This window comes from Streptomyces sp. NPDC006339 (assembly GCF_040612775.1).
In the GTDB taxonomy this organism is placed as follows: Bacteria; Actinomycetota; Actinomycetes; order Streptomycetales; family Streptomycetaceae; genus Streptomyces.
In genome coordinates this window covers 1-110,205 of sequence record NZ_JBEXQW010000025.1, presented here as the reverse complement: position 1 = coordinate 110,205, position 110,205 = coordinate 1, and the positions used below count along the sequence as shown (strand labels likewise).

Annotated in this window: 108 protein-coding genes and 3 pseudogenes (1 of these 111 only partly in view); 55 read left to right on the top strand and 56 right to left on the bottom strand. The window is 74.2% G+C overall.

Annotation, left to right across the window (positions count from 1 at the left end; all coding sequences use genetic code 11):
• Together ABZ135_RS21455 and ABZ135_RS21450 are read left to right on the top strand one after the other, a co-directional pair.
• Positions 1-98, top strand: the end of a protein-coding gene (locus ABZ135_RS21455; RefSeq protein ID WP_356697814.1) for an alcohol dehydrogenase catalytic domain-containing protein. It extends 1,081 nt beyond the left edge of the window; 98 of the gene's 1,179 nt are visible here — the last part of the coding sequence; its start codon lies beyond the left edge, outside the window; the stop codon is at positions 96-98.
• A 178-nt stretch (positions 99-276) separates the two neighbouring features.
• The gene (locus ABZ135_RS21450; protein ID WP_356697813.1) at positions 277-2,166 is read left to right on the top strand and encodes a transketolase; all 1,890 of its coding nucleotides are present in this window, start codon (positions 277-279) and stop codon (positions 2,164-2,166) included.
• Here ABZ135_RS21450 and ABZ135_RS21445 read toward each other — a convergent pair.
• Positions 2,153-4,351, bottom strand: coding sequence for a SpoIIE family protein phosphatase (locus ABZ135_RS21445; RefSeq protein WP_356697812.1), 2,199 nt, complete (start codon positions 4,349-4,351; stop codon positions 2,153-2,155). The genes ABZ135_RS21450 and ABZ135_RS21445 overlap by 14 nt on opposite strands.
• A 195-nt stretch (positions 4,352-4,546) precedes the next feature.
• Positions 4,547-4,903 carry an MmcQ/YjbR family DNA-binding protein gene (locus ABZ135_RS21440; RefSeq protein ID WP_356697811.1) on the bottom strand — a complete coding sequence of 119 codons (357 nt, stop codon included), beginning with the start codon at positions 4,901-4,903 and terminating at the stop codon, positions 4,547-4,549.
• Positions 4,904-5,008: 105 nt separating this feature from the next.
• Here ABZ135_RS21440 and ABZ135_RS21435 point away from each other — a divergent pair, with 105 nt between their 5' ends.
• The 3 genes from ABZ135_RS21435 (at position 5,009) to katG (ending at position 11,179) form a co-directional block, all read left to right on the top strand.
• Complete coding sequence (locus tag ABZ135_RS21435) at positions 5,009-7,138, top strand: DUF4139 domain-containing protein (protein ID WP_356697810.1); 2,130 nt, start codon at positions 5,009-5,011, stop codon at positions 7,136-7,138.
• A gap of 8 nt (positions 7,139-7,146) precedes the next feature.
• Positions 7,147-8,790: a mucoidy inhibitor MuiA family protein gene (locus ABZ135_RS21430; protein ID WP_356697809.1), complete on the top strand. Its 1,644-nt coding sequence runs from the start codon at positions 7,147-7,149 to the stop codon at positions 8,788-8,790.
• 193 nt (positions 8,791-8,983) lie between these two features.
• Positions 8,984-11,179 (top strand): catalase/peroxidase HPI, encoded by a 2,196-nt coding sequence (gene katG, locus ABZ135_RS21425; protein ID WP_356697808.1) that lies wholly within the window; start codon positions 8,984-8,986, stop codon positions 11,177-11,179.
• Positions 11,180-11,274: 95 nt separating this feature from the next.
• Here katG and ABZ135_RS21420 read toward each other — a convergent pair whose 3' ends face one another.
• Positions 11,275-12,240 carry an LLM class F420-dependent oxidoreductase gene (locus ABZ135_RS21420; protein WP_356697807.1) on the bottom strand — a complete coding sequence of 322 codons (966 nt, stop codon included), beginning with the start codon at positions 12,238-12,240 and terminating at the stop codon, positions 11,275-11,277.
• A gap of 169 nt (positions 12,241-12,409) precedes the next feature.
• Here ABZ135_RS21420 and ABZ135_RS21415 point away from each other — a divergent pair, with 169 nt between their 5' ends.
• Positions 12,410-12,946 (top strand): isochorismatase family cysteine hydrolase, encoded by a 537-nt coding sequence (locus ABZ135_RS21415; RefSeq protein ID WP_356697806.1) that lies wholly within the window; start codon positions 12,410-12,412, stop codon positions 12,944-12,946.
• 24 nt (positions 12,947-12,970) lie between these two features.
• Here ABZ135_RS21415 and ABZ135_RS21410 read toward each other — a convergent pair whose 3' ends face one another.
• Positions 12,971-13,438 carry a hemerythrin domain-containing protein gene (locus ABZ135_RS21410; RefSeq protein ID WP_356697805.1) on the bottom strand — a complete coding sequence of 156 codons (468 nt, stop codon included), beginning with the start codon at positions 13,436-13,438 and terminating at the stop codon, positions 12,971-12,973.
• Between the two features lie 146 nt (positions 13,439-13,584).
• Here ABZ135_RS21410 and ABZ135_RS21405 point away from each other — a divergent pair, with 146 nt between their 5' ends.
• The gene (locus ABZ135_RS21405) at positions 13,585-14,664 is read left to right on the top strand and encodes a DNA topoisomerase IB (RefSeq protein ID WP_356697804.1); all 1,080 of its coding nucleotides are present in this window, start codon (positions 13,585-13,587) and stop codon (positions 14,662-14,664) included.
• Between the two features lie 36 nt (positions 14,665-14,700).
• Here ABZ135_RS21405 and ABZ135_RS21400 read toward each other — a convergent pair whose 3' ends face one another.
• From ABZ135_RS21400 to ABZ135_RS21385, 4 genes are all read right to left on the bottom strand, one after another.
• Positions 14,701-15,408, bottom strand: coding sequence for a DUF6766 family protein (locus ABZ135_RS21400; RefSeq protein ID WP_356697803.1), 708 nt, complete (start codon positions 15,406-15,408; stop codon positions 14,701-14,703).
• 82 nt (positions 15,409-15,490) lie between these two features.
• Complete coding sequence (locus ABZ135_RS21395) at positions 15,491-15,928, bottom strand: hypothetical protein (protein WP_356697802.1); 438 nt, start codon at positions 15,926-15,928, stop codon at positions 15,491-15,493.
• Positions 15,929-16,013: 85 nt separating this feature from the next.
• Positions 16,014-16,607: a hypothetical protein gene (locus tag ABZ135_RS21390; protein WP_356697801.1), complete on the bottom strand. Its 594-nt coding sequence runs from the start codon at positions 16,605-16,607 to the stop codon at positions 16,014-16,016.
• 27 nt (positions 16,608-16,634) lie between these two features.
• Positions 16,635-17,195 (bottom strand): hypothetical protein, encoded by a 561-nt coding sequence (locus tag ABZ135_RS21385; RefSeq protein WP_356697800.1) that lies wholly within the window; start codon positions 17,193-17,195, stop codon positions 16,635-16,637.
• Positions 17,196-17,336: 141 nt separating this feature from the next.
• Between ABZ135_RS21385 and ABZ135_RS21380 the strand changes: the two genes are divergently transcribed.
• On the top strand, positions 17,337-18,200 hold the full coding sequence (locus ABZ135_RS21380) for an SDR family NAD(P)-dependent oxidoreductase (RefSeq protein WP_356697799.1): 864 nt from the start codon (positions 17,337-17,339) through the stop codon (positions 18,198-18,200).
• Positions 18,201-18,210: 10 nt separating this feature from the next.
• The gene (locus ABZ135_RS21375) at positions 18,211-19,191 is read left to right on the top strand and encodes an ADP-ribosylglycohydrolase family protein (protein ID WP_356697798.1); all 981 of its coding nucleotides are present in this window, start codon (positions 18,211-18,213) and stop codon (positions 19,189-19,191) included.
• On the opposite strand, the gene ABZ135_RS21370 is transcribed toward ABZ135_RS21375, so the two are convergent.
• The gene (locus ABZ135_RS21370) at positions 19,140-19,838 is read right to left on the bottom strand and encodes a response regulator transcription factor (protein ID WP_356697797.1); all 699 of its coding nucleotides are present in this window, start codon (positions 19,836-19,838) and stop codon (positions 19,140-19,142) included. The genes ABZ135_RS21375 and ABZ135_RS21370 overlap by 52 nt on opposite strands.
• The gene (locus ABZ135_RS21365) at positions 19,835-21,073 is read right to left on the bottom strand and encodes a sensor histidine kinase (RefSeq protein ID WP_356697796.1); all 1,239 of its coding nucleotides are present in this window, start codon (positions 21,071-21,073) and stop codon (positions 19,835-19,837) included. The genes ABZ135_RS21370 and ABZ135_RS21365 overlap by 4 nt, the downstream gene beginning before the upstream one ends.
• A gap of 204 nt (positions 21,074-21,277) precedes the next feature.
• Between ABZ135_RS21365 and ABZ135_RS21360 the strand changes: the two genes are divergently transcribed.
• The 4 genes from ABZ135_RS21360 (at position 21,278) to ABZ135_RS21345 (ending at position 26,147) form a co-directional block, all read left to right on the top strand.
• Positions 21,278-21,697 carry a DUF2690 domain-containing protein gene (locus ABZ135_RS21360; RefSeq protein WP_356697795.1) on the top strand — a complete coding sequence of 140 codons (420 nt, stop codon included), beginning with the start codon at positions 21,278-21,280 and terminating at the stop codon, positions 21,695-21,697.
• Positions 21,698-22,164: 467 nt separating this feature from the next.
• Entirely contained in the window at positions 22,165-22,626 is a 462-nt protein-coding gene (locus ABZ135_RS21355; RefSeq protein WP_356697794.1) for an NUDIX hydrolase, read from the top strand.
• Positions 22,627-22,859: 233 nt separating this feature from the next.
• Positions 22,860-25,688 (top strand): hypothetical protein, encoded by a 2,829-nt coding sequence (locus ABZ135_RS21350; RefSeq protein ID WP_356697793.1) that lies wholly within the window; start codon positions 22,860-22,862, stop codon positions 25,686-25,688.
• A gap of 207 nt (positions 25,689-25,895) precedes the next feature.
• The gene (locus tag ABZ135_RS21345) at positions 25,896-26,147 is read left to right on the top strand and encodes an EF-hand domain-containing protein (protein WP_356697792.1); all 252 of its coding nucleotides are present in this window, start codon (positions 25,896-25,898) and stop codon (positions 26,145-26,147) included.
• A 61-nt stretch (positions 26,148-26,208) separates the two neighbouring features.
• Here the strand turns inward: ABZ135_RS21345 and ABZ135_RS21340 are convergent, their stop codons facing one another.
• The 3 genes from ABZ135_RS21340 to ABZ135_RS21330 all read right to left on the bottom strand — a co-directional run bounded on the left by ABZ135_RS21340 (position 26,209) and on the right by ABZ135_RS21330 (position 27,703).
• Positions 26,209-26,490 (bottom strand): hypothetical protein, encoded by a 282-nt coding sequence (locus ABZ135_RS21340; RefSeq protein WP_352080840.1) that lies wholly within the window; start codon positions 26,488-26,490, stop codon positions 26,209-26,211.
• Between the two features lie 551 nt (positions 26,491-27,041).
• Entirely contained in the window at positions 27,042-27,515 is a 474-nt protein-coding gene (locus ABZ135_RS21335) for a DUF5709 domain-containing protein (RefSeq protein WP_356697791.1), read from the bottom strand.
• A 2-nt stretch (positions 27,516-27,517) separates the two neighbouring features.
• The gene (locus ABZ135_RS21330) at positions 27,518-27,703 is read right to left on the bottom strand and encodes a hypothetical protein (protein WP_356697790.1); all 186 of its coding nucleotides are present in this window, start codon (positions 27,701-27,703) and stop codon (positions 27,518-27,520) included.
• A 233-nt stretch (positions 27,704-27,936) separates the two neighbouring features.
• Between ABZ135_RS21330 and ABZ135_RS21325 the strand changes: the two genes are divergently transcribed.
• Positions 27,937-28,125 (top strand): hypothetical protein, encoded by a 189-nt coding sequence (locus ABZ135_RS21325; protein WP_356697789.1) that lies wholly within the window; start codon positions 27,937-27,939, stop codon positions 28,123-28,125.
• Between the two features lie 186 nt (positions 28,126-28,311).
• A complete protein-coding gene (locus tag ABZ135_RS21320) occupies positions 28,312-28,548 on the top strand; it encodes a DUF6480 family protein (RefSeq protein WP_356697788.1) in 237 nt (78 codons plus the stop codon).
• A gap of 88 nt (positions 28,549-28,636) precedes the next feature.
• Here the strand turns inward: ABZ135_RS21320 and ABZ135_RS21315 are convergent, their stop codons facing one another.
• The 5 genes from ABZ135_RS21315 to ABZ135_RS21295 form a co-directional block, all read right to left on the bottom strand.
• Positions 28,637-29,443: a metallophosphoesterase gene (locus ABZ135_RS21315; protein WP_356697787.1), complete on the bottom strand. Its 807-nt coding sequence runs from the start codon at positions 29,441-29,443 to the stop codon at positions 28,637-28,639.
• Positions 29,440-29,709, bottom strand: coding sequence for a hypothetical protein (locus ABZ135_RS21310; protein ID WP_356697786.1), 270 nt, complete (start codon positions 29,707-29,709; stop codon positions 29,440-29,442). Before ABZ135_RS21310 ends, ABZ135_RS21315 begins: the two co-directional genes overlap by 4 nt.
• Positions 29,702-30,469 carry a nucleotidyltransferase family protein gene (locus tag ABZ135_RS21305; protein ID WP_356697785.1) on the bottom strand — a complete coding sequence of 256 codons (768 nt, stop codon included), beginning with the start codon at positions 30,467-30,469 and terminating at the stop codon, positions 29,702-29,704. The genes ABZ135_RS21310 and ABZ135_RS21305 overlap by 8 nt, the downstream gene beginning before the upstream one ends.
• Before the next feature lie 140 nt (positions 30,470-30,609).
• The gene (locus ABZ135_RS21300; protein WP_356697784.1) at positions 30,610-31,764 is read right to left on the bottom strand and encodes an iron-containing redox enzyme family protein; all 1,155 of its coding nucleotides are present in this window, start codon (positions 31,762-31,764) and stop codon (positions 30,610-30,612) included.
• 40 nt (positions 31,765-31,804) lie between these two features.
• On the bottom strand, positions 31,805-32,239 hold the full coding sequence (locus ABZ135_RS21295; RefSeq protein ID WP_356697783.1) for a CDGSH iron-sulfur domain-containing protein: 435 nt from the start codon (positions 32,237-32,239) through the stop codon (positions 31,805-31,807).
• A gap of 158 nt (positions 32,240-32,397) precedes the next feature.
• Here ABZ135_RS21295 and ABZ135_RS21290 point away from each other — a divergent pair.
• From ABZ135_RS21290 to ABZ135_RS21280, 3 genes and pseudogenes are all read left to right on the top strand, one after another.
• Positions 32,398-32,856 (top strand): annotated as a pseudogene (locus ABZ135_RS21290) (SRPBCC family protein); the annotation flags it as partial.
• A 161-nt stretch (positions 32,857-33,017) separates the two neighbouring features.
• Positions 33,018-33,191, top strand: a complete 174-nt coding sequence (locus ABZ135_RS21285; RefSeq protein ID WP_356697782.1) for a hypothetical protein — start codon at positions 33,018-33,020, stop codon at positions 33,189-33,191.
• Positions 33,188-33,928, top strand: a complete 741-nt coding sequence (locus tag ABZ135_RS21280) for a UdgX family uracil-DNA binding protein (protein ID WP_356697781.1) — start codon at positions 33,188-33,190, stop codon at positions 33,926-33,928. Before ABZ135_RS21285 ends, ABZ135_RS21280 begins: the two co-directional genes overlap by 4 nt.
• Before the next feature lie 86 nt (positions 33,929-34,014).
• Here the strand turns inward: ABZ135_RS21280 and ABZ135_RS21275 are convergent, their stop codons facing one another.
• Positions 34,015-34,707: an HAD family hydrolase gene (locus ABZ135_RS21275; protein ID WP_356697780.1), complete on the bottom strand. Its 693-nt coding sequence runs from the start codon at positions 34,705-34,707 to the stop codon at positions 34,015-34,017.
• 54 nt (positions 34,708-34,761) lie between these two features.
• Complete coding sequence (locus ABZ135_RS21270) at positions 34,762-35,514, bottom strand: HemK2/MTQ2 family protein methyltransferase (protein ID WP_356697779.1); 753 nt, start codon at positions 35,512-35,514, stop codon at positions 34,762-34,764.
• A gap of 230 nt (positions 35,515-35,744) precedes the next feature.
• On the opposite strand from ABZ135_RS21270, the gene ABZ135_RS21265 reads away from it, so the two are divergent.
• Both ABZ135_RS21265 and ABZ135_RS21260 read left to right on the top strand, forming a co-directional pair.
• Positions 35,745-36,239: an SRPBCC family protein gene (locus ABZ135_RS21265; RefSeq protein ID WP_356697778.1), complete on the top strand. Its 495-nt coding sequence runs from the start codon at positions 35,745-35,747 to the stop codon at positions 36,237-36,239.
• A 39-nt stretch (positions 36,240-36,278) separates the two neighbouring features.
• Positions 36,279-36,434: a hydrophobic protein gene (locus ABZ135_RS21260; RefSeq protein ID WP_356697777.1), complete on the top strand. Its 156-nt coding sequence runs from the start codon at positions 36,279-36,281 to the stop codon at positions 36,432-36,434.
• Between the two features lie 104 nt (positions 36,435-36,538).
• Here the strand turns inward: ABZ135_RS21260 and ABZ135_RS21255 are convergent, their stop codons facing one another.
• A complete protein-coding gene (locus tag ABZ135_RS21255; RefSeq protein WP_356697776.1) occupies positions 36,539-36,910 on the bottom strand; it encodes a DUF3040 domain-containing protein in 372 nt (123 codons plus the stop codon).
• 172 nt (positions 36,911-37,082) lie between these two features.
• Here ABZ135_RS21255 and ABZ135_RS21250 point away from each other — a divergent pair, with 172 nt between their 5' ends.
• Entirely contained in the window at positions 37,083-37,544 is a 462-nt protein-coding gene (locus ABZ135_RS21250; protein WP_356697775.1) for a hypothetical protein, read from the top strand.
• A gap of 5 nt (positions 37,545-37,549) precedes the next feature.
• Complete coding sequence (locus ABZ135_RS21245; RefSeq protein WP_356697774.1) at positions 37,550-38,059, top strand: hypothetical protein; 510 nt, start codon at positions 37,550-37,552, stop codon at positions 38,057-38,059.
• A gap of 45 nt (positions 38,060-38,104) precedes the next feature.
• Here ABZ135_RS21245 and ABZ135_RS21240 read toward each other — a convergent pair whose 3' ends face one another.
• From ABZ135_RS21240 to ABZ135_RS21230, 3 genes are all read right to left on the bottom strand, one after another.
• The gene (locus ABZ135_RS21240) at positions 38,105-39,904 is read right to left on the bottom strand and encodes a thiamine pyrophosphate-requiring protein (RefSeq protein WP_356697773.1); all 1,800 of its coding nucleotides are present in this window, start codon (positions 39,902-39,904) and stop codon (positions 38,105-38,107) included.
• Positions 39,901-40,920, bottom strand: coding sequence for an LLM class F420-dependent oxidoreductase (locus tag ABZ135_RS21235; protein ID WP_356697772.1), 1,020 nt, complete (start codon positions 40,918-40,920; stop codon positions 39,901-39,903). The genes ABZ135_RS21240 and ABZ135_RS21235 overlap by 4 nt, the downstream gene beginning before the upstream one ends.
• A gap of 189 nt (positions 40,921-41,109) precedes the next feature.
• A complete protein-coding gene (locus tag ABZ135_RS21230; RefSeq protein ID WP_356697771.1) occupies positions 41,110-42,003 on the bottom strand; it encodes a SigB/SigF/SigG family RNA polymerase sigma factor in 894 nt (297 codons plus the stop codon).
• A 256-nt stretch (positions 42,004-42,259) separates the two neighbouring features.
• Between ABZ135_RS21230 and ABZ135_RS21225 the strand changes: the two genes are divergently transcribed.
• The 3 genes from ABZ135_RS21225 to ABZ135_RS21215 all read left to right on the top strand — a co-directional run bounded on the left by ABZ135_RS21225 (position 42,260) and on the right by ABZ135_RS21215 (position 43,678).
• A complete protein-coding gene (locus ABZ135_RS21225) occupies positions 42,260-42,583 on the top strand; it encodes a plasmid stabilization protein (RefSeq protein ID WP_356697770.1) in 324 nt (107 codons plus the stop codon).
• Between the two features lie 11 nt (positions 42,584-42,594).
• Positions 42,595-43,164, top strand: coding sequence for a type 1 glutamine amidotransferase domain-containing protein (locus ABZ135_RS21220; RefSeq protein WP_356697829.1), 570 nt, complete (start codon positions 42,595-42,597; stop codon positions 43,162-43,164).
• A 94-nt stretch (positions 43,165-43,258) separates the two neighbouring features.
• The gene (locus tag ABZ135_RS21215; RefSeq protein WP_356697769.1) at positions 43,259-43,678 is read left to right on the top strand and encodes a CBS domain-containing protein; all 420 of its coding nucleotides are present in this window, start codon (positions 43,259-43,261) and stop codon (positions 43,676-43,678) included.
• Between the two features lie 120 nt (positions 43,679-43,798).
• Here the strand turns inward: ABZ135_RS21215 and ABZ135_RS21210 are convergent, their stop codons facing one another.
• Complete coding sequence (locus ABZ135_RS21210) at positions 43,799-43,996, bottom strand: antitoxin (protein ID WP_356697768.1); 198 nt, start codon at positions 43,994-43,996, stop codon at positions 43,799-43,801.
• 167 nt (positions 43,997-44,163) lie between these two features.
• On the opposite strand from ABZ135_RS21210, the gene ABZ135_RS21205 reads away from it, so the two are divergent.
• On the top strand, positions 44,164-45,375 hold the full coding sequence (locus ABZ135_RS21205) for an alpha/beta hydrolase (protein WP_356697767.1): 1,212 nt from the start codon (positions 44,164-44,166) through the stop codon (positions 45,373-45,375).
• 49 nt (positions 45,376-45,424) lie between these two features.
• Here ABZ135_RS21205 and ABZ135_RS21200 read toward each other — a convergent pair whose 3' ends face one another.
• From ABZ135_RS21200 to ABZ135_RS21185, 4 genes are all read right to left on the bottom strand, one after another.
• On the bottom strand, positions 45,425-46,720 hold the full coding sequence (locus ABZ135_RS21200) for a sugar ABC transporter permease (protein ID WP_356697766.1): 1,296 nt from the start codon (positions 46,718-46,720) through the stop codon (positions 45,425-45,427).
• Positions 46,720-47,571: an ATP-binding cassette domain-containing protein gene (locus ABZ135_RS21195; RefSeq protein ID WP_356697765.1), complete on the bottom strand. Its 852-nt coding sequence runs from the start codon at positions 47,569-47,571 to the stop codon at positions 46,720-46,722. Before ABZ135_RS21195 ends, ABZ135_RS21200 begins: the two co-directional genes overlap by 1 nt.
• A 29-nt stretch (positions 47,572-47,600) precedes the next feature.
• Positions 47,601-48,689 carry a substrate-binding domain-containing protein gene (locus ABZ135_RS21190; RefSeq protein WP_356697764.1) on the bottom strand — a complete coding sequence of 363 codons (1,089 nt, stop codon included), beginning with the start codon at positions 48,687-48,689 and terminating at the stop codon, positions 47,601-47,603.
• Between the two features lie 230 nt (positions 48,690-48,919).
• Entirely contained in the window at positions 48,920-50,269 is a 1,350-nt protein-coding gene (locus tag ABZ135_RS21185) for an aminopeptidase P family protein (RefSeq protein WP_356697828.1), read from the bottom strand.
• A 199-nt stretch (positions 50,270-50,468) separates the two neighbouring features.
• Between ABZ135_RS21185 and ABZ135_RS21180 the strand changes: the two genes are divergently transcribed.
• The 5 genes from ABZ135_RS21180 to ABZ135_RS21160 all read left to right on the top strand — a co-directional run bounded on the left by ABZ135_RS21180 (position 50,469) and on the right by ABZ135_RS21160 (position 58,247).
• Positions 50,469-51,452 carry a helix-turn-helix transcriptional regulator gene (locus ABZ135_RS21180; protein ID WP_356697763.1) on the top strand — a complete coding sequence of 328 codons (984 nt, stop codon included), beginning with the start codon at positions 50,469-50,471 and terminating at the stop codon, positions 51,450-51,452.
• 419 nt (positions 51,453-51,871) lie between these two features.
• Positions 51,872-52,123, top strand: coding sequence for a hypothetical protein (locus ABZ135_RS21175; RefSeq protein WP_356697762.1), 252 nt, complete (start codon positions 51,872-51,874; stop codon positions 52,121-52,123).
• 103 nt (positions 52,124-52,226) lie between these two features.
• Entirely contained in the window at positions 52,227-52,997 is a 771-nt protein-coding gene (locus ABZ135_RS21170; protein WP_356697761.1) for an HlyD family efflux transporter periplasmic adaptor subunit, read from the top strand.
• A 92-nt stretch (positions 52,998-53,089) separates the two neighbouring features.
• A complete protein-coding gene (locus tag ABZ135_RS21165; RefSeq protein ID WP_356697827.1) occupies positions 53,090-55,231 on the top strand; it encodes an NHLP family bacteriocin export ABC transporter peptidase/permease/ATPase subunit in 2,142 nt (713 codons plus the stop codon).
• An 82-nt stretch (positions 55,232-55,313) separates the two neighbouring features.
• Entirely contained in the window at positions 55,314-58,247 is a 2,934-nt protein-coding gene (locus ABZ135_RS21160; RefSeq protein ID WP_356697826.1) for an NHLP bacteriocin export ABC transporter permease/ATPase subunit, read from the top strand.
• Between the two features lie 145 nt (positions 58,248-58,392).
• Here the strand turns inward: ABZ135_RS21160 and ABZ135_RS21155 are convergent, their stop codons facing one another.
• From ABZ135_RS21155 to ABZ135_RS21135, 5 genes are all read right to left on the bottom strand, one after another.
• Positions 58,393-59,040 (bottom strand): alpha-ketoglutarate-dependent dioxygenase AlkB, encoded by a 648-nt coding sequence (locus ABZ135_RS21155; RefSeq protein ID WP_356697760.1) that lies wholly within the window; start codon positions 59,038-59,040, stop codon positions 58,393-58,395.
• A 38-nt stretch (positions 59,041-59,078) separates the two neighbouring features.
• Positions 59,079-59,945, bottom strand: a complete 867-nt coding sequence (locus ABZ135_RS21150) for an SDR family oxidoreductase (protein WP_356697759.1) — start codon at positions 59,943-59,945, stop codon at positions 59,079-59,081.
• Between the two features lie 214 nt (positions 59,946-60,159).
• A complete protein-coding gene (locus tag ABZ135_RS21145) occupies positions 60,160-61,737 on the bottom strand; it encodes an NAD(P)/FAD-dependent oxidoreductase (RefSeq protein ID WP_356697758.1) in 1,578 nt (525 codons plus the stop codon).
• Entirely contained in the window at positions 61,724-62,188 is a 465-nt protein-coding gene (locus ABZ135_RS21140) for an SRPBCC family protein (RefSeq protein WP_356697757.1), read from the bottom strand. The genes ABZ135_RS21145 and ABZ135_RS21140 overlap by 14 nt, the downstream gene beginning before the upstream one ends.
• Positions 62,167-63,222, bottom strand: a complete 1,056-nt coding sequence (locus ABZ135_RS21135; protein ID WP_356697756.1) for an SDR family NAD(P)-dependent oxidoreductase — start codon at positions 63,220-63,222, stop codon at positions 62,167-62,169. Before ABZ135_RS21135 ends, ABZ135_RS21140 begins: the two co-directional genes overlap by 22 nt.
• A gap of 166 nt (positions 63,223-63,388) precedes the next feature.
• Here ABZ135_RS21135 and ABZ135_RS21130 point away from each other — a divergent pair, with 166 nt between their 5' ends.
• From ABZ135_RS21130 to ABZ135_RS21110, 5 genes are read left to right on the top strand one after another with little or no spacing between them, the layout of a single operon-like run.
• On the top strand, positions 63,389-65,143 hold the full coding sequence (locus ABZ135_RS21130) for an ABC transporter substrate-binding protein (RefSeq protein ID WP_356697755.1): 1,755 nt from the start codon (positions 63,389-63,391) through the stop codon (positions 65,141-65,143).
• A gap of 8 nt (positions 65,144-65,151) precedes the next feature.
• Positions 65,152-66,117 carry an ABC transporter permease gene (locus ABZ135_RS21125; RefSeq protein WP_356697754.1) on the top strand — a complete coding sequence of 322 codons (966 nt, stop codon included), beginning with the start codon at positions 65,152-65,154 and terminating at the stop codon, positions 66,115-66,117.
• Entirely contained in the window at positions 66,114-67,100 is a 987-nt protein-coding gene (locus ABZ135_RS21120; protein WP_356697753.1) for an ABC transporter permease, read from the top strand. Before ABZ135_RS21125 ends, ABZ135_RS21120 begins: the two co-directional genes overlap by 4 nt.
• Positions 67,100-68,104, top strand: coding sequence for an ABC transporter ATP-binding protein (locus ABZ135_RS21115; RefSeq protein ID WP_356697752.1), 1,005 nt, complete (start codon positions 67,100-67,102; stop codon positions 68,102-68,104). Before ABZ135_RS21120 ends, ABZ135_RS21115 begins: the two co-directional genes overlap by 1 nt.
• On the top strand, positions 68,101-69,093 hold the full coding sequence (locus ABZ135_RS21110) for an ABC transporter ATP-binding protein (protein ID WP_356697751.1): 993 nt from the start codon (positions 68,101-68,103) through the stop codon (positions 69,091-69,093). Before ABZ135_RS21115 ends, ABZ135_RS21110 begins: the two co-directional genes overlap by 4 nt.
• 35 nt (positions 69,094-69,128) lie before the next feature.
• On the opposite strand, the gene ABZ135_RS21105 is transcribed toward ABZ135_RS21110, so the two are convergent.
• Positions 69,129-70,235, bottom strand: a complete 1,107-nt coding sequence (locus tag ABZ135_RS21105; protein WP_356697750.1) for an LCP family protein — start codon at positions 70,233-70,235, stop codon at positions 69,129-69,131.
• 190 nt (positions 70,236-70,425) lie between these two features.
• Positions 70,426-71,088, bottom strand: a complete 663-nt coding sequence (locus ABZ135_RS21100; RefSeq protein WP_356697749.1) for a hypothetical protein — start codon at positions 71,086-71,088, stop codon at positions 70,426-70,428.
• A gap of 632 nt (positions 71,089-71,720) precedes the next feature.
• On the opposite strand from ABZ135_RS21100, the gene ABZ135_RS21095 reads away from it, so the two are divergent.
• From ABZ135_RS21095 to ABZ135_RS21085, 3 genes and pseudogenes are all read left to right on the top strand, one after another.
• Positions 71,721-72,497: an NPP1 family protein gene (locus tag ABZ135_RS21095; RefSeq protein WP_356697748.1), complete on the top strand. Its 777-nt coding sequence runs from the start codon at positions 71,721-71,723 to the stop codon at positions 72,495-72,497.
• A 187-nt stretch (positions 72,498-72,684) separates the two neighbouring features.
• Positions 72,685-75,960, top strand: a complete 3,276-nt coding sequence (locus tag ABZ135_RS21090; RefSeq protein WP_356697747.1) for a transcriptional regulator — start codon at positions 72,685-72,687, stop codon at positions 75,958-75,960.
• Between the two features lie 2 nt (positions 75,961-75,962).
• Positions 75,963-76,611 (top strand): annotated as a pseudogene (locus ABZ135_RS21085) (IS5 family transposase); the annotation flags it as partial.
• 20 nt (positions 76,612-76,631) lie between these two features.
• Here the strand turns inward: ABZ135_RS21085 and ABZ135_RS21080 are convergent.
• Positions 76,632-76,925 (bottom strand): hypothetical protein, encoded by a 294-nt coding sequence (locus tag ABZ135_RS21080; protein WP_356697746.1) that lies wholly within the window; start codon positions 76,923-76,925, stop codon positions 76,632-76,634.
• Positions 76,926-77,450: 525 nt separating this feature from the next.
• On the opposite strand from ABZ135_RS21080, the gene ABZ135_RS21075 reads away from it, so the two are divergent.
• Positions 77,451-78,038, top strand: a complete 588-nt coding sequence (locus ABZ135_RS21075) for a hypothetical protein (RefSeq protein ID WP_356697745.1) — start codon at positions 77,451-77,453, stop codon at positions 78,036-78,038.
• A 20-nt stretch (positions 78,039-78,058) separates the two neighbouring features.
• On the opposite strand, the gene ABZ135_RS21070 is transcribed toward ABZ135_RS21075, so the two are convergent.
• Positions 78,059-79,024, bottom strand: coding sequence for a MerR family transcriptional regulator (locus tag ABZ135_RS21070; protein WP_356697744.1), 966 nt, complete (start codon positions 79,022-79,024; stop codon positions 78,059-78,061).
• Between the two features lie 122 nt (positions 79,025-79,146).
• Here ABZ135_RS21070 and ABZ135_RS21065 point away from each other — a divergent pair, with 122 nt between their 5' ends.
• On the top strand, positions 79,147-80,652 hold the full coding sequence (locus ABZ135_RS21065; protein ID WP_356697743.1) for an alpha/beta hydrolase: 1,506 nt from the start codon (positions 79,147-79,149) through the stop codon (positions 80,650-80,652).
• A gap of 134 nt (positions 80,653-80,786) precedes the next feature.
• Here the strand turns inward: ABZ135_RS21065 and ABZ135_RS21060 are convergent, their stop codons facing one another.
• A complete protein-coding gene (locus tag ABZ135_RS21060; RefSeq protein ID WP_356697742.1) occupies positions 80,787-81,452 on the bottom strand; it encodes a Tat pathway signal sequence domain protein in 666 nt (221 codons plus the stop codon).
• Positions 81,453-81,880: 428 nt separating this feature from the next.
• Here ABZ135_RS21060 and ABZ135_RS21055 point away from each other — a divergent pair, with 428 nt between their 5' ends.
• From ABZ135_RS21055 to ABZ135_RS21045, 3 genes are all read left to right on the top strand, one after another.
• Positions 81,881-82,585 carry a TetR/AcrR family transcriptional regulator gene (locus ABZ135_RS21055; protein ID WP_356697741.1) on the top strand — a complete coding sequence of 235 codons (705 nt, stop codon included), beginning with the start codon at positions 81,881-81,883 and terminating at the stop codon, positions 82,583-82,585.
• Positions 82,586-82,828: 243 nt separating this feature from the next.
• A complete protein-coding gene (locus tag ABZ135_RS21050) occupies positions 82,829-83,482 on the top strand; it encodes a DUF6230 family protein (protein WP_356697740.1) in 654 nt (217 codons plus the stop codon).
• 2 nt (positions 83,483-83,484) lie between these two features.
• On the top strand, positions 83,485-83,940 hold the full coding sequence (locus ABZ135_RS21045) for a DUF6114 domain-containing protein (protein ID WP_356697739.1): 456 nt from the start codon (positions 83,485-83,487) through the stop codon (positions 83,938-83,940).
• Positions 83,941-84,087: 147 nt separating this feature from the next.
• On the opposite strand, the gene ABZ135_RS21040 is transcribed toward ABZ135_RS21045, so the two are convergent.
• Entirely contained in the window at positions 84,088-84,450 is a 363-nt protein-coding gene (locus ABZ135_RS21040; RefSeq protein ID WP_356697738.1) for a helix-turn-helix domain-containing protein, read from the bottom strand.
• A gap of 71 nt (positions 84,451-84,521) precedes the next feature.
• On the opposite strand from ABZ135_RS21040, the gene ABZ135_RS21035 reads away from it, so the two are divergent.
• Positions 84,522-85,418 (top strand): NAD(P)-binding domain-containing protein, encoded by an 897-nt coding sequence (locus tag ABZ135_RS21035; protein ID WP_356697737.1) that lies wholly within the window; start codon positions 84,522-84,524, stop codon positions 85,416-85,418.
• 157 nt (positions 85,419-85,575) lie between these two features.
• Here the strand turns inward: ABZ135_RS21035 and ABZ135_RS21030 are convergent, their stop codons facing one another.
• Both ABZ135_RS21030 and ABZ135_RS21025 read right to left on the bottom strand, forming a co-directional pair.
• The gene (locus ABZ135_RS21030) at positions 85,576-86,745 is read right to left on the bottom strand and encodes a lactate 2-monooxygenase (RefSeq protein ID WP_356697736.1); all 1,170 of its coding nucleotides are present in this window, start codon (positions 86,743-86,745) and stop codon (positions 85,576-85,578) included.
• Between the two features lie 121 nt (positions 86,746-86,866).
• Positions 86,867-87,448, bottom strand: coding sequence for a Type-2Aa cytolytic delta-endotoxin (locus ABZ135_RS21025; protein WP_356697735.1), 582 nt, complete (start codon positions 87,446-87,448; stop codon positions 86,867-86,869).
• A 182-nt stretch (positions 87,449-87,630) separates the two neighbouring features.
• On the opposite strand from ABZ135_RS21025, the gene ABZ135_RS21020 reads away from it, so the two are divergent.
• Both ABZ135_RS21020 and ABZ135_RS21015 read left to right on the top strand, forming a co-directional pair.
• A complete protein-coding gene (locus ABZ135_RS21020; RefSeq protein ID WP_356697825.1) occupies positions 87,631-88,779 on the top strand; it encodes a YncE family protein in 1,149 nt (382 codons plus the stop codon).
• A gap of 127 nt (positions 88,780-88,906) precedes the next feature.
• Positions 88,907-89,470, top strand: coding sequence for an NUDIX hydrolase (locus ABZ135_RS21015; RefSeq protein ID WP_356697734.1), 564 nt, complete (start codon positions 88,907-88,909; stop codon positions 89,468-89,470).
• On the opposite strand, the gene ABZ135_RS21010 is transcribed toward ABZ135_RS21015, so the two are convergent.
• Both ABZ135_RS21010 and ABZ135_RS21005 read right to left on the bottom strand, forming a co-directional pair.
• Positions 89,449-89,790: a VOC family protein gene (locus ABZ135_RS21010; protein WP_356697733.1), complete on the bottom strand. Its 342-nt coding sequence runs from the start codon at positions 89,788-89,790 to the stop codon at positions 89,449-89,451. The two genes, ABZ135_RS21015 and ABZ135_RS21010, sit on opposite strands and share 22 nt — an antisense overlap.
• Positions 89,791-89,803: 13 nt before the next feature.
• Complete coding sequence (locus ABZ135_RS21005; protein ID WP_356697732.1) at positions 89,804-90,574, bottom strand: methyltransferase domain-containing protein; 771 nt, start codon at positions 90,572-90,574, stop codon at positions 89,804-89,806.
• 28 nt (positions 90,575-90,602) lie between these two features.
• Between ABZ135_RS21005 and ABZ135_RS21000 the strand changes: the two are divergent.
• The 4 genes and pseudogenes from ABZ135_RS21000 to ABZ135_RS20985 form a co-directional block, all read left to right on the top strand.
• Positions 90,603-90,833 (top strand): annotated as a pseudogene (locus ABZ135_RS21000) (MerR family transcriptional regulator); the annotation flags it as partial.
• A gap of 361 nt (positions 90,834-91,194) precedes the next feature.
• Complete coding sequence (locus ABZ135_RS20995; protein WP_356697731.1) at positions 91,195-92,058, top strand: DUF6585 family protein; 864 nt, start codon at positions 91,195-91,197, stop codon at positions 92,056-92,058.
• Between the two features lie 183 nt (positions 92,059-92,241).
• Entirely contained in the window at positions 92,242-93,420 is a 1,179-nt protein-coding gene (locus tag ABZ135_RS20990; RefSeq protein WP_356697824.1) for a phosphodiester glycosidase family protein, read from the top strand.
• A 176-nt stretch (positions 93,421-93,596) separates the two neighbouring features.
• A complete protein-coding gene (locus ABZ135_RS20985; RefSeq protein WP_356697730.1) occupies positions 93,597-94,394 on the top strand; it encodes a VOC family protein in 798 nt (265 codons plus the stop codon).
• A 103-nt stretch (positions 94,395-94,497) separates the two neighbouring features.
• Here ABZ135_RS20985 and ABZ135_RS20980 read toward each other — a convergent pair whose 3' ends face one another.
• From ABZ135_RS20980 to ABZ135_RS20925, 12 genes are all read right to left on the bottom strand, one after another.
• Entirely contained in the window at positions 94,498-96,069 is a 1,572-nt protein-coding gene (locus tag ABZ135_RS20980; protein ID WP_356697823.1) for a hypothetical protein, read from the bottom strand.
• 178 nt (positions 96,070-96,247) lie between these two features.
• Positions 96,248-96,442, bottom strand: a complete 195-nt coding sequence (locus tag ABZ135_RS20975) for a hypothetical protein (RefSeq protein WP_356697729.1) — start codon at positions 96,440-96,442, stop codon at positions 96,248-96,250.
• Between the two features lie 125 nt (positions 96,443-96,567).
• Positions 96,568-97,200, bottom strand: a complete 633-nt coding sequence (locus ABZ135_RS20970; RefSeq protein ID WP_356697728.1) for a hypothetical protein — start codon at positions 97,198-97,200, stop codon at positions 96,568-96,570.
• A complete protein-coding gene (locus ABZ135_RS20965) occupies positions 97,197-97,880 on the bottom strand; it encodes an ATP-binding cassette domain-containing protein (RefSeq protein WP_356697727.1) in 684 nt (227 codons plus the stop codon). Before ABZ135_RS20965 ends, ABZ135_RS20970 begins: the two co-directional genes overlap by 4 nt.
• Positions 97,873-99,042 (bottom strand): ABC transporter ATP-binding protein, encoded by a 1,170-nt coding sequence (locus ABZ135_RS20960; protein WP_356697822.1) that lies wholly within the window; start codon positions 99,040-99,042, stop codon positions 97,873-97,875. Before ABZ135_RS20960 ends, ABZ135_RS20965 begins: the two co-directional genes overlap by 8 nt.
• 65 nt (positions 99,043-99,107) lie before the next feature.
• Positions 99,108-99,953: an ABC transporter permease gene (locus ABZ135_RS20955; protein WP_356697726.1), complete on the bottom strand. Its 846-nt coding sequence runs from the start codon at positions 99,951-99,953 to the stop codon at positions 99,108-99,110.
• Entirely contained in the window at positions 99,946-100,938 is a 993-nt protein-coding gene (locus ABZ135_RS20950) for an ABC transporter permease (RefSeq protein ID WP_356697725.1), read from the bottom strand. The genes ABZ135_RS20955 and ABZ135_RS20950 overlap by 8 nt, the downstream gene beginning before the upstream one ends.
• A complete protein-coding gene (locus ABZ135_RS20945; protein WP_356697724.1) occupies positions 100,935-102,551 on the bottom strand; it encodes an ABC transporter substrate-binding protein in 1,617 nt (538 codons plus the stop codon). Before ABZ135_RS20945 ends, ABZ135_RS20950 begins: the two co-directional genes overlap by 4 nt.
• 89 nt (positions 102,552-102,640) lie before the next feature.
• A complete protein-coding gene (locus ABZ135_RS20940) occupies positions 102,641-103,747 on the bottom strand; it encodes an acyl-CoA dehydrogenase family protein (RefSeq protein WP_356697723.1) in 1,107 nt (368 codons plus the stop codon).
• Positions 103,744-104,964, bottom strand: coding sequence for an acyl-CoA dehydrogenase family protein (locus ABZ135_RS20935; RefSeq protein WP_356697722.1), 1,221 nt, complete (start codon positions 104,962-104,964; stop codon positions 103,744-103,746). The genes ABZ135_RS20940 and ABZ135_RS20935 overlap by 4 nt, the downstream gene beginning before the upstream one ends.
• The gene (locus tag ABZ135_RS20930; RefSeq protein ID WP_356697721.1) at positions 104,961-105,965 is read right to left on the bottom strand and encodes an NADPH:quinone oxidoreductase family protein; all 1,005 of its coding nucleotides are present in this window, start codon (positions 105,963-105,965) and stop codon (positions 104,961-104,963) included. Before ABZ135_RS20930 ends, ABZ135_RS20935 begins: the two co-directional genes overlap by 4 nt.
• 103 nt (positions 105,966-106,068) lie before the next feature.
• On the bottom strand, positions 106,069-106,653 hold the full coding sequence (locus ABZ135_RS20925; RefSeq protein WP_356697720.1) for an XRE family transcriptional regulator: 585 nt from the start codon (positions 106,651-106,653) through the stop codon (positions 106,069-106,071).
• Positions 106,654-106,717: 64 nt separating this feature from the next.
• Between ABZ135_RS20925 and ABZ135_RS20920 the strand changes: the two genes are divergently transcribed.
• From ABZ135_RS20920 to ABZ135_RS20905, 4 genes are all read left to right on the top strand, one after another.
• Positions 106,718-107,719 carry an NAD(P)/FAD-dependent oxidoreductase gene (locus ABZ135_RS20920; RefSeq protein WP_356697719.1) on the top strand — a complete coding sequence of 334 codons (1,002 nt, stop codon included), beginning with the start codon at positions 106,718-106,720 and terminating at the stop codon, positions 107,717-107,719.
• 156 nt (positions 107,720-107,875) lie between these two features.
• On the top strand, positions 107,876-108,655 hold the full coding sequence (locus ABZ135_RS20915; protein WP_356697718.1) for a VOC family protein: 780 nt from the start codon (positions 107,876-107,878) through the stop codon (positions 108,653-108,655).
• A gap of 117 nt (positions 108,656-108,772) precedes the next feature.
• Positions 108,773-109,138: a hypothetical protein gene (locus ABZ135_RS20910; protein WP_356697717.1), complete on the top strand. Its 366-nt coding sequence runs from the start codon at positions 108,773-108,775 to the stop codon at positions 109,136-109,138.
• Between the two features lie 2 nt (positions 109,139-109,140).
• The coding region (locus tag ABZ135_RS20905) for a caspase family protein (protein ID WP_356697716.1) at positions 109,141-110,205 on the top strand (1,065 nt) is incomplete at its 3' end.

The following is a 110,205-nucleotide window of genomic DNA, read 5'->3' as shown; positions in this document are numbered from 1 at the left end:
TCGCCACCCACCGCCTGCCGCTGTCCGAGGCGCCGGACGCCTACGCGATGTTCCAGGCGAAGCGCGACGGTGTGGTGAAGGTGCTCTTCCGGCCCTGAGGCCAGCCCTGAGGCCGTTCCCGAGGCCGTCCCCGCGCGCGTAAGGCTGCGCCCGGGGACGCCGCCTCGGGCCTTCCGGTGCGGCGGCGGTGCATGACCGCCGCCGCACCGAGCAGACGCGGAAACGTGGGCGCGTGCGCCGCGTGCCCGCGATTCCCCGTGTGAAAGGACCTTCGTCATGACCGCACCCGCCACCACCACGCTCGGCCCCCGCAGCGACCTGTCCCAGGTCTTCGAGCTCGCCCAGCAGCTACGGGTCGACTCGGTGCGCGCCAGTACGGCGGCGGGCTCCGGGCACCCCACCTCCAGCCTGTCCGCCGCGGACCTGATGGCGGTGCTGATGACCCGCCATCTGCGCTACGACTGGGACGCGCCCGACGACCCGGCGGGCGACCGCCTCGTCTTCTCGAAGGGGCACGCCTCGCCGCTGCTGTACGCGATGTTCAAGGCCGCCGGCGCGATCGACGACGACGAGCTGATGACGACGTACCGCCGCATCGGCCACCGGCTCCAGGGCCACCCCACGCCCGCACTGCCGTGGGTGGACGTGGCCACCGGCTCCCTCGGCCAGGGCATCGGCTACGCCGTCGGCATGGCGCTGGCGATCCGTGACCTGGAGAAGCGGGACGCGCGGGTGTGGGTGCTGTGCGGGGACAGCGAGATGTCCGAGGGATCGGTGTGGGAGGCGCTCGACAAGGCCGGGCACCACCGGCTGGCCAATCTCACCGTCCTCATCGACGTGAACCGCCTCGGCCAGCGCGGCCCCACCGAGCTGGAGTGGGACACCGCCGCGTACGTCCGCCGGGCGGAGGCGTTCGGCTGCCGCGCGATCGAGGTCGACGGCCACGACGTCGAGGCGATCGACCGGGCCCTGACCACGGCCTCCGACGGGCAGGCGCCGACCGTCGTGGTCGCCAGGACGGTCAAGGGCCGGGGCGTGGCGGAGGTGGAGGACAAGGGCGGCTGGCACGGCAAGGCCCTGCCCGAGGACATGGCCGAGCGCGCCGTCGCGGAACTCGGCGGCGTACGCGACCTGCGCGTGCGCGGCCCCCGCCCGTCCGGCGACCGGTCCGCCCCGGCCGGCACCCCCCGGGCCGGGTCCGTGACCGTCGAGCTGCCGCGCTACGAGGTCGGGGACGAGGTCGCCACCCGTGTCGCCTTCGGCGCCGCCCTGGCGGCCCTGGGCGCCCGCCCCGAGGTCGTCGCCCTGGACGCCGAGGTCGGCAACTCGACCCACGCCGAGGACTTCGGCAAGGCCCACCCCGAGCGGTACTTCCAGACGTACATCGCCGAGCAGCAGATGGTCGCCGACGCCGTCGGCATGGCGGTGCGCGGCTTCCGCCCGTACGCCACCACCTTCGCCGCCTTCCTCACCCGCGCCCACGACTTCATCCGCATGGCCGCCGTCTCGCGGATCACGATGGCCCTGTGCGGGACGCACTGCGGCGTCGAGATCGGCGCGGACGGCCCCTCGCAGATGGGCCTGGAGGACCTCGCCATGATGCGCGCGGTCCTCGGCTCCACCGTGCTGTACCCGAGCGACGCCACCTCGGCGGCCGCCCTGACCGCGGCGATGGCCGACCTCGACGGCGTCTCCTACCTGCGCACCACCCGCGGGTCCTACCCCGTCCTGTACGGGGCCGGCGAGTCCTTCCCCGTGGGCGGCTCGAAGACCCTCCGCGAGCACGGCGCGGACGACCGGGTCACCCTGGTCGGCGCCGGTGTCACCCTGCACGAGTGCCTGGCCGCCGCCGACGAGCTGGCCGCGGACGGGGTACGGGCCCGGGTCGTCGACCTCTACTCCGTGAAGCCCGTCGACACCGCGACCCTCGTCCGCGCGGCCCGGGAGACCGGCGCCCTCCTCGTGGTCGAGGACCACCATCCCGAGGGCGGCATCGGCGAAGCCGTCCTGTCGGCCCTGGCCTCGGACGGCGGCGAGCGTCCGGCCTTCGCCCACCTCGCCGTCACGGACCTGCCGGGTTCCGGCACCACAGAGGAGCTGCTCGACGCCTGCGGCATCTCCCGCAACCACATCGCCCGCGCCGCCCGGGAGCTCATCGCCCGCTAGGCCGCCCGGGTGGCGGCTGCTCCCGCCGGACGAGGAGGAGGGCGACGTCGTCGGTGCGGTGCGCGGCGTCCGTGACGTGGTGGATGAGGTCGTCCGCCAGGTCGTCGAGGTCGCGGGCCCGGGACCGGCCGAGGCGGTCGGCGAGGTCGGCCATGGCCGCGCCGATGTCGCCGCCGGGGGACTCGACGAGCCCGTCGGTGTACAGGACGAGGACGGAACCGGGCTCCCAGGGCAGCTCGGTGGTGCGGTAGTCGGCGTCGGCCGGCAGCCCGAGGCCGAGGAGCAGTCCCGGAGCGACGTCGAGGATCTCGGTGTGGCCGTCGGGGTGGCGCAGCAGGGGCGGCGGGTGTCCGGCCGTGGCCAGCCGGATGCGGTCCCGGGCCAGGTCGAACTCGGCGATCAGGCAGCTCGTGAAGCGGTCCGGGTCGAGGTCGGCCATCAGCCGGTTGGTGCGCGCCAGGATGTCGCCGGGCGGTTCGCCGGCCATGGCGTGGGCGTGGACGGCGGTGCGCACCTGCCCCATGAGGGCCGCGGCGGTCGTGTTGTGTCCCTGGACGTCACCGATGACGGCGACGACGGTGGCGGGGGTGGCGTGGACGAGGTCGTAGAAGTCACCGCCGATGTCCATGCCGTGGCCCGCGGGGAGGTAGCGGGCGGCGACGGCGACTCCGGGGAGCGGGGTCAGACCGTGCGGCAGCAGGCCGGTCTGGAGGCTGTGCGCGAGGGAGTGCTTGGCGTCGTAGAGCCGGGCCCGGGCCAGGGCCTGGGCGATCAGCCCGGCCAGGGAGGTGAGCAGGGCCCGCTCGGCCGTCGGGAAGGAGCGCGGCCGGTCGTAGGAGAGGATCAGCGACCCGACGGGCCGGCCGGAGGCGATCAGCGGCAGGAAGGCCCAGGCGTGGCGGCCCTCGTAGCGCGGGGCGTGCGGGTGGGCGCGGCGCAGCTCCTCGTAGGAGGCGAAGAAGGCGGGCACGCCGGTGGCGAGCACCTGGGCGTCGATGACCTCGGCGGTCAGCGGGGTGCCGTCGAAGCGGTCGACGAACTCCTGGTCGTAGCCGCGGTGGCCGATGATCCGCAGGCGGCCCTCGTCGGCGCTCATGAGGACGAGGCCGCGCGGGCCGAAGGAGGGCACGATCTGGTCGGCGACGAGGTCGACGACGTCGTGGACCCCGGCGGCCTCGGCGAGGGACGCCGCCAGGTGCATGAGCCGGTAGACCGCGGTGGCGCCGACGGGCTCGACGGGCCGTGCCGGCGGCGTGTCCTCGGCCACCGGCACGGCGGGCGTCTCGGCCGGCCGGTCCTCGGTGGGGGTGGGCGGGTCCGTGAGCGCGTGGATGTGGACGCTGACGCCCGTGACGTCGGGGTAGAGCTCGAACAGCAGCCGGGCGGCCGGCCGGCGCGTGACGGTGAACGAGGTGGGCCGGCGGGTGACGACCGCCTCGCGGTAGCGGTCCTCGAAGTCCGGGTCGTTCAGCCAGAGCAGCACCTCCCACGGCCGTCTGCCGAGCAGGGCGGCCGCGCCGGCGTTCACCAGTTCCGCCCCGGCGGTGTTGATGAAGGTGATGCGCCCGTCGAGGTCCAGGGCGCAGCACCCCACGGGCAGCCGTTCGGCGAAGTCGACGGCGGCGGCGCCGAGGGCGGGGTCGGACTGGGAGGGGCGGGCCGGATGCACGACGCGCAGTTCCGCGGGCGGCGGCACGGGCGGGTCCTGCTCGGCGGCCCGCCGCAGCAGCCGCGCCGACCGGCGGCCGCAGTCCTCGAGGGCCGTCCGTTCCCGTTCGTCGAGCTCGGGGGCGTGCCAGATCGGCCAGAGCAGGACGATGCCGCCCCACACGGTGTCGGCGTCGGCGAGGGGTGCGGCCGCGAGCATGAAGTCGTACGGCAGCACGATCCCGACCCTCGGATAGCGGCGGGCGATCTCCTGCTGGCCTCCCAGCCACACGATCCTGCGGTCCCGGATGGCGTCGGCGACCGGGATGGGGGCGTCGGCGGGGATCCGCACCCAGGGGGCGGCGATCTCCGGGGAGACGCCCGACACCAGGACGAGCCGCAGCGTGCGCTCGCCCGGCGGCAGGACGTAGAGGAGGCCGATGGATGCCGCGGTCTGCCGCATGACGTCGGCGACGACGGCGTCCAGCCGCCCGTCGCCGAAGACGTCCTCGGTGTCCGCACCGGTCGGGCCGACCACGCCGCTCACCCACGGGCCGGGCGGGCCGGTCGGGCGGCGGCGCGGCGTCGACGGCGGAGCACCACACCCATATGCGGACCTTACGTCGGACGGCAGCCGCCCGCGCGACAAGCCCGCCGCACCGCCGCACCGACGTACCGACGCACCGACGCACCACGCCGCGGCGCCTCCGGCGTCCTGCGACCGGCGGCGGGGTCAGGGCGCGGGCGGCACCAGCTCCGGATGGGCCTTGAGCAGTCGGGGCGGGGCGGCCTGGCACCACGAGTCGACGACGATCGCCCGTAGCTCCTCGGCGTCGTCGAGGGCGCGCAGCCGGACCCGTACCCAGGCGAAGGCCGCCTCGTGGTCCGCGACCCAGAACTTCTCCGGCTCGGCGAGGACCAGCTCGTCGCGGTCCAGCTTCGGGCAGCGGACGGCCATCGACGTCTCGTCGTCGGGCAGCGTGAGGAACATCTTCCCGGCGACCCGGAAGGTGGGCATGGCCCACGCCTCCTTCTCCATGGTCTCCGGCAGCGCGAGGGCGAGTTCACGGACTTCGTCGGCGGTGATCATGCCCCGACCGTACGGCCTTCCACTGACATCGGGACGCGCCGCCGGCGCGTGGGCCGCCCGGGCGTAGGCTTCGCTCGGCACGGACGCGGCAGGGGGGCTGAGGACATGGCGACGGAGCCGGCACACAGGTGGGGGTCGACCCTCGACGCGGTCGTGGTGTACGCGGAGGGCGCGCTGTGCCGCCGGCTCGCCCGGGGTGTCGTGCCGCCGGACGGCAGGGTGCGGGTGACGGGTCTGCCCCGGTCGCTCGACCCGGGCTCGCTGCGGGTGCGGGTGCTCGGCGCGTCCGGGGTGCGGGTCACGGAGGCCCGGGTCGAGGTCGAGGCCGAACCGCCCGCCGCCGGCGCCCCCGAGGGCCTGCGGCGCGAGGTGGAGCGGCTGCGCGAGGCGTACGCGGCGGCGCGGGCGCGCCGCGACCGGCAGGCGGGTCTGATCGAGGAGGTCGGCGGGCTGCGCCCGGTGCCGCCGCCCCGCGAGCGCGAGGACCCGCACCGCCGCACCCCGGTCGACACGTGGCTGGAACTCGCCGACTTCGTGGACGCCCGCCTCACCGGCCTGCACGCCCGCCTGACGGAGCTGGAGGAGGCCGTGGACCGCGCGGGCCATGACCTGGCCGTCGCCGAGGACACCCTCGCCCGCGCCTCCACCGACGCCCCGTCAGGCCACCTGACCACGACGGTCTGCGCGGTCCTCACCCTCGTCACCGCGGATGCCCCGCGCCCGAAGGCCGAGCCGGAGCCGGAGCCGGACCGGGCCCCGGAGTTGGAGTTGGAGCTCGAGTACGGGGTGCCGGGGGCCGTCTGGGTGCCCGCCTACCGGCTCACGCATCGTCAGGGGGACGGCGACGGACGCCTGGTGCTGCGCGCGTCGGTGGCCCAGCGCACCGGTGAGGACTGGACCGGGGTGCGGATCGCCCTGGCCACGGCCGACCTGCGGCGCGGGACGGACCTGCCGCGGCTGCGGTCGATCCGCGTCGGGCGTCGCCAGGCGGCTCCGGCGCCGTCGGGCTGGCGCGAGCCGCCGGCCGGACTCGCCGACCTGTTCGCGGCGTACGACGCCGCCGGTCCGCGTCCCGGCACCGTGCCCGCAGGAGGCGCCGCGGCCCCGTCCGCAGCGGTCCCACCGACGCCCCCGCCCGCGCCCGCGATGCCCGCGCCGGTGGCACCGCCGCCGCCTGCCTTCGCCGGGGCACCCGCGTCCCTGCCCGCCCCGGGCGGCGCGTACGGCAGCGCGTACGGCAGCGCGTACGGCGGCGGATACGGCGGCCCTCCCGAGGCCGTCCGTCATGCCTTCACCGGTGCTCCCGCCGCTCCCCCGTCCGGACCGGCCGCTCCGGGCGCCGCACCTCCCCCACCACCGTCCCCGTCCCCGTCTCCGTCCTCGCCGCCGCCCGCCGGTCCGCCGCGTCCGAGCGGCGCGGAGCTCGACTACGCCTCCCTCGTCCTCGGCGGTCCCGACGCGCCGGACGGCCGGAGGGGGCTGCTGTTCCCCGAGGCCCCGTCCGACCCGGTGGCGGCCGAGCACCGCCGGCGCGCCGAGGCGGTGGCCGGGCTGCCGCTGCCCGGGCACGCCGTGCGGCCCCGCGCGTCGGCGGGTTCCTTCGACCACCGCTTCGACGCGGCCGCCCGCGCCGACATCCCGTCGGACGGCACCTGGCACACCGTCACCGTGGGCGAGATCCCGGTCGGTCTGCGCACCGAGTACCTCTGCGTGCCGTCCGTGGAGCAGACCGTCTACGCCACGCTGGTGCTGTCCAACGCCACCGACCAGGCTCTCCTGGCGGGCCCGGTGGAGGTCGTCGTCGACGACGCGTTCCTGCTGACGGCCGCGCTGCCCACGCTCGCCCCGGGCGGTGTCCGCCGGGTCGGGCTCGGACCGGCCGAGGGCGTGCGGGTCACCCGTCGGACGCGTCTGAGCGAGTCGGCCTCGGGCCTGCGCCACTCCACCACGGTGCTCGACCACCGCGTCCACGTGGAGCTGGCCAACCGGCTGGCCGGTCCGGTCACCGTCGAGGTGCGGGAGCGGGTGCCGGTCGCCTCCGATCCGGACGTCCGGATCGAGGAGCGCGCCGACTGGTCGGTGCCCGAGGAGGGCACGGGGCCGGAGCACCACGCCCCGGGCACCCGCGTCTGGCGGGTGGACCTGCCCGCCGGCGGCACCGCCGCCCTCGACGGCGGCTACGAGATCCGTATCCCGGCCGGCAAGGCCCTGGTCGGCGGCAACCGCAGGAGCTGACACCCACCATGTCCCCCACCTCGCCCCTGCCTCCGGCCGCCGGACCCGTGCCGGCGGACCCGTCCACGCCGATCGCGCGGCCGATCGCGCTGCCCGTCACCGCCGTCACCTGCCTGGAGGACCGCGCGCACATCGAGCGCACCGCCGTGCTCGACCTGGCGGCCGGCGTCCAGCGGCTGCGTCTCGGCCCGGTGAGCGCGCTCGCCGTCGACCGCACCCTCCACGCCGAGCTGCTCGGCGGCCCTCCGGCCGAGGTGCTCGACGTACGGATCGTCCGGGACTGGAGGCCGCGCGGGCCGCGGCCGCCCGCCGACGAGGACTCCGCCCTGCGCCGGCACGCGCACGCCCTCGGGGAGGAGCGACTCGCCCTCGCGCAGCGCCGGGACCGGTTGCGCGCCCGGCTCGACCTGCTCGGCCGGCTGGCCGAGGACCTGCTGCGCGAGATCGGCGAGGGCGCGGGGGCCGGGGAGTTCGAGGGGCCGCGGTGGGCCCGCGAGCTGGACCGGGTGGACGGTGAGCGCGACACGTACGGCGAGGAGCTGCGCGCCGTGGAGGCACGTCTTGCCGCCGTCCTCGCCGAGCTCGACGAGGCCGAGCGGGCCGGGGGACGGTCCGAGGAGGAGCCCGCGGAGCTGGTGGGCCATGTCGAGCTGACCGTGGCGGCCTCGGTCGCCGGGCCGGTCACGCTGCGCCTGGGCCATCTGACGCCGTGCGCGCTGTGGCGGCCGGCCTACCGGGCGGTGCTCGACGGGGACGAGCTGACGCTGGAGACCGACGCCGTGGTGTGGCAGCGCACCGGCGAGGACTGGTCGGACGTACGGCTGACGCTGTCGACGGCCCGGTCGTCACTGGCCACCGAGCCGCCGCGGCTGGTGGAGGACCGGCTGACGCTCCGGGACCGCTCGGCGGCGGAGCGCCGGACCGTCGACGTCGAGCTGCGCGAGGAGGAGATCGGCACGCTCGGCCCGGACGCCGTGCCCGGGCCGCAGGAGCCGGCGGGACCGGCGGGGCTTCCGGGCGTGGACGACGGGGGTGAGGTGCGGGTGATGAGCGCTCCCGCGCCGGTCTCCGTGGCCGGCGACGGCCGCGCCCACCGGGTGCCGCTGTCGGCCTTCACCACGGCCGTGAGCGGCGAGTTCGCCTGTTCGCCGGAGCTGTCGCCGTCGGTGGTCCACCTGGTGCGGTTCGCCAACCGCTCCGGTCACGCCCTGCTCGCCGGGCCGGTGGACCTGGTGCGCGGCGGCGGGTTCACCGGCCGTGCCACGCTGGACTTCACGGCTCCGGGTGCCGCCGCCGAGCTTGCCTTCGGGAGCTCCGACGACTGCCGGGTGGTGCGGTACGCGGAGGAGTCCCGCGAGACCTCCGGGCTGACCCAGCGGACCGTGGTCACCCGTACGGTGCGGCTGCACCTGTCGCGGTTCTCGGCGCCCGGGGAGCGCGGCGACCGGCTGGTCGTGCTGCGGGAGCGGATCCCGGTGTCGGAGGTGGCGGAGGTGGCGGTGCGGGTGCGCGAGGAGCGCTGCTCCCCCGCGCCCGATGCCGTCGACGACGAGGGCGTCGTGCGCTGGGAGGTCGCCCTTCCGCCGGGTGGGCGGCGCACGGTCACCCTGGTCTACGAGGTGGCGGCGAAGGCGAAGGTCGCCGGGCTCTGAGCGGAGTGGCGGCCTCCGAGGCGCGACTCGGCCTGCGAGACGGTCGCGAGGGGTCGATCGGGCGAGGGATAAATCGGGTTTTCCTATCCATTTTCGCGGGGTAGGGGCTCTGCGTGTTCTCACGGCCCCGTGGTCCGCCGTGCGCGACCATACGGACGCCGTACCAGTCACGATGAGCGGAAGAAGGACCGACGTGCCCGGCAGCGAGAGCGAAAACCCGGCGATTCCCTCCCCGACCCCTACGGAGAAGCGGCCCCAGCGGAACCAGGACTGGTGGCCCAATCAGCTTGACCTGCAGGTTCTCCACCAGCATTCGCCCCTGTCCGATCCGATGGGCGCGGAGTTCGACTACGCGAAGGAGTTCGCGAGCCTCGACGTCGAGGCGCTGAAGCGGGACGTCTTCGCGGTGATGACGGACTCCCAGGACTGGTGGCCGGCCGACTACGGCCACTACGGGCCGCTGTTCATCCGGATGAGCTGGCATGCCGCGGGCACGTACCGCATCGCCGACGGCCGGGGCGGTGGCGGCAGCGGCGCCCAGCGGTTCGCCCCGCTGAACAGTTGGCCGGACAACGCGAGCCTGGACAAGGCGCGCCGTCTGCTGTGGCCGGTCAAGCAGAAGTACGGGCGGAAGATCTCCTGGGCCGATCTGCTGGTCTTCGCCGGCAACTGCGCCATGGAGTCGATGGGGTTCAAGACCTTCGGGTTCGGTTTCGGACGCGAGGACATCTGGGAGCCCGAGGAGATCTTCTGGGGTCCCGAGGACACCTGGCTCGGTGACGAGCGCTACAGCGGCGACCGGGAGCTCACCGGTCCCTTCGCCGCCGTGCAGATGGGCCTGATCTACGTCAACCCGGAGGGCCCCAACGGCAATCCGGATCCGCTCGCGGCCGCGCGGGACATCCGCGAGACCTTCGGGCGCATGGCGATGAACGACGAGGAGACGGTCGCGCTCATCGTCGGCGGGCACACCTTCGGCAAGTGCCACGGCGCGGTCGACCCGCAGTACATCGGCCCGGAGCCCGAGGCCGCCCCCATCGAGCAGCAGGGCATGGGGTGGCGGAACACCTACGGCACCGGCAAGGGCGCCGACGCGCTCACCAGCGGGCTCGAAGGGGCGTGGACCACCGAGCCGACCCGCTGGGACAACGGCTACCTGGACAATCTGTTCCGGTACGAGTGGGAGCTGACCCGCAGCCCGGCCGGGGCGCACCAGTGGAAGCCCACGGACCCCGCCGCCCAGGACACGGTGCCCGACGCGCACGACCCGTCGAAGCGGCACGCGCCGATGATGCTGACGACGGACCTGGCGCTCAAGGCGGACCCGGTCTACGCGCCGATCGCGAAGCGCTTCCACGAGAACCCGGACGAGCTCGCCGACGCGTTCGCCAAAGCCTGGTACAAGCTGCTGCACCGCGACATGGGCCCGCTGTCGCGCTACCTCGGCCCGTGGGTCCCGGAACCGCAGTTGTGGCAGGACCCGGTCCCGGAGGTCGACCATCCGCTCGTCGGGGAACAGGAGATCGCCGCGCTGAAGGCCCGGATCCTGGACTCCGGTCTGTCCCTGCCGCAGCTCGTCACGACCGCCTGGGCGTCGGCGGCGAGCTTCCGCGGCACCGACAAGCGCGGCGGGGCCAACGGGGCGCGGATCCGGCTGGCGCCGATGAAGGACTGGGAGGTCAACGACCTGCCCGAGGTGCGCCAGGTGATCGAGACCCTGGATCGGATCCGCGCGGACTTCGACGCCTCGGGCGGCGGGACGAGGATCTCGCTGGCCGACCTGATCGTCCTGGGCGGCTGCGCGGCCGTCGAGCGGGCGGCGCGGAACGCCGGGTACGACATCACCGTCCCGTTCGCGCCGGGCCGCACGGACGCCTCGCAGGAGCAGACGGACACGGACACCTTCGCGGTCCTCGAACCGCGCGCGGACGGGTTCCGCAACTATCTGGCGGCGGGCGAGAAGCTCTCGCCGGAGACGCTGCTCCTCGACCGCGCCAACCTGCTGACGCTGACCGCTCCCGAGATGACGGTGCTGATCGGCGGCATGCGGGCGCTGAACACCGGTTTCAAGGGGTCGCGGCACGGGCTGTTCACCGACCGGCCGGAGGCGCTGACCACCGACTTCTTCGTCGGGCTCCTCGACATGGGCACGGAGTGGAAGGTGTCGGAGGCGGACGAGAACGTCTACGAGGGCCGGGACCGCGCCACGGGCGAGGTGAAGTGGACGGCGACCCCCGTCGACCTGGTCTTCGGCTCGCACTCCCAGTTGCGGGCGCTCGCGGAGGTGTACGCGGCGGCGGACGCGGGCGAGAAGTTCGTCCGTGACTTCGTGGCCGCGTGGGACAAGGTGATGAACCTCGACCGGTTCGACCTGCGCCGGGCCGGCTGACGCTCCCCTTCCGTACGGCAGCCTCGTACGGCGGTGTGCGCCGTGGACGCGTCGCACACCGCCGTACGGGAACGGGGCCGGGGTGTCGCCTGCGGTCAGAGCTCGCGCAGCGCGGGCAGCAGCTTGCTCTCGGCCCACCGGAGGAAGGGGAGTTGGTGCTCTCCGCCGATCTGGACGAGCGCGAGTTCGGTGAAGCCGGCCTCCGCGTAGGGCCGGGCGGCTTCCACGACCGCCTCGACGTCGTCGCCGCATGGGATCTGCTCGGCCACGTCCTCCGGTCGCACGTGCTCGGTCGCCTGCTCGAAGCCGACCGGCAGGGGCAGCTCGGAGTTGAGCCGCCAGCCGCCCACGGACCAGCGGAACTGGTCGTGGGCGCGGGCCACCGCCGCGTCGCGGTCGGTGTCGTAGCAGATGGGGAGCTGCCCGACCCGGGGCTTGCCCGTGCCGCCGTGCCGGTCGAACGCCTCGACGAGTTCACGCTTGGGTTCGGTGGCGACGAGGAGGTCCGCGTGCCGGCCGGCGAGGGCGCAGGACAGCGAGCCGGAGACGGCGATCCCGAGGGGTGGCGGCGTGTCGGGAAGGTCCCAGAGCCGGGCGTCGTCGACCTGGTAGTGCGGCCCGTGGTGGGTCACGTATCCGCCGTCGAACAGGGCGCGGATGATCTCGACGGCCTCCTCCAGCATGTCCAGGCGGACGCGGGCGGAGGGCCAGCCCTCGCCGATGATGTGCTCGTTGAGGTTCTCGCCCGACCCGAGGCCGAGCCGGAAGCGGCCCTCCGAGAGCAGTTGGACGGTCGCCGCCTTCTGGGCGATGACGGCGGGGTGGTAGCGGAAGGTCGGGCAGGTGACGAAGCTCATCAGGGGGATGCGGGAGGTGGCCTGCGCGGCCGCTCCGAGCACGCTCCAGGCGTACGGGGCGTGGCCCTGCGACTCCAGCCAGGGGAAGGAGTGGTCCGAGATCACGGAGAAGTCGAAGCCGGCGCGCTCGGCCTCGACCACGTGCTCGACCAGCTCCCTGGGGCCCGCCTGTTCGGTCATCATCGTGTAGCCGATCTGCATCATGCCCTGGCGGCTTGCCCCGACCGGAGGTCCGTAAACGGACGCGGGCCGCGATGTGCGGGCGGGCCCGGGAGGCGATATGCCGGAGACGGGCTCTGACGACAGTGCTCCGGACGGCAGTGGTCCGGACGACAGTGCTCGGGACGACAGCGAGAGCGGAACGGGAGACGTCGTGACGAAGAGCGCGCTCATCGTGATCGACATGATCAACACCTACGGGCACGAGGACGCCGAGCTGCTGGTGCCGTCCGCGGCCCAGGCGCTTCCCGGCATCGTCGACCTGCTCGAGCGGGCCCGGGCCGCGGGCGTCCCGGTGGTGTACGTGAACGACAACTTCGGCCGCTGGCGCTCCCATCACGGCCAGATCGTCGACCTGGCGCTGTCGGGCCGGCATCCCGAGCTGGTCGACCCGGTCCGGCCCGACGAGGAGTCCCTCTTCGTCGTCAAGGCGCGGCATTCCATCTTCTACGAGACGCCGCTCGCCTATCTGCTGAGCACCCTGGAGGTCGACGAGCTGGTCCTCACCGGCCAGGTGACCGAGCAGTGCGTGCTGTACTCCGCGCTGGACGCGCACATCCGCCACCTCGGCGTCGTGATCCCCCGGGACGCGGTGGCCCACATCCACGAGGACCTGGCGGACGCGGCCCTGCGGATGGTGGAGCGGAACATGGGCGGCCGGGTCGTCCGGGCGGCGGACATCCCCTGGTGACCGCGCCGCACCGCGCCGGCCGGACTAGGCGCTCGGCACCTTGAGCGGGTCGTCCGGGGCGGACTTCCGCTCCTCCTCCATGCGCTCGCCGAGCGCGATGAGCTGCTTGCGGCCCATGGCCTTGCGGACGTCGGGGAACCAGTCCTTCTCCTCCTCCTCGACGTGGTGGCGCACGTTCTCGATGAGCACGCTCATCTTGGCGTCGAACCGCTCGTCGCGGGGGTCGAATCCGACGAGCTCCGACAGCATCCACAGCGCCGCGTGGTGCTCCTCGACGCTCTCCAGGACGTGGTCGGTGGTGTCGGGCGCCGCCTCGCGGGCCGCCGGGTAGAAGACGCGCTCCTCGATCCAGGCGTGGGCGGTCAGCTCACGGATCACCTCGTCGGCGATCTTCCGCTTGCGGTCGTAGGCGTCGTCCCCGGCCCGCTCGAACTCCTTGAACAGCTTCTCGACCCTCTTGTGGTCCTCGCGGAGCAGCACGATGCCGTCCATGGTCGGTCCTCCCTCGTTCGGCCCACCGCCCGGCCGGGCGGTCCGCACCGCGTCTGCCCCGGACGCCGGGCCGTGAACCACCGGTCGACCACCGGTTCCCGGCCGGCCCGGTGTGCGCGGGGCCGTTCGGGGGCACCCGTCTGGACGTGCGGCTGCGGACGAGTGACCCGGAGCGGCCCGGCTGGCGAAGGATCCGCCACGGCCGGGGCTTCCGCTATGTCGACCAGGAGGGCCGGCCCCTGCCGGCCGCCGACCGGGAGCGGGTCCGGGCCCTGGTCATCCCGCCGGCCTGGCGGGACGTGTGGATCTGCCCGTGGCCGAACGGCCATCTGCAGGCGGTGGGGACCGACGCCGCGGGCCGCCGGCAGTACCTGTACCACGAGGAGTTCCGGGCCCGGCAGGAGCGTGCCAAGCACGCCCATGTCCGTGAGGTCGCGGCGGCCCTGCCCCGACTGCGGCAGGCGGTCGGCGAGGACCTGGCCCGGCGCGGCCTGTGCCGGGAGCGGGTCCTCGCCTGTGCGGCCCGGCTGCTCGACCTCGGCTTCCTCCGGGTCGGCGGGGACCGCTACCAGCGGGACAACGACTCGTACGGTCTGACCACGCTGCGGCGCGAGCACGTCCGCTGGGCGCGCGGCCGGGTGGTCTTCGACTTCCCGGGCAAGGCGGGCCGTCAGATCACCATCGACGTGGCCGACGAGTCCGCCCTCCGGGTGCTGCGCGCGCTGCTGCGCAGGCGCGGCGGCGGCGACCGGCTGTTCGCGTACTGGCAGGGCCGGGCCTGGCACGACCTGCGCGCCGACGAGCTGAACGCCTATCTGCGGGACCGGTCCGGTGTCGACATGAGCGCCAAGGACTTCCGGACCTGGCACGCCACCGTCCTGGCCGCCGTGGCGCTCGCCGTGTCGGAGCAGGCCGGGCGGGACTCGGTGACGGCGCGCCGCCGGGCGGTCCGGCGGGCGGTGTGCGAGGTCGCGGAGTACCTGGGCAACACCCCGGCGGTCTGCCGCACGTCGTACATCGCCCCGCGTGTCATCGAGCGGTACGCCGCCGGGGAGACCGTCGCCGCGGCCCTGGACGGTCTCGGGAAGGACGTCGCCTTCGGCCGTCCGGCCACCCAGGGCGCGATCGAGCGGGCCGTGCTGGAGCTGCTGGACGAGGACCGGTCCGCGCGGCGCGGCGCCCGGGCGGCGGATCTCGGCGCCCGGTCGGCGGCGTCGGCGCGGTGAGGCGGGGCTACGGCCGGCGAGGACGCCGGCCCGGGGTCAGCCCTCGACGCCCGTGGCTCCGTGCGAGGCGCCCACCGGCTTGGACTCCGGTGAGCCGCGCTGGCGCAGGTAGACGGAGAGGATGGCCATGGAGGCGACGGCGAGGAGCTCCGACTGCCAGTTCTGGAGCGAGCGGCTCCAGAAGTCCGCGGAGCCGAGGTAGGAGACCCATCCGACGGGGTCCTGGAGCTGGCGCAGGCGCAGGTCGTTGTAGGCCGACACGCCCGACACGGACTGGGCCAGCCAGGACAGCAGGAACAGCGCGGCCATGGTCAGGCCGAGGGAGCGCGAGAACAGGCCCTGGCGCCAGTCCTTCGTACCGGCCCAGCGCGGGGAGTCGTGCCGGGCGTGCTCGCCCATGCGCTGGTCCCGCTCGCTCTCGGTGCCGACCCGGTCCAGCGGCTTCGACTCCGGCGAGCCCCGCTGGACGAGGTGGACGGTCCCGAAGATGTAGAGGAAGAACTGCAGGAACTCGGACTGCCAGTTCTCAGTGACGTCGACGGCGAAGTCCGAGGACATGAGGTAGTCGCCGAGGCCGACCTGCTGGAGCCCTTCGACGGCGAGCTGCTCGTTGAACTCGGCGCGTCCGGCGACGGCCTGGGCGGCGAGGACGACCAGGAAGGCCGCCCCGAAGGCGAGGGTGAGGCTGTTGGACCGCCAGAAGCCCGTCCGGCCGGCGCGGGAGCGGGACCCCTCGGCGCTCACCGCTGCATCGCCCCGATGACGGTGAAGTACGCGAGGCCGCCCAGGACGGTCAGGAGGCACCCCACGAAGACGGTCCTCATCGTCAGTCTCCCTTCACCGCACAGCGGTACGGCTCGTCCTCGTTCTCCGGTTCGCAGCCCGCCGCGGTGACCCGCCAGCCGCGCTCGAAGAGGGACAGGAAGAGCGTGTCCCGCTCCATGCGCAGCAGGGCCTGGCGGCCGTAGACCTGGACGCCGAGGTCGGCGCCGCCGGGCCGCAGACCCGCTTCGCGCAGCGCGGGGGCGCATTCCGTCCGGCCGTCCTCCGTCAGCGCGTCCCTGCTCTCGGGTGCGAGCAGCGCGCACGCCGCCCGGTGGTCGCCGGAGGCCAGCGCCCGTGCGAACTCCACTCCCGCGCGGGTGGCCGCGTCCTCGCGGGACGCGGAGGCGCCGCACCCGGTGAGGAGCGCGGCGCTCAGCAGCGTGCCGAGCACCACGCTGAGCGGGGTGCCCGGCACGGCCGGGTTCCGGTTCGTCGCCACGGTTCCACGATGCCGGTGCGCCCGCCGCGGGGGCGTCCGGCGCGGCCGAACGGGTGTCGATGTCGCCCGTTCGGGTGCCTCGGCGTCAGCGGGTGAGGAGCCGGTTGAAGAAGGAGCGGTACTGGCGCAGGGCCGTCCGCAGCCCTTCCGTGTCGACGTCCTCCCCCTCGTTCCACTGCCCCTCCAGGTTCCGCTTGTGGTCCGCGAAGTTCTCGGCGAGCTTCCGCATCACGTCGGCGACCAGGGTGTCGGCCGCGTGCACGGCCTCGCGGGGGTCGTCGACGAACGTGCTCTGGATGTCGCTCCAGCGGGTGCGGAAGTCCTCCTCGTCCGCCCGCTCCAGCAGGTGCGGGGATTCCTCGGCGTCGGCGCCGGCGCCGGATTCGTCGTCACGGGACGCGGTGTCCGCGTCGGTGTCCGTGTCCCTGGCGCCGGTTCCCGGAGCGGTCCCGGTGTCGGCGACGGTCTCCGTGCCGGTGCCGGTCTCCGTACCGGCGAACGATTCCGTACCGCCGTACGTCTCCGTACCGCCGTAGGTGTCGGTGCCGCCGTACGTGTCGGTGCCGTCGGTGTCCGCGCCCGTGGGGGTGCCGGTGGGGGTGCCGGTGCTTTCTCCCGGGTAGACCGGGGGTCCTTCCGAGCCGTTGCCCGTCGGGTCCGGTGTCTCGTGCTCACGCATGTCATGCCCTCCGCGTCAGTGCGGGCCTCAGGCGCGGCCGGGGCCGGCCGCGTCGCCGTTGGAGAGAAGTTCGTCGAAGAGGGCCCTGTAGTGCACCATCGCTCCCCTCAGTTGCTCGGTGGTGGCCTGCCGCGAGGAACTGAGCGTGTTGATCTCGTGCGCCGCCCGGTAGTGCTCCAGCGTGCGGCCGTGCTCCACGGACAGGTCCCGCATCTGCTGCTCGAAACCCTCGGTGGGATAGCCGCGCTCACGCATCAGCGCGGTCACCAGACGGTCCGCCTCGTGCACCGCGCCCTCGGGCCGGTCCACGAACTCCTCCTGTACGCCGCGCCACTCCTCGGCGTAGCGTTCCCTCGCGCCACTCGGCAGCGGCTTGATGTCCAGCTCCGCGTGACGCTTCTCGCGGGCCCCGAGCTCCTGCTCGGCGGCCCTCCTGCTTCCGACGTCGTCGACCGTGCGGTCGTACTCGGGCCCGAACCGCTCGCGCAGCCGGCGTCGGCGCCGCCGGTCCAGGACGATGGCGAGCGCGATCAGCACGATCACCACCGCGACGGGTATGACGATGGCCAGAATCGTTCCTGTCGACATCGGCCTCGCTCCCTCGGTCTCATCCGTATCCCACGGCGGCTGCCCCACGGCGCCGCCCTGAAACGGCGGAGCCTGGTGGTACCGACACCAGGTGCGGCACACCCTCCCCACGCCGCGGCGGACGCTGCCAGGGTGGCCGTCATGACCCAGCGCACCACTCTGATCACCGGCGTCACCCACGGCATGGGCCGCGCGCTCGCGCTCGACCTGGCGCCGCGCGGCGGCACCCTGCTCCTGCACGGCCGGAACGCCGACCGGCTGGCGGCCGTCGCGGCGGAGGCCCGGGCCGCCGCCGGACCGGGCACCACGGTCCGTACGTATCTCGCCGACCTGTCCGACCTGGACCAGGTGCACGCGATGGCGGCCCGGATACGGGCGGCCGAGCCGCGTCTCGACGGGCTGATCCACAACGCCGTCGCGGGCGGCGGCGAGCGGCCGCTGGTCCGCGAGCTCAGCCGGCAGGGCCATGAACTGCGCTTCGCGGTCAACCACCTGGCGCCCTACGCGCTCACCCGCGCCCTGCTGCCGCTGCTCACCGCCTCCGCCCCGGCCCGGGTGGTCAACGTCGCCTCGATCGGGCAGGAGGCGCTCGACTTCGACGACCTCATGCTGGAGCGGGACTACGAGGGGCTGCGCGCCTACTGCCGCAGCAAGCTGGCGATGATCATGACGACCTTCGAGCTGGCCGCCGAGCTGCGCGGCACCGGCGTGACGGTGAACGCCCTCCACCCGGCCCATCTGATGGACACACCCGGCGTCCGCGCCTACGGCCTCACGCCCGCCGTCACCACGGAGGAGGGGGTCCGCCCGACCGTGCGGCTGCTCCTCGACCCCGGCCCGGCCACGGTCACGGGCCGCTACTTCGACCGGTTCACCGAGGCGCGGGCCCATGAGCAGGCGTACGACCCGGAGGCCCGCAAGCGCCTGATGGAGATCACGCACCGCCTCATCGACGGGACGGCGCGGCCGGGGAAAAGCGCGTGCCGGGGCGCCGCGACGCGGTGATACCGCTCCGATGAGCGACGACATGCCCGCCGCTGTACGGGACTCGCTGGACGGCCTCGCCTTCGGTGACGCCTTCGGCGACCGCTGGTTCGGGATCCTGCGCCGGGAGGGTCCGGCCGCCCTGGAGGCGCGCACGCCGCCGCCCGAGCCGCTGTGGCGGTGGAGCGACGACACCGCGCAGGCGCTCGTTCTCGTACGGGAACTGGCCGAGGGCGGCGGCACCGTCGACCAGGACCGGCTCGCCCTGCGCCTCGCGACGGCCTACGCCGAGGACACGCACCGCGGGTACGGGGCCTCGATGCACGACGTGCTGCGCCGGATCGGGGCGGGCGAGCCCTGGCGGGAGGTGGTCGGCGGACAGTTCGGCGGGCAGGGCTCCTGGGGCAACGGCGCGGCCATGCGGGTCGCGCCGCTCGGTGCCTGGCACGCCGACGACCTCGACGCGGCCGCGGAGCAGGCCGCCCGCCAGGCCGCCGTCTCGCACCACCACCCGGAGGCCGTCGCCGGAGCGGTGGCGGTGGCCCTCGCGGCGGCGCTGGCCGCCCGAGGCCGGGGCGGTCCCGCCCCGTCCCGGCCGGACTTCCTCCGGGCCGTCGCCGGCCGGCTCCCCGAGAGCGACGTCCGGTCGGGGGTGCGGATCGCGGCCCGGATGCCGGAGCGCACCTCGGTGCGGCACGCGGCGGAGGTCCTGGGCTCCGGTTACACCATGTCCGGGCCGGACACCGTGCCCTTCGCGCTGTGGTGCGCGGCGGGCCATCTCGACGACCTGCACGAGGGCCTGTGGCACACGGTCGCCGGGCGCGGTGACATCGACACCACGTGTGCCATCGCCGGCGGTGTCATCGCCGCCCGTACGGGTGTCACGGGCCTGCCCGCGGCCTGGCACGCGGCCCGGGAGCCGCTCCCGCCGGTGGTCGGGGCGTCCGGCCGAGCGACGCCTCACGCGCGGTCCCGGAGGGCGTCGCCGGGGACGACCAGGCCCGTCTCGTAGGCGACCACGACGGCCTGGGCGCGGCTGTCGACGTTCAGTTTGGTCATGGTGCGGTTCAGATGGGTCTTGACGGTCGCCTCGCCGATGTAGAGCCGTGCCGCGATCTCGGTGTTGGACAGGCCGCGGGCGGTCAGCCGCAGCACCTCGCACTCGCGGGCGGTGAGGACGTCCAGGTCGGCGGCGGGGCCGGGGGCCGGGGTGCCCCGGTCGGTGCGGGCGGCCTGGGTGACGTAGGACTCGATGAGGCGGCGGGTGACGCTCGGGGCGAAGAGCATGTCGCCGCGCGCCACGGCGGTGACCGCCTCGATCAGCCGCTGCGGGCCGGTGTCCTTGAGGAGGAAGCCGGAGGCGCCGGCCCGCAGCGCCGCGTACACGTACTCGTCGAGGTCGAAGGTGGTGAGCACGAGGATCCGGGGGCCGGGGTCGTCGGCGCCGGCCAGGATGCGTTCGGTGGCGGCGGTGCCGTCCACGCCCGGCATGCGGATGTCCATGAGGACGACGTCGGGCCGGAGGCGGGCCGCCTCGGCGACCGCCGTCTCGCCGTCGGCGGCCTCTCCGACGACCTCGATGCCGGGTGCCGCGCGCAGCAGGGCCACGAGGCCGGCTCGGATCAGCTCCTGGTCGTCGACCACGAGCACGCCGATCATGCCGGTGGCCGACCGCCCCGCGGGTCGTCGTTCTGGGTCACGGGAAGTCTGAGGCACACGCGGAATCCCCCTTCGGCCCGAGGGCCGGCGTCCACTGTTCCGCCGTAGAGCCTCGCGCGTTCACGCATGCCGATCAAGCCGTGACCCGACCGGACGCCGAGCTTGGCCGGATCCGGGTGGTCGGGCCGCCCGTCGTCGGTGACGGTGACGACCAGTTCGCTCGGCCGGTACGCGACGAGGACCTCGGCCCGCGCGGGGCGGGCGTGCTTGATGACGTTCGTGAGCGCCTCCTGCACCACCCGGTAGGCGCACAGCTCCGTGCCGGGCGCCAGCGGGCGGGGTACGCCCACGGTGCGCAGGTCGACGGGGACGCCGGCCGCCCTGACCCGCTCGGCGACGTCCGGAAGCCGGGCGAGGCCCGGCATGGGGGCGTACCAGGTCGCGGGCTCGCCGTCCGGGTCCGGGCCGCTGTCGGCCTCGGAGCGGAGCAGGGTGAGGATCCGGCGCAGCTCGCCCAGGCCCTCCTGGCTGGTCTCCGAGATCGTGCCCAGGGCGGCGCGGGCGGTGTCCGGTGCGGAGTCGAAGACGTAACCGGCCATGCCCGCCTGGACGTTGATGACGGACATGTGGTGGGCGACGACGTCGTGGAGCTCGCGGGCGATGCGCCGCTGTTCGTCGGCGACGGCGCGCCGGGCCCGTTCCTCCTGCGCCTCGCGCAAGCGGGCGGTGAGCACGGCGAGTTGGCGGTTGCGGCGGCTGATGCGCCGGGCGTTGTTGCCGAGAAGCCAGACGACGGCGGGGACGGCCGCGGCCTGGACGAAGGGTACGAGCGGGCCGAGTTCGGGGACGGTGAGGCCGCTGTAGAGGACGACGGCGGCGGTGAGCGCGGCGGCCGCGGCGGTCGTGCGGGGCGGCCGCTGGGCGGCGACGCCGTAGAGGGCGAGGGCGGGGAACCAGAAGTTCAGGGAGGGTTGGTAGCCGGCGGCCAGGTATCCGGCGAACGCCAGGCAGGTCGCGACCAGGACGAGGACGGGGGCGACCCGGCGCAGGGCCAGCGGAAGGCCGGCGAGCGCGGTCAGCAGGTAGGCGTGGGCGTCGAACGGCGGCCATCTGTCCGGGTGGTACTGATGGCCGACCACCGCCGTCGCCGCCACCAGGCCCAGGGCCACGGCGGCGTCGACGAGCCGGGGATCCGTCTCACGGAACCGCCCCGCCCACCGGGTCCTCGTGCGCATCGGACGATCGTACGGCCGGGGCCGGCGGGCGGTCGTCCCCCGGCGGGGGCAGCACCGGCGGGCGGTGACTACCGCAGGGGTTTACCCCGCGGGTCAACTCTGCGGTGGACGACCCGGGGACGGCGTCCGCGGGATCGTACGGGGGCACCACCGCACGACGACCGCACGACGACCGCACGACAGAGAACCGATCAAGGGGGAGACATGAAGATCAGCAGGCGCACCGGCGTCCTGGTGTCCACGGCGGCACTGCTGCTCGGCTTCGGCGGCACGGCCACGGCCGCACAGGCGAGCACGGGTTCGGCCGCCTCGGCGATGGCGTGCAGCACCAGCAACGCGACGACGCCGAGGACGGCGAGCGTCGACGGCATCCGCATCGAGCTGCGCTACAGCACCTCCAGCCGCTGTGCCTGGGGCCGCATCACCGCCGCGGACCCGGGTGACAAGGTGTGGGTCGACCGCTCCAGCAACGGCGGTGCCTCCTGGACGGGCCCGATGGGCATGACCACCGTCCAGTACGGCTCGGACACGCACACCCCGGCCTACAACGACGCCGGCTACGTGATGCGGGCGTGCGCGTGGAACGACTCCACGGGCAACATCCGCTGCACCGGCTGGTACTGATCCACCCTCCGCGGCCCCTTCCGGGGCCGCACACCATGAAGGCCCGGCGCCGGTTCCGCTCGCTCACGGGGGAGACGGGGGAACGAGCGGAACCGGCGCCGGTCGTGGCGGCGAGGCCCCGGGCGGTGACCGGCCTCGCCGCCGCGCACGTCCGCGCCCGCCCGGGTCGGGTTTCGGCCAGGTCCGCACCGGGTCGGGAGCGCCGCCCCGCAAGGGCCGGTACACCCGGCACGCCCACGCGTCCCCTCCTCTCCCGGCGTTCACGGCTCGTCCGAAACACGTGTGTGCGACACGCGGAGTCCCGTCGTTGGGCTCGGTGACACACCGGATGCGCCGTCGACCGAGGAGCAGTGAGTACCGTGCCCCCTCCCCCGCCCCCTTCCCGCACCCCGCGCGGGACGACCGATGCCGGAGCCCGCGCCGGGGCGAGCCGGACGTGGCTGCCTCCGGAGGAGTACGCGGCGACCTTGCCGAAGGCGACCCTCTTCGGCTGCGTCTTCTTCACCGACCGGCACGACCGTCCGCTGCAATTGCGGTCCGTCTACAGCCCGGAGCACCCCTGGCAGTGGCCGGGCGGCACGGCCGAGGACGGCGAGCGGCCGTGGGAGACGGCCGTGCGCGAGACCGAGGAGGAGACCGGGATCGTGCTGCCCGGGCCGCCGCGGCTGCTGGCGGCGGTGTTCGGCCTGCCGGGGGCCGCGTGGCCGTTCGCGACGGTGGGGTACGTGTTCGACGGCGGCCGGCTCACCGACCGCCAGATCGCCGCCATCACCCTCTCCCCGGAGGAGCACGACGAGGTGCGGGCCCTGTCGCCGGAGGAGTGGCGGGGCCTCATGCCGGCGCGGGACTTCGACCGGCTCGGCGCCGTGATGGAGGCCCGCCGCAGCGGGACGACCGCGTACTTCGACACCTGGGACTGGGACGTCTGACCGCGCCGCGGCGACCGGCCGGCCCCGCTCCACCGCGGGCCCGGCCCTCGCGATGCCGCACGAACCCTCATGGTCGGCCCACCGCCCCGTTCTTGACCTGACATCAGGCAACCCGGGCGGTCTCCTCACCGTCCTCACGGGGCGAGAGAGGCACCGGGGACCCGGGAGGTCCCCCCTCGGGACTCCCGACGCGTCCCGGTGCCTCGACGAGTCCGATCGTGAGGAAGACCGCTTTGATACGTGTCACACGCGGCATGACCACCGCCGTGGCGTTACTCGCGCTGGCGACGGCGTGGCCGGGACCGGCGCACGCGCAGCCGTCCCCGGGGGATCCGACGGCGACGTCCCCGGCGGGCCGGTACGGGGACCTGAGACTGCCGGAGGGCTGGCGGATCACCGGGAGCGGTGCGGGCAGGCAGCTCGAGTGGACGCCGGCCGAGCCCGTACCGATGGGGGACGCGCGGGTCGAGTTCCGGGCGGGCGACCGGCTGTTGGGCCATCCGGTGCCCCGGGCGGACGGCCGGTCCTTCCGGCTGCCGATGGGCGACCTCCGGCCGGCGGAGGGCGAGCGGCTGCGGGTGACGGCCGGCGGCCGTGCGCTGGACGGGACGGGTCCCGCCTCTTCGGCGCGGAACCGGCCCCTCGCTCCGTCCTCGCCGTCCACTCCGCTCGCGCCGCCCGGTGCCGGGCAGGCCCCGCCGCCCGTGAACGCCGTGGACCCCGGCGTACCCGGCCCGTACCGCACCGTCGGCGGCGCCTACACGCTGAAGTCGGTCCGGTTGCCCGGCTTCCCCGAGCCCGTCGAGATGCGGGCCGCCGTGGTGGGCCCGGCCGACGCGCCGGGAAAGCGGCCCGTGGCCCTCTTCCTGCACGGCCGTCACTCCACCTGCTACACGCCGGGCACAGAGGACATCAACGGCGCGTGGCCCTGCCCGGTGGGCATGCGGCCGATCCCCAGCCACGAGGGCTATCTGCACACCCAGCGGCTCCTCGCCTCCCAGGGCTATGTGACGCTCTCGATATCCGCCAACGGCGTCAACGGGCAGGACTTCCGGGCCGAGGACGGCGGCGCGCAGGCCCGGTCCTCCCTGGTCCGGCTGCATCTGGCGCGCTGGGCGGAGTGGGCGGCGCAGCGGAAGGACGCCCCGGCGGTCGTGCGCACGATGCCGCCCGCCGACCTCTCGCGGGTGCTGCTCGTCGGTCACTCCCGGGGCGGCGAGGGCGTCAACCGGGCCGCGCTCGACAGTCTGTACCCGCCGCCCGCCGACCAGGACGGCCACCGGGGCCCCGTACGGTGGACGATCCGCGGCAACGTCCTGATCGGCCCCACGATCTTCGGCCAGAACCCGGCGCCGGACGTGCCCTCGGCGACCCTGCTGCCGGGCTGCGACGGCGACGTGTCCGATCTGCAGGGACAGATCTACGTCGACGGCACCCGGGGCGTCAGCCGGGGCGCCGCGCTGCACAGCGCGGTCTACATGGTCGGCGCCAACCACAACTTCTTCAACAGCGAGTGGACTCCGGGGCAGGCGAAGGCGTTCGCCATGGACGACTTCTCGTCCGAGGACGGCGCCGATCCGGTCTGCACCCCCGGGACGCCGACCCGGCTGACCGCGACGCGGCAGCAGGCCGCCGGCTCCACGTACATCGCCGCGGCCGCCCGGCTGTTCGTGGCGGGTGACGACCGGGTGCGTCCGCTGCTCGACGGCACCGGCCGCCGCGCGCCGTCGGCCGGCCCGGCCCGGGTCCTCACCCACGCCGTCGGCGCCCACCGGACGCCGGCGTTCCTGCCCGGCCCGTCGGTCACGGTGACGGGCCCCGGTGCGCGGCTGTGCGCGCAGGTCGACCCGGACGCCGCCCGCGCCTGCCTGTCGCCCGACGAGGGCGGCGCCTCCCCGCACTTCGCGTCCTGGGAGGCGTCCCCGGAGCCGGGCCGTGACGCGGTCGCGGTGCGCTGGGAGCGGCCGGGCTCCCCGGTCGCGGTGCGGGCCGCCCGGCCGGTCTCCCTCGCGGGGGCCGAGGCCCTGGCCCTGCGGCTGATCGTCCCGCCGAACAGCGCGGGCACGGCACTGGACGTCGCCGTGAGGGACGCCTCGGGTCGCCGGGCGCACCTGGGGCGGGTCACCCTCGACGGCCTGCCGGGCAGCGAGCGGACCACGTCGTACTGGGGCCGTGAGGTGCGCGTGCCGCTGTCCCCCGCGGTCCGCGCCGGCCTGGACACGCGGCGGATCGGCACGCTCGAACTGACGCCGCGCAGTGGCTCCGGCCGCGCCTGGCTCATGGACGCCTGGGGCTGGCGGCCCGGCACACCGGCGGTGCGCCCCGCGCCGCTGGCCCGGGTCGACATCGGCCGGATGACGGTCGACGAGGGCGACGCGGGGGTCCGGACCTACCGCGTCCCGGTGCGGGTGTCCGGCAAGGGCTCCGGCCAGGTCAGGCTGTTCGTCCCCCGGCCGGACGGCGACGAGATCGCGTCCCGCCTGGTGACGGTCCGTCCCGGTCGTCATGACATCGAGGTCCCGGTCGAGGTGCGGGGCAACACCCGCTACGGCTACGACCTCACGCACGACGCCTTCGTGAAGGCGGTGCGCGGCACCGTGGTCGGCGCCCACCGCGGCGGGGTCACCGCGCGGAACGACGACCCGCTGCCCGCGGTGAGCCTCACGCCCGTCGCGGACGACGTGGCCGAGGGCGAGGCCCTGACCTGGCGGGTGACGCTGTCCACGGCCGCCGACGCGGACGTCATGGGCGGCCTGGAGTTCCTGCCGGTGACGGCGGGCGAGGAGCTGTCGACGGCGGACGTCGACCGGGCCTGGCTGGAGGAGAACTTCTGGTTCGTGCCCGATCCGCCCCGGCCGCTGTCCCGGCCGGTGGAGCCCGGCGCGTATCTCTCCTTCGCCGTCCCCGCCGGGGAGACGAGCGCCCTGGTGACCGTCCCCACCGTGAAGGACGGGGCCGCCGAGCCGACGGAGTCGGTGCGGGCCGCGCGGTTCGTCTACGACGCGGAGTGGGAGCGGGTGCCCGGTCCCGAGGTGACGGGGCGGGTGCGGGACGCGGGCTGACCCGGCGACCCGGCGAACCGGCACGAGGGAGGGGCGGCCCGTGAGGGCCGCTCCTCCTGCCGTGGGCACGGGCGGCGGAGGCAACTTCGCGGGCGGCTCGCGCGTCCTTCCCCACAGCACCACATCAGGCGCACCCACGTCAGCCCACATCCACGGTCAGCCACACCCCCGGTCGGTCGGACCGGGATCCAGCGAACAGGACACCCGATGAGCGACAAGGCCCGCATCCTCTTCGACGCGCTCGACCTCGACCACGACGGCACGCTGACGCGCGCGGAGGTCATCGGGGCGCTGCGCGCCAAGGGCCCGACGCTCGCCGCGCAGGGAGTGATCCCGGTGTGGGGCGTGAGCGGTGACGACGCCGCGTCGGCCCTGTTCGACCAGGCGGACCAGAACGGCGACCGGGTCCTGTCGTTCGAGGAGTTCGCCGCCCTGGTGGACCGCCGTTTCGGCTGGTGAGACCGGGGCGGGCCAAAGAGGTCGGACGAGGCGGCGGGGATTCCCGGACCGAGTCCGCGCGCTACGCCGCCGTGGGGCGGGGCGGCCGGTGGGCCGTGGTCAGCGGACCGACCACGGTGAGCGGGATGCCCAGGGTCTCGCAGATCCGGCGGGCCCGGGAGAGCGTGCTCAGCGAGGCGGGCGACGGGTCGGACGTGGGGAGTTGGATGCGGACGTGCCGGGGGCGGTGGGCGTAGAGGAGCGCCTCGGTCTCCAGGAAGGCGGCGGCCCGGCTGGTCACGTCGAGGTCCCGGAGCAGCGACAGATGCAGGACGCCGTCTTCGAAGGCGTGGCTGATGAGCATGACGATCTCCTTCCGCCGCTCGATGGGCCGCCCCTGCCGCACGGCGTGCTGTGGGTATGAGCAGGGCAGGCCGGGGCGGCTCACCCAGTATGCGGAGAAGCGTGCTGCGTGCGTCCTTTCGTGGACGTGTCGGGCGGCGGCGGTGGGGGTCGTCCGGGCCGGCGCGCCGACGGCCGTCTCGCTTCCCGCCCGGCGACCGCGACCGGGCGGTGGTGGCCGTGGCGGTGGCGGAGCTGCCTCGCCCGGGCCCGTACGCCGCTCGTACGTTCTCGTACGTTCTCCTACGTCTCGTACGGAGTCGTCGTACCGGACAAGGCTAGGCAGAGGCCCCCCGTGATCGCACCCGCACGCCCTCGGGGCCCGGTGTGGACCGGGTCCCGAGGGCGTGCGTACGGCGTGGCTGGTGGCCTGCTACGAGGCCGCCGTCACCGGGCGGCTGTCTCCTCCGGGTCGCCGCGGGGCCGGCACGGCAGGGCGCCGATCCTTCCGGCCGGGCAGCCGGACATCGGCCGGGCCGGGTCCCGGGGACCCGGCCCGGTGCCCGGTCGTCGTCACGCGCCGTCGACGGCGGTGTCGCGGTGGACGGCCGCCTCCTCGGCCGGCGCCGTCCCGTCGTCGATCCCCACGTCCTCGGCCGCGACACCGCCGGGGACCGGCGAGTCGGGGCGGGTGAGGCGCCCGGCGCGGGTGGCGCCGGCCTCCTCGTCGAGCGGTTCGCCGTCCCCGTCCGGGAGGTCTCCGACCTCGTCGCCGCGCGCGGGGGCCACGTCCGGACGCTCCTCGGCGAGCCGGTCGGCCAGCGGGGCGCCCTCGCGCTGTTCGCGCGGGGTCGTGCCGTGGCGGGTGACGGCGTGCGGTCGGTCGGGCGGGGAGTAGCCCGGCTCCTCGACGGCTTCGGTGATGTCGGCGTCGAGCGCGTTCTCGGGGTCGTAGGGTCCGCTCGGCCGGTTCGGGGCGTCCGAGCCGGTCGGCTGGTAGACGTCGTCTCCTCGGGCGTCCGCTCCCGCCGCGGGGTCCTGGGGCATGGTCACGACTCCTTCCGTCCACTTCGCGAGCCTTCGCCGCCGTCGCGGCGGCCGCGTCGTCCGGTCTCCGTGTCGTCCTCTTGGGCCGGTGGGCCCTGTCCGGAACGGACCTCGTCCTCGACCTCCTTCTTGCGTGCGTCGTCGAGGCGGGGTCCGGACGTGTCGCTGCCGCGCTGGGGCGTGCTCATCGGCTGTTCTCTCTCCTGCGGTCGGCGCCCGCCGCCGGCGCCGTGTCCTCATCGCGACTACCCCGGCGGGCGGGCGGCAGACATGGGTTCGTCGGTGGGCGAGGGGTCGGGCAAGGCGCGCGCGGAGGCCGGGCGGGTGCCGGCCGCGTGCGGGACGAATGAAACCTCCGGGACGGGTGAGACGCCCAGTGAACCCTTCCAGCCCTTCCCTCCGAAACGGCAGGAGGCCGACGATGAGCAACCCCCAGCAACCGGAGCAGAGGCGTAGCGGACGGGGTGCCTCGACCCCGCAGAACAGCGCGGCGCTCAAGGCGGAGCAGCCACGCGGCAAGGGAGGCCGGCCGCACGGCACCGACAAGGGCGAACGTGGCGGTGGCGAGGGCGGCGGCACGCCTCCCGACCAGCAGGAAGGCCACACCTGAGATCCGGTGCGGTGGCCCGGCCGGCCGGGCGGCCGCACCCGCACCCCCAGGGCCTCCGGCGCTCGCCGGAGGCCCTTCTCCGTGGCCGTGGCCGGGCACGACCGGTGCCCGGATGCCCGGATGCGCGGCGCGCCCGGGGGTAGGCGCCGGGCACGCGGCCGACCGGCCGCCGAGGAGGTGACCGTCATGACCACTCCGAGCAATCCCGACCCGGACCCCCGCACCTCCGCGGGCCTCGAACCGGGCGGTGGCGTGCCCCCGGGCGAGACGCCTCCCGCGGAGGCGGGCACAAGCACCGGCACAGGACCGTACCGGCGCCCGACCCGCGGCTGGGCGGCCGGTCCCATGGTTCTGCTGTGGATCCTGGTCCTCGTCGTCGCCCTGTTCTTCGCGGTGTACGGCATCGTGCTGGCCACGCGCTGACCGGCCACGACCGAGGGACGTCGCCCCGTCGGGGCGACGTCCCTGAGGTGTGAGTCCCTGAGGTGTGCGGGGACGCACGCATGTCGGATCAGGCGGGCGGCCCGGCCGTGGGGCCGGGAGCGCCGTCGGGCGCGTGGTGGCCGTCGACCGGCAGTTGGTAGAGGGCGAATGCCTGCCGGATCACCGGCTGGGCGACGTTGCGGACCCGTACGCCGCCGGCCGTCATGCCGTGCTCGGTGCCCAGGTGGGCGTGGCCGTGCACGGCGAGATCGGCGCCCGCGGAGTCGATCGCCTCGGCGAGGAGATAGCTGCCGAGGAAGGGGTAGATCTCGAGCGGCTCGCCCGCCAGCGTGTCGGGGACCGGGGAGAAGTGGGTCAGCGCGATGCGTACGGCGCAGTCGCCGACGGCCAGGTCGCCGAGGGCGGCGGTCAGCCGTTCCGCGCTGAGCCGGGTGGTGCGGACGAACGCCTTCATCTCGGGTTCCCCGAACTCGCCCGCGCTGCGGCCGACGAAGCCCCCGCAGAAGCCCTTCGCGCCCGCGATGCCGACCTTGCGCCCGGCCACGGGCAGCACCACGGCCTCCCCCTCCAGGACGGAGACCCCGGCGTCCTGGAGGACCCGGGTCACCTCCGACTCCTGGCCGGAGTGGTAGTCGTGGTTGCCGAGGACGGCCACCACCGGTACGCCGCTGTCCTTGACCTCGCCCGCCACCACGGCGGCCTCCTCGGCCGTGCCGTGCCGGGTCAGGTCACCGGCCAGCAGCAGCAGGTCGGCGCAGTCCTTGAGGCGGGAGAAGGCGGGCCGCAGCAGCCCCTCGCAGTCCTCGCTCAGATGGATGTCGCCGACCGCCGCCACCCTGACGACGTCGTGCGCTGTCGACGTGGCGGCGCTCACGGCAGCTCTTCCCATCGCTCGGGCGCGTCCGCGCAGGCCACGGCGAGGTCCGCGAGCACGGTGAAGCCCGCCAGCTCGCCCCGGGCGAGCCGCAGGATCTCGTCCCGCCGTGTGGTGGTCGGCACGGTGCCCGTCAGGACGACGGCGGCACCCCGCTGCTCGATCTGCACCCCGAGCTCGGCCAGGTCGTCGCCCGCGAGCCGCTCGCGCAGCCGCGCGATGCGGTACTCGCCCTCGTGCGCACCGGCATGGTGCTGCTCAGTCATCGCCGCTTCCTCCTCCCGCCGCCGTGGGGTCCGTCGCGCCGGTCCGCACCGTCTCCGGCCCCGCCGCGCCCGCGGCCGCCTCCTCACCGGCTGGCGGAATCACGTCGAGCAGTTCGAGGAGGTAGAGGAAGGCCGCCGCCATCGGCTGCCCCCGGCTCTCCGCGCGCACCCGGGCCCAGTCGACCCGTTCGCGCAGCCCCCGTGCGACCGGCAGCAGGGCGCCGAAGTCGCAGTGGTGCTCCGAGAGCGCTGCGAGCCGGACGATCATCAGGTCGGTGGGGTCGATCACCGGCATGTGGACGGAGTCGACGGGCAGCGTCCAGGCTCGTCCGAGGAATTCGGTGGTGACCGGGTGTCCGGCCAGCGAGAAGATCAGGTCGATCTCCTCTCCCCCGCTGCGGGCCTTCACCAGCCAGTCCTCGGGGGGCTCCACGATCCGGATGCCGCGCTCGCGCAGAAGCTGGGTGACCGTCTCGGCGTCCTCCCGGCGCACGGCGAAGTCGGTGTCGTGCTGGAGCCGCACGGGGATGCCGTGCGCGTACGCCGCCACGCTTCCCACCAGGGCGAAGGGGCAGCCCGACTTCTTCAGGACGGCGGCGACCTCCTTCGTCGCCTCCAGGATGGCCTGCGTATGGTCCGGCGGCAGGTCATGGGCGCGGTCGTCGCGCTCCAGCCGGATCTCACCGTGACCCGACCGCAACTGGTGCGGGTGTGAGTGCGGGGCGCGGGCGCCGTCGCGACGCCCTTCCGTGAGGTTCATGGGGTCCTCCTCCCGGGGACGACCGGCGTCTCGTCGGGGGCCGGAGCCCTGCCTCTACCCCGAACGGCGGGAAGCATCCGCGCCACCGAGGTCGTCGCCGAGGTCGTCGCCGGGGCCTGTGTCGAGGCCGGTGTCCGGGTTCATGTCGGATTGCTGTCAGGGTTTCCGTCGGGGCCGGGGGCGGGGCCGGGGTCGAGGCCGTCGCCGAGGGGTGCCCGCAGGGCGGTGGTGCCGGCCTCCCAGGCACGGGTGACGGAGTCGGAGAGGGCGTCCTCCAGGAGGACGGTGGCCTCGACGCCGAAGACCACGTCCTCGGCGAGGTCCGGTTCGTCGGCGAGGAGCCCGCCGACGACATCGCGCCGCACAAGCTGCTCGTGCACGGCGTCGGCCTCCACGTGTTCGTCGTAGAACCGCACCGCGGCCTCTCCGGCGCCGACCCGGCGCATGGCGGCGGCGATACGGGACGCGGCGGGAGAGGAGGTGACCTCCAGGGCCGCGAAGTGGCCCACGAGGGCGCCGCGCCGGGCGCGGTGCAGCCCGAACAGCGACATCAGGTTCACCGCGGCGAGGGCGGGCGCGCCGACGAGGGGCAGATAGTGGCCGTATCCGGAGTCGAGCCCGAGGTCGTCCATCAGGTCCGCGAAGAGCCGCGCGTGCATCTGCTCGGCCCGCCCGCAGCCGTACTCGTCGAACTGGATGGTCATCATGGCGGCCTTGGCACGGCCCTGGAGCCGCGGCACCACCCACAGGTGCGGGTCGGCCTCCCTGAGCTGGTAGACCGAGCGCAGGACGGCGTACTCCCGCAGGTGCTCCAGGGTGCCGTGCCGGAGCAGGAAGTGGGACGCGCCGCGCCCGTCGACCGGTTCGGTCAGGAGCGCGTCGAAGACCTCACGGACCCCGCCGGACCGGCCGCGGGCGTCGCGCAGCGCCTCCTCGAAGCGCCGCTCCAGGAGGGCGCGCAGCCGCAGCAGGTCCGGGTCCCACTCGGTGTCCTCCGGCACGCCGTCGAAGCCCCGGTAGTGGAGTTCGTAGGCGAGGTGCAGGGCGAGGTGGAGGTCGTCGCCGTACGGGTCGGCGTCCGCCGTCGCGCGGGAGTCGGGCAGGGTCCGGCTCCGGCCGAGCAGGAAGTCGGCGACCGCCTCGGAGAGGTCGCCGCGGGGCGGTGGGAGCGCGGGCCGCCGCTCCGGGCGCTGTTCCGGCCGCCGGTCGGGCGACCCGTCGGGCGACGGGTTCGCCGCCCGGGTGCGCTCGGCCGTCCGCTCCTCGGCCGTGGTGCGCGGGGCTGTGGTGGTCATCGCAGGGCCTCCTTGCCGCCGGTGACGGTCACCGCGGCGCTCACCGCGGTTCCTCCGCTCCGTCCCGTACGGTCTCGTCCCGTACGGATTCACCCCGTACGGCTTCGTCCGGTACGTCTTCGCCGTCGTGTGTGCCGTGTCCTTCGTGCGTGTCGTGTCCTTCGTGGCCGTCGTGTCCGTCTCCGTCGTCCGCGGCCGTGTCGCGTCTCGTCGTGTCCCGTGCTCCCCGGCGCAGGCGGGGGCGGTGGCTGGTGTCGCAGAACGGCGCGCGGAGACTGCGCCGGCACATGCACAGCGCGATCACGGGCCGGTCGCAGCGACGGACCGTCCCGTCGTCGAGGACGATCTCCACGGGTCCCTCGACCAGCAGCGGTCCGTCCGGGACGGGGGTCACCCGCGCCGCCGCGGGCCTCGGGCGTGCGGCACCCCCGTTCGTGGCGCGTTCGTCGGAAACGCGTTCGTCGGAAAGGCTCACGGCACACCTCCGGTCGCATCGGCGTGAAGGACGGGTGCCCCGTTCCGCCGCCGGTATGCGGGGCCGGGGCGGCACGCGTGAGCGGGGCGATCCTGGGTAGCCGCACCCGTCGAGCCACCCACCCTCCGGAACACCCGGACTCGTCCGAGGAGGACTCCATGAGCATGGTGCAGGAAACGATCAGGGTGGAGGCCCCGCTGCGCGCGGTCTACGACCAGTGGACGCAGTTCGAGGAGTTTCCCCGCTTCATGGAAGGCGTGGAGCAGGTCCGGCAGCTCGACGACCGGCACTGCCACTGGCGCACCAAGGTCGCCGGCGTGACCCGGGAGTTCGACACCGAGATCGTCGACCAGCTCCCCGACGAGCGCATCTCCTGGCGCACGGTCGGCGGCGACGTCAAGCAGAAGGGCGTCGTCTCCTTCCAGCGCCTCGACGAGACGCACACCCGCGTGAGCCTGGCGATGGACGTGGAGCCGCAGGGCATGGTCGAGAAGGCCGGTGACGCCCTCGGCTTCCTGGAGAGCCGGGTGCAGGGCGATCTGCAGCGGTTCAAGCACTTCATCGAGGAGCGCGACGAGGCGACGGGCGCCTGGCGCGGCCGATTGCGGCCCGCGGACAGCGCCGGCACGGGTACGGGCGGCGGCATGGGTGAGGCGCCGCGCACCGAGCCCGAGCGGCCGGGACCCTACCCCGGCCCGCTGCCCACCGACCCGGGCGAAGAGCCTCGCACCTGAGCGGCCGAGGGCGGCACGGAACGGCGGAGGAGGCGGTTCATGCCGTGGACGACACCCTCGCCCTGCTGCTGAAGGGCGACGGCCGGCTGATGACCCACCTCCTCGGTCGGCCGGTGCGTGTGCTGGAGGGCCCCGAGGCCGTCGCCTTCTTCCCCGACGAACGCCACGCCCGGCGCGGCGGCGCGCCCCCAGGCCCGTCCCAGGAGGTCCTCCCATGAACGCCACCCGGACCGACCACACCCGTACCGACGGCACCCGGACCGGCGACGCGGACGTCTCCGCCGTTCCCGAGCCGTACGACGCCACTCCCTTCCTGCCGAGCCGCGGCGGGCTTCCGGCGTACCGCCGGGCCGCCGCCGACTGCCGGGGCTGCCCGCTCCACCGCGACGCGACCGGCACCGTCTTCGGACGCGGCGACCCGCACGCACGGCTGATGCTCGTCGGCGAGCAGCCCGGCGACCAGGAGGACCGTGAGGGGGTCGCGTTCGTGGGCCCCGCGGGCCGGCTGCTGACCCGGGCGCTGCGCGACGCGGGGATCGACGAGGCGGGGATCTACGTCACCAACGCGGTCAAGCACTTCAAGTTCACCCAGGAGGAGACCCGCAAGCGACGGATCCACAAGGCGCCCAGCCTGCGCGAGACCCTCGCATGCCGCCCCTGGCTGGAGGCGGAACTCCGCCTGGTCTCCCCCGAGTTGATCGTCACCCTGGGCGCCACGGCCGGCCGCGCGCTGCTGGGTCCGTCTTTCCGGGTCGGCACCGACCGGGGTGTCCCGAGGCCGCTGCCGGACAGCGGCACGAAGGGCGGCTTCGCCGAGGACGTGCGCGAGGGTGTACGGGTGCTGGCGACCGTCCACCCGTCGGCCGTCCTGCGCGCACGCGACCAGGACCGCGAGAACATGTACGCGGGCCTGGTCGCGGACCTGCGGACGGCCTCAGAGGCCCTGGCCGAGTAGGCGCCGCAGGGCTCGTGGGGCGTCGCAGGGCTCGTGGGGCTGGGCAAGGCCGGGGAGAGCCGGCTCTCCGAGGCCGGGGCCGGCCGCTACGAGGGCGGCCGGGAGAGGGGGCTGGAGTCGAGGTGGCGGAGGAGGGTGCGCGGGTCCTCGTAGACGACGACCGCGCCCGCGTCCTCCAGTTCGCGGGCCGAGGTGCCGCCCGTCGTCAGGCCGACGCAGGGCACGCCGGCCCGGCCGGCGGCCTCGACGTCCCAGACGGTGTCGCCGACGAAGACCGCGTCGGCGGGGTCGGCTCCGACGGCCCGGAGGGCGCTCTCGACCAGGTCCGGGGCCGGTTTGGTGGTCTCCACGTCGCCGCCGGAGGTGGCCGCCGCGATGACGTCCTCCGCGTCCAGGCGTCTGCGGATGGCCGCGGCCTCCTCCTCGGCCGCCGAGCTGGCGAGGACGACCTGCCAGCCGCGGGCGGCCACCGCGCGCAGCAGGTCGGCGGCGGCCTCGAAGGGCGGCAGCACGTCGTACCAGACCGCGTAGAGGGTGCTGTGCGCGTCCGAGATCGACTCGTCCTCGGCCTTGCGGCGGTCGGAGCCGAGCACGGCGTCGAGGAGCCGGTCGGAGCCCATACCGATCGCGTGGTGGATGCGGGCCATCGGCACGGTGTGGCCGTGCTGGCGCAGCGCCTGCCACCAGGCCAGGGTGTGCAGGTAGTTGGTGTCCACCAGGGTGCCGTCGAGGTCGAACAGGGCGGCGCCCCGGGCCGGTCGTCCACCGTGAGCTGTCATCGGGTCGGTCTCCTTCGCTTCCGTGCGGTCCTTCGCCGCCGCGCCCGGTGCGGGTCAGGCCGCGTCCGCCTCCTCCTCGTCGACGCCGCTGCCGAGCGCGGCCGAGGTCGCCGAGGTCACGGGGCGGGTTCCCTCCCTCGACGCCGCCATGCGGACCGTCTCGCTGACCGCCCGGATCACCACGAGGCGTTCGCTGCGGGTCCCGGGCTCGACCAGCCCCCGCTCCTCGAACCAGGCCGCCCGCTCCGTCATGACGGGGCCGAACGGCTGGGTGCTGGACGCCGCCACACAGGCCCGCAGGCCCGCCCGTTCCAGCGCCGCCAGGCTGGCGGTGACATCGCTGAGCGAGGACTGGACGAGCAGGAGCACGCCCTGGGGCGCCAGGAGCGACGGGGCCTCGCGGCAGATCCGGTCGAGGAGGAGGCGGCCGTCGGGCCCCGCGTCCCAGGCGCGGCGACGGCCCCGGGCCGGGAGCCGGGGCGAGGCGGCGGGCACGTACGGAGGGTTCACGGTCACCAGGTCGAAGCGTTCGCCCGCCACGGGCTCCGTGAGGTCTCCGCGCACGACCCTGACCCGGCAGCGGTGGAGCTTCGCGTTGAGCCGGGCCGTCGCGACGGAGGTGCCCGAGATGTCGACCGCCGTCGCCTCGGCGCCCCTGCGGGCCGCGGCGACGGCGAGGACGCCGGTGCCGGTGCACAGGTCGAGGGTGCGGGCGCCCGGTGGCAGCTCCTCGCGGGCGAGGCTCTCCATCAGCAGGGCCGTGTCGCCCTGCGGACCGTACACGCCCGGCGCCCTGACCACTCTCATCCCCATCGCCTCCGTCCCGGGTCCCTGATCGCTTCCCGTGCCGTGATCCTCGATCGGTTTCATTCCGCGCGGTTACCCGGCTCGCGTCGGACCACGCCCCCGCCCGCCGGACGATTACGGCCGTCACTCTCGGGTACTCGCGCAGCCGACCGGTGTCGCACCGGTCCCCACCGGTCAGCGCACCGGTGACCGCCGGCATTGCCGCGCCCCTACCGAGGGAGATGACCGCGATGGTGCACGACACGATCGAGGTGACGGCCCCGCTGCGCGAGGTCTACGACCAGTGGACGCAGTTCGAGGAGTTCCCGCGCTTCATGGACGGTGTCGAGGAGGTCCGGCAGCTCGACGACCGGCACTGCCACTGGCGCACCAAGGTCGCCGGCGTCACCCGGGAGTTCGACACCGAGATCGTCGACCAGCTCCCCGACGAGCGCATCTCCTGGCGCACGGTCGAGGGTGACATCAAGCAGAAGGGCGTCGTGACCTTCCAGCGCGTCGACGACACGCACACCCGGGTGAGCCTGGCCATGGACGTCGAGCCGCAGAGCATGGTCGACAAGGCCGGAACGGCCCTCGGCGTCGTGGACAGCCGCGTGGAGGGCGACCTGCACCGGTTCAAGGAGTACATGGAGGACCGCGACCGTGCGACGGGCGGCTGGCGCGGTCGGCTGAAACCCGCGGACAGCCCGCCCGAGTCGCCTCCCGGGGCCCCCGGCCCCGGATGATCACGTCACCGACCGACCTGTTGCCCTAGGAGGCTCGTCATGGTCCCGCTTCTCATCGTCCTGCTGGTGATCCTGCTGCTCTTCGGCGGCGGCTTCGCCCTGGACGTGCTGTGGTGGATCGCTATCGCCCTGCTCGTCGTCTGGCTCCTCGGCTTCCTGATGCGGAGCTCCGGCGGCCGCTGGTACCGGTGGTGACCCGCGGCACCACGCATCCGCCGCACCCCGTGTTCCCACCGCGCCCGCCGTTCCTCGCCCCGAGGAACGGCGGGCGCCTTCCCGTTCCCGCCCGTCCCCGCGCCTCACCCGTCGGGGTGGGACGCCGCCCACCGGCGGCACCAGCGCACGACGAGGACCGTCAGGCCGGCCAGGGCCAGGACCCACACCACGGCGAACGCCCAGACGAGTGCCGCCCGGCCGGTGGTGGTGGCCAGAACCATCAGCGCGGCGGCGGCAGCGAGGGCCAGGGCCACGCCCAGGGGCAGCAGCCGCCGGCGGGCGCCCCGCGTCCCCCGGGGCGCCGACCGCGGCTCGCGGCCGAGGATCTCGTCCTCGCGGAGCGACTCCTCGATCTCCGCGAGGATGCGTCGCTCGCGCGCGGACAACCGGACTTCCTCCATGACGGTCACCTCCTGCACGGACACTTTCTGCGTGGACACTTTCTGCGTGGACACGTGCTCCTGCACGTCCTGCACGCGCCCTTCCGCGGGGCGGCTACCCGCGCACCGCGCGGGGCAGGCGTGTTCCGCGCGCACCGGGGCAGTCGCCCGGCGGGAGAGCAGGTACCGGAGGTGCTGGAGAGGGCGCAGGTGTCGGGGAGGGGGTGAGGTCGAGGAGGAACGGGTCATGAGCTGCAGGAGCCGGACGTCCGATGCCGCCGCCCGTACCCTCGGGGCGCCGGGCCCGCGGGTGGCCCCGCGATCGCAGGCGCGGCACGCGGTCACCGTGGTGCGGCCACCGGCCGTCGCCGTCGACACCCCGCCGCTCTCGTGGGTGCCGTCCCGGTCGCCCGTGGCGCATGCCGCCCGGCGCCGGAGGGGCGAGGCTCACCGGGGCGGGCCGTCCACGGCGGTGGCGGTGCCGGCCGCCCGGATGGCCCTCGGCCTGCCGGGCCGGTACCTTGCCCGTACGGGCTATGACGCACGGCGGACCGACGGGCCGGCGGCTCCCCGCCCCCACCGCCTCCCCGGGCCGTACACCGCACTCTCCCGCCACCCGGCCGCCGCCGGAGCGGCCGTGGAAGCGGCGGTGGAGGCCACGGCCCTGCCGGCGCGCGCGGTGCGTCGACCCCGTGCCGAGAGGCGGTGACCGTCGTGAAGGACTTCGAACTGCTGGACGTCTCCTTGTACACGGAGGAGCTGGGGCGCCTCGAAGTGCCCCTTGAGGAGACCGGGAACGACAGGGAGGGCCCCGAGCCGCTGGCTCTCCCGGAGGGGGCGGTGGTGAGCGTCGGTCTCACGTTCCGGCTCGGCCGGGAGATCGACGGCGTGGCCTTCGAGGACTCGCGGGTCCGGGAAGGGGCCGTCCTCGGCAGCACCCGGACGGTGCTGGGCGGCTTCCGGGCCGGCGGCCCGTACGAGGTGCGGCTGCCTGCGGAGCGGCTGCCGGTGGGCCGGGCGCACTGCGGGATCTACGAGGTGACGGGCCGCTTCACCGACGGCGAGGGCCATGAGCTGGCCCTGGAGCACCACCGGGTCCGCGTCGACCACCAGCCGGCCGCCCACAAGCGGTACGTCGGCGACCCTCCGGCCCCCGACCGCCCGCCGACGGCCCTCCACAAGGAGACCCCGGCGGCCCTGCCCGGCGAGACCCCGGCGGCCTGAGCGCGCCGGCCCGGCCGCCGCGGGTCCCGAAGGCAGGGGCGGGCGTCACCGGCCGCCGGGGCGGCGCGGCAGCAGCTCCTGGACCTTGGCCTTGAGCCCCTGGACGACGACATGGCCGCGGTGACCGTCGCCGTGGGCCAGGGAAGCCAGGGTGGCCTCGATCTGCTCCCAGGTGGAGTGGGGCGGGATCGGCGGCACGTCCGGATCGGTGCGGAAATCGAGGACGGTGGGTCCGTCGGCCGCCAGCGCCTGGCGCCAGGCGTCCTCGACGTCGTCGGGGTCGGTGACGCGGATGCCGTTCATGCCGAGGGACCTGGCGAAGGCGGCGTAGGGAACGTCGGGCAGCGCCTGCGAGGGCTCGAAGGGCGGCGTGCCGCCCATCGCGCGCAGCTCCCAGCTCACCTGGTTGAGGTCCCCGTTGTTCCACACCGCGACCACGAGCCGGGGATCGGCCCATTCCAGGGCGTATTTGGCGACGGTCACCAGCTCCGCCATGCCGTTCATCTGCATCGCCCCGTCGCCGACCAGGGCGATCGCGGGCCGGTCGGGGTGCGCGAACTTGGCGCCGATCGCGTAGGGGACGCCGCAGCCCATCGTGGCGAGGGTGCCGGAGAGCGAGCCGCGCATGGTGCCGCGCAGGTTCAGGTGACGGGCGTACCAGTTGGCGACGGAGCCGGAGTCCGAGGTGAGCATGGCGTCGTCGGGCAGCAGCGGGTCGAGGGCGTGGGCCACGTACTCGGGGTTGACCGGATCGGCGGAGAGCCGGGCCCGGCGTTCCATCACCGTCTTCCAGCGGCGTACGTTGGCGGCCACGGTCTCCTGCCAGCCGCGGTCCTCCTTGCGGTTGAGCTTGGGCAGCAGCCGGCGCAGGGTCGTGGCGGCGTCGCCGACGAGGTTGACCTCGTAGGGGTAGCGCAGGCCCAGCATGTGCGGGTCGATGTCGATCTGGACGGCGCGGGCCTGCCCGTAGGCGGGCAGGAACTCGGAGTAGGGGAAGTTCGAGCCGATGGTCAGGAGGGTGTCGCAGTCCCGCATCAGCTCGTACGAGGGGCGGGTGCCGAGCAGTCCGATGGAGCCGGTCACGTACGGCAGTTCGTCGCTCAGGGCGTCCTTGCCGAGCAGGGCCTTGGCCACGCCGGCGCCGAGGACGTCGGCGATCCGCTCGACCTCGCGGGTGGCACCGGCCGCGCCCTGGCCGATGAGGAGGGCGACCCGTTCGCCGCTCTCCAGGATCTCGGCGGCGCGGGCGAGCGCGTCGTCGTCCGGCACGGCCGCCCAGCCGCTGACGTCGAGGCTGGAGGGGACCATCTTGTGGGCGTGTTCCGGCGGGGAGTACGGCAGTTCCTGGACGTCCGCCGGGATGATCAGCGCGGTGGGAGCGCGGCGGGCGTACGCGGTGCGGATGGCCCGGTCGAGCACGTTGGGGAGCTGTTCGGGGACGTTGACGGTCTCCAGGTAGGCACCGGCGACGTCCTTGAACAGGCTGTGCAGGTCGACTTCCTGCTGGTAGGAGCCGCCCATGGCGCTGCGGTCGGTCTGGCCGACGATCGCCACGACAGGCACGTGGTCGAGCTTGGCGTCGTAGAGGCCGTTGAGGAGGTGGATCGCGCCGGGGCCCGAGGTGGCGGCGCAGACGCCGACGCGGCCGGAGAACTTGGCGTAGCCGACGGCTTCGAAGGCGGCCATCTCCTCGTGCCGGGCCTGGATGAAGCGGGGGTTGTCGCCCGCCCGTGCCCAGGCGGTGACCAGGCCGTTGATGCCGTCGCCGGGGTAGCCGAAGACATGGCGGACGCCCCACGCGCGGAGCCGGTCGAGCAGGTGGTCACCGACGGTCGCCTTGCTCATGACCGGTCGCCTCCGTTCTTTCCGTTGCCGTCGTCCGTGCCGTGGCTCCCCGTGGTTCCCGTCGTCGCGTCGAGGAGCGGCAGGACCTCCTTGCGGTAGAAGTCGAAGAAGCCGCGCTGGTCGGGGCCGATCTGGCCGATGTGGACCCGGTCGAAGCCCGCGTCCACGTACGCGCGCAGGTGCCGGACGTGTTCCTCCGGGTCGGGGCCGCAGGCCACGCTCCGCGCGACCGTCTCCTCGGTCACCAGCTCGCATGCCTGCTCGAAGTGGCGGGGGGTGGGGAGGATCTGGTTGAGCTCGCCGGGCAGGTGCTCGGTCGGCCAGACGCGGTGGGCCGTGCGGACCGCGTCCTCGCGGGACTCCGCCCAGCAGACCTTGGTCCCGGCGAAGGCGGGCCGGTCGGGGCCGCGGGCCCGGAAGCGGGCGACCATGTCGGCGTCGGGCGCGGTGGTGACGAAGCCGTCGCCGATCCGCGCGGCCAGGTCGGCGGCGCGGGGGCCGAAGGCGGAGATGTCGAGGGGTGGCGGGGTGTCGGGCAGGGTGTAGAGGCGGGCGTTCTCGACGGTGTAGTGCGGGCCCCGGTGGGTGATCTGCTCACCGGTGAACAGCTTCCGGATGACCTCGACGGCTTCCTCCAGCATGTCCAGGCGGGCGTCGGCGGGCGGCCACGGGTCGCCGAGGATGTGCTCGTTGAGTGCCTCTCCGCTGCCGAGTCCGAGCCGGAAACGCCCGTCCAGGAGCACCTGGGAGGTGGCGGCCGCCTGTGCGATCACGGCGGGGTGGATGCGCACGGTCGGGCAGGTCACGGCGGTCTGGACCGGCAGCCCGCAACTGCGGGAGAGGGCTCCGATGACGGACCAGACGAAGGGGCTCTGGCCCTGTTCGTCGTTCCACGGATGGAAGTGGTCCGAGATCCACAGCGAGCGGAAGCCGGCGTCCTCCGCCATGCGGGCCTGCTCGACGAGCTCGTCGGGTCCGAACTCCTCGCAGGACAGGAAGTAGCCGAATTCGGTCATGACACCTCCAGGGGTGCGGGTCGTCGCTCCGTCCGGTGGGTTCCGGTGGTGCGGCTGCCCGGGCGACCGAGAGGGAAACGTGGGCGGAAACGGCCTCCCGGATCCGGGGGTGCCGGGTCCGGGAGGCCGGAGGGGCGCGGGGGCGGGGCGGGGCGGTGTGGGGGTGGTGAAGCGCGGGGAGGGGCGGGGTCAGTTCTCCGCCGTCTCCGGGCCGTCTTCCAGGAGGCCCGCCCTCAGCTCGTCGAGGATCCGGGTGAGCAGACGGGAGATGTGCATCTGGGAGAGGCCGAGCCGCTCGCCGATCTCCGCCTGAGTGAGGTCCTCGCCGAAGCGCAGCGAGAGGATGCGCCGGTCCCGTTCGCCCAGACGGGCGATCAGCGGCTTGAGCGAGGCGAAGTCCTCGATCAGCTCGTAGGCGGGCTCGGCGGTGGCGAGCCGGCGCGAGCTGTCGCGGGGGGCGTCGTCGTCGGCGACCGTGACGTCGAGGGACCGGGCCGTGTAGCCGTGGGCGGCGAGCTCGCCCTCGGCGATCCGGTCCTCGGGCAGGTCCAGGTGGGCGGCGACCTCGGCGCGGGTCGGACGGTGGCCGAGCCGCTGCTCAAGGACGTCGGCGGCCTTCGCCATGTCGACGCGGAGTTCCTGGAGCCGCCGGGGCACCCGGACGGCCCAGCTCGTGTCACGGAAGAACCGTTTCATCTCACCGACGACCGTCGGCAGCGCGAACGCCGAGAACTCGATGCCCCGCGTGGGGTCGAAGCGGTCGATCGCTTTGATCAGGCCGATGGTGCCGACCTGGACGATGTCCTCGCGCTGCTCGGGCCGGTTGCGGAAGCGGCGGGCGGCGAAGCGCACCAGGCTCAGATTGAGCTCGATCAGCGTGTTCCGGACGTAGGCGTGCTCCGGAGTGCCCTCCTCCAGCTCCCGCAGACGGGTGAGCAGGGAGGCGGACAGCGTCTGGGCCTCGTCCGTGGAGACCTGGGACGGCCGGTCTATCTCGGGCAGGCCGTGGAGCGCCGCGTGACGTATCGCGGCGGCCTCCGAGACGGGCCGGTCGGTGCTGGTTCGGGCGGTGGGCGTGGACATGAGGCTCCTTCGACGGGGCGATGGGCCTGCGCCGCTCATGGGGCGTGCGACGCGGTCCGTCGTCGGGCATCTGAGAACAGGATTCCCGGTGCTGGACGTTTTGACACGAAATGTCGCCATCAGGTGTGAAACCTATCGCTTGATCACGGTCCGCGCATGAAGGGCGGCGGAGGGGGCAGCGGCGGAGAAAGACCCTGTGCCCCCTCGGAGGGCGCTTCGGAGGCCCTTCCAGGGCCCGTCGGAGAGGAGCGGAACGATGCCCCGTGGATCGAGCCCCAAGCGGGAACGCCAGTACGAACACATCAAGGACAGCGCCCTCGACCGCGGCGAGAGCGAGAAGCGCGCGAAGGAGATCGCCGCCCGCACGGTGAACAAGGAACGCGCCCGCTCGGGCGAGTCCAAGACGGCGAGCAAGAGCTCCACGCAGGACATGTCGTCCTCGCGGCGCGGCGGCAAGCGGTCGCACAGCGGCTCCGAGGGGCCGACGTACGACCAGCTCTACGCGGAGGCCCAGCGCCGCAATCTGCACGGCCGGTCCTCGATGAACAAGGCGGAACTGAAGAAGCACCTGGACAAATGACACAGGAGGAGTTGTCGACCGTGACGCTCGACGGAACCAAGGTCCTCGTCCTCACCACGAACTACGGCACGGAGCAGGACGAACTGAACAAGCCCGTGGCGGCGCTGCGCGAGGCCGGCGCCCGGGTCACGGTCGCCGCGCAGCGCAAGGAGCCGGTCCTCACCGTGGTCTCGGACCGGCGGCCGGGCACGGTCGTCGAACCGGACGCCACCCTCGGGGAGGTCTCCGCCCAGGAGTACGACGCCGTCGTGGTGCCGGGCGGCACCCTGAACGCCGACCGGCTGCGCACGGACGACCAGGCCCAGCGGCTCGTCTCGGCCTTCGCCGAGGCCGGCAAGCCGGTCGCGGCGGTCTGTCACGGGCCGTGGCTCCTGGTGGACAGCGGCGTCGTCCGCGACCGCGAACTGACCTCGTACCCCTCGCTGCGCTCGGACCTGGAGAACGCGGGGGCGAAGTGGCGGGACGAGGAGGTCGTCGTGGACACCTCGGGCGGCCACCCGCTGATCACCTCCCGCAGGCCGGGCGACCTGGACGCCTTCTCGGCGGCGATCGTCCGGGCCCTGGAGGACCGCGCGGCATGACGCCCTCGGCCCGGGCGCCCGGCCGGATCGTGGGGATCGCCGGGACCATCGGGCCCTCCCCCTCCCACCACGACACCAGGACAGGCAGGAGCCAATGACCACCGCACGCGAGATCATGACCGCGGACGCGACCTGCGTCCGAGCGAGCGAGACGGTCGTCGACGCGGCCCGGAAGATGGTCGAGCTCGACGTGGGCGCGCTGCCCATCTGCGGGCCCGACGAGCGGCTGAAGGGCATGCTCACCGACCGCGACATCGTCGTGAAGGTCGTCGCCCGGGGCAAGGACCCGTCGCAGTGCACGGCCGGCGAGCTCGCCCAGGGCGAGATCGTGACCGTCGGCGCCGACGACGACGTGAGCGAGGTGCTGCGCGTGATGAGCGAGCACAAGATCCGCCGCGTCCCCGTCATCGACGGGCACATCCTGGTCGGCATCATCGCCCAGGCGGACATCGCCCGGACGCTCTCGGACGACAAGGTCGGCGACCTCGTGGGCGAGGTCTCCGAGAAGACCTGACAGGACAAGAGTCCTGACAGGAGTCACGGGAGTCCCGACGGGAGTCCTGACGGGAGTCGCGTCCCGACGAGAGGGGCGCGCGGCCGGGCATCGGCCGCGCGCCCCTCTCGTGTCATCGGGTCACCGCTGAGGCGGCTCCTCCGGGCGCTGCGGCGTCTCGCCGAGCTGCTGCTTGAGCCTGTCCTGCGCGGTGTCGACATGGCGGCTGTACTTGCCCTGGGTCCTGCGGTCGACGTAGTCGCCGCCCTTGTCGACGGCCTGTCCCGCCTTGTCCTCGTGACCCTTGAGCATCTGCTTGAGCTTGTCCATCACGGACATCGCGGCCCTCCTCGGATGGCCCCCCTGTCCCGTCCAGGATCGCGGACCGGCCCGCCGAGCGCATCCGCAGAGGGAGACGGGCGTCCGACCAGGGGCGTACGGCGGCGCGCGGAGGTCCGACCGTGGGCCGACGCACGGCGCGCGCGGGCCGCCGTAACGTCCTCGGCATGATCAAGCTGACCCGGGCGGCCGCCGCCGCCCTTCTCGCCTGCGCGGTCGCCTTACCCGCGACCGCCCTCCCCGCGTCCGCCGCGACCCCGCCGCCGGCCCCAGCCCTGGTATCCGCCGACGCACTCGCGTCCGCCGCCTCCTCCCCCGCCGCCCACCCGCTCGAACTTCCGGCCCCCACCGGCAGGCTCGCCGTCGGCAGCTCCACCCTCCACCTCGTCGACCGGTCCCGGCCGGACCCGTGGGTGCCCACGGCGGACGGCCGGGAGCTGATGGTGACCCTGCACTATCCGGCGGCCCGCCGCGCGCAGGGCGGGCCCGCGCCGTACTCCACGGAGGAGGAGGCCCGGCTGCTGCTCCAAGGCGTCGGCGTGACGGACCCGGCGTCCGCACGGGCCCTGGCCGGCATGGGCACGTACAGCAGGACGGACGCGCGGCCCGCGCCGGGGCGGCATCCGCTGGTGGTGCTGTCGCCGGGGTTCGGGGTACCGCGGTTCACGCTCACCCACGTCGCCGAGGATCTCGCCTCGCGCGGTTACGTGGTCGCGTCCGTCGACCACGCCCACGAGACCTCGGGCACGGCCTACCCCGGCGGCCGGATCCTGACCTGCGCGGCCTGCACCGCTCTGGAGGAGGGCCGCGCGGAGGGCAAGGACGTCACGGCCGCGCGGGCGGCGGACGTCCGCTTCCTCCTCGACCGGCTGACCGGCCCCAAGCCCGCCTGGCGCTACGCGGCGCGGGCGATCGACCGGTCCCGGATCGGCATGGCGGGGCACTCCATCGGCGGCGCGAGCGCCGCCGCGGCCATGGCCGCGGACCGGCGGATCGACGCCGGGGTGAACATGGACGGCACCTTCTGGGACGCGCTGCCGGCCGACGGCCTGGGCGGACGGCCCTTCCTCTTCCTCGGCACGGACGAGTTCCACCGCCCGGGCGGGGAGGACACGAGCTGGGACGAGACCTGGCGGGCGCTCGGCGGCTGGAAGCGCTGGCTGACGGTATCCGGATCGGACCACTTCAGCTTCTCCGACGGCCCGGTGATCCAGCATCACTTCGGGGTGCCCGCCGGCCCCATCCCGGTCGACCGGGCGCTGGGCGTGACGCGCGCCTACCTCGCCGCGTTCTTCGACCAGCATCTGCGCGGCCTGCCGCAGCCGCTGCTGACGGGGCCGAGCCCCGAGCATCCGGAGGTGGTGTTCCACCGGCCGTAGCCGTCGCCCCACCGCGCCGCGGGCGCGCCCGCGTGCTCCCCCGGGAGTCTCAGGCGCGTCCCGCGGCCTTCTGGCTGCGCCGGGACAGGGAGTCGACGACCACGGCGGCGAGCAGCACCGAGCCGGTGATCATGAACTGGATGGCGTTGCTGACACCCATGATGTTCATGCCCGACTGGATCGAGCCGATCACCAGGGCGCCGAGCAGGGCGGACCACACGGAGCCGCGCCCGCCGAACAGGCTCGTGCCGCCGATGACGGCGGCGGCGATCACGTTCATCAGGAGGTTGCCGCCGCCGGAGGTCTGGCTCGCGGACTGGATCTGTCCGGCGAGGAAGATGCCGCCGATCGCCGCCATGGTGCCGGCGACGGTGAAGACGCTCATCCGGACGAAGGGCACGCTGATGCCCGCCCGGCGGGCGCCCTCGATGTTGCCGCCGACCGCGAAGATCTGCCGCCCGTAGCGGGTGCGGCGCAGCACGAAGTCGAGCACCACCAGCAGGATCAGGAAGATCAGCAGCGCCAGCGGCAGTCCCTGGTAGCGGTTGAGGATGTACGCGGCGGCGAAGGCGAGGGCCGCGATGACGACCGTACGCAGCACGATCTCGGCGACCGGCCGGTACGGCACCCGGGCGGCCCGCCGGCGCCGGGCGTCCTGGAGCGAGGCGAACAGGAAGAGTCCGACGCCGACGGCGGCGGCGATGTAGGCAGCGGCCGGGCTGGAGAAGATCGTCGAGTAGAGCTCGGCGACCACGCTCTCGCTGGGGATGTTGACCGTGCCGCTGGTGCCGAGCACCTGGAGCATCAGCCCGTTCCAGGCGAGGTTGCCGGCGAGGGTGACGACGAAGGCGGGCACGCCGACCTTGGCGAAGAAGAAGCCGTGGACGAGTCCGACGGCCGCTCCCCCGGCGACGGCGACGAGGAGCGCCAGCCATTCGTTCATGCCGTTCAGGACGTTGAGGACGGCGAAGATCGCCGCGCACAGGCCGCTGACGGAGCCGACGGAGAGGTCGATCTCGCCGAGCAGCAGCACGAAGACGATGCCGACGGCGATCATTCCGGTGCCGACGATCTGCTGGCTGAGGTCCGAGAGGTTCTGGGCGGAGAGGAAGGCGCTGTCGAGGCTGCCGAAGACGGTCCAGATGATGATCACCGCGACCACGACGGGCAGGGATCCCAGCTCGCCGCTGCGCAGCTTGCGGCGGAACTCGCCCACGTACCCGCGGAAGCCCTCCTCGCGGACGATCAGCCGGCTGTCGACGGCGGGCACGGCCTCGGGCGCGGGCTCCTGCGGGGTGGCGCCGCCGCCGGGAAGGGGGCCCTCGGGCTCCTGGGAGCGTCTCATCACGTCTCCTCCCCGCGCTGTTTCCGCTCCTCACGCCGTTCCCGGTCCTCACGCTGGTCCCGGCCACCGCGCTGTTGCCGCTCCTCGCGGATCCGGGCCTGGCGGCGGGTGACGGCGCTCTCGGTGGCGCCGGTGATGGCGGAGATGATCTCCTCGGTGGTGGTGGAGCGCTTGTCGAAGAAGCCGTTGTTACGGCCCAGGCGCAGCACCGCGATCCGGTCGGCGACGGCCATCACGTCCACCATGTTGTGGCTGATCAGAATGGTCCCGAGGCCGTGTTCGCGGAGCCGTTCGACGAGGTCGAGGACCTCGGCCGTCTGTTCGACGCCCAGCGCGGCGGTCGGCTCGTCCAGGATGACGACCTTCGGGTCGCCGATGAGGGAGCGGGCGATGGCCACGGTCTGGCGCTGGCCGCCGGAGAGGGACGCGACCGGGATGCGGACGGAGGGAATCCGGATGGACAGGGTGTCGAGCAGCTCGCGGGAGCGCTGTTCCATGCGGACCTCGTCGAGCACCCCGAAGCGGCGCAGCTCCCGGCCGAGGAAGAGGTTGCCGACCACGTCCAGGTTGTCGCACAGCGCGAGGTCCTGGTAGACGGTCGCGATGCCGAGGTTCTGGGCGTCGTGGGGCCGGTTGATCGAGACCGGCCGGCCCTGCCACTCGATGACGCCGCCGTCGGGCGGGTTCACTCCGGCGATCGCCTTGACGGCGGTCGACTTCCCGGCGCCGTTGTCGCCGACGAGGGCGACCACCTCGCCGGGACGGACCTGGAGGTCGAAGTCCGACAGGGCCTGGACCGCGCCGAACCGTTTGGAGATCCCCCGCAGTGTCAGCACTGGTGCTTCCGGCACCGCGACCGCCTCCTCGACGGCACGGCCGGCTACTGGAGTCCGGCCTTCTTGCAGGCGTCGGCGTAGGCGGGCGTGCAGATCTCCTGGACCGTGTACAGCCCGTCCTTGACGACCGTGTCCTTGATGTTGTCCTTGTTCACCACGACCGGGGTCAGCAGCGTGGCCGGGACCTTCTGGCCGCTGCCGCTGGTGACGGTGGTGGGGGTGAGGTCCTTGGAGAGCGGCTTGCCCTCGGCGAGTTCGACGGCCATCCGGGCGGCGATGTCGGCCTCGGGCTTGTACGGCTTCTCCACGGTGATGGTCTGGGTGCCCAGGAGGATCCGCTGGATGGCGTCCAGTTGGGCGTCCTGTCCGGTCAGCGGCACGTTCATGCCGGCCGCCTTCAGGGCGGTCGCGATGCCGGCGGCCAGTCCGTCGTTGGCGGAGTAGACGCCGACGATCCGGTCCTTGCCGAGCGCGCTGATGGCACCGGACATCTGCTGGTTGGCGTTGTTCGGGTCCCAGTTCGGCGTGTCGTACTCCTTGCCGATCTTCACCTTGCCGTCGAGGACGGAGTGCGCTCCGGCCTTGAACTCGGCGGCGTTGGGGTCGGTCGGCGATCCGTTGTGCATCACGATCTCGCCGTCGTCGGCCCTGTCGCCGAGCGCGTCGAGCAGCGCCTGCCCCTGGAGCTCGCCGACCTTGCGGTTGTCGTACGAGACGTAGGCGTCGACCGGGCCCTGGGCGAGGCGGTCGTAGGCGACGACCTTGACGCCGGCCTTGTTGGCCTTCTCCACGGAGGACTGGATGGACTTGGCGTCCACGGCGTCCAGGATGAGCACCTTGTTGCCCTTGGTCAGGGCGGTGTTGACCTGCTGCTGCTGGGTCGTGGCGCTCTCGGCCGCGTTGTAGTAGTCGATCCGGGCGCCCGGCGCGAGTTCCTTGATCTTGGCCTCGATGTAGGGCCGGTCGAACTTCTCGTAGCGGGTGGTCTTGCTCTCCGGCAGGAGCAGTCCGATCCGCACGTCCTCCTGGGCGGCCGCCGCGCCGGTCGCCTGCGCGCCGCTCGTGGCGAGCGCGCCCAGGGACAGGGCCGCGGTTCCCGCGAGGGCGATCGCCGCTCGCACTGTTCGGGTCATGGCGGGCTCCTTCCGCGCGCCCTTGGTCCCTCCACCGCGGGGCTGCGAGAACCGCCAAGCCGCGGGAGCGTCGGCGCACCTATGGCCTATGTCTCGACAGTAGACCCGGCCCGGGGGCGGCGCAGGCCGGGAGGCGGGACGGCGGGCGGGGGCGGCGCGGGCCGGGAGCGGCGCCGCACCCCCGTGGCGCGGCGCCGCTCCCGGATCTCGCGGCGAGGGCGGGCGGTCGGTCAGCCGGCGAAGCGGGCCATCCATGCCTCGACCTCGTCGGCGGAGCGCGGCAGGGCCGCCGACAGGTTCTCGTGGCCGTCCTCGGTGACGAGCAGGTCGTCCTCGATGCGGACGCCGATGCCGCGCCACTCCTCGGGCACCGTGAGGTCGTCGGGCTGGAAGTACAGGCCGGGCTCGACGGTGAGCACCATGCCCGGTTCGAGGACGCCGTCGACGTAGTCCTCGTTGCGGGCCTCGGCGCAGTCGTGGACGTCGAGGCCGAGCATGTGTCCGGTGCCGGCCATGGTGAAGCGGCGCTGGAGGCCGAGTGCGTAGGCGCGCTCGGCGGGGCCCTCGACGAAGCCCCACTCGACCAGCCGGGCCGCCAGGTGGCGCTGGGCCGCCTCGTGGAAGTCGCGGTAGGCGGCACCGGGCTTGACGGCGGCCATGCCGGCCTCCTGGGCCTCATACACCGCGTCGTAGACCCGGCGCTGCACGGGCGTGAAGGTGCCGCTGATGGGGAGGGTGCGGGTGACGTCGGCGGTGTAGAGCGTGTGGGTCTCCACGCCGGCATCGAGGAGCAGCAGCTCGCCGGGGCGCACGGGACCGTCGTTGTCGGTCCAGTGCATGATCGTGGCGTGCTCGCCTGCGGCGCAGATCGAGCCGTAGCCGACGGAGTTGCCCTCCAGGCGGGCGCGGCGGAAGAAGGTGCCCTCGATCCAGCGCTCGGAGGTGGCGACGGCGCGGGAGAGCTCCGCGACGGCGTCGGTGAAGCCGCGCACGGTGGAGTCGACGGCCTTGCGCATCTCGCCGATCTCCCAGGCGTCCTTGACGAGCCGGAGGTCGGCGAGCGCCTCCTCCAGTTCGGCGTCGCGCTCCTCGTCGGTGGTGACGGCGGCCTGGAGGGCGGGGTCGACGCCGCGGACGATCCGGGTGGGCCAGGTGGAGGCGGCGAGGTCCTGTGCGGCGGTGCGGATGTCGCGGCAGGGCAGGCCGAGGACGCGCTCGGACTCGGCGAGGGAGCGGCGCCGGCCGGTCCACAGCTCGGCGTGGTAGCCGATCCAGAACTCGTCGCTGTCCCGGCTGTCGCGGGGCAGTTGGTAGCAGAAGGCGTCGTGGCCGCCGTCGGCGCGCGGTTCGAGGACGAGGGCGCCGTCGCGGGCCCGGTCGCCGGTCATGTGCGCATAGCCGGAGTACGGCCGGAACGGGTAGGTGTCGTCGTTGGAGCGGACCTTGAGGTTGCCCGAGGGGATCACCAGGCGCTCGCCGGGGAAGCGGGCGGAGAGTGCGGCGCGGCGGCGGGCGGCGTGCGGGGCCTGCTCGTCGGGGGTGAGGTCGTCGCGCTCGGTGTCCGCCCATCCGGTGCGCATGAGCGCGGACAGTTCGGCGGAGATCTCGGTGTACAGGCCGTTCTTTCGGCGCTTGGCCACGGGTGCCCCTTCGTCCGGTGGGTGTGCGGTGCGTTCGGCCCCTGGACGGTAGTCCCGGGCAGGGTCGTCGTGGGGCCCAGAAGTGCCAGTGGCACCGATCGGCCAGCCGGGAGGGCGGAGGGCACCGATAATGCGCCGTATGACGAACGCGAGGCTCGGGGAGGCGCTGCGGCTGCTGGGGGTCGGTGAGGCGGCCCGCACGGTCTATCTGGCGTTGCTCGACGCGGCGCCCGCGCCGCTGGGCGAGGTGGGGCGGGCCGCCGGTCTGGGCGGTGCGGAGCTCGCGGCGGCGTACGGGGAGCTCGTCGACGCGGGGCTGGCGAGCGCGGCGGCGGCGGACGGGGACGTGGTGGCGCCGGTGCCGCCGGCGGCGGGTCTGGAGATCCTGGCCCGGCACCGGGCGGCGGAGCTGGAGGAGTCCAGGATCGCGGTGGGCGGCGCCTTCGAGTCGTTCCGGCGGCACCGGCTCGCCGCGTACAACGACCATCTCGTCGAGGTCGTCACCGGGGACGCGATCGGCCCGCGGATGCGGCAGGCATGGGCCAGTGCCCGGGAGCAGATCCGGCAGTTCGACTCGCCGCCGTACGTGCCGATCGCCGGGGCCACCGAGGACGCGCTCGCCACGCTCGCCCGGGGGGTGCGGCAGCGCGTGGTCTATTCGCAGGCGTCGCTGGAGCACCCGGCGAAGCTGAGCACGGTCATCGAGCCGTGCATCGAGGCCGGTGAGCAGGCGCGGGTGTTGCCGTCGGTGCCGGTCAAGCTGCTGATCATCGACGAGGCGTACGCGCTGGTGTCGCTGTCGATCCAGGAGGCCGACGTGGTGAACACGGTGCTGGTCGTCCAGCCGTGCGGACTGCTGTCGGCGCTGGTCGCGCTGTTCGAGCAGTCCTGGCGGAGCGCCCTGCCCTTCCACGGGCGCAGCGCCCGGCCGGCCGGTCTGCCGCCCGCCGACCGGCGGCTGCTGCGGCTGCTCGCGGGCGGCGCGAGCGACGAGGTCATCGCCCGTGAGCTGGGGATCAGCCGCCGCACCCTGTTCCGGCGGCTCCAGGTCCTGATGGCCCGGCTCGGCGCGGCGAACCGCTTCCAGATGGCGCTGCAGGCCCAGCGGTCCGGGTGGCTGTGACGCGCGGACCTCCGCGGGCCGGCCGGCCCGCGCCCCCGACGGGCCCCGGGAATCGGACGGTTCCCGGGGCCCGTCGCGTTCCCCGCGCCGCTCCCGGCCTCTGCCGAGAACCCGCACATTGTGTACGTGCCGCGAAGCGGGCCTCCTCCCCGGCTCCGCGATCCGTCACGCGCCGGCGGGCACTTCCACCGGGATTCGCCCCCTTCGTCCCCGGCGTGGACCGGACCGCCCGAATCCGTTACTCGCTCCTGCGAAGAAGTTGTCGTCATCGCGTGAAACATGCTGCACGCCCGTCGCGCGACGTGCACGAACGGTCCTGAAAGGACGTCAACGGAATTGGCTCGGCCACCCGTTCGCGTGCTTTGATCTGCCGCGCCGCGGCATTCGGATTCCCCCCACCCAGACGAAAGGTGCGCTCCATGCGTAACGACATCGAGACCCTCGAGCTCGACGACAACGCCCTCGACGCCGTCTCCGGCGGTGTCATCAGCGTGAACGGCGGTCTCGCCGGCGCCGCGACCGGTGACGTCGCCACCCTGCTCGGCACCGTCGGTTCCCTCCAGACCGTGCAGGCCGTCGAGGGCATCGCCACCGGCGTCCCCGGCCTGGCCCAGGGCATCACCGGCGTCTCGGTGAACACCGCCGCCGTGACCGGTCTCGCCGGTCTCTGAGCAGACCGTGCCCGTGGACCCCGGGGGGTGTTCTCCCCGGGGTCCACGGCCCCCCGCCGGTCTTCGTGGCGCGGCGAGAGAAATGCAGTCGAAGGAATAGTCCATGCAATTTCGCCAAAAGGCTCTTTCCAAGCTGCAGTCGCCCGAAGAACTCGATCTGCCGGTGCGTTTCGCCCGCCCCCAGGGCCGCCTCGTGCTGGTCGTCACGGTCCTCTTCATGGCCGCGGCGGGCGTATGGGCGTTCACCGGCACGGTGACGTCCAAACTGAGCGCTCCCGGCATCCTCACCCGTGCCGAGGGCAGGTATCTGCTGCAGAGCCCGGTCGCCGGTCAGGTGACCGAGATCCTCGTCTCCGAGGGCGCGCGGGTCTCCGCCGATCAGCCACTCGCCGTCGTCCGCACCGAGCGGGGCGACCGGCCGGTGCGGGCCGTGGCCGGCGGCCGACTGGCCGCGCTGCACGTCCGGGCGGGCGCGGTCCTCGCCACCGGCGCCGACGTGGCGACCGTGGAACGCGTCACCGATCCGGACGACCCCCTCGTGGCCGTCCTGTACGTGCCGGCCGGCGACGCCGCCGCCCTGCGCGCGGGCGCCCCGGTCGACGTCTCCCTCCCTTCGGCGGCCGGTGACCGCGGCGCGGTGCTGCGCGGCCGGATCGGCTCGGTGGGCCGCGCGCCGCAGACGCGGGCGCAGATCGGTGGCTTCCTCGGCGACGACGGGCTCGCCGCGCAGTTCACCCGGCAGGGCAATCCGGTGGCGGTGCTCGTCACCCTGGACCGCTCCGGCGGCCGCCCGGACGCCGACGACTCCGGCACGCCGGTCACCGGTGCCGTCCACCTCTCCTCGCAACGCCCCGTCGACTGGCTGCTCCCGTGAACCGGCTGAACCCGCGCAAGAAGACCTCCTCGCCCCGGCGCCGCCCCGCGCCCCGGCGCCGTCCCGTCCTGCGGGGCGGCAGGCCCCGGACCGTGCGCACCCCCACGGTGCTCCAGATGGAGGCGGTGGAGTGCGGCGCCGCCGCGCTCGCGATGGTCCTCGCCCACTACGGCCGCCACGTGCCGCTGGAGGAGCTGCGGATCGCCTGCGGTGTCTCCCGCGACGGCTCGCGCGCGAGCAACCTCCTGAAGGCGGCGCGCGGTTACGGGCTCCAGGCCAAGGGCATGCAGATGGACCTGGCGGCGCTCGCCGAGGTCGCGGCCCCGGCCGTGCTGTTCTGGGAGTTCAACCACTACGTCGTCTACGACGGCATGGGCCGGCGCTTCGGCCGGGCCGGGGTGTACGTCAACGATCCGGCCAAGGGCCGCCGGTTCGTGCCCATGGAGGAGTTCGACACCGCCTTCACCGGCATCGTGCTGGTCTTCGAGCCCGGTGCCGGTTTCCGTCGCGGCGGTCGCCGGCCGGGCGTCCTGGGCGCCATGCCCGCCCGGCTGCGCGGGACGTCGGGCACGATGGCCGCGGCGGTGCTCTCCAGTATCCTCCTGGTCGCGGTCGGCGCGTGGGTGCCGGCCCTGAGCCGTACGTACATCGACACCTTCCTCATCGGCGGCCAGGACTCGCTGCTCGGGGTGCTGTTCGTGGCCATGGCGGCCGCCCTGGTGCTCACGGCCACGCTCACCGCGCTCCAGCAGACCAACCTGCTGCGCGGACGCATCGTCTCCTCCACCCTGGGCGGCGCCCGCTTCCTGCGGCACCTGCTCCGGCTGCCGGTCGCCTTCTACGCCCAGCGCAGCCCGGCCGACCTGGTGCAGCGGCTGCGGTCCAACGACACCGTCGCCGAGACCCTGGCCCGCGACCTGTCGGCGGCCGGCGTGGACGCGGTCGTGGTGCTGCTGTACGCGGTGCTGCTGTGGACCTACGACCCGCAGCTCACCGTCGTCGGCATCGGCGTCGCCCTGCTCAACGTGGTCGCTCTGCGGATCACGATGCGGGTCAGGGCCACCGGCACCCACAAGCTGCGCGCCGAGAGCGCCCGGCTGACGAACACCTCGTACGGCGGCCTCCAGTTGATCGAGACGATCAAGGCGACGGGCGGCGAGGACGGCTTCTTCCGCCGCTGGTCGGGCCAGCACGCCGTCACCCTCGACGTGCAGCAGCGGCTCGGCGTGCCCAGCGCGTGGCTCGCGATCGTGGCACCCACCCTGGCCGCCCTCAACAGCGCCCTCATCCTCATGATCGGCGGACTGCGGGCGGTGGAGGGACACCTGACGGTCGGTCTGCTGGTCGCCTTCCAGACCCTCGTGACCGGCTTCACCACCCCGATCGCCCGCCTGGGCGCGGTCGCGGGCCGGATCCAGGACTTCGCCGCCGACGTCGCCCGTCTCAAGGACGTCGAGAACTTCCCCGTCGACCCGGTCCACACCCGGCGCGAGCCGGCCGGCGGCGCCCGCCGGCTCACCGGCCATGTGGAACTCGACGGCGTCACCTTCGGCTACAGCCCTCTGGACCCGCCGCTGCTCACGGACTTCTCCCTCGCGGTCGGGCCGGGCCGGCAGGTCGCGCTGGTCGGCGGCTCGGGCAGCGGCAAGTCCACCGTCTCCCGTCTCATCGCCGGCCTGTACGCCCCCTGGGAGGGTGCCGTCCGGATCGACGGGATGCGTCTCGCGGACATCCCGCGCGGCGCGCTCGCCGCGTCCGTCGCCTTCGTCGACCAGGACGTGTTCCTCTTCGAGGGCACCGTCCGGGACAACGTGGCGCTGTGGGACCCGTCGGTGCCGGACGAGGCCGTGGTCGCCGCGCTCGCGGACGCCGCCGTCCTGGACGTGGTGTCCCGGCGGCCCGGCGGCATCCACAGCCGGGTCGAGCAGGACGGCCGGAACTTCTCCGGCGGCCAGCGCCAGCGCCTGGAGCTCGCCCGGGCCCTGGTCCGCGACCCGAGCGTGCTGGTGCTCGACGAGGTCACCAGCGCCCTGGACGCGGTGACCGAGCGGGAGGTCATCGACAACCTGCGGCGGCGCGGCTGCGCCTGCGTGGTCATCGCCCACCGGCTCAGCACCGTGCGGGACAGCGACGAGATCCTCGTCCTGGACCGGGGCACGGTCGTCGAACGCGGGCGGCACGCCGACCTGGTGGCGGCGGGCGGCCCGTACGCCGAACTGGTCAAGGAGCACTGAGGTGACCACCCCGTTCCCCGACCCCGCCGTCGGCCCCTCCGCCGGGTCGTCCGTCGCCGCGGCCGCCCCGCCGTCCGATCCGGTGCTCGCCGCCCTGGGCGGGCTCGGCGCGCCCGTCGACTGCACGGGCCTGCGCAGCCTGTCCCTGGAGACCCCGTCGGTGCTGTGGCTGGTCGTCCACGGCAGCCTCGACCTCTTCGCCGTCGACGCGGCACACGCCGGCGCCTGGCACTTCCTCGGCCGGGTCGAGGCGGGCGCGCTGCTGCTCGGCCCCGCCGAGGGCCCCCGGCACACCCTGGTCGGCCGGCCCTCCCAAGAGTGCCTGCTGCGCCGGATCGAGCTGCGCGAACTGCGGCGGCCGGAGTACGGGACGGTGCCCCACGACGGGACGTGGGGCGGGACCTGGAACGGCACCTGGGACGGCTCGTGGCACGAGGACCGAGGCGGGTACGGGACGTACGACGGGTACGGGGCGCACACGGCGTACGGTTCGGCCGCCCCGGGCGGCTCGCCGGTCGGGGCGCCGGTCGCGAGCCCGCTGGAGGACGCCTTCGCGCTCGGCGTCGGCCGGGGGCTGCGGGTGCTCTACGAGGCGCCGCTCGACGGCAGGTTCGGCGAGACCCGGGCCGCCGCCGACGACGACGAGATCGTCTGGATGCACATCACCCCGGGCAGCCTGGCGTACGGCGCCGCCTACGAGGCGGAGGCGGCGGGCACGCTGCTGGTCGACGCGGCGCTGTGGCAGGGCATGGTCGAGCAGCAGTACCGGCTGCTGTACGCCCTCGACGACTGGATCGAGCGGCGCGAGCGGGCGCAGGAGGACCGTACGGCGGCCGGCCTGGCGGCGGGCCGGGCGGCCGGCAGCGAGGCGGACCGCGCGCTGCTCGCCGCGCTCGGCCGCCCGGGCGGACGGGACCGCGTCGGCGACGGCACCGACGCCGACGCCACCCTCGCCGTGTGCCGGCTGGTGGCCGCCGAGGCCCGGATCGCGCTGCCGGACGCGGTCGCCTCGGCCGTCTCCGCGACGGCCGGAACCGGGGACGAGCGGACGGATCCGGTGGACCGCGTCGCGCTCGCCGCCCGGTTCCGCACCCGAGAGGTCGCGCTGCGTGGCCGCTGGTGGCGGGAGAACTGCGGGCCGCTGGTCGGCCGGCGGGAACCGGACGGCGCACCGGTCGCGCTGCTGTGGCGGCGCGGCGGTTACGTGGCGGTCGACCGCGCCGGCGGGCGGCGGGAGCGGATCGGCGAGGCGAACGAGGGCGGCTTCGAGCGGCGGGCCGTGATGTTCTACCGGCCGCTGCCGGAGGGCCGCCTCGGGCTGCTCCGGCTGCTGCGCTTCAGCCTCCGCGGCACCCGTCAGGAGCTGCGCGCCCTGCTGGTCGGCGGTCTGGTCGCGGTGGTCCTCGGCGCGACGGTGCCGGTGGCGACCGGTCGTGTCCTCGGCGAGTACGTCCCGGCGGCCGAGCGCGATCTGATCGTGCAGACCGCCGTCGCGCTGCTGGCGACCGCCGTGGTCTCGGCCGCGTTCATGCTGATGCAGAACGTGTCGCTGCTGCGGATGGAGGGCCGGATCGAGGCCACGCTCCAGCCGGCGGTGTGGGACCGGCTGCTGCGGCTGCCGACGACCTTCTTCACCGGACGCTCGACGGGTGAGCTGGCCAACGCGGCGCTGGGCATCGGCGCCATCCGGCGCATGGTCGCCGGGGTGGCCCCGGTCTGCCTCCAGGCGGGCACGGTCGGCGTGACCAACCTCGTCCTGCTGCTCGTGCACAGCGTGCCGCTGGCGCTCGTGGCCCTCGCCCTGCTGCTGGTCGTGGCGGCGGTGTTCCTCGGCCTCGGACTGTGGCAGCTCCGCTACCAGCGGCAACTGGTCGAGCTCGGCAACCGGCTCGACAACCAGGCGTTCCAGACCCTGCGCGGGCTGCCCAAGCTGCGCGTCGCCGCCGCCGAGAGCTTCGCCTACGCGGCCTGGGCGCGGGAGTTCGCCCGCACGCGGGTGCTCCAGCAGCGGGCCGGCCGGATCCAGAACGCGCTCACGGTGCTCGGCGCGGTGTGTCTGCCGCTGTGCACGCTGGTGATGTTCATGCTGCTCGCGGGCCCGGCCCGCGGCAGCCTGTCCGCCGCCGAGTTCCTCACCTTCTCGACCGCCCTGACGATGCTGCTGTCCTCGGTCACCCAGGTGACCGGCGCCCTGCTGTCGGTCGCGGCCGTGCTGCCGGTGTTCGAGCAGGTCGAACCGATCCTGCGGGCGACGCCCGAGGTGCGCGGCGGGGCGGCGCGGCCGGGCGTGCTCAGCGGCGCGATCGAGGCCCGGCAGGTGTCGTACCGCTACACCGAGGACGGCCCGCTCGTGCTCGACGGGGTGGACCTGGCGGTGCGGCCCGGGGAGTTCGTGGCGATCGTGGGGGCGAGCGGCTGCGGCAAGTCGACGCTGCTGCGGCTCCTCATCGGCTTCGACCGGCCCACCGAGGGCAGTGTGCTGTACGACGGCCAGGACCTGGCCGCGCTCGACCAGGCGGCGGTGCGCCGCCAGTGCGGGGTGGTGCTGCAGCACGCCCGGCCGCTGACCGGGTCGATCCTCGACTGTCTGCGCGGCGCCGAGGCGTACACGCTGGAGGAGGCGTGGGAGGCCGTCACCCTCGCCGGGCTCGCCGACGACATACGGGCGATGCCGATGGGTCTGCACACGATGCTGTCCGACGGCGGCGGCACCGTCTCCGGCGGTCAGAGGCAGCGTCTGATGATCGCTCAGGCCCTGATCCGCAAGCCCCGGATCCTCTTCCTCGACGAGGCGACCAGCGCGCTGGACAACGAGGCCCAGCGGGTGGTCATCGAGTCCACGAAGGCGCTGGCGGCGACCCGGGTGGTGATCGCCCACCGGCTCTCCACGGTGATGGGCGCCGACCGGGTGATCGCGATGGCGGACGGCCGGATCGTCCAGCAGGGCACACCGGCGGAGCTGCTCGCGGACGCGGGCGGTCTGTTCCACGAGCTGGTGCGGCGCCAGTTGCGCTGACCCCCCTTTTTTGGGGCTCGGTTCCCCTCCGGGCGCCTGCAGCGTGCATCGACGGTCGACCGTGCTCGCCCGCTCGTTCCTCGCGGACTCCGCGCGCGCTCCCTTTCGATGCCCGCGGCGCCCTTCGGCTCACTCGCCCGTCAGCTCAGGCCACCCCGCGCGGGCGGAACTGGACGCTGATGCGGGGGCCGACGGCGCGGCCGGTCTTCGGGACGGCGTGCTCCCAGGTGCGCTGGCAGGAGCCGCCCATGACGAGGAGGTCGCCGTGGCCGGAGGGGAGGCGCAGGGCGACCGGACCGCCGCCGCGCGGGCGGAAGGCGAGGTCGCGGGGGTCGCCGAGGGCGAGGATCGCGACCATCGTGTCCCGGGTGGCGGAGCGGCCGGTGCGGTCGCCGTGCCAGGCGACGCTGTCGCGTCCGTCGCGGTAGAGGCAGAGCCCGGCCGTGACGAAGGGCTCGCCCAGCTCGGCGGCGTAGTGCGCGTCGAGGGCCTCGCGCGCCTCGACGAGGGCGGGGTGCGGGAGCGGGACGCCTTCCCGGTAGTACGCGAGGAGCCGCGGGACGGCCACGACGTTGTCGTACATCGTGCGTTCCTCGGCCTGCCAGGGGACGCCCTCGACGAGTTCCTCGAACAGGGCGTCGGCACCGTGGAACCAGCCGGGCAGGTGGTCGACCCAGGCGCCGTGGCCGAGCTCCGTGCGCCGGACGCCGTCCAGGGGGCCGGGTCCGATGTCGGAGCCCTGGTCGAAGAGGGAGCCCTGGAATCCGGGGAGGGCGGGTCGTACTGCGGTCATGGTTCCAGCGTAAACGATAAACCGAACAGATGAGCGATTCACGGGGAGAGCAGCCGACGGTAGCTCTCCGGATGGGCCGCGAGGAAGTCCGCGAAGGACTGCGGCGGGTGTCCGGTCAGGGTGCGGACGTCGTCGGAGACGTCGTCCATCTCACCGACGGCGATGGCCTCGTACGAGGTCACCCAGCCCTCGACCTCCCACTCGGGCGCCTCGTAGACGGCGCGCGAGGCGTACGCCTCCTCCCGGGTCTCCGGGTGATAGGTAACCGTGCGGCCGGTGGCCCGGCTCAGCGCGGCGGCGACCTCGTCGAAGCTCAGCGCCTCGGGCCCGGTCATGTCGTACGTGGCACCGTCGTGCCCGTCGCCGAGCAGCACCGCGGCGGCCGAGTCGGCCACGTCGTCGTGGGTGACGGCGCCCACGCGGCCGTCCCCGGCGGGCCCGCGCAGGACTCCCTCGGAGGACGCCATCGCGACCAGGTCGGCCTGGTAGGTGCTGTCCCGCAGGAAGGTGAAGGGCAGGCCGGTGGAGCGGATGTGCTGCTCGGTGTGCCAGTGGTCGCGGGCGAAGGTGAAGGTCGCGTGCGGGGCGGCGTTGAGGTACGAGAGGTAGACGATCCGCCGCACGCCGGCGGCGACGGCGGCGTCCACGGCGGTGGCATGGGTCCTGACCCGGCCGGGCGCCTCGTGCGCGGACACGAGGAAGAGCGTGGCCGCGCCGTCGAGCGCGGCGCGCATCCCGGCGCCGTCGTCGTAGGACGCGGTCCGGGTGTCGGTGACCGGCAGCGCGGCCAGTCTCGCCGCGTCGCGCCCCAGCGCCCTGACCTCGGCGCCCGCCTCGGCGAGGCGGCCGACCACCCGCCGCCCGACCCGCCCGGTGGCCCCGGTGACCGCGATCAGCTCGCCCATGCCGTTCCGTCCCTTCCGCCGTGGTCGCGTGCACGCGCCGGGCGCGCGCCTCCGGCCGGGCCGGGTCCGTCCGCGCCCTGGGCGTCCGGTCCGTTCGGGCCCTTCCGTGCTCGCGCCGGTGCGCGTGTCCGCTTCCGTATCCGTTCCGCACCCCATTCGACCCCGACCGCCCGCCGCGCGCACCCGCGCGGGAGGGCCGTCGTCGTCGCCGGCGTCAGTGCCGCCGGCGGAACCGCAGGTGGGCCCCGAGCGCCGCGCGGGCCGCGTTGGCGCCCGGGGCGCCGTGGACGCCGCCTCCGGGGTGGGCGGTGGCCGAGGCGAGGTAGAGCCCCCGGATGGGCGTGCGGGGGCGCCCGGTGCCGGGCAGGGGGCGGAAGACGAGCTGCTGGTGGAGGTTGGTGGTGCCCTGGTTGACGGCTCCTCCGATCAGCGCGGGGTTGCGCCGTTCCAGGTCGGGCGGTGCCAGCACGCGCCGGGCGAGGACGGCGGCGCGGAAGCCGGGGGCGAGCCGCTCGACGCCGGCCTCGACGCGGTCGGCGATCGCCTCCTTCTCGCGCTCGTCCCACCGGCCCTCGATGCCGTCGGGGCCCGCGTCGGCGCGGATGTGCTGGGGCACGTGGGTGTATCCCCAGGCGGACTCGGTGCCGGCGGGCGAGCGGCTCGGGTCGGCGGTCGTCATCTGGCCCAGGACGGTGAACGGCACCTGGGGCACCTGGTCCATGGCCAGCTCGCCCGCGAAGCGGGTGAGGGCGTCGACGCCCTCGGCGACGTGCACCGTCCCGGCGTCCCGCGCGCCGCCGCCGGTCCAGGGAATGGGACGGGCGAGGGCCCAGTCGATCTTGACGGTGGCGTAGTCCCACTGGAAGCGGGCGAGGTCGGCGCGGACCCGGGCCGGAAGGTGCTCCTCGCCGACCAGCCGCCGGTAGAGCACGGGGGCGGGGATGTCGGCGAGGACGGCGTGCCGGGCCCGTACGTCCGTACCGTCGTCGGTGCGCACGGCGACGGCACGGCCCGACCGGACCACGACCCGGGTCACGGCGTGGCCGCAGCGCAGTTCGCCGCCCCGGTCGCGGAACCGGTCGGCGAGGGCGCGGGTGAGCATGCCGGCGCCGCCGGCCGGCACGGGGAAGCCGTGGACCTGGCCGAGCATGCACATCAGCCAGCCGAAGCCGCCGCCCAGGGCGGACTCGGGGCCGAGGTCCGCGTGCAGGGCGTTGCCGGCGATCAGCAGCCTGCCGCCCTCGCCCGCGAAGTTCTCGTCCCCGAAGCGGCGGGCGGGCAGCAGCATGGTGCGGGCGAGCCGGAGCAGGTCGGGTCCGGTCCGGCCGGCGAGCCGCAGACCGGGCAGCACCGGCGGGAACGGCGTGAAGAGGCAGTTCACGAGGTCGTCGCCGGTGCGGAGCCAGAGGCGGTGGAGCCGCTCCCAGGAGGCTCCGTCGCCGGGGGCGAACCCTTCGAGGGAGTCGGCGGTCCGTCGGACGTCCCGGCCGAGGACCGCGCAGCGTTCGTCGGCGAGCGGGTGGGCCACGACGGCCGGGGCGTGCCGCCAGCGCAGACCGTACCGCTCCAGGTGCAGCGCGCCGAGCACGGGCGAGGCGGCGGCCAGCGGGTAGAAGGCGCTGAAGGTGTCGTGGACGAAGTCGGGGTGGACCCCCCGGTCGCTGCGCACGGCCCCGCCGGGCTCGTCCTGGGCCTCCAGGACCAGGACCTGCCAGCCGGCGTCGGCCAGCAGGTTGGCGGCGACCAGACCGTTGGGGCCCGCCCCGATCACGACGGCGTCAGGCGGGGGCACCTGTCGTGTCCTCTCGGGCCCCGGCCTTCTCCGTGGCGGCGCGGTCGAGCCGGGCGAGCATGCTGCGGTGCCGCCAGCGGATGAGCGCGTCGAGGGCGGTGTTGTGCAGCGGCGTGACGGGGCCCCTGAGCGGGTGTTCGTCGACCAGGACCAGGCAGCCGTCGCCCCACGGCAGGGTCCGGAAGCCGATGCGGGCGCTGCCGAGCCCGTTGACCGCCTCGAGCTCCAGGCGGTGTCCGGGTTCGCAGATCCGCGAGATGGTCCGGCCCTCGGTGGTCCACGGGCCGAGTTTCAGGGTGTAGCCCAGCTCGGATCCTTCGGCGGGCCACCTGTCGTCGCGCTCCCAGGTCTCGTGGGTCCCCACCACCCATTGGGCGTAGAGCTCCCCGTCGCCGAGGACGGACCAGACGTGCGCGGGGGATGTGCCGATCAGCCGGTGCCATTGAGCCATGAGCGCGGCCTCCTTCCGGGAGGGGTGGTCGAGCGGTGTCGGGAACGGGTGTGGGCCACGGCCCGGACGCCGAGGGCTGCGGCGCCGAGCAGCGAGGCGGTGCGGGCGGCCGTGCGCGCCCCGGCGGCGCGCCCGCCCCGGATCGCGGCCGAGTCGCCGGACGGGGTCCGCAGCCGGCCCGGGGAGTCCTCGGCCGATCCGTGCGGGCCGAGGTAGTGGTGCTCGGTCCGCCAGGCGATGAGGCGGAGTGTGGGCCGTCGGCCGAGGGCGTACGCGGCGGGCAGCAGGCGCGCGCCGGGCCCCACGGTCACGCGCCGGCGCGGTCGGGCGGCCGTGCGCAGCACGGTCCGGGCGACGCGCTCCGGGGTGGCCATGGGTGGCAGGGTGCGCACCCGTCGGCCGGTGCGGTTGGCCGCGTGGTCGAAGAACGGGGTGTCGACCCCGGTGGGCAGGACGGTGCACACGGTCACGCCGTCGGCGCCCGCGATCGACAGCTCGCGGCGCAGGGCCTCGTCGAGGCTGACGAGCGCGGCCTTGGAGGCCGCGTAGGCGCCCATGTACGGAGCCTGGACGACGCCTCCGAGGACGGAGGCGATGTCGACGAGCACCCCGTGTCCCTGCGCCCGCATCACGGGCAGGGCCGCCCGGGCGCCATGCAGGGCGCCCAGCACATTGACGTCCCACAGGCGGCGCACGTCCTCCACGGGCACGTCGGTGAGGGCGCCCAGGACGCCGACGCCCGCCGCGTTCACCCAGACGTCGACGCGGCCGAAGCGGGCGAGCGCGGTGCGGGCGACGCGGTCCACGGCGGCGGCGTCCGTGACGTCGGCCGGTACGGCGACCGCCCCGGCCGCCGGATGCGCCGACCGGCACTCCTCCGCCGCCCGCGCCAGCACCTCCCAGCTCCGCGCGCTCACCACGACGCGGGCGCCGCGCCGCGCGAAGGCGAGCGCCGTGGCGCGGCCGATGCCGCTGGAGGCACCGGTCACCACGACGACGAGTCCGGCGGGCAGGCCACGCCCGAGCAGGTTCACCCCCGGCGTGTCTCCCGCCCGGCCCCTTTTCATGCCTCCGACGCCGCGCCGCCTGAGCTTGGTGGTGTCCGAGGGCTTGCGCAGTGCAATTTCACATTACTATTTTACGGGTCACATTCCACTCCGCGCCTTCTCGTCCTGCGCCTCTCCACCGGAAGTGACCCTGATGGACAAGCACGCTCGACTCGCCCTCGCCACCGCCCTGTTGACGGCCCTCACCCTCACCGCCGCAGGCTGCTCCGGCGGCGCCGGCTCCCCCGCGGGCGGCGGACGCACCGGCGCCAACCCCGCGACCGGCACCAACGGCACGATCGTGGGCGGCACACCGGTCAGGGGCGGCACCCTCACCGTCCTGTCCAACCAGGACTTCACCCACCTCGACCCCGCCCGCAACTGGGTGATGGGCGACATGGACTTCGGCACCCGGCTGCTCTACCGCACACTGCTCACCTACCAGGCCGAACCGGGCGCCGCGGGCGGCGAGCTGGCCCCCGACCTCGCCGAGGACCTCGGCACCTCGTCCAACGGCGCCAAGACCTGGACCTTCCGGCTGAAGAAGGGCCTGAAGTACGAGGACGGCTCGCCCGTCACCTCACGGGACGTCAAATACAACGTCGAGCGGTCCTTCTCCCCCGACCTGCCCGGCGGCCCCGACTACGCCGCCCGCTACCTCGCCGGCGCGGAGGGCTACCGGGGCCCGGCCGGCGGCAGGCACCTCGACTCCGTCAAGACGCCCGACGACCGGACCATCGTCTTCGAACTGCGCAAGCCCTTCGCCGAGTTCCCCTACGCGACGGTGCTGCCGACCTTCGCCCCCGTACCCGCGTCCCGGGACACGGGGCCGCGGTACGACAACCGGCCCTTCTCCTCGGGGCCGTACAAGATCGAGTCGTACGCCCGGGACAAGCGGCTGGTGCTCGTCCGCAACCCGCACTGGGACCCCGCGACCGACACCGTGCGCAAGGCATACCCCGACCGGATCGTCGTGACGATGGGACTCAAGGGCAACCAGATCGACGACCGGATGGTCGCGGGCACCGGCGCGGACGCCTCCGCCGTCCCCTGGGCCAAGCTCCGCCCCGAGTCCACGCCCAAGGTCCTCACCCGGCCCGAGGTCCGCGCCCGGCTGCTCGCCGAGTCCACGAACTGCACCGAGATGGTGCAGATGCACACCGGCCGCGCGCCCTTCGACGACGTACGGGTCCGGCAGGCCGTGCAGTACGCCCTCGACCGCCAGTCGGTGGTCACCGCCTCCGGCGGCCCGGCGCTCAACGACCCCGCGACCGCGCTCATGCCCGGCTCCCTCTTCGCCGGCGGCAAGCAGCCCGACACCCTCAAGATCCCGCCGACCGGCGACGTCGCGAAGGCCAGGCGGCTGCTCGCGGAGGCGGGCAGGGCCGACGGGTTCTCCACCGGCCTGACCGTCTCCACCGGCGACAAGGGAGTCGCCGAGGCGATCCAGCAGTCCCTCGGCCGCGTCGGCATCAAGGTGGTCATCGAGACGGTCGACCCCTCGGCCTTCTACGACACCATCGGCGACACCACGAACCGCACCGACCTCGTCTACACCGGCTGGTGCCCCGACTACCCCTCGGGATCCACCTTCCTGCCCTTCGTCTTCGACGGCCGCTCCATCAAGGAGAAGGGCAACTCCGGCAACCACTCCCTCTTCCGCGACCCGGCCACGATGAAGCGGATGGACGAGATCGCCGCCATGACCGACGCCGCCCAGGCCGACAGGGCCTGGCAGGAGCTCGACGGACAGATCCTCGCCAAGGCGCCCACGGCGCCGGCCGTCGTCGAACGCCTGCCGCTCCTGGTCGGCCCGAACATCGCCGGCGCCTTCGGCCACGCCTCCTTCGGCGGCCAGATCGACTACGCGACCGTCGGCCTCAAGGACCCCTCGAAGAGCGGGAGCTGAGCCCTCACGTGACCTCCACCGACACCGCGCCCGGCGCCGGTACGCCCCCGGCCGCCGGGAGATCCCCCGCTCCCACAAGCCGCGGCCCGTGGCGGCTCGCCGCCGCCGAGCTGCGCCGCCGCGCCTCCGCCCTCGTCGCGCTCGCCGTCGTCGCCCTCTTCGCCCTGATGGCGCTGGCCGCCCCGTTGCTCAGCGCCCTCGGCGGCTGGGGCCCCGAGGAGTTCGACCCCTCCGCCGTCGACCCGTACCTGGGCGGCCTGCCCATCGGCCCGCTCGGCGGGATGTCCGCCGAGCACTGGCTCGGCGTCGAACCCGTCACCGGCCGCGACCTGTTCGCCCGGGTCGTGCACGGCGCCCGGGTCTCGCTGCTCATCGCCTTCTCCGCGACCGCGATCGTGGTCGTCGCCGGCGTCGCGGCGGGCGTCGCCGCCGGCTATTTCGGCGGCCGCACCGACACCGTCCTGTCCCGCCTGATGGACCTCACCCTGTCCTTCCCCTCCCTCATCTTCATGATCGCGATGATGTCGGTGGCCAGGGACGTCAACCGGATCCTGCTCATGACCCTGGTCATCGGCCTCTTCGGCTGGCCGGGCATCGCCCGGGTCGTGCGCGGTCAGACACTCTCGCTCCGGCACCGCGCGTACGTGGACGCGGCACGGGTGAGCGGCGCCTCGCACCTGCGCGTCCTCGTCCGGGACATCCTGCCCGGCGTCACCGGCCCGGTCATCGCGTACACCACCCTGATCGTCCCCGGCATGATCGCCACCGAGGCGGCGCTCAGCTACCTCGGCGTCGGAGTGCGCCCGCCGACCCCCTCCTGGGGACAGATGATCGCCGAGAGCGTCGCCTTCTACGACACCGACCCGATGTACTTCGTCGTGCCGAGCCTCTGTCTCTTCCTCACCGTCCTCGCGTTCACCCTCCTCGGGGACGCGCTGCGGGACGTGTTCGACCCGCGGGGAGGCCGCGCGTGATCCTCTACCTCGGCCGCCGGCTCCTCGGCGTGCTCGGCGTCCTCGTGGCCGTCGCCGCCGTCACCTTCCTCATCTTCTACGTGCTGCCCTCCGATCCGGCCACCGCGGCCTGCGGCAAGGCGTGCAGCACCGAACGGCTCACCGCGATCCGCGCCCACATGGGCCTGGACCAGCCGCTGTGGCGGCAGTTCGGCGACTTCCTGACCGGCGTCTTCACCGGGCGCACGGTGGGCACCGGCCCGTACGCCCTCGCCTGCGACTTCCCGTGCCTGGGCTATTCGTACGAGAGCAGCCAGCCCGTCTGGGACCTGCTCGTCGACCGGCTCCCGGTCTCCGCCTCGCTCGCGGTCGGCGCCGCCGTGATCTGGCTGGTGCTCGGCCTGGGCGCCGGGGTGACCGCCGCCCTGCGCAAGGACACCCTCACCGACCGAGCGCTGATGGTCGGCGCGGTGGCCGCCGCGTCGCTGCCCGTCTACTTCACCTCGGTGATGCTCATCCACGGGCTGATCCGGGTGGCCGGCGTGCTGCCCTATCCGACGTACGTCCCCTTCGGCACGAACCCGGCGGCCTGGGCGTCCAACCTGCTGCTGCCCTGGCTGGCCCTCGCGGTCCTCTACGCCGCCATGTACGCGCGGCAGAGCCGGAGTTCGATGATCGAGTCGATGGCGGAGCCGTACATCCGCACCGCCCGCGCCAAGGGCCTGCCGCGGCGGACCGTGGTCGTCAAGCACGGCCTCCGGGCCGCGGTGACACCGATCCTGACCCTCTTCGGCATGGACCTCGGCGGGCTCCTCGCGGGCGCCGTCATCACCGAGTCGATCTTCGGTCTGCCGGGCGTCGGACGGCTCTTCTACGGGGCCCTCGCCACCGGCGACCAGCCGGTGATCCTCGGCGTGACGCTGCTCGCCGCCACGTTCATCGTCGTCGCCAACCTGTGCGTCGACCTGCTCTACGCGGTCGTCGACCCGCGAGTGAGGTACTGATGACCGCACCCGAGCCCCTGCTCTCCGTACGCGATCTGACGGTCGTCTTCCCCACCCGGCGCGGCCCCGTGCGGGCCGTGGACGGGCTCTCCTTCGACGTGCCGCGCGGCCGGACGCTCGGCATCGTCGGCGAGTCGGGGTCCGGCAAGTCCGTGACGTCCACGGCGGTGATGGGACTGCACACCGGCGCCGAGGTGTCCGGCTCCGTACGGCTGGAGGGGCGCGAGCTGGTCGGCCTGCCGGAGCGCGAGCTGAACCGGCTGCGCGGCCGGCGGATGGCGATGATCTTCCAGGACCCGCTGTCCAGCCTCCACCCGTACTACACCGTCGGGGAGCAGATCGCCGAGCACCACCGGGTGCACTTCGGCTCGCGGCGGGCGGTCGCCCGCCGGCGGGCCGTCGACGCGCTCGGCGAGGTCGGCATCCCCGAGCCGGCCCGGCGGGCCGGCGAGTACCCGCACCGGTTCTCCGGCGGCATGCGCCAGCGCGTGATGATCGCCATGGCGCTCGTCTGCGAACCCGACCTGCTCATCGCCGACGAGCCGACCACCGCCCTCGACGTCACCGTGCAGGCCCAGATCCTGGAGCTGATCGCACGGGTGCAGGAGGAGCGGGGCCTCGGCGTCGTCATGATCACGCACGATCTGGGCGTGGTGGCCCGGGTCGCGCACGAGGTGTTGGTGATGTACGGCGGACGGGCGGCCGAACGGGCCTCGGCCGACGACCTGTTCGCCGCGCCCGCGCACCCGTACACCCGGGGGCTGCTCGACTCGCTGCCCCGGCTCGACGACCCGGACGACCTCCCGCTGCGGGCCATCCCCGGCTCGCCGCCCTCGCTGCTCGACCCGGCGCCCGGCTGCGCGTTCGCGCCGCGCTGTCCCCGGATCTCCGCCGGCACGGGCGAGGAGCGGGCGCGGTGCGCGAACGAGCGCCCGGTGCTCGCCGGCCCCGCCGGACATCCGGCGGCCTGCCACTTCCCCGCGTACGAAGGCGTCCCCTCATGACCGCACAGCCCCTCCGGCCCGTCCCGCCGCTCCTGTCCGTACGGGACCTGACGATGACCTTTCCCGGGCGCCGGTCCCGGTCGGCCCCGGTCCGGGCCGTCGACGGCGTCGGCTTCGACATCGCGTCGGGCGAGACCCTGGGCCTGGTCGGCGAGTCCGGCTGCGGCAAGTCGACGACCGGCCGGATGATCGTGCGACTGCTGGCTCCGACCTCCGGCACCGTCGCGTTCGACGGGCGCGACATCGGCCGGCTCTCCCGGCGCGCCCTCAAACCGCTGCGGCGCGAGCTCCAGATGGTCTTCCAGGATCCGCACTCCTCGCTCAACCCGCGCCGGACGGTGGCGGGGATCATCTCCGACCCGCTGCTGGTGCACGGGACGCCGGCGGCCGAGGCCCGCCGGCGCGCGGCGGAGCTGATGGAACTCGTGGGGCTGCTCCCGGAGCATCTGGACCGCTATCCGCACGAGTTCTCGGGCGGCCAGGCGCAGCGGATCGCCATCGCGCGGGCCCTCGCGACCGGGCCGCGCCTCGTGGTCGCGGACGAGCCGGTCTCGGCGCTCGACGTGTCCGTCCAGGCGCAGATCGTCAACCTGATGGAGCGCCTGCGGAAGGAGCTGGGGCTCGCCTGTCTGTTCATCGCCCACGACCTGTCGGTGGTGAAGCGGGTCTGCGACCGGGTGGCGGTGATGTATCTGGGGCGGATCGTGGAGATCGGCCCCAAGGACCGGGTGTACGAGGAGCCCGCCCACCCCTACACGCGGGCGCTGCTCTCCGCCGTGCCGCTGCCGGATCCGGCGGCGGAGCGGGCACGGGAGCGGATCACCCTGCTCGGCGATCCGCCGAGCCCGGCCGCGCCGCCGCCGGGCTGCACCTTCCACCCGCGCTGCCCGAAGGCGCGGGAGATCTGCCGGACGGAGGCTCCGCCGCTGCGGATCGCCCGGCCCGGGGAGGCGAGGGAGGTGGCCTGCCACTTCCCCGAGACCGGCTGAGGGAGGGGGCGGGCGGAGCTCGGCCGCGTCCGGCGTCAGTGGGTCGCCGGGCGCAGCCGGTCGATGGGGTGGGTGTTCACGTACGTCGCCAGGTCGTCGTCCTTGAACGCCTGCCACAGCTCCGCGCAGCGCGCCCGGTCGAGGTGGACCACCGACTGCCCCTTCTCCGTGCCGGTGCCCTTCACCGGGGCGTTCATGAAGGTCATGTCGCCGGCGCGGACCTCCCGCATGTTCCAGATCAGCCGGCGCATCTCCTCGTCGCCGAAGCGCTCGTCGACGCTGACGGTCTCGGTGAAGATGTCGAGGGTCCTCTTCAGTCCGCGCGGGTCCTTGAGGGACGAGGAGGTCATCACCTTCTCCAGGACCGTGCGCAGGTAGTTCTGCTGCCGGTGGGTGCGGTCGAAGTCGCCGTTGGGCAGGTTCCTGCGCTCCTGGACGTAGGCGAGGGCCTGCTCGCCGTCCATGTGGCGGCGCTCCCCGTCGGACATGAGGATGTCGACGCCGCCGACGGCGTCGGTGAGCTTGCGGAAGCCGCTCCAGTCGATGACGGCGAAGTGGTCCACGCGGACGTCGGTCAGGCGCTGGACGGTGTCGATGAGCAGCGGCGGTCCGCCCCAGGAGAAGGCCGCGTTCAGCTTGGCGCGGCCGCGGCCCGGGACGTCGACCCAGGAGTCACGGGGCAGCGAGACCACGTACGCGGCGGAGTGGTCGTCCGGGATGTGGACGAGCATCATCGCGTCGCTGCGCTGGTCGCCGTACGTCCAGAGCCTGCCCTTGGCGTCGCTGCCGGTGGTGGGGACGTCGGACCGCGAGTCGAGTCCCATCAGGAGGAAGTTCTGTCCGCCCTTGGAGGCGGCGGGCACCGGCGCGTTCGTCGGGAAGGTCTGCGGGATCCGCTGGACCCGCCCGGTGTAGTGCTGGTATGCCCAGTAGCCGGTGCCGGCGGTGAGCAGCACGGCCCCGACGAGCAGGGCGAGCGCGGTGAGCAGGACCGTCCTGGCCCTCGGCCGCCGCCGCCCGCGCGTGCGGGCCTCCGCCCGGCCGGTCTCCTCCTGCTCCGCGTCCTGATCCTTCGCCGCACCCTCCTGCTCCGCGTCCTGATCCGCCGTCCGTCCCTCGGCATCCCGTTCCCGCGCACTCATCGGCCACGCCACCCCCTCCGCTGCCCGCCCCGACTCCCCCGGCTCCCCGACTCGCCCCGCCGGAGGCGTACTTCAGGCCACCAGGATGCCGAAGTCGGGGCCGTCGCGGGGCGAGTCCCGCGAACCGGCTGGAAGCGGAACGGCCGGTGCGGGGTGAGGTGCCCGCACCGGCTCCGAGGGCCCCGAGGGATCAGCCTGTGACGGTGATCTGCTGGGACGGGTCGGTCGTGTCGCTGATCCGGTACGTGGCGCTGAAGGTGGCCGACTGGTTGCCGGTCGGGCAGAGGAAGCCGCCGGTGACAGCGGCCGGGACGGGGGCGTTGGCGATGGCCAGGGTGGAGGGGGCGCCGTTGGTCCAGGTTCCGTTGACGGTGGTGGGGCCGCTCGGGGAGGCGGTGATGGTGCAGGAGGCGAGGCCGCTGGTCTTCAGGACGACGCCGCCCTTGGGGATGGTGAAGCCGCCCGTCACCGGGGCGCCGTTCTGGGTGGTGAGCGTCCAGGCGCCGTTGGCGGCGTTGCTGGTGACGGTCACGCTCACCCCGGAGATGTTGGTCGTGCAGCCGCTGAAGGTGGGCGGGCTGACGGGGACGGTGACGGGGCCGGCCGCGTTGTGGTTGGCGGGGGCGGCGGGGACCTTGTTGTTGGCTCCGGTCGTCGTCGGTACGGAGGCGGAGGCCGTACACGTCATCGTGGTGGAGCCGGCCACGAAGGTGGCCTTGCCGGTGAGCTGGGCGGAGAAGGAGTGGCCGGCCGGGAGCAGCGTGGTCGACGCGGCGGCCTGGGGGCCGGTGGCGCCGAAGGTGAGCGCGGTGGCCGCGGCGAGCCCGGTCGCGGAGACGAGCAGCTTGGACATGGGGATCTCCTCGGTGTCGGAGTGAGGGGAGCGAGGAGGTGCGGATGCGCGTGGGCGGTCCTGTGGGGTGGGGGGTACGCGCAAAGTGACTTGAGAGTAGAACCGGCCGGTAGGGGTGTCCAGGCGCGATTTCCGCCACTACTGACGGGATGTCAGACAATTTGGCCCGGGCCGGTACTTGACGCCGGAACGGTCTCGCCGGCCCACCCCGCCCACCACCCCGGGGCGGCGTCACCCGTGCACGACACCGCCCCCGGAGCGGAGCCTCGTTCCGGGGGCGGTGGGAGCGGCGATGTCGGCGCACGACGCTCGGGTGTGCGGGGTGCGGGAGCCCCCACGGCTCCCGTTCGGCTGTGACCCCGCACTCCGATCCTGCCGTGTCCCGCGCCGTGTTCGGCGATCTTCCGGCGCGTCCCACCCGATCCGACGAAGGCGGCGCCGCCCGCTTGACGGTCCGTGCGCTCCTCGTGCGCCTCCCGTCCGCCCGCCGTGCCCCACCGTGCGGCGGCCGTGCGCCCCGAGCCGGACCCGCACCGCTTTTCCGTAACCCACCGTTCCCCGCACGGTGGTTGACGGTCCGCGCGCCCTGCTGCGAAGGTCTGGCAGCCCTCCCCCACACCCGAGGAGTTGACGTGCACCTGATATCCCCGTCGAGGCGCCGGAGGTCGGCGCTCGCCGCCGTCCTGTGCTCCCTGGCCCTCGTCCTGGGCTTCCCGGCCACCGCTCAGGCCGCCGTCCTCCAGCCGCTGCCGCAGAACGCCGACGGCCTGGAGCAGACCTTCGCCCCGGCCTACGACTTCGACACCGACGGCTGCTACATGACCGCCGCCATCGGCGCCGACGGCACCCTCAACCCCGGCCTGAAGCTGGGCGGCACCGTCAACGGGCAGTGCCACGACGCCGCCCAACTGGCCGCGGCCAACTCCTACTCCCGCGCGAAGTGCAACAACGGCTGGTGCGCCGTCGTCTACGCCGGCTACTACGAGAAGGACCAGGCCACCTGGGGGCCCCTGGCCATCGGGCACCGCCACGACTGGGAGCACGTGGTGGTCTGGATCAGCGGCGACCAGGTCCAGTACGTGTCGGTCTCGCAGCACAGCGGCTACCAGGTGGCCGCCCGCTCGGCGATCCGCTTCGACGGCACCCACCCCAAGATCGTCTACCACAAGGACGGCGCCTCGACCCACTGCTACCGCTTCGCCGGCACGGCCGACGAGCAGATCGAGAACGCCACCGGCGGCTGGTTCTACCCGCGCCTGGTCGGCTGGAACGGCTATCCGGCCGGCCTGCGCGAGAAGCTCACGGGCGCGGACTTCGGCTCGGCGACCCTCAAGATCAGGGACGCCGACTTCGCGAACGCCCTGTCCCGCTCCAAGCCGGCGGGCATCCCGTTCGATCCCTACGCCTGACCCGGCGGGGTGCGGCCGGTCGCGGCGGTTGCGGAGGGTCCAGGGCGGTTGCGGAGGGTCCCGGGCGGTTCCGGCCCGCACCGTCCGGTTCCGGCCTCTTCCGACGTCTGGAGGGTTCCGACAAAGGTCCTGGGCGCGCCGGTGGGGATACTGGGACCCCACGAAACAGAGCGACAGGGAGGGCCGGGTGGAGTTCCGCCTGCTCGGGACGGTGTCCATCGCGGCCGAGGCAGGTGAACTGCCGCTCGGCCCCGCCAAGCGGCGGAGCGTACTCGCGGCGCTGCTGCTGCGCGCCAACGCCGTCGTCCCCGTCGACCGGCTGATCGACACGGTCTGGGACGAGGCGCCCCCGGCGCGCGCCCGCACGGTCGTCCAGGGGCACGTCTCCCGGCTGCGCGCGCTCTTCGAGCAGGGCGGTGCGAGCGACTACGGGGTCGAGCTGACCACCCACGCCCAGGCGTACGAGCTGCGCATGCCGGAGCAGCTCCTCGACACCCACCGTTTCGAGGATCTGGTCCAGCTCGCCGGGCACCAGAAGCACCCGGCCGACGCGGTCCTGATGCTCCGTGAGGCGCTGTCGCTGTGGCGCGGGCCGGCACTGACCGGCACGGTGGCGAGCGAGCCGCTGCTCGCCGCGGCCCGGGCCCTGGAGGAGACCCGGATCGAGACGGTCGAGCAGCTCGCGGCGGCGTACGGCCGGCTCGGCGAGCACGCGAAGGCGGCGGCTCTGCTGCGCGCGGAGGCGTCGGCGAACCCGCTGCGCGAGTCGCTGGCGGCGGCGCTGATGCTGTCGCTCTACCGGGCGGGACACCAGTCGGACGCCCTGGACTGCTACCACCGCACCCGCACCCAACTGTCGGAGGACCTGGGCGTCGACCCGGGCCCGGCGCTGCGGGCCGCCTACGAGGCGGTCCTGCGGGGCCTGCCGACGGCCGGCCAGACCGTGCCGTGGCCGGAGGTCACGGTGACGGGCGCGTACGGGGAGCCGGCCGGGCCGCACGCGGGAACGTGGACGGGCGGGCCGGCGGGTGACGGTGGCAGGGACGGGGGCGCCCCGGTCAACGGCACCCCGGTCGCGGGCCGCCCGCACGAAGGCGCCCGGGGGTCCGGTTCCTCGGGCCGGGGTTCGAGGGGGACCGGGTCCGCGGATGCCGGTGGCGGTTCCGAGGGGGCTGGTGGCTCTGGGGCCGGTTCCTCGGGGTCCGGCTTCTCCGGTGCCGCCGTCACCGGGGCCGGTTCCTCGGGGTCCGGGTTCCCCGGTGCCGGTTCCTCGGGGCCCGGTGGCACTGGTGCCGGTGCCTCGGGGTCCGGCTACTCCGGTGCCGCTGTCCCCGGTGCCGGTTCTTCCGGACCCGACGCCTCCGGTGGTGGCTTCTCCGGTTCCGGTTACCCCGATGCCGCTTCCTCCGGGTCTCATTCTTCCGGGTCCGGTTCCTTTGACGGCGGTTTCCCGGGCTCCGGCTTTCCCGATGCCGGTCCCTCGGGGCCGGGCACGTCCCCGGCCGGCGGTTTTCCGTCGAGCCACGGGCACGACCACGAGACCGCCGTCGCACCCCCGCCGGCCGGGCTCCCGGTCCGGCCGGCACCCGATCTGCTTCCCCGCACGCCGCGCGGCTTCCTCGGGCGCGAGCGGGAGCTCGCCGCGCTCGACGCGGCCGTGGACAGCGCGCGGGTGGCGCTGGTGACCGGCCCCGCCGGCGTCGGCAAGACCGCGTTCGCCCTGCACTGGGCGCACCGGCGGGCCGCCGGCTTCCCTGACGGGGTGCTCTACGCGGACCTGCGCGGCTTCAGCGCGGACGACGGGGTCGACGCCCTCGACGTGCTGCGGGAGTTCCTGCCCGCGCTCGGCGTGCCGCCGCGCCACGTGCCGGAGTCGCCGACGGCCGCCGCCGCGCTGTACCGGTCCCTCACCGAGGACCGGGCGCTGCTCGTCGTCCTGGACAACGTGCGCAGTGCCGACCGGGCCAGGCCCCTGCTGGCCGCCGGGCCGCGGAGCGCCACCGTCGTGACCTCGCGGCTGCGGCTCGGCGGCCTGGTGGTGACGGAGCTCGCCCGGCCCGTGCCGCTCGGCGTGCTCGGGCTCGACGAGTCCGCCGCTCTGCTCGCGGCGGCGGTCGGCGCGGAGCGGGTCGACGCGGAGCCGGCCGCCGCCCGGCGGCTCGCCGAGCTGTGCGACGGCCTGCCGCTGGCGCTGCGGGTCACCGCGGCCCAGCTCGCCGCCCGGCCGCACTGGCGGCTCGCCGATCTGGCCGCCGAACTCGCCGACGAGCAGCGCCGTCTGGCCCTGCTGTCGGTGCACGGCGCCGAGGACGCCGACGGGCCGGGCGTGCCCGCCGCGCTGCGGCTCACCGTCCAGGGCCTGCCGGCCGAGGCGGCCCGGCTCTTCCGCCAGGTGGGTGTGCTGCCGGGGACGGACCTGGACCGTCACGCCGCCGCCGCGCTGCTCGACCGGACACCCGCGGTCGCGGCCGAGGCCCTCGACCGGCTCTGCGACGCGCATCTGCTCACGGAGTACGCGCCGGGCCGGCACACCGCGCACGATCTCGTACGCCTCTACGCGCGCAGCCTGGAGCCCGACGAGGACGCGCTGCTGCGCCTGCTCGACCACTACACGCTGACCGCCATGGCCGCGACGCGGGCCGCCGAGCCCGACGACCAGCCGTGCTGCGCGGCCCCGCCGGACGCCCGGGCGCCCCGCAGCGCCGTGCACTTCGCCGGGCGGGACGCGGCGCTGCTCTGGTACGCGGCCGAGCGCGACAACCTCGCCGCGGCGGTCGCCGCCGCCCGGGCGGCGGGGCACCACGACCGGGCCTGGCGGCTCGCCATCCTCCAGTGGCCGTACATCCTGTGGAACAGCCACGACGGCTGGGTGCCGCTGCTGGAGGACGCCGTGGACTCGGCGGCCCGTGTGGACGATCCGGACGCCGAGTCCCGTGCGCGGGCACTCCTCGGCTGGCTGCTCACGCAGGACGGACGTCTGTCCGAGGCCCTGGTCCACCTGCGGCTGGCGCCCGCGCTCGCGGCCCGCGCGGGCGAACGGTCCAGCGAGGCGACCGCCCTGGTCAACCTCGCGGTGGCCCTCGACCGGTCGGGCGTGACCGAGGAGTCCCTCGCCCTCACCGCCCGCGCGGCCGAACTCGTACGGGGCAGCGGCGACGTGATGACGGAGCTGCTCGCCCTGGAACACCGCGCGCGCCAGCTCCTCGCGGTCGGCGACCCGCTCGGCGCGCTCGCCTGCGCGCGCGAGGGCCTCGCGCTCGACGGGGACACCGTCAACGGCCTGGTCGGCATCCGCCAGAGCGAACTCACCGCCACGGCCGGTGCCGCCCTCCTCGACCTGGGCCGCCCCACCGAGGCCCACGCCGCCCTCACCCGCGCCCGCGAACTGGGCCTGGCCCACGGCTACCAGGAAAGCATCCGCCGCGTGGAGGCCCAGCTCCTCCGCAGCCGCGAAACGGCCTAGATCTGACGAATGCCGAGTGGGGCCGATTGGAGCCGTATCTGCCGGTGCCGGACGGCGCGGCGGACGTTGGAACGATCACCGCAAGGTGATCAACGGGATCCTGTTCCGTGTCCGAACGGGCGTACCGTGGCGGGACCTTCCTGAGCGTTTCGGCAGATGGAGGACCGTCTACGAACGGCACCGACGCTGGTCGGAGGACGGCGCGTGGAACCGGATCCTGCGTGCTGTCCAGGCCGATGCAGACCTCGCGGGCCGGATCGACTGGAGCATGGTCAGCGTCGACTCAACATCCTGCCGTGCTCATCAGCACGCGGCCGGGGCCCGCATGAAGAAGCCGCGCGTCCCGCAAAAAGGACGACGCCCCGGCACCACCGCCCTGACGAGAGACTCGGACTGCCCCGGGGCGGTCTGACCTGCCAGATCGAGCACACGATTCCCGAGCCGAAGGACCAGCGGGCCAACCGTAAACGGCGCGACAGCAAGGGCGGCCGGCCCACCGGCTTCGACAGCGACATCTACAAGCGACGCAACGAGGTCGAACGGACAATCAACCGGCTGAAGAACGCGCTGGCCGTCGCCACCCGCTATGACAAACGGGCCTACGTCTTCCACGGCACCGTCACCACCCCAGCCGTCCGACTGTGGCTCCGGGGCTGGGGCAACCTGCTGTCTCAGTCCCCGAGGAACCACAAGTACAAGTGTTGTCCGTCGAGAACTGTCTGGCCGAGCTCGATGAGCTCGCGCGCGAACTCATCGGTGAGCACGCCCGGAGGCAGCCTCGGTATCTCCTCCAGCAGGGTGGACACCTGCCGGTGGTTGAAAACAGTATCCGCGTACGGCAACAGGTGCCCCAGCATCGGAAACTCCGACGGGTCGAGCCCGGCCAGCGCTGGACCCCAGACCACACCGTGCTTGGCGCGGGCCTCGATCGTGCCGCTCTCGCCGCGGACCTGCACGTTAATCATGGTCAGATCCTATTGACCTCAGACCCGCCGGACAGTGCCTAGCGGGCACGCAGGCCGGGCGGCCCAGGTCGTGTCCGGAAAGCAGCGCCGTCTGCGCGGCGGGCAGGGCAAGCGGGGTCCGCCTGCGCTCGAAAGGTGGAGCACGGTGGGAGTGCCTCCGCGCCCGAAGGGGTGCGGAGGCGAGCGGCGTGCCAGGCGCCGTGGACCAGGCGGGACTTTCCGGACACGGCCTAGCGCCCAGGTGCAAGACAGCCTGGGGCCCAGGCGACCGGTTGGCCGAGTTCCCGAGTACCCCGGCGGCCGAGCGCGCGTGGGCGGCAGCTCGTCCGCCAATCACCCACCCGCGCCTGCGAGAATCGGCGGATGGATGAGAACGTTCCGTCAGACGTCGGCCACGCCGGCGAGCGCGGCCCGGAGTCGAAGCAGGTCGCCCCGGCACCCCGGGTTCCGTCGGTGCGGGCTCTCGTTCGGGAGTCCGCGAGGGTTCGACGGTTGCTGGCCTCGGGGGCGTGGGGGTTGTCTCCCGTGGACGCCGAGGCGGTCGGGGACGTGCTCGCCCGGGTCGTCGCCCCGCTTCCGGGGCGGGTGCGGGCGAGGGACCGGGACAGGCGGCTGCAGCGGGTGTTCCGGACGACCGTGCATCACCTCGACGCCGGTGAGGTCAGTCCGTCCCTCGCCGCGCTCCTGGCCGCCGTCGCCCGCGCCCTGGTGCCCTGGCACGCGTACCCGAACGCGCCCCGCGCCGCCGCCGCGCCCCGGTACGGCGACGCGACGGAGCCGCCCCCGACCGAAGCGGGCGAAGCCCTGCTCGCCGATCCGGCCGAGCTGTTCACCGCGCTCATGGCGACGAGCGGGCGCCACGCCGTCCCGCTCACCCCGCCGGTCGAGCCGTGGCGGGCCCACCACGTGGGGAGGTTCCGCCGCTGCACGAGGCCCGCTCCGGGCGTCTGGGCAGCCGAGACGATCCGCTGCCCGGAGTGCGGGGGCAAGGACGGCCCGTGGACGGTGGACTGTGACTGGCGCCGGGCCGCCCTGGGGTGTCCCTGTGGGGCGGTGCATCGCGAGCACGGTCTCGCCCTGTCCGAGATCTGGCTCGCGCTGGCGGAGTCCTGACGTAACGTCAAATCGAGTCACTACAAGGCAGTTCGGGTGACACCTGTGTCCGACTTCAGGGCACCGCACAGACGGCCGTGCAGGGCACCCGCGGTCGGGCCGGAGGACAGTTCGGCGGCGAGGTGCCAGTAGCGGCCGATCAATGGGTCGGCGCCGTGGGTCAGCAGGCCGGCGAGACGGCGGCGGAAGCCGCGGCTGTCGCGGGTGCCGAGGGCGGAGGCGTAGGCGGCGACGAAGCAGTCGAGCGACTGCTCGGACGGCACTCCCGCCCCCGCCCTCAACACCGACCCCGTCCCCGCCAGTTCGTACGCCTCGGCCAGGCCCTCGTACAGCACGCTCGGCCGGTGCTCCACGTCCGCGAGGTGGAGGACGGGTGCCGAGGCGTAGGTGACGAGGGCGTGGAGGCGGGCGAAGGCCAGGACCTGGGCCGGGGTGGGCTCGTCCGGGGGGCGCGGTACGGCCGCGTCGACGACGGAGGCGGCGAGCCGCGCCGGCAGGCGTACGGGCAGGGTGCGCCGCCAGAAGCGGGCGAGGGCCGTCGTGTCGGGCGGCAGGGACATCCCGCCGAGCAGCCGCAGCCGCTCGGCCCGCTCCGCCGGGACGCCGTCCCGCACGAGCAGCAGCGCCGCCTCGCGCCAGCGCAGCGCGGCCAGTCGTCCCCGTACGTCCGCCAGGCGGTGGGTGACGACGTCCTCCAGCGCGTCGTCCTCGTCCAGGACGCGTCCGACGTCGGCGACCGGCAGGTCGAGCGCGCGCAGCGAGCGGATGAGCCGGAGCCGTTCCAGGGCGTCCGGACCGTAGCGCCGGTGACCGCCGCCGCTGCGGCGGGCCTCCGGCAGCAGTCCGCGGTCGGAGTAGAAGCGGACGGTCTTGACGGTGACGCCGGCCCGCTCGGCGAGGTCGCCGATGCTCCACGGTCCGCAGTCCTCGGCGGCGGCAGCCTCGGCGGCGGGGGCGGAGGTGGTCACGGTGCGGTCCAGGCCCATGCGCACCAGCGTACGGAGGGCCTGTCCTTGAACCTCCCCCTGGGGGAGTTCCTACGGTGCCGACGGCCACGCAGCACGGATGTGGCGCGTGGGGTCGGTGCGAGGCGAGGAGTGAGTGCGTGATGACGGCTTTCGTGTTGGTGTCGGGGCCCTTCACCGGGGGGTGGGTGTGGCGGGACGTGGTGGCGCGGCTGCGGGCGGCCGGGGCCGAGGCGTACGCCGTGACGCTCTCCGGCATGGAGCCCGGCAGCACCCTCGGGGCGGCGGACGTGGATCTCGATACCCATGTCGAGGACGTGGTGCGGGTGGTCGACGGCATCGTGGCGGCCGGGGCCGGTGAGGTGGTGCTCGTCGGGCACGACTACGGGATCCATCCGGTGCTCGGGGCCGTCGACCGGCGGCCGGATCGGTGCGGCCGGGTGGTGTATCTGGACGCGGGGATGCCGGCGGACGGTGATCCGGCGACGGCCTCGCTGCCGGAAGGGTCCGTCGCCGGGGCGGCCGGCGGGCTCGTGCCCGCCCCGGTGGGCGCGGAGTGGGAGCGCTGGGGCAGCACGGCGGGTCTGTCCGCCGAGGCCCTGGAGCGGCTCGACCGGCTGGCCGTGCCGCAGCCCGTGCGGACGCTCACCCAGCCGCTGCGGCTCACCGGCAACCCCTTCGACCGGCCGACGACGGGGGTGCTGTGCACGGCGAACGGTTCGGGGATCTCGATGGTCGAGATGCTGGTGGCGTCGGGACCGCCGCGGTTCCGGGTGCTGGCCGATCCGCGGGTCGGTTTCTTCGAACTCGGCACCGGTCACTGGCCGATGCTCTCCACGCCGGGCCCGCTGGCCGAGGTGCTGCTCCGGGCCGCGGCCGACGAGGGGACGCGGCTGTCCGTACCGGCGTCCGCCGGGGCACGGCCCGCCGACGCGGGGACCTTCCCGCTCGACGTACCGGAGCGGCCGCGGGAGCGCCGGGGCCGGGTCGACCTGCATCTTCCGGAGGCGGAAGGGCCGCGCCCCGCCGTGCTGTTCGTGCACGGCGGCCCGGTCTCACCGGACCAGCGGCCCACTCCGCGCGACTCCCCGACCCTCCTCGGGTACGGGCGTCACGTGGCCGGCCTGGGTGCGGTCGGCGCGACCCTGGACCACCGGCTGTACGGGCTCGCGGACTATCCGCGGGCGGCGGAGGACGTCACCGAGGCAGTGGAGCTGGTCCGTGCGGACCCCCGGGTCGACGGGGAGCGGATCGCGCTGTGGTTCTTCTCCGCCGGCGGTCTGCTCGCGGCGGACTGGCTGGCGGCGCCGCCGTCGTGGCTGCGGTGCGTGGCCCTGACCTACCCGGTCCTGGCGCCGCCGCCGGACTGGCGGGCGGTGCCCGCCCGCTTCGACCCGGTGCGGGCGGTGGGGGCGTCGAGCCCGCCGGTGGTGCTGACCCGGGTGGGCCTGGAGCACCCGGCCTTTGGGACGACGGTCGACGCCTTCCGTACCGCCGCCGATCGCGCGGGCGCGACCGTCGACCTCGTCGACCTCCCTCGTGCCCACCACGGCTTCGAGACGACGGAGCACACCGAGGAGACCCGAGCGGCGGTGGCTCGCGCGGCGCGTGCGGTGCTGCGGTACGTGGCGGGCCCGGCACAAGCGTGAGCGCGGGGACGGGCACGGATCCGACACAGGCATGAGTCGGGGACGGGCCTGGGCCGGGGACGGCAGGCGGAAGGGGCGGCACCGGTGGCCCTACGGCTCCGGCGCCGCCCCGCCCTACGGGGCGCTGGGTCGGGTCAGTTGACGAACACCACCGGGCTGCCGGTCTGGCTGGTGTCGCGCACCGGTCCGTACTTCGCGCTGAAGTAGCCGTTGGCCGGGCAGGTGCTGGGGCCGCTGTACTTGGTGAAGTGCTGGTTGGCGAAGGTGAGCGAGTTGTCGGTGTTGGAGGGGGTCGCCGTCAGGCTGCCGGCCCGGTAGACACAGGTCGTGACGCCGAGGATCGTGTTGATCTTCAGGGTGGTCTGGATCGGGCCCGCGGCCCCCGCGGAGACCGTGAGCGCTCCGCCGGAGGTGACGGCCGCGGCGAACGGCAGGTTGTTGACGGTGATGCTCTGGACGCCCGTGGCGCCGCTGATGTTGGTGGTGCAGTTGCTGAGGGTGTGGGCCGTGACCGTCTCCGTGGCCGTACCGGGCGCGGTCGGGTTGCTGTTCGCCGTGGCGGTGAACGCCGAGCTGTTGCAGGTGATGCCGCTGCTGCCGCCCTGGGTGGTGACGATCTTCGCCTGGGACCCGGAGGCCAGGGAGGCGGAGAGGACGTCACCGGAGGCGACCGCGGGGCCGGTCGGGCTTCCGGTGGTCAGGACGTTGCCGGCGGAGGCGGTCGCGGAGGCGGAGGCGGTCACCGCGAGCACGGCGGCGACGGCGGCACCGAAGGCCGCGGAGAGAACACGCTTGTCCATGGGGGTTCCTTTCGCACGATGGCGGAGGGTGGAAGAACGCGATGGTCGGCGTGGATGCGGTGCGCGCACGGGGGACGTACGCGCACAGGGGGAGTACGAGGGGGTGCGCCGTGGTGGGGATCACGCACCGGGCGGCACGCCGGACCCGGCCGCGGGGGACGGGGAGGCGGTGGCACGGAGGCGCGGTGACACGACGGCACCACGAGGGCGACGGCCGCCGCCGGAACGATCCGGCGCCACGGATCTCCGGCAGCGGTGTCGCGATACGGGGTGGAGCGTAATACTCGGTGTGCGGTGCGCGGCGGGGGCGCATCCCGTCCCACTGGGGTGCGGCTCCACCGGATCGCCCGGAGCACCGAGAGGAAAACCCACGAGGGTTGTAATCCTGTCGAGTATGTGACGTCAACAACCGCAGAAGGATGTGGCCGATGACGAGCGTTCGCGGTGCCGAGGAGGAACTGGTCCTGCCCGGGGCCCGTACGGGCCGCGAGCCCGAGCGCTCGCTGCGCCCCGGGCCGCGCCGGCTGACCCCCGAGCAGGTGGCCTCCCGGCAGCGGGAGCGGCTCCTGGACGGAGTGGCCCGCACGGTCGCGGCGAACGGCTACACGGGCGCGCGGATCAGCGACATCTGCCGCACCGCCGGGGTGACCCGCCCGGTCTTCTACGAGCTGTTCTCCGGCAAGGAGGACGCGGTGCTCGCCGCGTACCGGGGCGGTACGCAGACGGTGCTGCGGGCCATGCAGCGGGCGTACGACGAGGCCGGGGGCGCGGGCGACTGGCCGGTCGCGGTGCGGGCCGGGCTGCGGGTGCTGCTGGCGCTGCTCGCGCAGACGCCGGCCTTCGCCACGATGGTGGTGGAGATCGAGTCCATCGGGCCCGCGGGGCGCCGGGCGCGCACCGAACTTCTGGCCGGTTTTCGCCGGTTCTTCGCGGACGCTCCGCCGGGGCCGGCCGGGGTGGAGCGGGCGGAGCTGGTGGACACGGTGGTGGGGGCGGTGCACGCGGCGGTGCACCGGGCGGTGGACGAGGGCCGGTTCGCGGACGCGAGTGAGGGGTCCGATGGGCTTCCGGGGCTCCTGGACGTGCTGGTGCATGTCGTCGTGACGCCGTTCGCACGCCCCGAACGGGGCTGAACGGCCGGCGGAGCCGGCAGAGGACGATCGGCGGGGCGACGCTTGACCGAGTGCCTGAAAGATCGTCAACAGGCTTTTGTTACTGACTAGTTGACGCGAGTTATAACCGCGCGTACGGTCCGTTTCGGTTCCCTGCGGCACGGCCGCCTCCGCACGAGTCCGGGAAGACCCAGGTGGATGGGGGAACCGTCCGCGCCAGGACGTCGCCGCGCTCCGTTCCCTCATTCATGTCAGGAGCACCGCATGGCCCTGTCCGAAGGCACCACCGACCCCACTCCCCCGCCCTCGCCGGGCGAGGCGGAGCGACGCGGCGGGGTCCGCTACCGCCGCGCCGCCCTGATGGGCGTACCCGCGCTCCTCGCCGCGAGCACCCTGGTGGTGCTCACCGCCCAGGGCGCCCTGGCCGCCCAGTTCGCGATCTCCGGCCTGCCGTTCACCGTCACCGCCGACACCCTGGAGGGCACCGGCTTCGGGCAGTTCGGCGCGCTGGACAACATGGCCGAGGGCAGCCCCAACGCCGGGGACACCGGCGGCCAGGTGCTGGTCATCGTGACCGCGATCCGCGAGGCCAAGCTCACCAACCTGTGCCAGAGCGTGGAGCTCGGCGGCACCCATCTGCTGATCACGGCCGGCAACAAGGGCACCCCGGTCAAGGCATCCGGTCTGACCACCGACTCGACGGCGATGGCCGCCAAGGCGGCGGAGTTCGACAACATCGAGATCGGCGGGGACGCCAGCACCTTCGACAAGCCCCCGGTGAAGGGCCCGCTGGGGTCCTTCGGCCAGCAGGCCGACACCGTGAGCATCAAGAACGTGCGGCAGACCAACTACGCCACCACCGCGACCCGGTTCACGCTGCCCGATCTCCACATGGGCTTCAGCTCGAAGGGCTGCTGAGCGTGGCGCCGGGCACGGACGAGGCCGTCGCGGCTACCCCGGCGGCGGAGCGCCGGCGCCGGCACCCCTGGCGGGCCTTCCGGCGCTGGCGGCACCGCCGTCCGTTCGGGGCGGGCCTCGCGCTGGCGCTCGGCGGTGCGGAGATCCTGGTGACCCAGCGGGCGAGCGTGTCGGTGGTCCTCGCGGCCGGCGCGGACAGCCTGGCGGGCTATGTGCTGCCGATCATGATGATCGTCTGCGGTGTGCTCATCGTGGCCAACCCCCGCCAGCGGCTGTTCTATTCGGTGATCGGTGTGCTGGCGTCGCTCGCGACCTGGGTGACGTCCAACCTCGGCGGCTTCTTCGTCGGGATGCTGCTCGGTCTGGTGGGCAGCTCGCTGGCCTTCGGCTGGCTGCCCGACCGGCCCCGGCGCCGCCGATGGCCGCGGCGGGGCCGCCGTACCGGTGAGGCCGGCTAGCCGGCCTCACCGGGGACGCGACTCACCCTCACGGGGCGGCCGGAGCCCATGTCCTACCCACTTTTTTGTGGGTACTTGTGAGGCGACGGCCGCCGGGAGAGCCTGGTGACAGCCGAACGAAAGGAGATCGACGAGGCGACAGGAACCTCAGGACACGGCGCGTTCCGCTTCCGCTTGCGCGACGAGCCGGTCCAGCCGGCGGTGGCCCCACTCCGACAGCGGAGCCAGCGCCTCGGAGAGCTCGCGGCCCTCGTCGGTCAGCGAGTAGACGGTCTTCGGCGGCAGCACGTCGTACACCTCGCGGTGCACGAGACCGTCCTCCTCCATCTCCCGCAGCGCCTGGGTCAGCACCTTCTCGCTGATCTCCGGCACCCTCCGGCGCAGTTCGCCGGGCCGGTGCGGGCCGGATTCGAGCAGCCAGAGCAGCAGCGTCTTCCACTTGCCGTCGATCACCGCGACGGCGGCGGTCACGCCGCACACGTTCGTCTGCCTGGTCCGCATGCGCGCCATCGTCCTCGTCCTTCTCTTTCGCCTGTTCGGCGTCTCCGCTTTCCTGCCTTCCGTTATAAGGGAGTTCCGTCATGTCTTCTTCCCCTCAGCCCACGCCGGAGCGGTCCGTCACCGTGATCGGACTCGGCCCCATGGGCCGGGCGCTGGCCGGCGCGTTCCTGGCCGCCGGTGTGCGCACCACCGTGTGGAACCGCACGCCGGGCCGTGACCGCGAGCTGGTCGAGCGGGGCGCGACCGGGGCGGCGAGCGCCGCCGAGGCGGTGGCGGCGAGCCCGCTGACCGTGGTCTGCCTGGTCAACTACGACGCCACGGACGCCGTGCTGCGCCAGGAGGAGGTCACGGCCGCGCTCAAGGGGCGCACCCTGGTGAACCTGAGCGCCGACATCCCGGAGCGGGCCCGGGACACCGGGCGGTGGGCCGCCGACCACGGCATCGCCTATCTCGACGGCGCCATCATGACGCCGACGCCGACCATCGGCACGCCCGCGGCCGTGTTCCTGCACAGCGGTCCGGCGGACCTCTACGCGGAACACCGCGCGGTGCTCGACGCCTTGGGCGGCACCCACACCCACCTCGGGGAGGACGTCGGCCGCGCGGCGGCGTACGACATCGCGCTGCTCGACATCTTCTGGACCGCGATGACGGGCTACGCCCACGCGCTCGCCCTGGCCGGCGCGGAAGGCGTCTCGCCGCGCGAGCTGGCCCCCTTGGCGCAGGGCATCGGAGCGATCCTGCCCCCGCTGTTCCAGGAGCTGGCCGAGGACGTGGAGAGCGGCACCTTCTCCGGCGAGGGCAACCCGCTCACCTCGGCGGTGTCCACGATGACCCATGTCGTCCACGCCTCCGAGGCCCACGGCATCGACGCGGGCGTGATGCGGGCCGCCGAGGCCATCGCCCGCCGCACGGTGGCGCTCGGCCACGGCACGGACGGCTTCTCCCGCATCGCCGAGGTCCTCGGCCGCCGGTGATCCCGCCCCGGGGGGCGGGAGGTGGGCGGCCCCGGGCAGGGGCGGTCGCGAGGACCGCGCGTCCGGGGCCACATACCGCCCCTGTGCTCCCACGCACGCCGGCTGCCGAGGCCCGGCGGATGGTGGCGCGGCGGGGGCGGCCCGCCCGGGCCGGCCGTCAGAGGCGGCGCAGGGCTCCGTCCGCCCGGAGGTGCGCGAGGGTGGGGTAGCCGTCGACGGCCATGACGAGGTCGGCCTCGGCGAGCAGGGAGCGCAGGACGTGGACGATGCCGGCCGTGCCGTCGAGGGCGAGGCCGTAGGCGTAGGGGCGGCCGACGGCGACGGCGGTGGCGCCGAGGGCGAGGGCCTTGACGGCGTCGGCGCCGCTGCGAACGCCCGAGTCGAAGAGGACCGGGAGTCCGTCGGCGGCCGCCACGACGTCCGGCAGGGCGTCGAGGGCGGGCAGTCCGCCGTTGGCCTGGCGCCCGCCGTGGTTGGAGCAGTAGATCCCGTCGACTCCGCCGTCCCTGGCCCGGCGGACGTCCTCGGGGTGGCAGAGGCCCTTGAGGATCAGCGGCAGATCGGTGAGGGAGCGCAGCCACGGCAGGTCGTCCCAGGTCAGCGGGTGACCGAAGATGCCGGTCCACTCCAGGACGGCGGCCTGGGGATCCTCCTCGGGCGCCTTGGCCAGCCGGGCCCGGAAGACCGGGTCTGAGGTGTAGTTGGCGAGGCAGTGGCCGCGAAGCTGGGGGAAGTTGCCGGTGGCGAGGTCACGGGGACGCCAGCCGGTCACCCAGGTGTCGAGCGTGACGACGATGCCGCGGAATCCGGCCGCCTCGGCGCGGTGCACGAGGCTCTCGGCGAGGGCGCGGTCGGTCGGGGTGTAGAGCTGGAAGAAGCCCGGGGTGTCACCACAGGCCGCGGCGACGTCCTCCAGCGGGTCCACGCTCAGGGTGGAGGCGATCATCGGCACACCGGTCGCGGCCGAGGCGCGGGCGGTGGCGAGGTCGCCGTGCCCGTCCTGGGCGCAGATGCCTATGACGCCGACGGGTGCCATGAGCAGCGGGGTGGACAGCGGGATCCCGAACAGGTCGACGGACAGGTCGCGCCGGGCGGCGCCGACCATCATCCGGGGCACCAGGCCCCAGCGGTGGAACGCCTCCACGTTGGCGCGCTGGGTGTGTTCGTCGCCCGCGCCTCCGGCGACGTACGACCAGACGGAGGGCGGGAGCGCGGCCTCGGCGCGCCGCTCCAGTTCGGTGAAGGTCATGGGCAGTTTCGGCAGCGTGCCGAAGAGTCCGCCCAGGTAGATCTCGTTCTGATAGTCGCCGAACCGCTCGTTCGCCATGCCGTGGTCCCCTTCCGCCGGTCTCCCCGTGTCGCCGGTCCTCGCCGCGGGGGGACGTTACCGCCCGGTACCCGCGGGTGGCCATGGCCCGGGACGGCGGGCCGTGACGGATCGCGGAAGGTCAGGCGGCGACGGCCGCGAGGTCCTGGCGGACGACGATCGCGTTGAGACGGAGGGCGAACGGGGCGGTGTCGGTCATCCGCAGCGCGCCGACCCGGGCCTTGTCGAGGCCGATGGTGACGTCGATGCAGAAGGCGATGGCGTACAGGTAGGCGCCGGTCTCCTCGTCCTGCAGGGCGAAGAACAGGTCGCGGTAGTAGCGGGTGCGGTCGGGGCCCTCCTCGTAGTAGGAGAGGCCGGGCATGCCCTCCTGTTCGGCGAGGCCGGTGAAGGCGCTCACGAGTTCGCGCTCGATGGTGTCCCAGAAGGACGCCTCCGCCGACTCGGGCGGCAGGGCCTGGCGTACGGCCTCCTTGAGGGAGAGCACCATCACCAGGACGGGGGCCTCCTCCTGGAGGCCCCAGCCGCGGACCATCCGGACGATGTCGCTGTCGGGGATCGCCGCGGCGGCGTCGCGGATGTGGTCGAAGTCGAAGTTCACGGTCGCGGGGGCGATGGCCTCCTGGAAGGCGCGGCCGAGGGCCTCCGCCTGGGCGAGGTGGGCGGGGCCGACCTCGATGACCGTCTTGAAACTGGCGGCCAAGACTCCTCCTTAAACATTCTGTTGATCAAGGGGGCGACAGTATGCCCCAGCGGCCGGGAGGCGCGAGCGGCGGGTCAGCCGATCGGTTGACCCGGGGCCGGTGGGAGCGGACGGACCATGGGATACGGGGGCGGGCCGCCTTCCGGTGCGCTCCCCCACCTCCGCCCGTCCGCCCGTGCCCTCTGGGAGCTCCGCCCGTGAACCGATCCCGCGCCCTCGCCGTGCTGGCCGCCTCCGTCGCCCTGCTCGCGGGCTGCGGCGCCCAGGGCGGCCCCGCGCCCGCCCCGTCGGCCGGGAGCCGCCCGGCGACGGCCGCCCCGCCCGCGGCGAACGCGGCGCCCTCGCCGTCGGGCCGCACGCCCGAGGGCACGCTGCTGGTCGCCGACTTCGGCTCCGACACCGTCACCTTCGTGGACCCGGCCCGGGGCCCGTTCGCCTCCGTCGAGGTGGGCACCGCACCGTACGGCCTGGTCGTCGGCGCCGACGGACGCGCCTGGGTGGCGACGGCCGAGGGGGTGGCCGTCGTGGACACCGCGACCCGTACGCGGCTCGCGCTCGTGCCGTACCGGACCGCGTCGGGTCCCGTGACGGACGGCGAGTACCGGGGCGGCGGCATGGGCATCGCGCTGTCCCCCGACGGCCGCCGGGTCTACGTCGGCGTCAACGTGCCCGGCGGCAACGGCGCGCTGGAGGTCGTCGACACCGCGTCCCTGAAGGTCACCGGCCGGGTGCCGGTCGGCCGGCGCCCCTTCGACGTGGACGTCTCGCGCGACGGCTCGGAGGTGTACGCGACGAACCACGACTCCTTCGACGTGACCGTCGTCCGGGCCGACACGCTGCGGACCCGTCGGATCGAGGTGGCCCCGTACGGCACGGAGGGCGGGCTCGGCTCCTGGCTGAAGCCCCACTACGCGGCCGTACGGCCCTCGGACGGGCGGCTCCTGCTGCCCTTCGAGGGCGAGCGGCTCGTGGTGGTCGATCCGCGCACCGGCCGCTCGGAGATCCGGCCGATGACGGCGAACACCCACCAGCACGGCGTGACGGTCACCCCCGACGGCACCCTCCTGACCGTCGGCACCGGCCCCATCGATCCCGACACCGACCGAGGGCCCTCGCTCACGGTCCGCGCGCCGGACGGCTCCGAGCGGGTGTACCCGCTGGACGGTCCGCACGAGGACGTCGCCGTGTCCGCGGACGGCCGCACCGCCTACGTCACGGGCGGCTTCACCCGCGACGGGTATTGGGACGGTCTGACGGTCGTGGATCTGACGGACGGTTCCGCGCGGCGCCTGCCGGCGGGGTCCCGCCCGCTGGGCATCGCGGTCCTGTGAGGCGGCCGGCCGGCGCGAGGTCCGGCCTGTGCGGGGTCCGGCCGTGACGGCTCCGCCCCGCGAACGGCGGATCGGCTCCATGGTGTTGGCTGGGAGGCGTCACCGACCCGGCACGAGGAGATCCGCCATGACCGTCCCCGCCCACCGCAACGCCCAGCCGCCCGACGCCCAGGCTTCCCTGGGCGCGGGCGTGGTCGTGACCGACGAAGCCGGACGGGTGCTGCTCGGTCTGCACCGTTCGGGCGTCTGGGAGCTGCCCGGCGGCAAGGTGGAGCCGGGCGAGTCGATCGAGCAGGCTGCGGTGCGTGAACTCGCGGAGGAGACCACGCTCGTGGCCTCGCCGGCCGACGTCTCCGTGATCGGGCTGATCCTCGACACGGCGACCTCGGCCGCGCTCACCCGGATGACCGCGGCGACGGTCGTCCACGCCCACACGGGAACGCCCGCCGTGGCCGAGCCGGACAAGATCGACCGCTGGGAGTGGTTCCCGCCCGACCGACTGCCGGAGTCCCTCTTCCTCCCCTCGGCCCAGGCCCTGGGCTTCTGGGTCCCCGGACTGCCCCTGCCGAAGGGCCCGTTCCACCGGTACGCGATGGAGCCGCGCCCAGCCGGCGTCCGAGGCCGAGAGCAGGGACAGGGACAGGGACGGAGGCAGGGCCGGGAGCAGGGTCAGGGTCCGACGTACTCGTAGACCCCGCCGTGCGGGTGCCGCAGCACCGCACGGTGTCCGTTCGGCGTCGGCGCGGCCGGTACGACCACCTCGGCTCCGGCCGCCACGGCCTCCGCGACCGTCTCGGACACGTCCGCGACCGTCAGCGTGGCGGCCACCCGGGCCACCTGCGCCACGGCCTCGTCCGAGCCGCTGAACAGCAGGAAGGGTCCGACACTCGCCAGGTCGACCCCGGCGTGGGCGAAGCGGTGCGCGGGAGCGCCGGTCAGCTTCTCGTAGAAGGGCACGGCCGCGTCGAGGTCGTCCACGCGCTGCCGCGCCACCACGGTTCCTATGGGCATGTGCGTGATCATCTCATCGTGTCGCGGCGGCCAGGAAGAGCGGCAGGGCCAGGAAGAGGCGGTCCGTCTCGGCCCTGCGGCGCTGCTCGGCGAGCCAGTCCCTGACCTCGGCCGAGCCGAACGCGCCCGTGGCACGCGCCGCCTCGGCGATGCCGGTGATCAGCGGAAGCATCTCGGTGCCGGTGTGCACGTCCGTCCTGACCTCGACGGTGACGTCCGTGAAGCCGGCGTCGAGGAGGAGCCCGCGGTAGGCGCGGGCGGCACGCGGGGACGGGACGCGGTCGGCGCGGGCGTGGACGAGCCGCCGGGTCAGTCGCGGCGCGTCGGAGTCGAGGACGAGGGTGTCCCAGTCCTGGCCGACGAGCACGATCCGGCCACCGGGCCGGAGCACCCGGTGCGCCTCGGCGGCGGCGCGGGCCGGGTTCTCGAGGGCGTGGTAGACCTTGTCGGCCCGGTAGCCGTCCAGGCTGCCGTCGGCGTACGGGAGTTCGGCAGCGGCCGCGCGCAGGAAGGGCGGCCCCGGGTGGCGGGCGCGGGCGAGCGCGAGGGCCTCCGGGTCGATGTCGGCTCCCTCCGCCCGTACGCCCCGCGCGGCCAGCTCGGACACGGCCCGCCCGGTCCCGCAGCCGACGTCGAGGACCCGGGCGCCGGGGGCGGCGGCGAGGAGCTCGTAGGTGTCGGCGCGGAGCCGTCGCGCCGACGGAAGGTCGTCGAAGCGGTCGAGCAGGGCGAGAAGACGGGTGGTCGGGCTGGGGTGCGGCTGGGCCGCCGACGGCATGGACATGCGCCCCACGCTGCCGTTTCATGTCGACATGAAGTCAAGCGAACAGCCGGACACCGAGCGGCCGTTGACCATCGGCGCGCTGGCCGGCCGCTTCGGACTCGCGACGCATGTGCTGCGGCACTGGGAGAGCGTGGGTCTGCTGAACCCGGCACGGGACGCGGCGGGCCGGCGGGTGTACGGGGCGGCGGACGCGGTCCGGACGGCGATGATCCTGCGGGCGAAGGAGGCGGGGCTCTCGCTGGAGGCGATCCGTACGGTGCTCACGCCGCCGGCAGAGGCGGGAGAACCCGCACAGCCCGCACAAGCCGCAGACGCCGCAAACGCCGGAGCGCCCTCAGAACCCGGAGCATCCGGAGATCCCGCGGAGCTCGCCGGTCCCAGCCGCTCGGGCGACCCCGGCGCTCCCGCCGGCTCCTCCCGTCGGCGCGAGGTGCTGCTGCGGCGGGCGGTGGTGCTGCGGGGCGACATCGCCCGGGCGCGGGCCCAGTTGGAGCTGGTCGAGTGCGCGCTGGAGTGCCCGTACACCGACCCGGCCGACTGCCCGCACTTCCGCCGGGCGGTCGCCGGCGCCCTGGCACGGCCGGGCGGCCGCTGTCATCATGCCGACGGGGGGATGCGCGATGGGGCGGTCGGACCGGGTGAACGTACCTCCGCCGGACGAGACGGCGACACGGGCGGCGCGGGAGGCAGGACTCGGGGTCTATCTGCGGGGGTTCCGCGCCCGGCACGAGGCTGAGGAACGGCCGTCACGCCGACGGCCCTTCACGCCCTTCCTGGTCCTGCTGCTCGCGGGCGCGGCCCTCGTGCTGCCGGCCCTGGCGACGCGTCTGGTGGGGCCCGGTCTCGGCGTACCCCTGTTACTGCTGCCGTTCGGGGCCCTGGGCTGGTTCCTGTGGCGGTCGTTCCGGGCGCCGGCGGCGCCGCTGCGGCCCGGGGAGTACGTGTACCTGTACGAGCGGGGTCTGGTCTGCCCGGGCGAGGGCGGCACCGCGCGGGCCGTGCCCTGGCGGTCGGTCACGGCGATGCACCAGGACGTCACGCGGACGTACGTCAACGGCGGTTACACGGGCACGCACTACGCGTACCGGCTGCGCACCGGCGCGCGGCAGGGCGTGACGGTCGGCGGCTTCCTCGACGAGGAGACGGTGCCGCGGCCGAGCGATCCGCAGATCCGCGAGCTGGCGCAGATCGTCCTCGACGAGACGCTGCGCCGGGCGATGGCGCCGGCGGTGGCGGCCCTGGAGGACGGTGAGCGGGTCGAGTTCGGCGAGGTGGCGCTGCACGCGGAGGGCATCGGGCTGCCCTCGGGGACGGCGCCGTGGGAGCGGGTGCGGCGGTTCGAGTGGCGCGGCGACGGTCTGGTCGTGGTGCGGACGGCGGGGGCCGGCCGGTGGGCGCGCGAGGCGAAGGAGATCCCCGACTTCCCGGTCTTCTGGGCCCTGGTGAAGGAACTGTTCCCGCACGCGCGCGAGTTCCGCCGCTGAGTGGCCGGATCCGGTGTCACCCGAAGGTGTGTCTGGCGGACTCCCGCTGTCGTTGGGACATTGAGGGGAGCTCCGGGGGCGTCCCCGGGGCGTAGGGGAGCCGGGTGGGGCCGGGGAGTCCCGGGGAGTGCGGGGGGATCTGTGACGTGTCGACGGACGCGGCCGCGTACGGTCGTGGCCCTGCTGCTGGCCTGGTGCGCGGTGGCGCTGGGGCTCGCGCCGGGTGCGGCGGGGGCGGAGACCTGGCGGGAGCTGGCGCCGGGGGTGGCGTACCGCAGCTTCGAGACGACGGCGGCGGCGGGGAAGGTGCGGGTGCATCTGGTCTCCGTCGACCTGCGCCGCCAAGGCGTCGAGGTCGGTCTGCTGCATTCGGGCGTCGTGGCGGCGCGGGCGCCGCTCTCCCGGCTCGCGGACGCGCGCGGGGCGGTCGCCGGGATCAACGGGGACTTCTTCCATCTCTCGGAGGCGCAGCACCCGGGCGTGGAGGCGACGGGTGCGCCGGTCGGGCCGGCCGTCGCCGACGGGCGGGAGCTGAAGGCTGCGGTGCCGCGCGGTCAGCGGTTCGGGCCGGCGCTGCCGCCGGGGACGGGGACGCGCGAGGTGTTCGGGGTGGGGACGGACCACCGGGCGCGGATGGGCCGGCTGGTCCTGGACGGTGCGGTCGACGCCCCGGAGGGCTCGTTCCCGCTGGGCGGGCTCAATCAGTACGCGCTGCCCGTCGGGTCCGTCGGCGTGTTCACCGCCGCGTGGGGCGGCGCCTCGCGGATGCGCGCGGTGTGCGGGACGGACACCGACCGCGCGGCGCCGTGCAGCAAGGAGACGTACGAGGTGTCGGTGCGCGGCGGCCGGGTGGTGGCGGTGGCGGACAGCCCGGGGCGCGGTGCGGTGGCGGCGGACACCGAGGTCCTGGTGGGGCGGGAGGAAGGGGCCCGGCGGTTGCGGGCCCTGGCGGTGGGCGACCGGGTGAAGGTGCGCCACCGGCTGGTCGCGGAGGGCTCCCCCGTGCCGTACCGCTTCGCTCTCGGCGGCCATCCCCTGCTGCGTGACGGCGCGCCGCTGGCCGGTCTGGACAAGGTCACTCCGGCGGTGCGGACGGCGGCGGGGATCAAGGACGACGGGCGGGGGGTGCTGCTGTTGGCGCTGGACGGCTCGCCGGGCCTCGGGCGGGGGATGACCCTGGCCGAGGTCGCGGCGCTGCTCGCGGAGACGGGGGCGCGGGACGGTTTCAATCTGGACGGCGGGGGCTCCTCGACGCTGGTCGCCCGGGCGGCGGGCGAGGCGTCGGTGACGGTGCGCAACCATCCGAGCGGGGGTGTCGAGCGGGCCGTGCCGAACGGTGTCGGGGTCTTCGCGCGCGGCTGAACGGAGACGGGGACCCACCGCACGGGACGCCGGACCGGACGCCGGACGGGACCCGGGCGGGACGCCGGCGGAGGGACCCGGGCGGGTGGTCACGGTGGGTCACCGAGCGGAGTGGGCCGGTCGTGGCTAGCGTGGCCGGTGAGACAGAGACGTCATCGATCGGAAGCGAGTACGTCATGCCCTCACGACCTGAAGGCACCCCGGTCTGGACCGACGCGATGTTCACGGACATCGAGGGCGCGAAGTCGTTCTACGGCGACGTGCTCGGCTGGACCTTCGGCGAGTCCTCCTCGGAGTACGGCAACTACACCCAGGCATACAAGAACGGCAAGGCGGTCGCGGCGGTGGTGCCGCCGATGCCCGGCCAGGACGGCGAGCCCAAGTCGGCCTGGTGTCTCTACTTCGCCTCCCCCGACGTCGCCGCCACGGCCGAGAAGATCAGGGCGGCGGGCGGCGCGGTCCTGATGGAGCCCATGCAGGTGGGCGACTTCGGCTCCATGTGCCTCGGGCAGGACCCGACGGGCGTCGTGTTCGGCGTGTGGCAGGCCGGCGTCCACGAGGGCTTCGAGCTCGAGGGCGAGGCGGGCAGCTATGTGTGGGCGGAGGTGTTCACCCGCGAGCCCGCGAAGGCCGACGACTTCTTCACCACCGTCTTCGGCTTCCGCTCGAAGAAGATCAAGGACGAGCAGATGGACTACCGGGTCTTCGACCTCGGTGCCGATCCGGTGCTCGGCCGGATGGTGATGACGCCGGACGACTTCCCGGCCGACATCCCGGCGTACATCCAGATCTACTTCGCCGTCGACAACTGCGACAAGGCGGTCGAGGCGGCCCAGCGGGCCGGCGGCCGGAAGGTGTTCGGGCCGATGGACAGCCCGTTCGGGCGGTTCGCGGCGCTCCTGGACCCGCAGGGCGCGGCGTTCGCCGTGATCGACGTGCGGACGACGGTCGGCGAGATGCCCGAGATGGAGTGACCTGCGGCCGACCGCCGGTCTGTCACCGCGGACGCCGATGCCCGGGACCACGGGGTTCCGGGCATCGGCACGGCGTGCGCCGGCCGGCCGGTCAGGCGGCCGGTCAGGCGCCGTCGCGGACGGAGACGATGCCGTTGAAGACGCCGACGTACGCGGTGCCGTCCGGGCCCAGGGTGATCGGCGCCCAGTTGTTGTCGTAGGCGGGGCCGGTGCCGGTGAGCCGTGACCAGAGCTTCCTTCCGGTGCGGAAGTCGACGGCCGTCAGGTACCAGGCGTCGACGCCGAGGGCGTGGGGCCGCTTCTCGTAGAAGTAGAGCAGGCCGTTGGCGGTGGAGAGCTTGGGCACGGTGGACGGGGAGCGGACGTCGCTCTCCCAGACGGTGTCGCAGCCGCTGCCGTCGGGGCGGACGTCGACGCGGGTGACGCCGCCGACGACGCCGCGGCCGAAGGTGAGCGAGGTGGGGTTCTCGTAGCCGTAGTTGTTCTCGACGACGAGGTTGTTGCCCCAGGCGATCAGGGAGTTGTCGGTGGTGGAGGCGCCGGGGCCGAAGACCGGGACCCGGCAGACGAGGCGGTCGGCGTCGGCGACGTCCGTGCCGCGCCGGTAGACGAGGACGTTCATGCGGTCGTCGGCGTTGTCGGTGATGGCGACGTAGCGGGCGCCGCCCTGGCCGAAGAGGTCGGGAGTGGTGCCGGAGCCCTGGTTCACGGAGCCGGGCTTGGTGCCGGTGCCCCGGTCGTAGGTCTGCCGCCACTGGACGCGCGGGGTGCCGTCGGCGTCGGCGCGGAAGCTGTAGAGGGCGTGGTCGGAGACGATGGAGACGCCGTCCTCGGCGACGGAGAAGGAGTTCTGGATCTCCTCGCCGTCCAGCCGCACCATGCGCAAGGTGCCGGTGGCGGGATCCAGGGTGCCGACGCGGCCAAGGCGGGTGACCCACCAGAAGCGGCCGTCCCAGTCGGGCATGACGGAGGTGACGGGGTCGCAGACGCCGCTGGGGAAGAGATCGGTCCAGCTCACGCAGTCGTGCGGGACGAGGGAGGTCAGGTCCCAGTCGTCCTCGACGACGAACTCCCAGGCGCCGTCCGGCTTCTGGCGGTGTGCGATGCGCAGGATGTGCTGGCGGGAGTCGGCGAGGACGACCCGGTCGCGGTCGTCGAGAAAGAAGTAGGCGCCGCCGGAGGTGTCCTTGAAGATCTTCTCGAAGTCGAGCCGGGTGACGGCCTCGACGGTGGAGGAGCGCTGCGGCAGCCGGTGCTCGGCGAGGGTGTCCAGGGAGCGCGGGTCGAGCAGCTTGAGCAGGAAGCCGGTGAAGGTGCCGCAGACGGTCACGAGCCGCCCGCCGGCGTCGAAGGTGACGGTGGCGCACTCGCCGCCGAGCGCGGCGATCCGCTCGCTGTCGACGCGCGGGTCCCGGCCGAGCGGCGCGGGGTAGGGGTGGGTGCCGCTGCCGGCGGCGTCGGCGTGCATGCCGCTGCGCCCGTTGGGGGCGAGGTACGGGTGCTGGGGCGGGGCCTCGCCGGCCAGGGGGCGGGCGGTGGCGGGTGCGCCGATGTAGTGCTCGACGAGGCGGTGGCCGGGGGCGAGGGGTATCTCGTCGGCGTGGGCGAGGGGGGCGGCGAGCGCGAGGACGGTCGCGCCCACGGCGGCGGTCAGCGCGAGGGCGCGGGCTCGCAGCGCCCGCGCGGCGCGCGGTCGCCGGGCCGGGGCTCGCGGGGTCGGGGGTCGGGTGGTCACTGGGCTCCTCGGGTCCGTGCGTACGAAGGTCGCGCCGGCGGCCGACGGTAGGCCCGAGGATGGGGGAAGTACAGGGAAATGCCCCGCGTTTCATGGGCACTTCACTGGGGTGAAACGCTCAGGGCTTGAGGCTGGAGACCACGTTGGCGGTGGCGGCCACACCGTTCTGGATCGTGGGCGCCATGCTGGTGCTCGCCAGGAAGAAGCCGAGCAGGGCGCAGACGATCGCGTGCGAGAACTTGAGGCCGCCGCTGCGGAGAAAGATCACGGCCAGGATCAGCAGAAGCAGTACCACGGAGACGGAAATGGCCATCACGCTCACCCTCCTTGCGCCGCACCGGAATTGCGGCGTTCGGCGGACAGTGTGACGTAAGGGACGATCCGGACGGCGGTATGGCGTGGCGGCCATCCGGGTGACATTCCGGTCGCGGCCGTTCCTCAGGGTCTGGCCAAGGCTTCCGCGATGCTCGGGTGGCGGACCGCTTCGAGCTCCTCGTCGGCGAGGAGGGCGGCGATCAGCCGCGCGCTGCCGAAGACCTCGGTGGCGCACAGGTCCCAGTCGGTGAGCACGAACCAACTTCCGTCGACCGCCCACCAGTTGGCGGGGAAGTTCGCCGACAGGGTGGCGTGGTGCGCGGGGGCGTCGGCGAGCCGTCCGAGGCGGGCCGGGAGCGGCCCGTCGGCCCGTTCGATGCCGGCGTGGACGGCGTGACAGGGGGTGTCGGGTCCGGCGGCGCTGTGCTGGGCGAGGAGTTCGACGAGCCGTACGAGGGTCTCGTGGTCGATCTCGCCGTCCGACGGGCCGTCGTGCTCGTCCGTGCCGGGGATGCCCTCGAAGAGCAGGTACGAGGGCGGGTGCGGCCAGTCCTCCAGGCGCCGTCCGGCCGCCGCCAGGATCTCGCGCCAGCGCAGCCGGCGGCCGTCGGCGTCGCGGACGGTGTGCAGGATCCAGCAGCGGTCCTCGAAGCCGTCGGCCGGCTCGTGCCCGAGCTCGGCGTCCGCCCGGTCCAGGACGGGCCGGAGTCCGCCGAGGGGGTGGTCGTCGGGCAGCGGCACCCAGGGGCTCGTCATGCCGCGGTCTCTCCCGGGCGTCCGGCGGCCAGGCAGTCGGCCCATTCGACCGTACGGTCGCACCAGCGTTCCAGGAGCACCCGGTCGTGGCCGACGGCGAGCAGACCGGCCCCGGTCTCGGCGCGATAGGTCTCGACGGCCGCGACGAGGGCGGCGGTCGTCGAGGCGTCGAGCATGGCGGTCATCTCGTCGCAGATCAGCCAGCGGGGCCGCAGCACCAGGGCGCGGGCCAGGCAGGCGCGCTGCAACTGGCCGTCGCTGACCTCGTGCGGGCGGCGGCCGAGGAGGTCGGCGGTGAGGCCGACGGCCGGGACGAGGGCGGCGAGCCGGTCCGGGACCTCGTCGCGGCGGCCGGTCGCGCGCAGCGGCTCGGCGATCAGGTCGGCCAGCCGCAGCCGGGGGTCGGCGGCCAGGCGCGGCTGCTGGAAGACGACGCCGATGGCGGTGCGCAGGGCGCGCGGGGCGCGGTGGCGCCAGGCCCGGATCTCGGTGCCGTCGAGGACGACCCGGCCGGCGTCGGGGCGGTGCAGCAGGGCGGCGACCCGGGCGAGGGTGGACTTGCCGCAGCCGCTGGGGCCGAGCAGGCCGACGGCCTCGCCGGGGGCGACGGCGAGGTGCGCGCCGCGCAGGACGGGCCGGCGCCGGTCGTAGCCGGCGGTGACGTCGGTCAGTTCAAGCACGGGACGCTCCGTCGGGGTGGTGGCAGGCGACGCCGGCGAGGAGGTCGGGACGGGTGGCGCAGGCCCCGCTCGCCACGGCGCAGCGCGGGGCGAAGGCGCAGCCGTCGGGCAGGTTCGACAGTTCGGGCGGCAGTCCGGGGATCGGGGTGAACGTGCGCTCCGGGAGGGCGTCGAGCAGTCCCCTGGCGTACGGGTGCCGGGGACCGGGCTCGCCGAAGAAGCGGTCGGCGGGCGCGATCTCGACGATCCGTCCCGCGTACATGACGGCCACCCGGTCGGCCACCCGCCGGGCCGCGGCCAGGTCGTGGGTGATGAGCAGCAGGGCCTTGCCCTGGTCGGCGTGGCGGCGCAGCTCGTCGGCGGTGCGGTCGACGAGCTCGCGGTCGAGGCCGGTGGTGGGCTCGTCGGCGAGCAGCAGCGGCGCGTCCCCGATGAGGGCGAGCGCGGTGGCCGCCCGCTGGGCGAGGCCGCCGGACAGCTCGTGCGGATACCGGTCGAGGTGCCCGGCCGGGAACGCGGCCCGCTCGGCCGCGGCCTCCGCGGCCGCCCGCCGTTCCCGCCGCGGCGTGTCGGTGAGCGCCCGGACGGTCTCCTCCAACTGCGCCCGCACGGTCCGCACCGGCGTGAGATGCGCCGCGGGACTCTGCGGCACGAGCCCGATCCGCCGCCCGCGTACGGTGCGGGCGAGCGTCCGCTCGTCGGCGGCGAGCAGATCGACCACGCCCGGCTCCCCCGCGCCCTCAGGGCCGCCGTGCGCCCCGGTACCGGCGATGCCCTCGCCGCCCCGGGAGGCCGACGCTCCCCCGCCGTACGAGCCCGTCCTGCCACCCCGCGCGCGGGCGCGGCCCCCGCCGTCGCCCGCGTGCGCTGCGGCGTCGCCGGACAGGCCCGCGCCGTACGCGTCCCCCGAGTCCGCCTCGGCGGAGTCCCGATGCGCGCCCCGACCCGGGCCGCCGGTCAGGAGGGCCGTGCCCTCCGTCTCCGCGTTCGCGGGGAGGAGGCCGAGGAGGGCGGAGGCGAGGACGGACTTGCCGCAGCCGCTCTCGCCGACGAGGGCGAGGCATTCGCCGGGGGCGAGGTCGAAGGAGGCGTCGGTGACGGCGGCGACGGTCCGGCCGCCGCGGAGGCGGAAGCGGACGGTGAGGCCGCGGACGCTGAGCAGGGCGTCGCCGGCGCGTTCGGCGGTGACGGCCTGGAGGGCCCGCAGGACCTGCTCGTTCGCGGCGTTCACAGCATCAGCTCCGATCGGCGGCGGGGGTTCAGGCGGTCGCGCCAGACTCCGGCGAGGCCGGCGACGGCGAGGGTCGGCACGATGAGGAAGAGGCCGGGGAAGAGCGTCGGCCACCAGTCGCCGGCGAGCAGCGAGGAGCGGGCGCTCTGGACGAGGTTGCCGAGGCTGGCCTGGTGGCTGGGCAGGCCGAGGCCGAGGAAGGAGAGCGCCGACTCGTGCCACATGGCGTGCGGCACCATGAGGACGGCGGCGAGACCGGCCTGCGGCAGGACGGCGGGCAGCAGGTGCCGCACCGCGATCCGCCACCGGGACGCACCGCCGGAGATCGCCGCGTCGACGAAGGGGCGGGAGCGCAGCGAGAGGACCTCGGAGCGGACGATCCGGGCGGTGGAGAGCCAGTGGGTGAGCGCCACGGAGACGATCACCGGCCAGACGCCCGGCCGGAACATGGCGACGATGAAGATGCCCATCAGCAGGTGCGGCACGGACGCGAAGCCGTCGACGATCCGCATGACGAACCGGTCGGTGCGGCCGCCGAGCGCTCCGGCCGCGGCGCCGACGGCCGTGCCGATGACGGTGGCGACGAGCGCCGCGACCAGGCCGACGAGCAGCGAGATCCGCAGGCCGTAGACGCAGCGCAGCAGCAGGTCGCGGCCGACGTCGTCGGTGCCGAAGGGGTGGTCCCAGGACGGCGGAAGGAGCTTGCTGCCCAGGTCGACGGCCTGTTCGTCGAGCTGCGCGAGCGGCGGCACGAGGAGGACGGCCAGGACGACGGCGCCGGTGACGAGCGCGGAGCTCCACAGGCGGATCCGCCGGGTGCGGGCGTCGCGGGGGTCAGCCATCGAAGCCCACCCTCGGGTCGGCGAGCCCGTACAGCAGGTCGGAGAGCAGGTTGCCGAGGAGGACGGCGGCGGTGGCGAGCACGGTGAGCGCGGCGAGCAGCGGGAAGTCGACGGAGACGGCGGCCTGGACGGTGGCGGCGGCGATGCCGGGCCAACTGAAGACGGTCTCCACGAGGAGGGCCCCGGTGATGAGTTCGGGCACGCGGGAGCCGACGAGGGTGAGCATGGGCAGCATTCCGGAGCGCAGGGCGTGGCCGGTGAGGACGGTCCGTTCGGCGAGGCCGCGGGCGCGGGCGCCGCGCACCGGGTCCTCCTCCAGGGCGTCGCCGACGCCTTGGCGTACGTACAGGAAGAACCAGGGAAGCTGGGAGATCCCGAGGACGAGGGCGGGCAGGACGAGGTGGGTGGCGACCTGGGCGGCGGTGACGGTCTCGCTGGCGGTGTCGGTGAGGCCGCCGGCCGGCAGCGCGCCCAGCTTCAGGGCGAAGAACCAGATGGCGAGCAGTCCGAGCCAGAAGGCGGGGGCGGCTTCCAGGGTGTACGCGGCGGAGCTGACGGCCCGGTCGAGGAGGCCGCCGCGGCGGCGGCCGGCGAGGACGCCGAGCGCGGTGCCGAGGGTGATGGCGACCAGGAAGGCGGTGGCGGCGAGCAGCGCGGACCAGCCGACGCGTTCGGCGATGACGTCGGCGACGGGCTGGCGCATGACGCTGGAGTCGCCGAGGTCGCCGGTGACGGCGCGGGTGAGCCACTGCCACCAGCGGCCGAACCAGGGCCGGTCGACGCCGAGGTTGGCGCGCAACTGGTCGAGGTTCTCCTGGGAGGCGGTGAGGCCGGCGGTGCCGGCGTATGCCTTGACGGGGTCGAACGGGGAGGCGGCCGCGACGGCGAAGACCGCGAGGGTGACGCCGAGCAGGACGGGGACGGCGGCCAGGGCCCGCCGTCCCGTCATCCGGGCCATCGCTCCCCAGGGGAGGCGTCGGCTCACTTGGCGGCCGCTCCGCTGCCCTTCGGCTTCCAGTCCTCGACGTTCCACCAGGGACCGGAGGCGAGGCCGTGGTCGTGCGGCTCGGTCTGGGTGGAGAGTCCGTCCCAGCGGTCGGCGACGACGTAGAGGTGGTCGATGTGGGTGAGGAAGGTGTAGCCGGGGTTCTTCACCAGTTCGCGCTGGACGGTGTCGTAGGCGGCGCGGCGCTTCGCGGGGTCGTCGGTGCGGCGGCCGTCCTCGAGGGCGCGGTCGACGGTCTTGTTGTCGTACCAGGCCATGTTGTTGAAGCCGTCGCCGCCGAGGGAGGACTTCAGCAGGAGGTACTGGTCGAAGTCGGGGTCGCCGGGCGAGCCGCCGCCGGCGAGGACGGCGTCGGTCTTCATGCGGGGCTCGATGACCTCCCAGGTGCCGGCCTGGGTGGTGATGTCGATGCCGGCCTTCTTGGCGTCGGAGGCGTAGGCGAGGGCGTGGTCCTGGCGGAGCTTGTCGCCGGAGAGGTACCAGAGCGGGAAGGCGGCGCGGACGCCGTTCTTGACGCGGACGCCGTCGGGGCCGGGCTTCCAGCCGGCCTCGTCGAGGATCTTCTGCGCGCCGGCGAGGTCGTGGCGGCGTTCGGTGCCCTTGGTGAACCAGGGGCTGTCGGTGGGGACGGGCCCGTAGGCGGGCTTGCCCGCGCCTTCGAGGATCTTGTCGACCATGGCCTGCCGGTCGACGGCGAGGTCGAGGGCGCGGCGGATCGCGGTGTCGCCGGTGACCTTGTTGTGGGTGGGGAGGGTGACCGTGCGGTAGTCGTAGGTCTTCGCGGCCCAGGTCTTCTTCGTCTTGTCGGTGCCGAAGCCGGCGGCGAGGTTGGGCGGCAGGATGGCGCCGTCGAGGTCGCCGGCGCGCAGCCGGGTGGCGCGGACGTCGTCGTCCTTGATGATGGCCATGGTGAACTTCTTCACGGCCGGGGCGCCGCCCCAGTAGTGCGGGTTGGCCTGGAAGCTGAGCTTCTCGCCCTTGGACCAGCCGGTGAGGACGTACGGGCCGGTGCCGACCGGCTTGGTGGTGAAGGGGCCGGTGTTGACGTCCTGCGCGCCGGCGACGTGCTGCGGGGCGATGGCGAGGACGGTGCGCTCGGCGAAGGGCGCGTAGGGGTACTTGAGGGTGAAGACGACGGTGTCGTCGCCGACGGCCTTGACGTCCTTCAGGGCGTCGAGCTCGGTCCTGGAGGGGTTGTTGGTCTTCGGGTCCAGGATGGTCCGGTAGGTGAAGACGACGTCGGCGGCGGTGAAGGGCTTGCCGTCGGAGAACTTCACGCCGGGGCGCAGCTTGTAGGTGTAGGTGAGGCCGTCGGCGCTGACGGTCGGCAGGGCGGCGGCGAGGGCGGGCTCGAGCTTCATGTCGGCGCCGAAGGCGAGGAGCCCGTCGAAGATCTTGGAGTTGCCGTCCTTGCCGTAGCCGAGGAGGGGGCTGAGGGTCTCGGGCTCGTAGGCGATGCCGACGACCGCCGAGTCCTTCGGGCCGCCGGAGCCGGCTGCGCCGTTGCCGGGATTCGAGCAGGCCGCCGCGGTGAGGGCGACGGCCCCCGTGAGTATCGCGGCGGTCGCGCGGCGGACGGTTCGGGCGGCCATGGTGTCCACACCCCTCTTGAAGATCAACTGTTCTTGCGAAGCGATCGCAATTAAACAGCATGTATAAGGGGTGCGGACACATGGGACCCTTACAAGAGCGTGCGCTCGGGGGCCGGGAGGTCCATCAGGGCGGCGACGGTGTCCTGGTGCCGCCCGGGCGAGCCCAGCGCCGTCCGGTCCGACACGGCCCGCTTGAGGGCCAGGTGGGCGGGGTGCTCCCAGGTCATGCCGATGCCGCCGTGCAGTTGGACGCACTCCTCGGCGGCGTGCACGGCGGCCATCGCGCAGTACGCCTGGGCGACGGCCACGGTCAGCCCGGCGTCCGGGGCGCCGGTGGCGAGCGCGTCGGCGGCGGCGCGGGCCGCCGCCCTGGCCCCCACGAGCTCCAGCCAGATGCGGGCCATCCGGTGCTTCAGCGCCTGGAAGGAGCCGATCGGGCGGTTGAACTGGTGGCGCTCCTTGGTGTGCCGGACGGTCTCCTCCAGGCACCATTCGGCGATCCCGAGCTGCTCGGAGGCGAGCAGTCCTGCGCCGGAGAGCAGCCCGCGCCGGACCGCCTCGCGGGCGCGGTCGGCGTCGGCGAGGCGGGTGCCGGCGGCGCCGCTCGCGTCGACGGCGGCGAGCGGCCGGGTGAGGTCGAGCGGGGAGAGCGGGGTGATCACCGCGTCGGCGGCGGGCACCGCGTAGAGCCCGTCGGGGCGCGGCACGAGGAGCACGTCGGCGGCGACGGCGTCCGCGACGGCGGGGACGGGGCCGGGGGTGTCGGTCGCGGGCAGGGGGGCGCCCGGGGCGGTGGAGAGCGGCACGGCCAGGACGGCGGTCCGCTCGCCGGACGCGAGGGCGGCGAGCAGGTCGGCCACCGGCCGCTGGTCGGTGTCGAGCGCGAGCAGGGTCTCGGTCGCGATCACGGCGCTGGTCAGGTACGGCGCCGGGGTCACGGCCCGGCCGAGCTCCTCCAGGACCACGGCGGCCTCGCGGTGGCTCGCGCCCTGCCCGCCCAGCTTCTCGGGGACCAGAAGTCCGGCGGCGCCGATGCCGGCGCCGAGGGCCTCCCACAGGCCGGGGACGTAGGGGCTCGGCTGCTCGATCCGGGCGAGCAGGGTCTGCGCGTCGGCCCGGTCGGCGAGCAGGGAGCGGACCGCCGCCCGCAGGTCGTCCTCGGTCTCGGAGTAGAGGAGGTCCGGCGTTGCGTTCATCGGGCGAGGTCCTTCCAGGCGACGTCCTTGTCGTTGCGGGGCTCGGGGGGCAGGCCGAGCACCCGCTCGGCGACGATGTTGAGCAGGACCTCGGTGGTCCCGCCCTCGATCGAGTTGCCCTTGGCGCGCAGATAGCGGTAGCCCGCGTCGCGGCCGGTGAAGTCGACCAGGTCGGGCCGGACCATGGCCCACTCGCCGTACAGGAGCCCTTCGTCGCCGAGGAGTTCGACCTCCAGGGCGCTGATGGCCTGGTTGAGACGGGCGAAGCCGAGCTTCATGGCGCTGCCCTCGGGGCCGGGCTGGCCGGCGACGAGCTGCTGGCGCAGCCGCTCGCCGGTGAGCCGGGCGACCTCGGCGTCCACCCAGAGGTCGAGGAGGCGGCGGTGCAGGTCGTGGGTGCGCAGTTCGGGGCGGTCCCGCCAGGTGGCGGCGGCCTTCCCGATCATGCCGCCCTCGCGCGGGATGCGGGCGCCGCCGATCGTGACGCGCTCGTTCATGAGGGTGGTCTGGGCGACCCGCCAGCCGTCGCCGACCTCGCCGATGCGGTGGGCGTCGGGGATGCGGACGTCGGTGAGGAAGACCTCGTTGAACTCGGCCTCGCCGGTGATCTGGCGCAGCGGCCGGACCTCGACGCCGGGGTCGGTCATGTCGCAGATGAAGTAGGTGATGCCCCGGTGCTTGGGCAGGTCCGGGTCGGTGCGGGCGATGAGGATGGCCCAGCGGGCCACATGGGCGCTGGAGGTCCACACCTTCTGCCCGTTGATCACCCAGTCGTCCCCGTCGCGGACGGCCCGGGTGCCGAGTGCGGCGAGGTCGGAGCCGGCGCCCGGTTCGCTGAAGAGCTGGCACCAGACCTCCTCGCCGACCCACAGGGGCTTGAGGAAGCGCTCCTTGACCTCGTCGGAGCCGTAGGCGAGGAGGGTCGGGGCGGCCATGCCGAGGCCGATGCCGATCCGGCGGGGGTCGTTGTCGGGGGCTCCGGCGGCGGCGAGTTCGGCGTCGACGACCGCCTGGAGAGCGCGCGGGGCGTCGAGTCCGCCGAGGCCGACGGGGTAGTGCACCCAGGCGAGTCCGGCGTCGAAGCGGGCGCGCAGGAAGTCGGTGCGGTCGGTGTCGGCCGGCGGGTGTTCGGCCAGCAACCGCCGGGTGCGGGCGCGCAGTTCGTCGGCGTCGACGGCTCGGGCGGCACGGGCGGTGGCGTCGGTACGGGCGGTCATGCGCGGGCTCCTTCCGTGAGGCCGTCCGGGGAGCCGTCCGGACGTCCGGCGGGGAGAACGACCAGACGGCCGGTGGTCACGCCCTCGGAGAGCCGCTGCACGGCGTCGGCGGCGGCGTCGAAGGGGACGCGCTCGCTGACGTACGGCTTGATCAGGCCCTTGGCGGCGAGTTCGGTGAGGGTCTCGTGGCAGCGCGGGACGGCCGCCGGGTCCTTGAGGTTGTACAGGCCCCAGTGGAGGCCCAGGATCGAGTAGTTCTTCACCAGGGCGTGGTTGAGCGCCGGGCTGGGGATGGTGCCGCTGGCGAAGCCGACGACCACGATCCGGCCCTCGAAGGCCACGAGCTTGGCGGACTGCTGGTAGGCGGCGCCGCCGACCGGGTCGTAGATGACGTCGGCGCCGCGGCCGCCGGTGGCTTCCTTGACGGCGGAGACGACGTCCTCGGCGTGCCGGTCGACGACGGTGTCGCAGCCGAGTTCCCGGGCGACGGCGGCCTTGTCCGCGCCGCCGACGACGCCGATGACGGTGGCGCCGGCCGCCTTGCCGAGCTGGACGGCGGCGCTGCCGACACCGCCCGCGGCGGCGTGCACGAGGAGGGTCTCGCCCTCCTTCAGGGCGGCCCTGCGGTGAAGGCCGAACCAGCCGGTCTGGTAGGCGATGTGGAGGGCGGCGGCCTCGGCGTCGTCGAGCGCCTCGGGCGCCGGGAGCAGCGAGGCCGCGTCGGCGACCGCGTACTCGGCGAGGCCGCCGTACGGCAGGGTGGGGGTCGCGATGACCCGGCGGCCGTCCTCGGTCTCGCCGCAGATCTCGACGCCGGGGGTGAACGGCAGCGGCGGCCGCACCTGGTACTGGCCCCGGCACAGCAGCGCGTCGGGGAAGTTGAGGCCGGTGGCGCGGACCTTCAGCAGCACCTGGCCCGCGCCGGGCTCGGGCCGGTCGACGTCGTCGCGCTGCATCACCTCGCCCGGTTCGCCGTTCTCGTGCACTCGCCATGCCTGCATGCGGAGATCCTCCAGCAGCCGTCGTCGTCCTGGGCGCCGTGCGGTCGATGCGCACGGACGGTCCGCATACTAAGCGGTCGCTTGGACTGAGGGAACCAGGCGCTCAGGACTTCTTCGGCCGCGCCCGTACGTGCATCCGCTCGCCCTGCGGTCCGAACAGGCTCAGGAACTCCACCCGGCGGCCGTCCGCGGGCCCGAACCAGTGCGGGACCCGCGTGTCGAACTCGGCCGCCTCGCCCGCCGCCAGCACCACGTCGTGGTCGCCGAGCACCAGGCGCAGCCGCCCGGACAGCACGTAGAGCCACTCGTAACCCTCGTGCACCCGCGGGTCCGGGGCCTCGGCGCCGGGCTCCTGGACGACCTTGTACGCCTGGAGGCCGCCGGGCTGGCGGGTGAGCGGGTACAGCGTGCGGCCGTGGCGCACGATCGGCCGGGACCGGATCCGCGGGTCGCCGACCGGCGGGGCGCCGACCAGCTCGTCGAGCGGGACCTGGTGGGCGCGGGCGATCGGCAGCAGCAGTTCCAGACTGGGCTTGCGCCCGCCGGACTCCAGCCGGGAGAGGGTGCTCACCGAGATGCCGGTGGCGGCGGACAGGTCGGCCAGCGTGGACCCGCGCTCCCGGCGGAGCCGGCGCAGGCGGGGGCCGACCTCGTCGAGCACGGAGGCGATGCGTTCGTCTTCGGTCATTTTCCCATTGCAGAAACGGCAACTCCGTTTGTCAAATATGGGGCGGCGAGCGACCCTCTCTTGCATGAACGAGAACACGCGCACCGAGAACCGGAACGAGCACGGAAACGAGAACCGGACGTACGACGTGGTGGTGGTCGGCGGCGGCGCGGCCGGCCTCAGCGCGGCCCTGGTCCTGGGCCGGGCGCGGCGCAGCACCCTGGTGATCGACGCGGGCGAGCCGCGCAACGCCCCGGCCGCCCACATGCAGGGCTACCTCTCCCGGGACGGGATGAGCCCGGCGGAGCTGCTGGCCGTCGGGCGGCGGGAGATCGCCGCGTACGGCGTGGAGTGGACGCAGGGGCTGGTGACGGCGGCCGTGCCGGACGGCCCGGAGGCGGCCGACGGGCGGGACGGCTTCACCGTGGCGCTGGAGGACGGGCGGACGGTCCGCGCGCGCCGCCTGGTCGTGACGACCGGTCTGGTGGACGAGCTGCCGGAGATCGACGGGGTCGCGGAGCGGTGGGGCCGGGACGTCCTCCACTGCCCGTACTGCCACGGCTGGGAGGTCCGCGACCGGGCCTTCGGCGTGATCGCCCATCCCGTGATGCCCGCCCACCAGGCCCTGATGGTCTCCCAGTGGTCGCCCGACGTGACGCTCTTCCTGCACACCGCTCCCGAGCCGTCGGCCGAGGACGCGGCCCGGCTCGCGGCGGCCGGCGTGACGGTGGTGTCCGGCGAGGTGGCCGGGCTCGTGGTCGAGGACGACCGGATCACGGGCGTACGGATGGCGGACGGGCGGATCGTGCCCCGCGAGGTGCTCTTCGTGGGGACCAGGACGGTGCCGCGCGACGGTCTGCTGCGGGCGCTGGGCGCGGCCACGCACGAGACGCCGTTCGGCACGTTCGTCACGGTCGACGAGACCGGCCGGACCAGCGTGCCCGGGGTGTGGGCCGCGGGGAACGCGATCGGCGCGCACGAGCAGGTGATCAACGCGGCGAGCGGCGGCTACCGCGCGGCCGTCATGGTCAACGCGGACCTGCTGATGGCCGACTTGGACCGGCGGGTGGCGGCAGCCGGGGAGTGAGGGGGCGGGGTGCGCGCGGGGGCGCCGGGCGCTGGGCACTGGGCACTGGGCCGAGCGGATGAAACCCGGGCCCTCGGGGCACACGGACCCGAGGCGGCGACCAGGATCGGTCAAGGTGACGGAAGACATCCCCCAGGGAAGGACGGGACTCACCCCATGCTCGGTACGGACTTCACGACGGGCTCCCCCAGTTGGATCGACCTCGGCAGCCCCGACACCGACGCGGCCGCCGTCTTCTACGGCCGGGTCTTCGGCTGGGACTTCCTCCCGGCCGGCCCGGAGGCGGGCGGCTACGGCTTCTTCCAGCAGGACGGACGTACGGTCGCGGCCCTCGGCCCGCTCACGGAGGAGGGCGCGAGCAGCGCCTGGACCGTCTACTTCCAGACCCCGGACGCCGACGCCACCGAGCACGCCGTCGAGGCCAACGGCGGCACCGTGCGGGTGTCCGCCTTCGACGTCATGGACGCCGGACGGATGGCGGCCCTGACCGACCCGGGCGGCGCCGAGTTCGCCGTGTGGCAGCCGGGCCGGATCAAGGGCCTGGAGCGGACCTCGGAGGACAACACCCTGGTGTGGACCGAACTCCACACCGGTGACCCGGAGGCCACCCTCGCCTTCTACAGCGCCCTGTTCGGCTGGCGCTGGCAGGCGATGGACGCTCCCGGCATGACCTACCGGGTCGTCTCGACGGCCGACGGGGACCAGCAGGACGCCTCCTTCGGCGGTGTGGCGCCGCTCCAGAGCGGCGCGTCCCGGGCCCGCTGGGTGCCGTACTTCGCGGTGGCGGACACGGACGTGATCGCCACCTCCGCCCAGGAGAGCGGCGGCTCGGTCCTGATGCCGCCGACGGACGTGCCCGAGGTGGGCCGGATCGCCTGGCTCGCCGACCCCTTCGGCGCGCCCTTCGCGGTCCTGAAGCCCGCGCCCATGCACTGACGGACCGACAGACGGCAGTCCGAGTCCGCCGGAACCGTCCGTTCCCCCGGGGGCCGTGTGCGACGCTCTGATCCGTAGGCACGTCGGACGGCACGTCGGTCACGGAGGAGGCGGAGCATGGGGGAGATCCGGCTGAGCATCGGGGTGGCGGATCCCGAGGACAGCCCGGACCTGCGGGACTTCCACCGCTGGCTCGGCGACGAGGAGGAGCCGCCCGGCCGGATCCGCCTCGCCCCGGACCCCGTGCCGGGCACCATGAGCGGCGGCCTCGACGTCATCGACGTGGTCCTCACCCACGCCGTGGGCCTCGCCAACCTGACGCTGGCGTACGCCACATGGCGCAGGGCCCGGCGCAGCCGGGCCGCCCTCACGTTCACCCGGGCGTCCGACGGGCTGACCGTGACGGTGCGAGAAGGCTCCGAGGAGGCCGTCCAGCAGATCCTCCGGGCCTTCTCCGACCCCGGGCAGCCGGAAGACCGATAGCCGTGGAGCCGGCCGATCCCCGCGGCTCGTACGCCGTCCTCATCGGTTCCTCGGCCTACCGGTCGCCCGAGCTCGAGGACCTCCCGGCGGTCGCCCGCAACCTGGAGGACCTCGCGCGGCTCCTGGCGGATCCCGGCGTCCTGGGCCTGCCGCCGGAGAACATCACCCGGGTGTGCGAGCCCCCGTCCCCGACGGAACTCCTCGACGCCGTACGGGAGGCGACCCGGCGCGCCACCGGAATGCTGCTGGTCTACTACGCGGGCCACGGGCTCGTGGGGCCGGGCGAGGTCGACAGCCTGCTGCTCGCCCTGCCCTCGTCCGATCCCCGACGCCCGTACACCTCGGTCGACTTCGCGAGCCTGCGGCGGGAGGTGCTGGGCGCGGACCGGAGGACCGACCGGGTGGTGATCCTGGACTGCTGCTACAGCGGGCAGGCGATGGCCGGCGGCATGAGCGGGCCGGTGACGATGGCGGAGCAGGCCCGCATCGCGGGCACGTACCTGCTCACGGCCTGCGGCCCCAACCGGCTGGCGATCGCACCGCCGGGCGAACCCCACACCGCCTTCACCGGTGAGCTGATCCGCGCGCTGTCCGACGGGCTGCCCGGTGCCGGGCCGCTGATCAGGGCCACGGAGCTGTACGAGCACCTGGTCGGGGAGCTGCGCGCCAAGGGGCGGCCGCTCCCCCAGCAGCGGCTGCACAACACCGGGCGCGACCTGGTCATCGCCCGCAACCGTCACGGGCTGCGGGGCGGGGCGGCGGCCGGGCAGGCGCCCCGGGCCGCCGGGCCCGCGGTGCCGGAGCGGTTCCGGGAGCCGCTGCGGGCACAGCCCCGGCAGATCGCCGAGCACGCGGAGCGGCTGGGGCGGGCCGAGCCGGCGGCCGCGGCCGAGTTCCTGGAGCTGGCCGGCGGGACCCGGCCCGCCCAAGAGGCGGCGGCCCTGGCGCATCTGCTGCGCGGGCGGGGGCGTACGGCGGAGGCGGAGGCCGTGCCGCAGACCCGCTTCGTGCTGCGCAAGGCCCTCCAGGCCCGCATGCCCGTCATCCTCTGCATCAACAAGACGGAC

Excerpts from the sequence above, each read along its gene's own strand:
- ABZ135_RS21170 (WP_356697761.1), top strand. The coding sequence starts at position 52,227 with ATGCAATTTCGCCAAAAGGCTCTTTCCAAGCTGCAGTCGCCCGAAGAA.
- ABZ135_RS21100 (WP_356697749.1), bottom strand. The coding sequence starts at position 71,088 with ATGTCCAAGCTGCTCGTCTCCGCGACCGGGCTCGCCGCGGCCACCGCG.
- ABZ135_RS21065 (WP_356697743.1), top strand. The coding sequence starts at position 79,147 with ATGACGGCTTTCGTGTTGGTGTCGGGGCCCTTCACCGGGGGGTGGGTG.
- ABZ135_RS21385 (WP_356697800.1), bottom strand. The coding sequence starts at position 17,195 with ATGTCGACAGGAACGATTCTGGCCATCGTCATACCCGTCGCGGTGGTG.
- ABZ135_RS20945 (WP_356697724.1), bottom strand. The coding sequence starts at position 102,551 with ATGGCCGCCCGAACCGTCCGCCGCGCGACCGCCGCGATACTCACGGGG.
- ABZ135_RS21335 (WP_356697791.1), bottom strand. The coding sequence starts at position 27,515 with ATGCCCCAGGACCCCGCGGCGGGAGCGGACGCCCGAGGAGACGACGTC.
- ABZ135_RS21260 (WP_356697777.1), top strand. The coding sequence starts at position 36,279 with ATGGTCCCGCTTCTCATCGTCCTGCTGGTGATCCTGCTGCTCTTCGGC.
- ABZ135_RS21365 (WP_356697796.1), bottom strand. The coding sequence starts at position 21,073 with ATGCGCACGAGGACCCGGTGGGCGGGGCGGTTCCGTGAGACGGATCCC.
- ABZ135_RS21435 (WP_356697810.1), top strand. The coding sequence starts at position 5,009 with ATGGCGACGGAGCCGGCACACAGGTGGGGGTCGACCCTCGACGCGGTC.
- ABZ135_RS21450 (WP_356697813.1), top strand. The coding sequence starts at position 277 with ATGACCGCACCCGCCACCACCACGCTCGGCCCCCGCAGCGACCTGTCC.
- ABZ135_RS21185 (WP_356697828.1), bottom strand. The coding sequence starts at position 50,269 with ATGCGCACCGGATGGGCGGACACCGAGCGCGACGACCTCACCCCCGAC.
- ABZ135_RS21420 (WP_356697807.1), bottom strand. The coding sequence starts at position 12,240 with ATGATGCAGATCGGCTACACGATGATGACCGAACAGGCGGGCCCCAGG.
- ABZ135_RS21410 (WP_356697805.1), bottom strand. The coding sequence starts at position 13,438 with ATGGACGGCATCGTGCTGCTCCGCGAGGACCACAAGAGGGTCGAGAAG.
- ABZ135_RS21015 (WP_356697734.1), top strand. The coding sequence starts at position 88,907 with ATGACCGTCCCCGCCCACCGCAACGCCCAGCCGCCCGACGCCCAGGCT.
- ABZ135_RS21010 (WP_356697733.1), bottom strand. The coding sequence starts at position 89,790 with ATGCCCATAGGAACCGTGGTGGCGCGGCAGCGCGTGGACGACCTCGAC.
- ABZ135_RS21275 (WP_356697780.1), bottom strand. The coding sequence starts at position 34,707 with ATGACAGCTCACGGTGGACGACCGGCCCGGGGCGCCGCCCTGTTCGAC.
- ABZ135_RS21050 (WP_356697740.1), top strand. The coding sequence starts at position 82,829 with ATGGCCCTGTCCGAAGGCACCACCGACCCCACTCCCCCGCCCTCGCCG.
- ABZ135_RS21175 (WP_356697762.1), top strand. The coding sequence starts at position 51,872 with ATGCGTAACGACATCGAGACCCTCGAGCTCGACGACAACGCCCTCGAC.
- ABZ135_RS21040 (WP_356697738.1), bottom strand. The coding sequence starts at position 84,450 with ATGGCGCGCATGCGGACCAGGCAGACGAACGTGTGCGGCGTGACCGCC.
- ABZ135_RS21325 (WP_356697789.1), top strand. The coding sequence starts at position 27,937 with ATGAGCAACCCCCAGCAACCGGAGCAGAGGCGTAGCGGACGGGGTGCC.
- ABZ135_RS21270 (WP_356697779.1), bottom strand. The coding sequence starts at position 35,514 with ATGAGAGTGGTCAGGGCGCCGGGCGTGTACGGTCCGCAGGGCGACACG.
- ABZ135_RS21030 (WP_356697736.1), bottom strand. The coding sequence starts at position 86,745 with ATGGCGAACGAGCGGTTCGGCGACTATCAGAACGAGATCTACCTGGGC.
- ABZ135_RS21225 (WP_356697770.1), top strand. The coding sequence starts at position 42,260 with ATGCCCCGTGGATCGAGCCCCAAGCGGGAACGCCAGTACGAACACATC.
- ABZ135_RS21210 (WP_356697768.1), bottom strand. The coding sequence starts at position 43,996 with ATGTCCGTGATGGACAAGCTCAAGCAGATGCTCAAGGGTCACGAGGAC.
- ABZ135_RS21440 (WP_356697811.1), bottom strand. The coding sequence starts at position 4,903 with ATGATCACCGCCGACGAAGTCCGTGAACTCGCCCTCGCGCTGCCGGAG.
- ABZ135_RS21130 (WP_356697755.1), top strand. The coding sequence starts at position 63,389 with ATGGACAAGCACGCTCGACTCGCCCTCGCCACCGCCCTGTTGACGGCC.
- ABZ135_RS21235 (WP_356697772.1), bottom strand. The coding sequence starts at position 40,920 with ATGACCGAATTCGGCTACTTCCTGTCCTGCGAGGAGTTCGGACCCGAC.
- ABZ135_RS21205 (WP_356697767.1), top strand. The coding sequence starts at position 44,164 with ATGATCAAGCTGACCCGGGCGGCCGCCGCCGCCCTTCTCGCCTGCGCG.
- ABZ135_RS21180 (WP_356697763.1), top strand. The coding sequence starts at position 50,469 with ATGACGAACGCGAGGCTCGGGGAGGCGCTGCGGCTGCTGGGGGTCGGT.
- ABZ135_RS21140 (WP_356697757.1), bottom strand. The coding sequence starts at position 62,188 with ATGGCTCAATGGCACCGGCTGATCGGCACATCCCCCGCGCACGTCTGG.
- ABZ135_RS21230 (WP_356697771.1), bottom strand. The coding sequence starts at position 42,003 with ATGTCCACGCCCACCGCCCGAACCAGCACCGACCGGCCCGTCTCGGAG.
- ABZ135_RS21035 (WP_356697737.1), top strand. The coding sequence starts at position 84,522 with ATGTCTTCTTCCCCTCAGCCCACGCCGGAGCGGTCCGTCACCGTGATC.
- ABZ135_RS20985 (WP_356697730.1), top strand. The coding sequence starts at position 93,597 with ATGCCCTCACGACCTGAAGGCACCCCGGTCTGGACCGACGCGATGTTC.
- ABZ135_RS21370 (WP_356697797.1), bottom strand. The coding sequence starts at position 19,838 with ATGATCGGCGTGCTCGTGGTCGACGACCAGGAGCTGATCCGAGCCGGC.
- ABZ135_RS20930 (WP_356697721.1), bottom strand. The coding sequence starts at position 105,965 with ATGCAGGCATGGCGAGTGCACGAGAACGGCGAACCGGGCGAGGTGATG.
- ABZ135_RS21345 (WP_356697792.1), top strand. The coding sequence starts at position 25,896 with ATGAGCGACAAGGCCCGCATCCTCTTCGACGCGCTCGACCTCGACCAC.
- ABZ135_RS21060 (WP_356697742.1), bottom strand. The coding sequence starts at position 81,452 with ATGGACAAGCGTGTTCTCTCCGCGGCCTTCGGTGCCGCCGTCGCCGCC.
- ABZ135_RS21310 (WP_356697786.1), bottom strand. The coding sequence starts at position 29,709 with ATGACTGAGCAGCACCATGCCGGTGCGCACGAGGGCGAGTACCGCATC.
- ABZ135_RS21055 (WP_356697741.1), top strand. The coding sequence starts at position 81,881 with ATGACGAGCGTTCGCGGTGCCGAGGAGGAACTGGTCCTGCCCGGGGCC.
- ABZ135_RS21330 (WP_356697790.1), bottom strand. The coding sequence starts at position 27,703 with ATGAGCACGCCCCAGCGCGGCAGCGACACGTCCGGACCCCGCCTCGAC.
- ABZ135_RS21070 (WP_356697744.1), bottom strand. The coding sequence starts at position 79,024 with ATGGGCCTGGACCGCACCGTGACCACCTCCGCCCCCGCCGCCGAGGCT.
- ABZ135_RS20925 (WP_356697720.1), bottom strand. The coding sequence starts at position 106,653 with ATGACCGAAGACGAACGCATCGCCTCCGTGCTCGACGAGGTCGGCCCC.
- ABZ135_RS21150 (WP_356697759.1), bottom strand. The coding sequence starts at position 59,945 with ATGGGCGAGCTGATCGCGGTCACCGGGGCCACCGGGCGGGTCGGGCGG.
- ABZ135_RS20935 (WP_356697722.1), bottom strand. The coding sequence starts at position 104,964 with ATGACCGCCCGTACCGACGCCACCGCCCGTGCCGCCCGAGCCGTCGAC.
- ABZ135_RS21200 (WP_356697766.1), bottom strand. The coding sequence starts at position 46,720 with ATGAGACGCTCCCAGGAGCCCGAGGGCCCCCTTCCCGGCGGCGGCGCC.
- ABZ135_RS21340 (WP_352080840.1), bottom strand. The coding sequence starts at position 26,490 with ATGCTCATCAGCCACGCCTTCGAAGACGGCGTCCTGCATCTGTCGCTG.
- ABZ135_RS21080 (WP_356697746.1), bottom strand. The coding sequence starts at position 76,925 with ATGATTAACGTGCAGGTCCGCGGCGAGAGCGGCACGATCGAGGCCCGC.
- ABZ135_RS20940 (WP_356697723.1), bottom strand. The coding sequence starts at position 103,747 with ATGAACGCAACGCCGGACCTCCTCTACTCCGAGACCGAGGACGACCTG.
- ABZ135_RS21300 (WP_356697784.1), bottom strand. The coding sequence starts at position 31,764 with ATGACCACCACAGCCCCGCGCACCACGGCCGAGGAGCGGACGGCCGAG.
- ABZ135_RS21190 (WP_356697764.1), bottom strand. The coding sequence starts at position 48,689 with ATGACCCGAACAGTGCGAGCGGCGATCGCCCTCGCGGGAACCGCGGCC.
- ABZ135_RS21380 (WP_356697799.1), top strand. The coding sequence starts at position 17,337 with ATGACCCAGCGCACCACTCTGATCACCGGCGTCACCCACGGCATGGGC.
- ABZ135_RS21360 (WP_356697795.1), top strand. The coding sequence starts at position 21,278 with ATGAAGATCAGCAGGCGCACCGGCGTCCTGGTGTCCACGGCGGCACTG.
- ABZ135_RS20995 (WP_356697731.1), top strand. The coding sequence starts at position 91,195 with ATGGGGCGGTCGGACCGGGTGAACGTACCTCCGCCGGACGAGACGGCG.
- ABZ135_RS21110 (WP_356697751.1), top strand. The coding sequence starts at position 68,101 with ATGACCGCACAGCCCCTCCGGCCCGTCCCGCCGCTCCTGTCCGTACGG.
- ABZ135_RS21250 (WP_356697775.1), top strand. The coding sequence starts at position 37,083 with ATGAGCTGCAGGAGCCGGACGTCCGATGCCGCCGCCCGTACCCTCGGG.
- ABZ135_RS20970 (WP_356697728.1), bottom strand. The coding sequence starts at position 97,200 with ATGACGAGCCCCTGGGTGCCGCTGCCCGACGACCACCCCCTCGGCGGA.
- ABZ135_RS21005 (WP_356697732.1), bottom strand. The coding sequence starts at position 90,574 with ATGTCCATGCCGTCGGCGGCCCAGCCGCACCCCAGCCCGACCACCCGT.
- ABZ135_RS21105 (WP_356697750.1), bottom strand. The coding sequence starts at position 70,235 with ATGAGTGCGCGGGAACGGGATGCCGAGGGACGGACGGCGGATCAGGAC.
- ABZ135_RS20955 (WP_356697726.1), bottom strand. The coding sequence starts at position 99,953 with ATGGCTGACCCCCGCGACGCCCGCACCCGGCGGATCCGCCTGTGGAGC.
- ABZ135_RS21265 (WP_356697778.1), top strand. The coding sequence starts at position 35,745 with ATGGTGCACGACACGATCGAGGTGACGGCCCCGCTGCGCGAGGTCTAC.
- ABZ135_RS21280 (WP_356697781.1), top strand. The coding sequence starts at position 33,188 with ATGAACGCCACCCGGACCGACCACACCCGTACCGACGGCACCCGGACC.
- ABZ135_RS21390 (WP_356697801.1), bottom strand. The coding sequence starts at position 16,607 with ATGCGTGAGCACGAGACACCGGACCCGACGGGCAACGGCTCGGAAGGA.
- ABZ135_RS21375 (WP_356697798.1), top strand. The coding sequence starts at position 18,211 with ATGAGCGACGACATGCCCGCCGCTGTACGGGACTCGCTGGACGGCCTC.
- ABZ135_RS20915 (WP_356697718.1), top strand. The coding sequence starts at position 107,876 with ATGCTCGGTACGGACTTCACGACGGGCTCCCCCAGTTGGATCGACCTC.
- ABZ135_RS20910 (WP_356697717.1), top strand. The coding sequence starts at position 108,773 with ATGGGGGAGATCCGGCTGAGCATCGGGGTGGCGGATCCCGAGGACAGC.
- ABZ135_RS21155 (WP_356697760.1), bottom strand. The coding sequence starts at position 59,040 with ATGACCGCAGTACGACCCGCCCTCCCCGGATTCCAGGGCTCCCTCTTC.
- ABZ135_RS21115 (WP_356697752.1), top strand. The coding sequence starts at position 67,100 with ATGACCGCACCCGAGCCCCTGCTCTCCGTACGCGATCTGACGGTCGTC.
- ABZ135_RS20920 (WP_356697719.1), top strand. The coding sequence starts at position 106,718 with ATGAACGAGAACACGCGCACCGAGAACCGGAACGAGCACGGAAACGAG.
- ABZ135_RS21430 (WP_356697809.1), top strand. The coding sequence starts at position 7,147 with ATGTCCCCCACCTCGCCCCTGCCTCCGGCCGCCGGACCCGTGCCGGCG.
- ABZ135_RS21240 (WP_356697773.1), bottom strand. The coding sequence starts at position 39,904 with ATGAGCAAGGCGACCGTCGGTGACCACCTGCTCGACCGGCTCCGCGCG.
- ABZ135_RS21305 (WP_356697785.1), bottom strand. The coding sequence starts at position 30,469 with ATGAACCTCACGGAAGGGCGTCGCGACGGCGCCCGCGCCCCGCACTCA.
- ABZ135_RS21320 (WP_356697788.1), top strand. The coding sequence starts at position 28,312 with ATGACCACTCCGAGCAATCCCGACCCGGACCCCCGCACCTCCGCGGGC.
- ABZ135_RS20975 (WP_356697729.1), bottom strand. The coding sequence starts at position 96,442 with ATGGCCATTTCCGTCTCCGTGGTACTGCTTCTGCTGATCCTGGCCGTG.
- ABZ135_RS21215 (WP_356697769.1), top strand. The coding sequence starts at position 43,259 with ATGACCACCGCACGCGAGATCATGACCGCGGACGCGACCTGCGTCCGA.